The organism is Pantoea sp. SOD02, from assembly GCF_024707505.1.
GTDB lineage: Bacteria > Pseudomonadota > Gammaproteobacteria > Enterobacterales > Enterobacteriaceae > Pantoea > Pantoea symbiotica.
Window position 1 is genome coordinate 1 of record NZ_CP102604.1, and the last position, 115343, is coordinate 115343.

Sequence of the window (115343 nt, forward strand, 5' to 3'; positions counted from 1 at the left end):
GTGTCACTTACGCTTTGGCAACAGTGTCTTGCCCGTTTGCAGGATGAGCTTCCTGCCACCGAATTCAGCATGTGGATTCGTCCGCTGCAAGCTGAATTGAACGACAATACGCTGACCTTGTATGCACCAAATCGGTTTGTACTCGACTGGGTTAGAGATAAATATCTCAATAGTATCAATGGGCTGCTGAATGAATTCTGCGGTGCAAATGTGCCGTTACTGCGTTTCGAAGTCGGCACGCGTCCTGCCGCACAGGTGACAACCAGCCAACCGGCGATGGCCACTTCCAGTTACAGCGCACCTGCACCGATTGAAAATCGTCCCGCGCCGACGCAAATCCTGCGTCCAAGCTGGGATTCGGTGCCTGCGCCGGCGGATGTCACTTACCGCTCCAATGTGAATAACCGTCATAACTTCGACAACTTCGTTGAAGGTAAATCGAACCAGCTGGCGCGCGCGGCGGCACGTCAGGTGGCGGATAATCCTGGCGGCGCTTATAACCCACTGTTCCTTTATGGCGGCACCGGCCTGGGTAAAACTCACCTGTTGCACGCGGTGGGTAACGGGATTATTGCGCGCAAGCCCAATGCCAAAGTGGTGTACATGCACTCTGAGCGTTTTGTGCAGGACATGGTTAAAGCCTTGCAGAACAACGCTATCGAAGAGTTTAAGCGTTACTACCGCTCGGTTGATGCGCTGCTGATCGATGACATTCAATTCTTTGCCAATAAAGAGCGCTCGCAGGAAGAGTTCTTCCATACCTTTAACGCGCTGCTGGAAGGCAATCAACAGATCATCCTGACCTCGGATCGCTATCCAAAAGAGATCAACGGCGTAGAAGATCGCCTGAAATCACGTTTTGGCTGGGGATTAACCGTGGCGATCGAGCCGCCTGAGCTGGAGACGCGCGTCGCGATCCTGATGAAGAAAGCCGATGAAAACGATATTCGCCTGCCGGGTGAAGTCGCCTTCTTTATTGCTAAGCGTTTGCGTTCCAACGTTCGTGAGCTGGAAGGCGCGCTGAACCGCGTGATTGCCAACGCGAACTTTACCGGCCGCGCCATTACCATCGATTTCGTGCGCGAAGCGCTGCGCGATCTGCTGGCGCTGCAGGAAAAACTGGTCACCATTGATAATATTCAGAAAACGGTGGCCGAGTATTACAAAATTAAAGTGGCGGATTTGCTGTCGAAACGCCGTTCGCGTTCGGTAGCGCGTCCGCGCCAGATGGCGATGGCGATGGCGAAAGAGCTCACCAACCACAGCTTGCCGGAGATTGGCGATGCGTTTGGTGGCCGCGACCATACCACCGTGCTTCACGCTTGCCGTAAAATCGAGCAACTGCGTGAAGAGAGCCACGACATCAAAGAAGATTTCTCTAACCTCATTCGAACACTATCTTCCTGACGCATATGAAATTTATTGTAGAACGTGAGCAGTTACTGAAGCCACTGCAACAGGTTAGCGGTCCACTTGGCGGACGCCCGACGCTGCCGATCCTGGGAAATTTACTGCTGCAGGTTAGCGAAGGCTCGCTGCGCTTGACCGGTACCGATCTGGAAATGGAAATGGTAGCCCGTGTTGCGCTGACGCAGCCACACGAGCCGGGCGCGACCACGGTTCCCGCGCGTAAATTCCTCGATATTTGCCGCGGTTTGCCGGAAGGCGCTGAGATCAGCCTGACGCTGGAAGGCGACAGAATGCTGGTGCGCTCTGGCCGCAGCCGTTTCTCGCTGTCAACGTTGCCCGCCAGCGACTTCCCGAATCTTGATGACTGGCAGAGTGAGGTGGAATTTACCTTGCCACAGGCGACGCTGAAACGTCTGATTGAAGCCACGCAGTTCTCAATGGCGCATCAGGATGTGCGTTATTACCTCAACGGTATGTTGTTCGAAACCGAAGGCGAAGAGCTGCGTACCGTCGCCACCGATGGTCACCGCCTTGCGGTGTGCTCAATGCCGATTGGTCAGGCGCTGCCGAACCATTCGGTGATCGTGCCGCGTAAAGGTGTGATTGAGCTGATGCGCTTGCTCGACGGTGGTGAAACGCCGCTGCAGGTGCAAATCGGTAGCAGCAACATCCGCGCACACGTGGGCGACTTCATCTTTACGTCGAAGCTTGTTGATGGCCGTTTCCCGGATTATCGCCGCGTATTGCCGAAGAACCCCGATAAAGCGCTAGAAGCTGGTTGTGATATTTTGAAGCAGGCATTTGCGCGTGCGGCGATTCTCTCGAATGAGAAGTTCCGCGGCGTTCGCATCTATATCACGGAAAATCAGCTCAAGATCACGGCGAATAATCCGGAGCAGGAAGAAGCAGAAGAGATGCTGGATGTCTCTTACAACGGCACCGATCTGGAGATCGGTTTCAACGTCAGCTATGTGCTGGATGTGTTGAATGCGCTGAAGTGCGAGAACGTACGTTTGCTGCTGACCGATGGCGTTTCAAGCGTGCAGATTGAAGATGTTGCCAGTCCGGCTGCAGCCTACGTCGTCATGCCAATGCGTTTATAAATATCGGCCTGGCTTACTTGCCATTCTGGTCCCGGGCAGTGCTCGCCCTTGGTCACATACTTCAGTATGCTCCCAAGTTCTGCGCGCTGGCCGTAACCAGACTGGCTGCGCCGCCGACGGCCTGGATCTCAAATGTTAGGTAAAATCCCCCTCTCGCTGGATTCGTTATGGCTTTAACCCGCCTCCTGATTAAAGATTTTCGCAACATCGAGCAGGCCGATCTGGCTTTGGCGCCGGGCTTTAATTTCCTGGTCGGTGCCAACGGCAGCGGCAAAACCAGCGTGCTGGAGGCGATTTACACGCTGGGACACGGTCGCGCGTTTCGCAGTTTGCAAGCTGGCCGCGTGATTCGTCACGATCAGGACGCCTTTGTGCTGCACGGTCGCATCGAAGGCAGCGAACGAGAATTGTCGGTCGGTTTGACCAAGAATCGTGCTGGCGACAGCAAAGTGCGAATTGATGGCAGCGATGGCCACAAAGTGGCGGAGCTGGCGCAGCTGCTGCCGATGCAGCTGATTACGCCGGAAGGATTTACCCTGCTCAATGGCGGTCCAAAATACCGTCGTGCCTACATCGATTGGGGCTGTTTTCACGCCTCGCCCGGTTTTTTCCATGCCTGGAGCAATTTGCGTCGTCTGCTAAAACAACGCAATGCGGCGCTGCGTCAGGTTTCGCGCTACAGCCAGATTCGTCCGTGGGATCAGGAACTGGTGCCGCTGGCCGAGCAGATTAGCGCCTGGCGCGCCGAATACAGCGCGGCGATTTCCCGCGAGATCATCGCCACCTGCGGCCAGTTTTTACCGGAGTTTGAGTTGGCGTTCTCTTTCCAGCGCGGCTGGGATAAAGAGAGCGACTACGCCGAACTGCTGGAACGCAATTTCGAGCGCGACCGCGCGCTCACCTACACCGCCAGCGGCCCGCATAAAGCCGATTTTCGTATTCGTGCCGAAGGTACGCCGGTGGAAGATTTACTCTCACGCGGCCAGTTAAAACTGCTGATGTGTGCGCTGCGCTTAGCGCAGGGCGAATACCTGACGCGCAGCAGCGGACGACGCTGTTTGTATTTGATTGATGACTTTGCCTCAGAGCTGGATGACACCCGTCGTCGGCTGTTAGCTGAACGCCTAAAAGCCACGCAGGCTCAAGTATTTGTCAGCGCCATTGGTGTCGAGCATGTAATCGACATGAGTGATGAAAAGGGCAAGATGTTCCGCGTGGAACAGGGTAAAATAGTGGTTCAACCTGAAGATTAAATGAGCGAGAAACGTTGATGTCGAATTCTTATGACTCCTCAAGTATCAAAGTCCTGAAAGGGCTTGATGCGGTACGCAAACGCCCGGGCATGTACATCGGCGATACGGATGACGGCACCGGTCTGCATCACATGGTATTCGAAGTCGTGGATAACGCAATCGACGAAGCGCTCGCCGGTCACTGTAGTGACATTACCGTTACTATTCATGCAGATAACTCTGTTTCAGTGCAAGATGATGGCCGTGGTATTCCTACCGGCATTCACCCGGAAGAGGGCGTCTCTGCTGCTGAAGTGATCATGACCGTCCTGCACGCCGGCGGTAAATTTGATGATAACTCGTATAAAGTTTCCGGTGGTCTGCACGGCGTTGGCGTTTCAGTCGTAAATGCCCTGTCGCAGAAGCTGGAGCTGACCATTCGCCGTGAAGGCAAAGTGCATCAGCAGGTTTATCAGCATGGCGTGCCGCAGGCACCGCTGGCAGTATCGGGTGATACCGATGCAACCGGTACTCGCGTGCGCTTCTGGCCGAGCTACGAAACCTTCACCAACGTGATTGAGTTTGAGTACGAAATCCTGGCGAAACGCCTGCGTGAACTGTCGTTCCTGAACTCTGGCGTCTCAATTCGTCTGGAAGACAAGCGCGACGGCAAGAACGATCACTTCCACTACGAAGGTGGCATCAAGGCGTTTGTTGAGTATCTCAACAAGAACAAAACCCCAATTCATCCAACGGTGTTCTACTTCTCGACTGAGAAAGATGGCATCGGCGTGGAAGTGGCGCTGCAGTGGAACGATGGTTTCCAGGAAAACATCTACTGCTTCACCAACAACATTCCACAGCGCGACGGCGGTACGCATCTGGCCGGCTTCCGTGCGGCAATGACGCGTACGCTGAACGCCTACATGGACAAAGAAGGCTACAGCAAAAAAGCCAAAGTCAGCGCGACCGGTGACGATGCGCGTGAAGGCCTGATTGCTGTAGTTTCCGTGAAAGTGCCGGATCCGAAATTCTCTTCTCAGACCAAAGATAAGCTGGTCTCTTCAGAAGTGAAATCGGCGGTTGAGCAGCAGATGAACGAACTGCTGGCGGAATACCTGCTGGAAAACCCGTCTGACGCGAAAATTGTGGTCGGTAAAATCATCGATGCGGCGCGTGCGCGTGAAGCAGCCCGTCGTGCACGTGAAATGACTCGCCGTAAAGGCGCGCTGGATTTGGCTGGCTTGCCAGGCAAACTGGCCGATTGTCAGGAGCGCGATCCGGCGCTGTCTGAAATCTACCTTGTGGAAGGGGACTCAGCGGGCGGCTCAGCAAAACAGGGCCGTAACCGTAAGAACCAGGCGATTCTGCCGTTGAAAGGTAAAATCCTCAACGTAGAGAAAGCGCGTTTCGACAAGATGCTCGCCTCGCAGGAAGTTGCCACGCTGATCACCGCGCTGGGCTGTGGTATCGGCCGTGATGAATACAATCCGGACAAACTGCGTTATCACAGCATCATCATCATGACCGATGCGGACGTCGACGGCTCGCACATTCGTACGCTGCTGTTGACCTTCTTCTACCGTCAGATGCCAGAAATTGTAGAACGTGGTCACGTCTACATTGCTCAGCCGCCACTGTACAAAGTGAAGAAAGGCAAGCAAGAACAGTACATTAAAGACGATGAAGCGATGGATCAGTATCAGATTTCTATCGCACTCGACGGCGCTACGCTGCACACCAACGCCAGCGCACCGGCATTGGGCGGTCAGCCGCTGGAAACGCTGGTGGCTGATTTCAACGGCACGCAGCGCATGATCAAACGTATGGAGCGCCGTTTCCCTACGGCTCTGCTACGCGGCCTGATCTACCATCCAACCTTAAGCGACCTCAGCAATGAAGCCGACGTGAAGGGCTGGATTGACGGTTTAGTGGCCTATTTAACCGAGCGTGAAGCGCACGGCAGCAGCTATCTGGCCCATGTACGTGCCAACCATGAGCAGAACCTGTTTGAACCGGTGCTGCGTGTGCGTACGCACGGCGTGGATACTGATTATCCGCTGGATAGCGAGTTCATAGATGGACCGGAATACCGCAAAATCTGTGCGCTGGGCGAACAGCTGCGTGGCCTGATCGAAGAAGATGCATATATCGAACGTGGCGAACGTCGTCAGCCGGTCACCAGCTTCGAGCAGGCGATTGAGTGGCTGGTGAAAGAGTCGCGTCGCGGCCTGTCAGTACAGCGTTATAAAGGTTTGGGTGAGATGAACCCAGAGCAGCTGTGGGAAACCACGATGGATCCAGATAGCCGCCGCATGTTGCGTGTGACCATCAAGGATGCGATTGCTGCCGATCAGCTGTTCACCACCTTGATGGGCGATGCGGTAGAACCACGTCGCGCCTTCATTGAAGAGAATGCGCTGAAAGCCGCCAACATCGATATCTAATCGACACGGCAAAACGTAAAAACCCTTCCCTGGTGGAAGGGTTTTTTGTTTTCAGCGCGGAACGGAGAAACGGAAGCAAGCGCCTGATGTTTGATCATCCAAACGGATATCACGCTCATGCAGTTGCAGGATGCGGCGCACCACCATCAACCCCAACCCCCCGCTATTTTTGCGCGTGCTGGCATGCGTTAACGCAGATGGACGTTCAAACAGCGTGGCGCGTAAATTATCAGGAATGCCCGGCCCGGAATCTTTCAGGCTCACTTCTACCTCACGATCGGCGCTGCGTAACGTCACCTCAATGGTGCCCGCTTCCGGCGTATGCTTGATCGCATTATCAAACAGGTTGGTCAGCACGCGATCGATCATCGAAACATCGGCATTCACCTGTGGCAGCTGCTCTGGCATATCCACCACAAAGCGGATATTGCGCGTGCTGGCCATTAACTCAAACTTCTGTACCACATCGTGAGTCAGTTCCGAGAGGCTAAACATCTCTCGATTAGGCTTGATCACGCCATATTCCAGCTGTGCCAGCTCAAAAAGCTGCTGCGCCAGCATGCTAACTTTCTGGCTTTGCGACAGCGCGATGTGCAGATAACGCTGACTCTCGGCCGATTTCAGGCTGTCCGATTTATACAGCAGGGTTTCGAGGTAGCCATGCAAAGTGGTGAGCGGCGTACGCAGGTCGTGCGAGATATTGGCAACAAAATCGCGGCGCAGCTGGTCCTGATAAGCCAGCTTTTCCCACTGAAAAGCGACGCGTCGCGCCATGCCGACAAAGGCACCTTGCAACAAACTCACTTCATCTTTTTCATGAGGTTTTGGCAGCGGGAGATCAGCCAGTTGTTTTATCTCGGTCATGTCTTCACGGTTAAGTTGGCGCACGCGCTGCGTTAACTGACGCATAGGCCGCGTGATCAAACTAAACGCCACCGCGCCCGCCGTCAGGCCAAATAACACCACCAGTAAAGATGACCAGAAAGACGTGCGCATCAGAATATCAATCTGTGCTTCCTGCGCCAGCTGGTGATAATTCTCGCCCTGCAATATCACATACAGATAGCCCACCGTTTGACCATTACGCGCCAGCGGCGCCACGCTAAATACTTTATTTTCCTGGAGATTACGCGGATCATCACCGTATACCGGCGATGTCGCGCCATTCAGTTGCGCCTGTATGGGCTTCAGGCTGACATGGGTGCGTTTGATATGACCTGGCGGCGCCGCATCGGCGAGAATGTTGCCCTGCAAGTCCAGCAAATAGACTTCCACGCTGGGATTGAGCACCATCAAATCGCTAAACAGTGCCTTCATTAGCGGCAAGTTAACGCCTTTTTCACCAATCATATTGGGATTGAGGCTGGCGATGCTACGCGCCAATCCATCGGACAAACGCTGCACCACCGCGCTACCATATTGCGCGTTAATACGAATCTGCATCCAACCTGACAGCAGTGTGCAAAGTAACAGCAAAGAAGCGAAAACCAGCGCCAGGCGTTGGCTGAGTGTCAGGCGTTTCATCATTAAAAACCTAATTGGCAGGCAGCGAGAATTTGTAGCCTTTTCCCCACACCGTAAGGATGTAGTGCGGTTCAGCAGGATTATCTTCAATTTTTAACCGCAAGCGGTTGATGTGTGTATTCACGGTGTGTTCATAACCATCGTGTTGATAGCCCCAAACTTGATTAAGCAGGTTGAGGCGGGAGAACACTTTTCCCGGATGTTTGGCGAAGTGATAGAGCAGATCGAATTCCCGAGGCGTTAAGGTGATCGGCTTACTGTCCAACCAGACTTCACGTGCCACCGGATCAATCATTAATGCGCCCAGCTGTAAGGTGCCGGCCTCCATGCGTGAATTTAAGTTCATCGCTTCCTGACGCCGAAATAGCGCTTTAAGTCGCGCCACCAATTCCAGCACCGAAAAAGGCTTCGGCAGATAATCATCTGCACCCAACTCAAGACCCAACACGCGATGAACTTCACTGGAGCGTGCGCTGATCATAATGATCGGCGTATAGCGCTTCATAGCGCGTGCCCGGCGACAGATTTCCAGACCATCAATACCAGGCAACATCAGATCGAGAATTAAGGCGTCCCAATGCTGAGATTCCAGAAGCATAACGGCGAGATTTCCGTCTGCGGCATGTGTTACATCATAGCCTTCATCCTGAAAGTTTAAGCGCAGAACGTCGGCAATTCCGCTGTCATCTTCGACGATAAGTACTTTTTTTGCGTCAGACATCATCCCTTCCTGCTTCGCTAATTTAATCAATATTACCGCTTAAAACCCCTCAGAGTTTTCACATTTTGTTTAACTCGACGTGAGGCTTTGGTGAACAACAATTGGACACAATAGCATCCAGACATGAGTGATTGAGGTCAGACATGGATGGAAATTATTGCGTCTGCACCGGGGAAAGTGGCTGACGTTATCAAGCCAAATGGAAGGTAAACAGAGAATGAGCTCATGCGTCTATTGAGACATTTCTTGTCATACGGCTCGGCGGAATGACGGCAGAATGCGGCCTGAATTGATTGATGGGACCGGTTAAATGGAGATGCAGATGGATGATAAATCAAAATGTTCAGCCGTGATCCATCCGTGGTGGTTACGCGTTTGTCACTGGATGAATGCCGCGGCCATTGTGATTATGACGCTGAGCGGATGGCGCATTTACAACGCTTCTCCACTCTTTGATTTTCGCTTTCCCGGTGAGATTACTCTCGGCGGTTGGTTGGGTGGTGCGTTGCAATGGCACTTCGCCGCGATGTGGATTTTCGCCGCAAATGGTGTGGTTTATCTGGCGATGAACCTATTTACCGGTCGCTTCGGTAAGAAGTTTCTGCCGCTGAGTTTGCGCGGATTCTTACATGATGCACTCAGCGCGCTGAAAGGCAAATTAGCCCATGCAGATTTACGTCAATACAACAACGTACAGCGCGCCGCTTATCTGTTTGTGATGGTGGTTTGCCTGCTGCTGGTGCTGTCTGGCTTAGTGCTGTGGAAACCGGTGCAGTTTGGACTGTTACGAGACCTGCTGGGCGGTTATGAAGCGGCACGTTACATCCACTTTTATGCTATGTCAGCGCTGGTGGGATTTGTCGCGGTACATATTGTGATGGTGGCGCTGGTACCAAAAACGCTGCTCGCAATGTTGCGCGGACGCTAAGGAGAGCGAAATGAAAAAAATTGATGTTGATCTTTCGCCCAGCGATGCAGATGCCTTGGTCAAAGAGGCGCAGCAGTTACTGGCACGCAAACTGGATTCATCCTCACGTCGCCGCTTTTTACGTCAGGGCTTAACGCTCGGCGGCGTAGTGATGTTAACCGGTTGCGATCTCAGTGATAAACCAGACGTTGATAGCGTGCTGAATAAATTTTCCCGCTTCAACGATCGTGTGCAGAGCTGGCTGTTTAATCCGGCCAATCTGTCACCGGAATACAGCGCCGATCGTATCTCGCAATCTTTTCCGTTTAACGCGTTTTACGGTGAGGAAGATATCCCGCAGATCAATGGCGACCAGTGGCGTCTGGAGATTGCCGGGCTGGTGAATGATAAGCGTAGCTGGTCGCTGCCTGAGCTCTACAACATGCAGCAGGTTGATCAGATAACGCGTCATATCTGCGTGGAAGGGTGGAGTGAAATTGGTCGCTGGGGCGGCGTGCGTTTTGCTGATTTTCTGAAGCTGATTGGCGCCGATACCACAGCCAAATACGTCAGCTTCAAGTGTGCGGATGATTATTACACCAGCATCGATATGGCATCGGCGCTGCATCCACAAACCATCATGGCGCTGAGCTGGGATGGACGAATTCTACCGCCTGAATATGGTTTTCCGATGAAGATCCGTATTCCCACCAAACTGGGATACAAAAATCCGAAGCATATTCAGGTGATAGAAATAACCAATCGTTATACCGGTGGTTACTGGGAAGACGAGGGCTACAACTGGTTCGGCGGAAGCTGATCCCTTAACTCGGTGCCATATTGCGCCAACACCTTTTATAAACCCTAGAAATGTAAGGAAACACCCGATGAAAAACGTAATCGTAGCAACCTTTATCGCTTCAATGATGACCATGTCTGTGGCTTACGCTGCTGATACCATGGGCAAAGACGCCATGAAAAAAGACGAAATGGGCATGAAGAAAGATGCCATGCACAAAGACGCGATGGGCATGAAAAAAGATGCCATGAAGAAAGACGAAATGGGCATGAAGAAAGATGCCATGAAGAAAGACGAAATGGGCATGAAGAAAGATGCCATGAAGAAAGACGAAATGGGCATGAAAAAAGATGCCATGAAGAAAGATGAAATGGGCATGAAAAAAGACGCCATGAGCCACTAAGATCATCCTCTTACTCCATGTATGTCGGGCCATCACTTTCGTGATGGCCTTTTTCTTTACGGGGAAAAAATCTGAAGTCGGGTGCGAAACTGGTCAATGTGAGCTGAATCGCGCTAGCATTGATCAAAACCCTGACTCAACGAGGACGTTATGGCTATAAAACTGGTTGCAATCGATATGGACGGCACGCTGCTCAATCCGCAGCACGAGATCACGCCTGCAGTTAAATCGGCCATTGAGCGCGCACATAAAAAAGGTGTGATGGTGGTGCTCACTACCGGCCGTCCGTTCGTCGGCATTCAGCGCTATCTGATGGAGCTGAATCTGGTTGATGAAGGTCAATATTGCATCAGCTACAACGGTGCGCTGGTGCATCGCGCTAATGATGGCGAGTGCGTCGCGGAAATCACGCTGGGTTTTGATGACTATTTATATATCGAACAGCTGGCGCGCGACCTTGGCGTCCACTTCCAGGCCTTCGACAAATCCTTCCTCTATACGCCGAACAAAGACATTAGCGAATTCACCATCCACGAAGCGAGCCTGACCGGCATTCCAGTGCGCTATCGTGCCGTGGAGGAGATGGATCGCGCCACGCGTTTCCCTAAGCTGATGATGATCGATAAGCCCGATCTGCTGGATTCTGCCATTCAGCGCTTGCCGCAGCAGGCACGCGACAACTACACCATTCTCAAAAGCGCGCCTTACTACCTCGAAATCCTCGATTCCCGCGTGAATAAAGGTCAAGGCGTGAAAATGCTGGCTGAGAAGCTCGGCCTGGCGCGCGAAGAAGTGATGGCAATTGGCGATCAGGAAAATGATCTGGCGATGATTGAGTATGCAGGAACCGGCGTAGCAATGGGCAATGCCATTGATTCGGTGAAGAAAATCGCACAGTTCATTACCAAAACCAATATGGAAGACGGCGTAGCGCACGCCATTGAAGAGCTGGTGCTTTAAACCCTTCTTATTCTCCTCACGCTGTTTTTTGGTCGCCATAAATGGCGACCCTACAAACCTCACCAAGCCATCGTAGGGTCGCCATTCGTGGCGACCTTATTACATCATCGCACAAGCATTGTCTATTTTGTGATCCAGATTGTAGTACAACTTAACTTAATGGTACTACAATCGACGGCGCAGGTCAGGGCGGCCGTTAGGCTTCGCTACGCGAAAGCAGTAATCTGATGCGTAACTGCCTTTCACTGAATGGAACATCATGACGCAAGAACAATTAAGCAAAACAGAGCGCATCATCCTGACGCTGGGTGAAGAAATTGTGGCCGGCAAATTTGTACCGGGCGCGGCGTTACCCGCCGAAGCTGAGCTGTGTGAGCGCTTTGGCACCTCGCGCAATATCATCCGCGAAGTGTTTCGCTCGCTGATGGCGAAACGCCTGATGGAGATGAAGCGCTATCGCGGCGCGTTCGTCACGCCGCGCAATCACTGGAACTATCTCGATAGCGACGTATTGCAGTGGGCGCTGGCGCACGATCAGGACCCGCGTCTGATTGCCGCCATGAACGAAGTACGTGTGCTGGTCGAGCCGCAGATTGCGCGCTGGTCAGCCGAACGCGCCACCTCAAGCGATCTGGCTGCGATTGAACTGGCATACAACGACATGGTTGCTAACCACCTCAATCGTGATGCCTTTAATGAAGCGGATATCCGCTATCACGAAGCGGTGCTGAATTCGGTACACAATCCGGTGTTGCAGCAGCTCAACGTGGCGATCAGCCAGCTGCAAAAAGCGGTGTTCGCGCAAACCTACATGGCGGACGAAGGCAACATGCCGCGCACGCTCGCCGAACACAAAGCGCTGTTCGATGCCATTCGTCATCAGGATGGCGATGCTGCTGAGCAGGCGGCGAAAGCGATGATTGCCAGCTCAACGGCGCGACTCAAGGAGATTATGTGACCAGCTATATCGCGATTGATTGGGGCTCAACCAACCTGCGCGCCTGGCATTATCAAACCGGCGTTTGCATCGATGAGCGTCGTTCGGAAGCCGGCGTCACACGCCTGGGCGATCGTACGCCAGCGGAAGTGTTTGCCAGCATCACTGCCGGTTGGCCAGTCAACGACGTGCCGGTGGTGATGGCGGGCATGGTGGGCAGCAATGCCGGCTGGCTGTCGGTGCCGTATCTCTCCTGTCCGGTGGCGCTGGGCGAAATCGCTGGCCGCCTGACGCGCGTTGAAGATAAAGCGTGGATCGTGCCGGGATTGAGCGTCGAACGTGCTGACAACTACAACGTTATGCGCGGTGAAGAGACGCAGCTGCTCGGCGCGTTAGAACTGCAACCTGCGCCGCTCTACGTGATGCCAGGAACGCACGCCAAATGGGTGCAGATGGAACAGGATCGCGTGCTGGATTTCCGCACCGTGATGACCGGTGAACTGCATCATCTGCTGTTGAAACAGTCGCTGATTGGCGCGGGTTTACCCGAGCAGCAAGCGAACGCGGCAGCTTTCCGCGAAGGCGTGCAAGTCGGCAGCAACGATGCTTCGATTCTCTCGCGCCTGTTTGAAGTCCGCGCTTCTCACGTGCTCGGCGCACGCGATCGCCGCCATATCAGTGACTTTCTTTCAGGCTTGCTGATTGGTCACGAAGTGGCGCTGATGACGCAACAGGCCAACGCCACAAGCCGACCGATCACCATTATTGCCGGTAGCGCGCTGGCGCAACGTTATCAGCAGGCGCTGCAGTTTATCGGCATGGATTCAGTCACGCTGGAAGGCGATCGTGCTTTCCAGCATGGAATAAGGAGTATTGCGAATGTCCTGGCAAACTAAAGTCCCGCTGATCGCCATTCTGCGCGGCATCACGCCGGATGAAGCCGAAGCGCACGTTGGCGCACTGATTGAAGCGGGTTTCGATGCGATTGAAATCCCGCTCAACTCGCCGGAGTGGGCGAAAAGCATCGGCGCGATGGTGAATACCTTCGGCGATAAAGCGCTGATTGGCGCGGGTACGGTGCTGAATCCGGCGCAGGTCGATGAGCTGGCAACGCTGAACAGCAAATTAGTCGTCACGCCGAACACCGATGCCGCCGTAATCCGCCAGGCAGTCGCCAAAGGGATGATTGTTGCCGCCGGTTGCGCCACCGCGACCGAAGCGTTCACCGCCTTACAGGCCGGTGCGCAGGCGCTGAAAATTTTTCCTTCGTCAGCCTTTGGTCCGGGCTACATCAAAGCGCTGAAAGCGGTGCTGCCGCCGGAAGTGCCGGTGTTTGCCGTGGGCGGCGTGACGCCGGAAAACCTGCATGAATTTATGGCCGCAGGCTGCATCGGCGCGGGGCTGGGCAGCGATCTCTATCGCGCCGGCCAACCGCTGTCGCGCACTGTGGAACAGGCTCGCGCATTTATTGCTGCATATAAGGACGCTGTACGATGAAAATTACCAAACTGACCACTTATCGCCTGCCGCCGCGCTGGATGTTCCTGAAAATCGAAACTGACGAAGGCATCGTTGGCTGGGGCGAACCGGTGATTGAAGGCCGTGCGCGCAGCGTAGAAGCGGCGGTGCATGAGCTGTCGGAATACCTGATTGGTCAGGATCCGGCGCGCATCAACGATTTATGGCAGGTGATGTATCGCGGCGGCTTCTATCGCGGCGGCCCGATTCTGATGAGCGCCATCGCCGGTATCGATCAGGCATTGTGGGATATCAAAGGCAAAGCGCTCGGCGTACCGGTATATCAACTGCTTGGCGGTTTAGTGCGTGACAGCATCAAAGCCTACAGCTGGGTGGGCGGCGATCGTCCCGCAGATGTGATTGATGGCATCAAGAAACTGCGCACCATCGGTTTTGATACCTTCAAACTCAACGGCTGCGAAGAGATGGGCATTATCGATAACGCGCGCAAAGTCGATGACGCCGTGAATACCGTGGCGCAGATCCGTGAAGCCTTTGGCAAAGAGATTGAGTTTGGCCTCGATTTCCACGGCCGCGTTAGCGCGCCAATGGCAAAAGTACTGATCAAAGAGCTGGAACCCTATCGCCCGCTGTTTATTGAAGAGCCAGTGCTGGCGGAGCAGGCGGAATATTATCCGCGTCTGGCAGCGCAAACTCACATTCCGATCGCCGCTGGCGAACGCATGTTCTCGCGCTTTGAGTTCAAACGCGTGCTGGAAGCGGGTGGACTGGCGATTCTGCAACCGGATCTGTCACACGCGGGCGGCATCACCGAGTGCTACAAAATTGCTGCGATGGCCGAATCTTACGATGTGGCGCTGGCTCCACACTGTCCGCTGGGCCCAATCGCGCTGGCCGCGTGCCTGCACGTTGACTTCGTCTCACGCAATGCGGTGTTCCAGGAGCAGAGCATGGGGATTCACTATAATCAGGGCGCCGAACTGCTCGATTACGTGATCAATAAAGACGATTTTAAAATGGATGACGGTCATTTCTATCCGTTAAATAAACCGGGCCTCGGCGTGGAAATTAACGAAGAGCTGGTGATCGAACGCAGTAAAAATGCCCCTGACTGGAGAAACCCACTTTGGAGATTCCCCGATGGTTCTGTCGCCGAATGGTAATTAACACGCACTAAAAATAGTCATTTGAAAATATCTATATGCCGGTGAAATAGGGCATAGGGCTTCGCTCAGCCTGTTTCCCGGCACAGCTTATTTACCGCTGACGCGGTTTTACCTTTGATATCGCTACCCTACATTTGCCGGGGCGTGCTCTGTCGCGCCTAAACGGCAAAAACGATTACGGAGAAACACCATGGATCTCTCTGCTGTTCAGGCCAAACCGACGCGCCGTCGTTATATCACGCTGCTGATGATATTTATTACGGTGGTCATTTCTTATGTCGATCGCGCTAATTTAGCCGTCGCTTCCGCGCATATCCAGGAAGAGTTCGGTATTACCAAAGCGCAAATGGGTTATGTATTTTCCGCCTTTGCCTGGTTATATACGCTGTGCCAAATTCCCGGCGGCTGGTTCCTCGATCGCGTGGGTTCACGCTTAACCTATTTTATTGCCATCTTTGGCTGGTCGGTTGCGACCTTATTACAGGGTTTCGCCAGCGGATTATTATCGTTAATTGGTCTGCGTGCGATTACCGGCATATTTGAAGCGCCGGCTTTCCCTACCAATAATCGCCTGGTAACCAGCTGGTTCCCCGAGCAGGAGCGCGCTTCCGCCGTCGGCTTCTACACGTCCGGTCAGTTTGTCGGCCTGGCGTTCCTCACGCCATTGCTGATCTGGATTCAGGAACTGCTGAGCTGGCATTGGGTGTTCATTATTACCGGCGGCATTGGCATCATCTGGTCGTTTATCTGGATCAAGTTCTATCAGGCGCCGAGCCAGAGCAAAGGCATTAATAAAGCCGAGCTGGAATACATCCGTGAAGGCGGCGCGATGGTGGATGGCGATGCGCCGAGCGAAAAGAAAACCCGCACCAAACTCACCGCCGCCGACTGGAAACTGGTGTTCCACCGCAAGCTGTGCGGCGTCTATCTCGGTCAGTTCGCCGTGACATCCACGCTGTGGTTCTTCCTGACCTGGTTCCCGAACTATCTGACGCAGGAAAAACACATCGCGGCGCTCACCGCGGGCTTTATGACTACCGTGCCATTCCTCGCGGCATTCTTTGGTGTGATTCTGTCAGGCATCGTCGCCGATCGTCTGGTGCGCAGCGGCCGTTCGCTGGGTTTTGCGCGCAAAACGCCAATCATCTGCGGTCTGCTGATCTCCACCTGCATCATGGGCGCGAACTACACCAATGACCCCATCTGGATTATGACGCTGATGGCGATTGCCTTCTTCGGCAACGGTTTCGCCTCAATTACCTGGTCGCTGGTCTCCTCGTTGGCACCGGTGCGGCTGATTGGTTTGACCGGCGGCATGTTCAACTTTGTTGGCGGCCTGGGCGGCATCACCGTACCGCTGGTGGTGGGCTATCTGGCGCAGGATTACGGCTTTGCGCCGGCGCTGGTGTATATCTCGGCGGTGGCGCTGATCGGTGCACTGTCTTACATCCTGTTAGTCGGTGATGTAAAACGCGTAGGTTAATACATCCCGTAGGGTCGCCATTCATGGCGACCTTGCCAATAACCGCACTGTAACCGCAACCCGGTTTATTCGCATCGCCCCCCTAAATCACGTAATTTATCCGGCAACTGTTAGATGGAAGGTTGCCTCATGTCAGAACAACAAATCACCTTTGCCGCGCGTCATCATCAACTCACCAACATCAACGTCTGGACCGGCGACAGCCAGTGGCTGGCATTTGATGTGCGACCTTCCGGCGCCTCTTTTACCAGCCTGACTATCGAGCGCGTCAACGTGGCGAGCGGTGCTGTTGAGGTGCTGTATCAGGCGCGCGATGGCGCACACGTTGGCGTGGTCACCGTCAGTCCGGATCTGCCATCGCGTTACGTCTGCATTCATGGCCCGGAACATCCGGATGCGCACTGGCGCTACGATTTTCATCACCGACGTGGCGTGATCGTGCAGCAAGGTATCGCTGAGAACCTCGACGCCTGCGATATCACCGCGCCTTACACGCCCGGCGCGCTGCGCGGTGGCTCGCATGTCCACGTCTTCAGCCCGGACGGTTCGCGCCTGAGTTTTACCTACAACGATCATGTGATGCATGAAAAAGATGCCGGCGATGACCTGCGCAACGTCGGCGTGGCCGTGCCGCTTCATCCGGTGTGTCCGCCCAAACAGCATCCGCGTGAATATGAGGGCAGCCATTATTGCGTGTTGGTCAGCCAGACGCAGCGCGATCCACAGCCGGGCAGCGACCAGATCGACCGCGCCTATGAAGAGTGCTGGATCGGGAATCAAGGCTATCAGAAAGCGGATGGCAGCTGGCAGCGCTGGGCCATCGCCTTTATCGGCGATACGCGTGCGGCTAACGGCGACAAAGTGCCGGAAGTGTTCGTGGTGGATCTGCCCGCCGCGTTAGCCGATTACGCCAAAGCTGGCGCATCGCCCTTGCAGGGCACGGCGGATAAATTGCCTGCGCCGCCAGCTGGCGTGCAGCAGCGCCGCATCACGCACACCAACGGCCTGGCACTGCAGCCGCGTCACTGGCTGCGCGCCTCAGCGGATGGCAGCGCCATCGCCTTTTTGCTGGCGGACGATCAGGGCGTGATTCAGCTGTGGACGGTTTCACCCAATGGCGGTCAGCCGCGTCAGGTGACGCAGTTAGCGAGCAGCATTCAGTCGGCGTTTAGCTGGCATCCACAAGGCGGCGCGATAAGTTTTATCTGTGATAACAGTGTGATGCGCTGTGAGATGGCGACGGGGAAATGTACGCGCTTAACGCCACGTAGCGATCAGGCGCCATCCGGTGATGCGGTGGTTTGGTCACCGGATGGGGAAAAGATCGCTTATATGCGGGAAGTAGACGGCTGGAGGCAGCTGTTTTGCGTTAGTGCGGCTGCGCGGGCATAGCAGCTGCAGTCGCCAGGCTGGATTGCGTGCCAGCCATTTTCTCGCTCTGCATCACGCGCTCGTGGATGGAATCCTTACTTTTATCGTCGTCAGAACGGAAATAATCCCATGGCAGCAGCACGGTATCCATCACCGCTGAGAACGGGAGATCGATCAGCGCCAGCGGCTTGATCGCCCAGCTGGTGTTGTCGTCGGCGATCATCTCTGCGCTGGCGCGCGTGCCGGGATAGTAGCCCTGACTGGCGCCGGTGTGAGACATAACGCTGGAGCAGCCTGAGGTAACGAAGGTACTGCAAATCAGCACAGCTGTGAGCGGAAAGCGTTTCATCATATTCATCATCATCATCCCTTCAGTCATGGCATGGCCCTGGCTGGAGTGTGTCACCTGACGTTAAGCAAAGCTCTATGGCCGCGTCTTGATTCTCAGGCGAATCGTCCCCTGAGTGTATGTCATATCGTCAGAATTGCTGTAAAAAAATACGCATCAGCCCTTGAAAGCGACCAGGCTGCACCCACTTTTAAGGAACGGTCTTGTTGCTGTTGCCGGAAGGGACAACAACGGACTGCACAACCTGTCCATGGTGGAAGGTTGCCTAAACTTGCTGAATATCAGGAGTCTTATTATGCGTAATTTTGATCTCTCTCCACTTTATCGTTCTGCCATTGGTTTTGATCGCCTGTTTAATCTGCTTGAGTCCAATCAAAACCAGGCCAATGGTGGCTATCCTCCGTATAACGTTGAGCTGGTGGATGAGAATTTTTACCGTATCACCATTGCCGTGGCGGGCTTTGCCCAGAGCGAGTTAGATATCACCTCGCATGACAACGTGCTGGTGGTGCGCGGCGCGCATCCTGAAGAGCAGCCGGAGCGTAAATACCTGTATCAGGGCATCGCCGAGCGCAACTTCGAGCGCAAATTCCAGCTGGCTGATCACATCACCGTGCGCGATGCGCGTCTGGAAAATGGTCTGCTGAGCATCGATTTAGTACGCATCGTCCCGGAAGAGGCGAAACCGCGTCGTATCGAAATCCTGTAATCAGGATCTGAGTTGAAAAAAAACGCCGCTGAAAAGCGGCGTTTTTGTTTAGGTGCGCACCAATAATCGCTGACTGACCATGCCGCCAAACACATTCACCAGCAGGCCAAGGATGATCACTGAAACCCCAATCATCTGTTGAATCGATAAGGTTTCACCAAGAATCAGCGCCGCGCTGAGAATTCCCACCACCGGCACCAGCAGCGACAGCGGAGCTACGCGCCAGGTTTCATAGCGACTCAGCAGGTTGCCCCAAATCGCATAGCCGACAATGGTGGCGATAAAGGCGAGATAGATCAGCGCCAACACCGTTTGCAGCGAGATGTGCAGCAGGCTGGTCACAATCGCCGCTTCGCCATCGAACAGCCACGAGCAGGCAAAAAACGGCACTATCGGCACCAGCGCACTCCACACCACCAGCGACATCACCGGCACTTTGTGGTTACGCAAAATGATTTTGTTGGTGATATTGCCGAGCCCCCATGACAGCGCCGCAGCCAGCGTCAGCATCATGGTGGTGAGCGTAATGCCCGCCGTGGTTTGGCCTGCCATGCCTGCGGTCGCCAGCATAAACATGCCGAGCGTCGCCACTAAAATGCCGGCGATGTGATTCCAGCGCAGCTTCTCCGCCAGGAACAGCGCACCGAGCAGCAAGGTGAAAAAGGCCTGCGCCTGCAGCACCAGCGACGCCAATCCTGCCGGCATGCCCAGTTTGATGGCAAGGAACAGAAAGGCGAACTGACCAAAGCTGATGGTCATGCCATAAACGATCAGCCAGCGCAGCGGAATCGCCGGACGTTTCACAAACAAGATCGCCGGAAATGCCACCAGGCTAAAACGCAATCCCGCCAGCAAGAAGGGCGGCATGTCCTGCAGGCCCAGCTTAATCACCACAAAATTCACGCCCCACGCCACCACAACCAGCAGGGCCAACAACATATCTTTAACTGACATACAAAGTCCTTACTGCCGCAATCAGGCGGTTGCCGTCACCGGTGTCGCGATTTCGGCACAACATTCTTCACCGACAATCTTAAAGAAATCAGATACCTGTAAAGCAATGGAGCGATCCAGTGCGCCCGCGTTGAACCACAGCGTGCCGACGTCGCGCAGGCGCGCATCGACGCGCAGCGCCAGCCGGTCATCAAAACTAAACGGCGGCACCGCGCCCATCACGCACTGGGTTAATTCCTGCGCTTTCTCTGGCGGCGCAAAGCTCGACTTCTTGCCGCCAATGGCGCGTGCGGCGCTCTTGAAGTTGATCTTGCAGTCGCCCGGCACAATCGCCAGCAGATAGCGCGCATCCGCGCCATCCGGCATCGTCACTTCCAGCACCATCGCTTTGGCCGCCTGATTGAGATCGTTACCGCGAATCTCGCTAATCAGGTCGGTCTGGCCGATGGCTTCATGCTCCACCACGCGATAACGCGCCTGATGCTGATCTAGCAGGGCCGCTACTTTTTCATAGGTATTCATGCTCGTCTCCTCGTCGAAAACCTGGCGTTAACTCCAGGCGATGGCGTGTTTCATTTTTTTGTCGGTCAGGCCAAAGAAGAAGCCCATGGTGATGCGCGTGTCGCCTTCCACGCGATCAATTTCGTGATAAAACGCAGGGTTAAACAGATAGATATCGCCACTGCGCGGTGAGAACTCGCACACCTCGCTGTGTTCGATGACGCCGGTTTGATAACCGAGCTCGCCCGGCGTTTTGTAGTACTCATCCACCGGCTGCCACTTCTTATTGAAGATGCGCAGCTCGCCGCCGGCGTTGCACTCCTGCAAACAGACCACGCAGCTGAGTTGATGCAGGATGTGGGTCACCGCCAATCCGCTGCCGGCGGCATCGCGCACGATGTTGTCGTTATGCAGGGGATTGGCGACGCCGTTTGCGTGGAAGCGCACAATCGAACCGGCGTAATCGCCCAGTTCAGGTTCGTTAGCGGTTTGCAGGCTTTCCAGGCGCAGCGCGTGCTTAACCCAGTTGTAGATTTGCTCGCGCAGGCAGTGCAGCGACGGCGGCAGCGCGGGCTGAATATCGCGCAGCTCGGTAAAGTAGTTTTCCGGCGCAGCGGTGTGCTTCGCCAGATAAGGGCCAAGCGTGGTCAGCGCGCCGTTCGGATAGTGCGACACCCGCACCTGTTCGCGACACTGCTGCAAATCATCTACCACCGCTGCGCGCACGTCCGGCGTGAGGAAGTTACGTAATACCAGCAGCGGCACGCGCGCGGTGACGATGTCATCCAGCCAGGTGCTTTCCACAAACATGTTCGGATGAATAACGCGGATCTGATTGAAAATCGCCATGTTGATCACTCCCCAATAGGAAATTCATGAAGTTCATGGTTACTCATACGACGCCATTCAGACGCCGTGCCCAGTGCTGAAATTGGTTCAGAAGAGATGAAAGTGGTGTTGTTGTTCTGTAAGCGGTGCAGCGTGAAATAGTTGGGATAGGGCGTATCGTCGGGATGCCATTGCCACGCCCAGGCTTTATCGCGGGTGACAAAAATGGCGTTGGCCGAACTGCCGCCCGGCGCGACCTGCGCCATCTTGTCGCGCAGATAATCGCGGGTGAAATCGGCGGGCGTGGCGCGATCCACTACATATTCCAGATACTCAGCGGAATCAAAACGCGACTCCGCCATGCCCAATTGCTGATAGACGGTGGGCAAAAAACCGTTATGCATCATGTACCACTGCGTTGCGCCGCTGGTGCGCCACAGCGGATGGGAAAATTCGATACCGTGATTTTTGCTCAGCGTGGCGTGGCGTACATGCACCGCCAGAAAGCGGCCGCGCAGGCGATCAACATCAATGGTCGGCAACGCATCGGCGAAGGTGCCGGTGCCGTGCAGCGTGCGAATGTGCCCTTGTTCCAGCCATAAACAGCCCCAACCGTTGGGATGCTGTTTAATCGGACCTTCGTGCGTGGCGGTCTCGCCGCAGCTCATGGCACGCGCGGCGTCCAGCACTGCAGCGGCATCAAATTGGCCGTGCGCCGCAATCATTCTGCACATAGTAAATCTCTCCGTGTGGTGAGCGATGAGACCTCAAGAATCTGATGGAACACCGCCAGAATTTCGTCGCGGCTGGTTGCGGCGAGGCGGAAGGTGGCGAGAATGCCGGCGTGGCGGGTTAAATCGGCATACAGCGAAGAGCGCGGCGAAACCGCCAGCGCGGGCAGATTGAGCGGTGGCAACAGCTGACCGCGTTGATGCTGTTCGATCCAGCGTTCAGCCGCGTCATATTGCAAGCGCTGACGCAAACGCACGCGGCCCACCGCCTGCGGCTGCGGCGGGAAATGCAGCGGCGGCATGCCGTGACCGGCTTCGATGTGAAACGCCACTTCTGCCCAGTTGATGCCGGTGACTTCCTGCACCAGATTCACCACGCCCATGCCGGAAAGGCGGAAGCCCATTTCGAGGAAGTGCGGTTCGCCGTTGACCAAAATAAAGTCGATATGAAACGCGCCCTGGCGATAGCCGAAGGTTTCGCAGCAGAAGCTCATCAGGCTGGTAAAGCTGGCGGGCAGCTGTTGCGCCGCGACCGCCACATGGCCGGATTCGTAAAAACTGACGCAGCCATCGGCATCGCTATGGTGTTCGATCACCTTTTGGCAGCAGGTCAGCGCCACGGCGTGGCCGTCCGCCACCACGCCTTGCAGCGAATACTCATCGCCCGCCAGCCAGCTCTCAACGATAAATCCGCTGAAGCCGCGCCCGCCGTAATTCATGGTATCGACCAGCTTGCCGATCACCGCATCGAGCTGGCTGGCCTCTTTCACCAGCCAGATGCCAAGGCCGCCGCCGCCATCAACCGGCTTGATCACGCAGGGATAGAGCAGCGCTTCACGCGCATCGCGGATGCTGAGCGGCGAGGCAAAAAAGCGAAACTCCGGTTGCGGAAAGCGCTGCCAGGCTTTACGCAACGCCATGCGCTGCGCGTACTTATCTGGCGGAATAAAGCTCACACCGGCGTCGGGCCCAGCCAGCAGTTCGCGCACGCGGCCGGCGCTGGCGTTGTAGGCTTCAAAGCCGGCCAGCACCACGTGAGGATGCTCCATCAACCCGGCATGCAAACAGGCTTGCAGCACATCCCACGGATTTTCCGGGCGATCGAGCCGCACAATCAGATCGAACGGCAACGGGATGCTCAGCGATTGGTAATCGACGAAGTCGCCCATCTCCGCCAGCACGGTAAAGTAGCCCTCGCGTTTGGCCACCGCGCAGTAAGGATTTTGTCCGTCGCGGGTGGCGCCAATCTGCAGGAAAATCTTTCTCATCGCGTTGCCTTACCGGGTTAACGCCCGGAGATCACTTCAGTGACGACGTCTTGCATCACACCGTTATTCACCTGAATCACTGCTTTGTGCGGGTCAAAACGCAGCACGCGCGAAAGCGCATCGCCGCGCTGATCGTCCAGCAGTGAACTCACCTGCGCGCTGCGCCAGCAGTGACGCATCTGCGCCACGGTCAAACCAGAAAGTTGCTCCAGCTGCTGCGCCAGCAACAGATCGTCGCTTTCGCCGCGCAGCAGGGCGCGCACCGCCGCTTCGTCCGGCGCATCGACCAGCTGCTGCAGCCAGCTTTTCAGCTGATGGCCTTCGGCGATAAATGGCGAATAGATCATGCAAACCAGTTGGGTTTCATTGAGGCCAAATGCTTGTTCGGCGAACTGCGCAGCGCGCTGGCGGGCGCGCTTAATCGCCTCATCGTCCTGATAGCGTGCCGCCATCTCATCGATCAGCTGCGGCGGGAAATCCTTTTTCACCATCAGCCCGAGCGCAAAGCGCACATATTCGCGAATGCCTTCGGCGTAGCTACGCTGCAACAGCGTCTCCGCTCGCAGACCGCGAATATGTGCCATTAACGTCGGGTTACCGCAGTCCGATTCGGAGAAGCTGAACATCAGCTCATCAAAGCGGAAATGCATAAATTCGGTCAGTAGCGCCCAGTGCGCACCGGCTTCATACGCGGTGTCTTGATAGATGTTGAAGAACAGCGGATCGCGTTCCAGCTGCCAGGTAATGCGGTGCGCGGGTGTCACCTGGTCGGCGCCGTAGATATCGGCGAAATAGCGCTCGGCCACGCCATCCAGCGTCTGCAGGAAGCCGCTAAAGCCGCGCGATTTATCCGCCACCGGCGCATCAAACAGCCGCGAAAGATGGCGCGCCCATGCCAGATAAGCGGTTTGTTCCTGCGGCGAATCGCCGGTGATGATCACATCAACGCCGCCGTCGTAATGCGCCGCCAGGCCAAACGAGTTCACCATGCTGAGATTACAGGCGTTACAAAAGGTAGAGCGCGCATCGGCGCGGAAGCGGTGGCCATTCATCAGTACATCGTTGCGATTCTGCTGGCGCACGCTGTCGGGCATCGGTAAATGACGATCGAAGTGACGGATTTGCAGGCCGTCGGTCACCAGACATTCGGTAAAGTCATCATCGGGGATGTGCAGCGCGCGGTATACGCGATCGATATTCTCCATCACGCTGTCGTTCATCGCCGCATGACGGTTGGTGCTGATGCGCAGCTGAAAGGTGCTGCCGTGCTGCTGCCAGATCAGCCCCTGAATGTAGCGCACGTACGCCACCATATAGCTGCTGTCTTTGCCACCGCCGTAGGCCAGCAGCACGCGGTTATTTGCCGGGTGCGCGGCGTCGGGAAGTGCGGCCAATAAACGACGTGAACAGTGTTGCGCTGAATCGATAATCGTGGGAGTGAGATATCCACTAATCTCTCGCATCATGGTGGACAGATTATTCATTTTTCACTTCATCCTTTGGCTAATAAAAACGCTGTTGCCGTGCTGGCGGCAACAGACGGGAAATGGGCCACGAAGGTGCTACGGAATGAATTTTTTAGTCGGAAGCGGCACTGCAACTAATGCGTATGGTTATCAATTAACTAATGCAGCCTAAAGTACTTTGAATGTAATCTGGTGAAAACGCACAGATCCGGACGAAATAGGGTGGAACAGATGGCGGGTGAAACGGAACAGGGCAGTCGTTACCGTCAAATCGCAGAGCAGATAAAACAAGCCATTCACAGCGGCTCGCTGCCGCCCGACAGTCGTTTGCCTTCGGTACGCACGCTGGCGACGCAGTACAGCGTCAGCATGACCACCGCGCTGAAAACATTACGTACCCTTGAGGATGAGCACTACGCGGTGGCGCGTCCTAAGTCCGGTTTTTTTGTCGCCCCGCGACCTGCTAATAAAACGTTTCCCACCGTAATCAACGAGCAAGCGCGCGAAGTGGCGCCGCTCGACGAGCAAACCGAGTTGCATCTGGCGATGCTCGGTTCAGACTGCCGCGTGCGGCTGGATCTGGCTAACGGCGACATCTCACTCTATCCGGTGAAGAAGATTGGTTTGCTGATGCGCCAGATGGGATACAGCAAACCGGCGCTGCTCGGCAACACCGTGAAAGGCACCGGCTATGCGCCGCTGAAAAATGAAATTGCGCGTCGCGCGGTGGATTATGGCTGCAATATCAACGCTGATGACATCCTGATCACCAACGGTTGCATCGAAGCGATTTCGCTGGCGCTGCGCGCCACCACGCGGCCTGGCGATATCGTTGCGGTGGAGTCGCCCTGCTATTTCGTGCTGCTGCAGATGCTGCATAACCTCAATCTGCGGGTGATTGAGGTAGAAGCCGGGCCGGAAGGCTACGTCAATGTGGAGAAACTCACCGCGCTGTTTCAGCGCAAAGCGGTGCAGGCCTATCTCACCATTAACAACATCAATAATCCGCTGGGCAAAAGCATTCCCAACGAGCAGAAGGCCTATATTGCGCGTCAGGCCGACGAGAACGATGTGGTGATCATTGAAGATGATATCTTCGGCGATACCGCATTCGGTGAACGCCGTCCGTTCCCGATGCGCGCCTTCAGCCCGAACGCTATTTTGTGCAGCGGCTTCTCGAAAACCGTCGCACCCGGCATTCGCATTGGCTGGGTGCACAGCAGCAACTACATGCGCAAAATCGCCTCGCTGAAATACACCACCAGCATGGGCACGTCGGTATTGTCACAAGCGGCGATTGCCGAACTGCTGCGCAGCGGCGGCTACGATGCGCATCTGCGTAAGCTACGGCGTGAGCTGAAGAATCAAATCCAGCATATGCGTCAGGCGGTGCTGCGCTACTTCCCGCCGGGCACGCGGGTTTCTGATCCTGAAGGCGGCTATGTGTTGTGGGTGGAAATGCCGATCGGCGCGTTGAATGTGCGCGCGCTGTTTCTCAAAGCGCGCAATGCGGGCATCGGTATCGCGCCGGGGCACATTTTCGCCACCGATCACCGCTACGATCACTGTTTTCGACTCAATGCCGGGTTTGGCTGGAATGCCGAAGTGGAGGAGGCGATTCAGCAGCTGGCGCAGTGGTGCCAGTTGTCGCTGGGGGCAGCGATGTAAAAATACTCTGAATAGCGTAAATAGAATAAACGGCAAAGAAAAAACTTTGTCGGCATTCTCCATTTAATAATGTAAACGATTCATTAAAATCTTCTTTTAACATAAACAACTAATCTAATAGTTATGGGTAACTTTAATCTTAATCTTTGCCCGGTAAGAAATGTGCAAGAGAATAGCACGAATTGCATGGTTTAAATTAAATTATAAAAACAATGATTTAGGTAAACACATTGCTTCTTCCCTTAATTGTTATTACAACAACAGCTAATTAATCCGTAGAAAAAACACTTTGCACGAAATAAAAAGTGAGGTATTAATTCAATCGCTGTATAGGTATGTGTAATTACAAAATTGAACAAAGGAGCTGTTTATGAAAGTAATTGACAGAGAGTTGTTAAGTATCATTTCTGGTGGCGGTGGTCGTAATGACCCACCTTATAACTCAAGTAATAATAAAAATAACGGTAGCACTGCAGGTAACTCTGGTTACAACAACGGTTATGTGGTCGGCTGTAATAATGGCATCATTGGCGGAACTATTGCAGGGGCCGCTGGTGGAATAGTCGGCGCAGGCCTGGGAATGGTCGGTGGAGCGATAGCCGGGGGTTGTTTCACAGGAAGTGGCAACAGTAATAATAACGGTAACAGTAACTCCTCTGGAAATTGTAACTCAGGTGGAATGGGCGGTTCCTGCAGCCGATAGATAACCCTCACCCGCTCCTTATTTGTGAGCGGGTGAAAAGGAGTTGGATGTGCTTTTTTTATTCAAAAATTTTGTTTTATTCATATTTTTGATGGCTGGTTTTTTATTTATTAGTGGCGCTGGGGTTATTTCAGCGTTCTTCATTTACACCCCGCCACCTGAGTTATCAAAATTGGTCATCATTATAACTTCATTATTATCATTTGTTTCTCTTGCTCGAAAGGTGAGTGATTATTTAGCAAAAAAATACATAAAGTCATGATGACGATATAATTCTAAGGGAAAAGATTGTATGGAAACTAGAACCAAAAAAGAAGGTTGGTTAAACTTATCTCTTTTTCTTCTAATGTTTCTACTGACAGCCTTTCCATTACTCTTCCCCAATCGAATAGAGTTAATTGAGTCTGGATTGTTTTTACCGTATGGCTTTATGATTGAGTTTTTTGTTATTGTGCCCATTTATCTTTTAAAATTCAGGAAGAAAGAAGGCTTTGGCATCGGTAATTTTACGGTCATGCAATTCTTGATATTTTTTTCTTTGATTTTGATAATCCAGTTTATTATACCAAAGGTGTTTTTTCATACGGATGACATTGTTAGTCAACAGGCGGTTTCGCTGCCTCTCTATACTCTTGTTCTAACGCAAATATCTTATATTCTGATGGTGCCGGTTTATGAAGAGATAGCAATCAGGGGCGGGTTATTTGGCGCGTTAACTGTTTTTTCTAACAGTAAGGTATTTTCTGCAATTATAACGTCCTTAATTTTTTCTCTGCTGCACACACAGTATTCAGGTTTTAAACCCCTCTTTCTTCTCTATCTTATTTCTTTAACGCTTGTTGCCGCGAGAGTCTTGTCAAAGGGATTGTTATTACCTGTATTACTGCATACTTTTATGAACGGTATTGTGATCAATGGACATTATCTATTCAACCACTAAAAAAATAAGTAAGGAATACTGAATTGTTTCGCCAGGAAGCGGTTGAAAATCACAAAATGAAATGGCGTGGTCGAGCCTTGTTGCTCCCCGGAATCCCTCTTTGGCTCATTGCGGGAGTTTCTCTTTTATTTATTACTCTTTTTCTGGTGTTTGTTATTACTAGCACTTATACCCGACGGATCAACGTTACTGGAGAAATATCCACTTATCCTCGCGCAGCTAATGTCTATTCCAGCGTTCAGGGTATTGTGGTCAAGCAGTTCGTTACTGCAGGGCAGTTTATTGAAACGGGCGCACCCATTTATCAAATAGACGTCAGCAAAACTACACGCAGCGGCGTGGTTAGTGAAAACCAACGCCGGGATATTGATCATCAGCTTGAACGTATTACACAGATGATTAGCCGACTTGAAAGCAGCAAGACAGCCACTCTCGTCATGCTGGAGAAACAAAAAGAGCAATATGCTGACGCGTTATTACGCTCAACTGACATCCTCCGTCGCGCTCAGGAAGGGATCCGTATTATTAAGGAGAATATGGACAACTATCGGAATTATCAGCTCCGGGGATTGGTAAATAAAGATCAACTCACCAACCAAGTGGCACTGTATTACCAACAGCAAAACAATCTCCTTGGACTATCAAGCCAGAATGATCAAAATGCGCTGCAAATCACAGCGTTGGAGAGTCAAATATCTACTCAGGCCGCCAGCTTTGACAATCAGATTTACCAGATGGAACTGCAGCGTTTTGAACTGCAAAAAGAACAACTCAATATTGATGCCGGTGGAACCATTATTGTGCGAGCGCTGGCTGCCGGCCGTATCGATTCGCTGAGCGTTACGGTGGGACAGATGGTTAACGCTGGCGACAGTCTGCTGCAAATTCTCCCCCACACTATCGATCATTACACCCTGGTGCTGTGGGTTCCCAATGACGCAATCCCTTATCTCACTCTCGGTGATCGGGTCAATATTCGTTATGAAGCCTTCCCTGCGGAGAAATTTGGTCAGTTTGCTGGCACCGTTACCGTTATCTCCAGAGCACCCGCATCACCGCAGGAAATGCTGACTTATCAGGGCGCTCCACGATCTGCCTTAACTTCCGCGATCCCCTATTACAAGGTCATTGTCAGGCCAGATAAGCAGGCTGTTATGTATGGAGGTGAACGTCTGAGTCTGGAGAACGGCATTAAAGCGCAGAGCACGCTGTTCCTTGAAAAAAGGAGGCTATATCAATGGATGTTTTCGCCGTTTTACGACATGAAACATAGCGTAATGGGGCCAGTCAATGAGTAGATTAACCTGCAAAACGCTGATCGGTCAGCTGGAATTATGGCTGCGCCATCGTGTCCCAATGATTCATCAAACCGAGTCAGCCGAATGCGGTCTGGCCTGCCTTGCAATGATCTGCGGATATTACGGCAAGAATGTTGATTTGATAACGCTGCGACGACAGTTCAACCTGTCGGCTCGCGGCACTACGCTATCGGCACTGACCGGCATTGCTGAGCAGCTAGGACTGAGCACCCGACCGCTATCACTCGACATCGACGAATTAGGCGCATTGAAGATACCTTGCATCTTACACTGGGAGTTCAACCATTTTGTCGTGCTGGTGAGCATCCGGCGTAATTGTGTGGTGCTACACGATCCGGCGCGCGGCCGCCGGACGGTCAGCTTCGCAGAACTGTCGAAAAATTTTAGCGGTGTTGCGCTCGAAGCCTGCCCAGGAAGCACATTTATTGCCGACAGCGCCCACAACAAAATCAGTTTACGTACTCTGATCGCTAGCGTGCACGGGCTCAAGACCGTACTCGGCAAAATACTCTGCTTATCATTAGTGTTCGAGACCATCAATCTTGTGATGCCGGTTGGCACGCAACTGGTGATGGATCACGCCATACCCGCAGGCGATCGGGGCTTACTGACCTTAATCTGTGCTGGATTGATATTTTTTATCCTGCTGCGAGCTGCAGTCGGTATGGGACGCGCCTGGACCGCGCTGGTTATGGCAACGTTCATCAACGTGCAGTGGCAATCCGGCCTGTTCAATCATCTGATACGGCTGCCGCTCGGCTACTTTGAGCGGCGCAAGTTGGGTGATATTCAGTCTCGGTTCACTTCACTGGATACGTTGCGAAGCACCTTCACTACCAGCATCGTTGGCGGCATTATGGACAGCATCATGGTCATTGGCGTGTTGGTGATGATGGTCCTGTATGGTGGCTGGCTTACCTGGATCGTGATGGCGTTTACAACATTTTATGTTCTGCTGCGCCTGGTAACCTACAGGTACTACCGGCAACTTTCTGAAGAGTTATTGGTCAGGGAAGCGCGCGCCAACTCGTATTTTATGGAAACACTCTACGGAATTGCCGCCGTCAAAATGCAGGGTATGGCTCAGCGCCGGATATCCCACTGGCTGAATCTCGAAATCGATTCAATTAATACCGGTATTCGCGTCACCAAAATGGATATGCTATTTGGCGGTATCAGTACTTTTATTGCCGCCTGTGATCAGATTGTGGTTCTGTGGATGGGGACCATCCTCGTGATCGATAACCAGATAACTATTGGTATGTTTGTCGCATTTGGCGCTTTTCGTGCACAGTTCTCAGACCGTATCGGGTCGCTGACAGAATTTTTACTGCAGCTACGCATGATGAGTCTGCATAACGAGCGCATTTCCGACATTGCTCTGCACCCGCGGGATAATTATAAACCCGAGCTCTGTTACGAAGCGAGACTGCAACCAATCGGGCTGACTACATATGAGCTGAGCTACCGCTACGACAGCCAGTCACCGGCAATATTCGATGCGCTAAATATTTCAATCTTACCGGGAGAGTGCGTGGCGATTGTCGGCTCATCCGGTTCAGGAAAATCCACGCTGTTGAAGGTTCTGTGCGGTTTGTTTTCTCCCACAAGTGGCTTTGTCGAAGTGGATGGCGTCGATATCCAGCAAATGGGTATCAACAATTATCACAAGATGATCGCCTGTGTGATGCAGGATGATAAAATTTTTTGCGGTTCTATCCGGGAGAATATCTGCAGCTTTGCAGATGAAATGGATGACGAATGGATGAAAGAGTGTGCCCAAGCCAGCTATTTGCACGAGGTTATTATGCGTATGCCAATGGGATATGAAACGCTTATTGGTGAATTAGGTGAAGGGCTGTCTGGCGGGCAAAAGCAGCGGTTATTCATTGCCCGGGCATTATATAAGAAACCAGCGATTCTTTTTTTAGATGAGGCCACAAGTGCACTGGACAAAAAAAGTGAAGAAATGGTGAATCAGGCAATTAAAAAACTTCGCATTACGCGGGTAATAATCGCACACAGAGAAAGCACGATCGCATCGGCTGATCGAGTTATTGCTCTCAAGTCATGAAGTGTTAATAGCACCAAAATGAGGTCGCCATAAATGGCGACCCTACAAAATCACCCTGTAAGGTCGCCATTTATGGCGACCTTGCCTATTAATCGCTAAATGCGGCTTCCAGCTCTTCCGCCAGTATCTGCACCGCGCGCTCAATCTTCTCCGCATCCGGCACATAGTTCATGCGCATGCATTGATGGGTATGCGGCCATTCATGTTCCAGGCCGGGGAAGAAGAAGTGGCCGGGCACCATCAGCACGCCGCGCGCCTTCAGGCGCTGATACAGCGTTTCGGTGCTGATCGGCAGATCGCGGAACCACAGCCAGAGGAAAATCGCGCCTTCGGGTTTATGAATCAGGCAGCGATCCTCTGGCAGATAGCGGCGCAGAATCGCAATCGTCTCGCTCACTTTGGCCTGATAGAACGGCTTAATTACCTCTTCCGACAGACGCAGCAAATCCCCGCGCACAATCATCTCATTGGCAATAGCAGGACCGATGCTGCCCGGTGCCAGGCTGATAATCCCGTTCATATTGCCAATCGCGGCGATTGTGCTCTCATCGGCGACGATAATGCCGCAACGTGCGCCCGGCAGGCCGAGTTTCGACAGGCTCATGCACAGAATGGTATTGGGATTCCATAACGGGCGCGCTTCGCTAAAGATGATGCCGGGGAACGGCACGCCGTAGGCGTTATCAATCAGCAGCGGTACGCCGTGCTGCTGCGCCAGCGCGTCTAGTTGCAGCAGTTCGTCATCGGTGATGACGTTGCCGGTTGGGTTGGTTGGGCGCGATACGCAAATCAGGCCAACATCGTCATTCAGCGGCAGATGATCGAAATCGACGTGATATTTGAACTGGCCTTCCGGCAGCAGCTCAATGTTGGGCTTGGCGGAGACAAACAGATCCTCTTCCAGCCCGGCATCGGCGTAGCCGAGATATTCCGGTGCCAGCGGGAACAGCACGCGCTTTTTGCTGCCGTCGGCGCGACGTCCGGCAAACAGATTGAAGAGATAGAAGAACGCACTCTGACTGCCGTTGGTCAGCGCGATGTTTTGCGCGGTTAATGGCCAGCCAAGTTCTTCACGCAGCATCTTCGCCAGCGCATCCAGCAGCAGCGCTTTGCCGCGCGGACCATCGTAGTTGCACAGCGCTTCGCTCAGTTTGCCATCCTGATGCATCTGCATCAGCAACTGGTTGAAATAGTCATTCATCGCCGGGATCTGCGCCGGATTACCGCCGCCAAGCATGATGGTGCCTGGCGTGCGCAGGCCTTCACCCATGTCTTCCATCAGACGTGAGATGCCGGAGTGTTGAGTAAATTTGTCGCCGAACTGAGAAAAGGACATAGGAAGTTAAAACGTTGTGAAATCGAATGGGGAACCACCATAGCGCCCGCCGCTGGCAGGCGCAATGGGTAAAGCAGCAAGCTTAGCCTTGGATCTGCGGGTTAACGCAGTTTTTCTCGACTTTACCGCTCAGGGCGGCGATCAGGTTATCTACCGCGTCGCGCGCCATGCCGTAACGGGTTTCATGCGTGGCAGAACCGATGTGCGGCAGCGCCACTACGTTTGGCAGCGTCAAAATCTCGGCATCGGCAGGCACCGGCTCAACTTCGAACACATCCAGACCGGCAGCGTGGATGGTGCCGTCTTTTAGCGCCGCAGTCAGCGCCTGCTCATCCACCACCGGACCGCGACCGGCGTTGATCAGAATTGCGCTTGGCTTCATCAACTTGAGCTGCGCCGCGCCAATCATATGGTGCGTCTGTTCGGTCAGCGGCAGGCTGATGCAGACAAAATCACTCTCTTTCAGCAAGGTTTCCAGATCGCAGGCACGCGCACCAAAGCGCGTTTCCGCTTCTTCATGCTGACGGCGCGCGTTATAAAGAATATTCATGCCGAAGCCAAAGTGCGCACGCTGCGCCAGCGCCAGGCCGATGCGGCCCATGCCGAGGATGCCGAGGGTTTTGTGGTGCACATCGATGCCGAAATGATCCGGGCCGATGCTCTTTTTCCACTCGCCGGCTTTCACCCACTTATCCAGCTCGGTCACGCGACGTGCGGTGCTTAGCACCAGCGCCATCATGGTGTCGGCGACGGTTTCGGTCAGCACGGTTGGCGTATGCATCAGCAACACCTTGCGTTGATTCAGCGCGTCGACGTTGAAGTTATCGTAACCCACCGACACGGTGGAGCAGGCGCGCAGCGCGGGCATTTTTGCCAGCAGCTCGCCATCCACTTTGCCGCCAGAGCCGAGCAAACCTTGCGCCTGTTCGAACTGCGCCGCGTGTTTCTGGATGGTTTCCGGAGAAATGTCATGCACTTCAGTGACGGTGAAATGGGCATCCAGCTTGGTGCGCAGGTCATCTGGCAGGCTCTTATAAAGAATCACAGCAGGTTTCATCTTTTGCTCCCTATGAAATGGTGAGGAGGCCTTGAGGCCTCCCGAATTGATTACGCGTGCTTTGCGCCATGCATCGGCGGCGATGTTTTATTCTGCGCCGGTTTGACGATTAACGTCAGCCAGACCGAGGCCAACAGCGCAGCACCCATGAAAATGTAGGAGGCGGCAGGCGAACCGGTCGCGCCATTAAGATAGCCTACAATCCACGATCCGACGAAGGAACCGAGTGCGCCCATGCTGTTGATCAGTGCCATCGCACCACCGGCGACGTTGCGCGGCAACATCTCAGGAATGATGGCGAAGAACGGACCGTACGGCGCATACATCGCACCACCGGCGATCACCAGCAGCGTATACGACAGCCAGAAGTTGCTGGAACCGACCAGATAGGAACCGAGGAACGCCAGCGCGCCAATCAGCAGCAGCGGCCAGACAAACAATTTACGATTCTGGGTTTTATCGGAGGCCCACGACACCACGATCATCGCAATGGTCGCCACCAGATACGGCACCGCTGACAGCCAACCGGCTTCCACCATGCCCATCTGCGAACCGTTACGCAGAATAGACGGCAGCCACAGCACGAAACCGTACACGCCGATGCTCCAGGCAAAATATTGCAGGCACAGCAGGATCACGTTGCGATTACGGAACGCTTCGCCGTAGTTACGCACCGCTTTAATGCCTTCCTGCTCTTTTTGCAGCTGCGCCTGCAGCGCGGCTTTCTCGCTTTCGCTCATCCATTTGGCCTGGGCCGGTTTGTCCTGCACCAGGAACCACCAGGCAACCGCCCAGATCACTGCCGGGATGCCTTCGAAGATAAACATCTCGCGCCAGCCAAAGGATTCAATCAGATAGCCGGAGACCACCGACATCCACAGCACTGTCACCGGATTACCGAGGATCAGGAAGGTATTGGCGCGCGAACGCTCGGATTTGGTAAACCAGTTGCTGATATAGATCAGCATCGCCGGCATCACCGCCGCTTCAACCACGCCGAGCACAAAGCGGATTGCTGCAAGCATCGGGATGTTGCTGACCACGCCGGTCAGCGAGGCGCAGCCGCCCCATAAAATCAGGCACCAGAAAATCAGCTTCTTCACGCTGCGACGTTCGGCATACAGCGCGCCGGGAATCTGGAAGAAGAAGTAGCCGAGGAAGAACAGAGCGCCCAGCAGCGATGACATGCCTTTGGTGATGCCGAGATCGTCATTTATCCCTGCGGCAGAGGCGAAGCTGAAGTTCGCCCGGTCCAGATACGCCAGACTGTAAGTGATAAACACGATGGGCATGATAAACCACCAGCGTTTTGGCGCGATTGTCTGCGATTTCATGGGTGACTCCTCTGGTTGAGGTGGACGCATTCAGTGGATGCGCCTCGCAATATAGTTGTAGTAGGTACAGATATTTTTTAAATCTTTGTTTGGCGGTCGCCATAAATGGCGACCCTACAAAACGCATCGACTATCGTGAATATCAATAATCACCCAACGCCGCACGCGTCGGCAGGCCTTCGCTGTCGCCAGCAACCTGAATCGCCAGCGAACCGATTTTATTACCGCGCAGAATCGCCTGCGGCAGGGATTTTCCTTCCAGCAACGCGCTGATCAGCCCAACAGCAAAACCGTCGCCGGCACCCACGGTATCGACCACGTTCTCGACGCGAATCGGTGCGACCTGGCCTTGCTGGCCGTCGGCGGTTTTGTACCAGGCGCCGTCGCCACCGGTTTTGATCACCACCGCTTTCACCCCTTTATCGAGGTAAAAATCGGCGATGGCTTCCGGCTGGCGATAGCCGGTAAGAATCAAACCCTCTTTTTCGCCCGGCAGCACCCAATCGGCGTATTCCGCTAAATGATTGAGCTGTTTACGCATCTCCTCTTCGCTGCGCCATAACACCGGACGCAGATTGGGATCGAAGGAAATAGTTTTGCCACGCGCGCGCATCTCTTTTGCTGCATGTTGCGCCAGGGCAAGTGAGCTGTCGGAGATTGCCGCCGCCACGCCGCTTAAATGCAGATGGCGCGCGCTGCCAAAGTAGTCGTCGTTGAAATCATCGGGCGACAGATGGCTGGCGGCGGAGCCTTTGCGAAAATATTCCACTTCCGGATCGGAGCCGTCATCAACGCGGGATTTAAGCTGGAAGCCGGTGCGATAGCGTGCGTCGGTGGTGACACAGCGGTGATCAACGCCCTCTTTTTCCAGCTGTTGCAGCGTGAAGCGACCAAAGCTGTCGTCGCCGACGCGGCTCACCCAACCGACCTGCAAACCGAGGCGCGCCAGGCCAATCGCCACGTTGAGTTCGGCACCGGCGATGCGTTTGACGAAGCCTTCCGCTGCGGCGAGATCGCCGGTTTGCTGGGCGATAAACATCGCCATCGCTTCGCCAATCGTCACCACATCCAGCGTTTTTTGCGTCATCATCGGCTCCTTACGCTGCACGCAGCAGGTCGACGTAATGGCGCGTGACCGCCAGCAAATCCGCGCCTTCCAGCGGGAATTCGATGCCGCGCGGTGCGTCAGTTGGCAGCGCGTTAAGCAGCGAGCGCCAGCTATCGTCGGCCTGATCCAGCGCGATAGCGCGGAAGGTAGCGCCGTGCGGCACCGCCGTTTTAACGTGAATATAGCTAACGTAGCGGCTGAGTTGTGCGGCTGCCTGTAAACCGTCTTCGCCGGTCCACTGCCAGTTGCCCATATCGAAGGTCATATCCAGCGGTAACGCGGCATCGCAGGCCTGATGGAAGAAGCGCAGCATCGGCGCCAGTTTGCTGTCCGGGGTTTGATCGTTCTCAACCACCAGCGTCACCGTTGAGGCTTGCAACACAGCGCGCAGCGCGCTGGCATCGAGTTCCACAAAATGACCGAGCGCCACTTTCAGGCGCTTAGCACCGATTTGTTCAGCTTCCTGCAGGAATTGCGCCAGACGCGGATTCAGCGCGCCATCATCCAGCCACAACGCTTCCGGCACGGAATAGCTGGCGCTCAGCTGATGCTGGGAAATCGCATTGCCGAGTGCGTGCAGCAAGCAAAGTTCGTTTTCGTTGAACAGCTCGCGACGGATTTCGACGCCATCCGCACCCGCCTGTTTGATCAGCGGCAACAGCGCGGCCTGGCCACCCAATTCCGCTACTTTCTGCGCGCCGTATGCGGCAGTTACAACAATAATTTCTGGTTTCATCACGTTTCTCCGGGCATGACCACATCCCATTCGTTATAAAAAACCTAAATGGAACCGGTTCCAAAGAGAAGGGGCAGACCGTGAAATTATGATCATGCTCACGAAGTGAGCCATAAAAGGGGAAGTTAGCGCAGCGGCTGGCTGGAGCCGCGCACGATCAGCTCGCCGGAGAAGAGCTGTTCGCTGATCGATTGCTCGCTGCCTTCGATGCGTGCAATGACTTGTTCCAGCGCGGCGTAGCCAATCTGCCAGGTGGGCTGTTTTAACGTGGTGATGCCGACGCCCGCCAGCGCCGCCCATTCCAGTTCGTCAAAGCCCAGCAGGCCAATCGCTTCGCCCCAGCGCAGCTCAAGACGCTGAAGCGCGCGCGCCACTTGCAAGGTCAGCGCGCCGTTGGCGGCAATCACCGCACAGCGTTTATCTGCATGGCGCTGCTGGAACTCGCGCAGCTGTTTTTCCAGCGCGTCGGGCTGATGAAGCGCCACTTCGGCATTCTCTGCCGCAATCTGTGGCGCGCTGTTCACCGTGTCGTAGAAGGCGCGCAGACGTTCGCGGCGCGTGTTGACGCTGCCGAGCGGCTCGCTGAGGAACAGCAGGGCTTGATAGCCGTTATCCAGCAAATGTTGGGTCGCAACAGTGGAAGCTTCAACGTTGTTGAGCCCCACCATATCGCAGGCGAAATCGGGGATTTTTCGGTCAATCAACACCATCGGCAGCATCGACTGTTGCAGGCGATTGAGGACTTCTTCATGCATGCCCACGGCATTCACCACAATGCCTTCTACCTGATAGCTGCTCAGCAATTGCAGGTAATGCTGTTCGAGATCGACTTCGTTGTTGGTGTTACACATCAGCAGGGTAAAACCCTGTGCACGACACGCCGCTTCGATGCCGCTCAGCACGTCTACCGAGTAAGGATTGGTAATGTCGGCAATGATCAGGCCGATCAATCGCGTGCGGCCGCGTTTCAGTCCACGCGCCATCTGGCTGGGACGATAGTTGAGTTCGGCGATGGCCTGTTCGATACGGGCTTTGAGATCGGGCGAGAGCAGATTCACTTCGCCATTCAGATAGCGGGAAACGCTGGTTTTACCGGTTTTTGCCGTACGGGCAACGTCACTGATTGTGGCTCGTGGCGGCCTGGTTTTCATTGCTTACACCTGCTGAAAAGAAACAGGCGAAGACTAACACAGCTCGGGCCAGGCGCAATCATTGCGCGTCAGAAGTGAGTCGCAGCACCGGTTGCCAGAGCGTTTGCAGCTCGCTCAGCGGTGCATCATCGAGCAGTTGCAGCACCATTTCGGCGATGCGCTCGCCAATGTGCTGCTGGGATGATTGCAGAATGGCATTTACCGGCTGATCGACAATCGAATCGGGCGGCAATCCATCATACACATACAGCGGAATCGCCTGCGCGCCCTTCAGGCGGGCCGCTTGCTGCAGCGCAATCGCGGCTCCTTCACCCAGCGTGCTGCAATCGGTGATGATCGCCTGCGGCGCATCGCCTTGCGCCAGCCAGGCATTGGTTTGTTGATAGCCGGATCGACGCGTGGCGGGCAACGCCGCCATCAGGGATTGATCGACCGGCGCTTGATGCTGAATCAACGCATCAATAAATCCCTGGCGGCGATCGAGGATGTACGTTGCCGATTCGTTACTGCCGAGATAAGCCAGACGCAGCCATCCTTGTTGCAGGCAGTGTTCTGCCGCGAGAAAGGTACCGGCGTGATTATCGTAATCTATCCACGCGTAGGGCTGTGGCAGCTCGCTGCGACCGAGCGTCAGGAAGCGGAAACCTTTCTGCTGTAATCGTTGCAAACGCGCATCCTGCGGCATGGTGTGGGTTAAAATCAGGGCATCAATGGCGCCGCTGCGCAGCATGCGAATCAGCTTGCGTTGCAGCTCCTGCGGTTTATCGGGTAGCAACAGCAGATCAATATCGTGCTGCGAGAGACGTTGATCCAGCGTCAGTAGCATTTGGCTGTAGTAGCTGTCATTGAGCGAGGCGTGGCTGATGGGAAAGAGCAGACCAACCGCATTGGCGCGTCCGGTTTTCAGGCGGCGGGCCGCATCGTTGGGGCGATAACCGCGCGCCTGCGCTTCATCTTCAATGCGTTTGCGTGTGACGGCCGCTACATCGTCATAGCCATTTAGCGCCCGGCTCACGGTAGTAACAGAGAGGCCAAGGGTAGCGGCGATGGCTTTCAGTGACATGATAGCGTCCCATTGATCAATTTTTGATCACGCTAGCATAAAGGAAAAGGCGGCTCTATCAGTTACGAATTTTTTAGCTTTTTCTGACAAAGATGGCGTCAAAAGTGGCGAAAAAGAGTGATAAAAGCCGACCTGCTCACGCAGTCGGCTCTACTTTTAGCTCAGCGGGCTGAGGGTGATCTCAACGCGACGGTTCTGTGCTTTACCGTCTTCGGTGCTGTTGCTGGCGACCGGATTATCCGGGCCTAAACCCTGTGTGCGCAGACGATTTTGCGCCACGCCCTGCAGAATCAGACCGCTGGCGACGCTGTCAGCACGCTGCTGTGACAGGCGCATATTCAGCGCGCGCGTGCCGGTGCTGTCGGTGTAGCCCACCACATTTACGGCGGTTTTTGGATACTCTTTCAGCACCATCGCGACGCCGGTCAGGGTGTTGGCGCCCGCCGGTTTCAGGTTGCTGCTGTTAGAATCAAAGGTGACGTTATTTGGCATGTTGAGCACGATGTTGTCGCCCTGACGCGTCACGCTGACGCCGGTGCCACGCATTTTGTCGCGCAGTTTCGCTTCCTGTACATCCATGTAATAACCTGCGCCGCCGCCCAGTGCAGCACCGGATGCCGCGCCAATCAGCGCGCCTTTACCGCGATCTTTCTTCGACGACGACAGCACGCCCACGCCCGCGCCAAGCACCGCGCCTAAGCCGGCACCGATGCCCGATTTGCCTGCCTGCGATTCGCCGGTATACGGATTGGTGGTACAACCCGACAGCGCGAGGCTGCCGCTCAGTAACAAGGTCAGCGCCAAAATACGCTTATTCATGAAAAATCCCTCACAGATTTAAACGGGGAAAAGCCCCAAAACGGCACTATTATGCCGTTCAATTATGGGGAAATGCGTGAGGGTCAGTCTTAATTTGTAAACTTTTGCTTTAAAGATTATCAGGATGGCAGAAACAGCTGGTTTGATGGTCGTTAATTAAGCCGCAGGCCTGTAGAAATGAGTGGCAGGTTGTGGGGCCGACGAATTTAAAACCACGCTTCTTAAGCGCTTTCGACAGCGCAATGGCGGGCTCGGAAGTGGTTGGCGCGTCTTTGTAATTCGCGTAACGGTGCAAAATCGGCGTATGGTCGACAAAAGACCAGATAAAGCGCGAAAAGTTTTCTCCGGTGGCCTCCAGCGCCAGCAATGCGCGCGCATTGTTGATAATCGCTTCCAGCTTGCCGCGATGGCGAATCAGTCCCGCATTTTGCATCAGACGTTCCATGTCGCTTTCATCCATCAACGCCACGGCATCAGGATCGAATTCATGGAATGCGCGGCGGTAATTTTCGCGTTTTTTCAGCACGGTAATCCATGAAAGTCCCGCCTGTTGGCCTTCCAGACAAACCATTTCAAATAAGACTCGCTTATCGGTCTGCGGCACGCCCCACTCTTTATCGTGGTACGCCAGATACAGTGGATCCTCAGTTACCCAGCCACAACGTTGCATTGCATCACTCCCTTAGCATATGAAATAGCGATAGTTCCCTTGACGTATGGCAAATTCGATTAATAGTTATACAACGGGCGCCGATATAGATCTTATAAAACTTAAACGCCCATCTCTTCCCGGCTCGTCAGGAGTCCTTCATGTTGCAGAAAAGTCAGCGGACAGGCCAGCACAAAATTGCGCTGGCTTTTAGCGGTTGGTGGCTATTATTTCTGGCCGGGAATGCCTATGCCTTTGATCAGTCGAGCCAGAATCGCGCGCCCGATTACAACGCAATACTTGCTGAAAAAATTTCCAGTAATCATCTGATGTTGACAGAAAATCCCGATGCCAACCTGTTTGACGCTGCGCTCAATTCGCCGAACGACTACGCGATGGTGATGCACAGTGAAACCGCCAGCGTCGGTGCCGCGCCCTTTGTGAATCGCTATTCGGCCGGTTGGTCGATGCCGATGAGTGAAGCGGTGAGCACCGGGCCGGTGGCGCAGTTTGCGGTGGATGATTCGACTTTGAGCTGTCCGAAGTGCGAACGCGTAGATAGCAATAATGCTGAACACATTGCCTCGCTGGGCTGGCGTGTGGATTCCAGCTTTGGCTGGATATCGCCGTGGGCGCAGGTGAGCTATAGCCACCTGGTGAATGAAGAGCTGCCTTCGCCCACCCGTGAACACGCTGATGACATGAACGGCCGGGAAAACAATTGGGTGGATGTCAGCGTCGGCGCCAATATGCCGCTCGGGCAAAATATGGCGGCCTTTGCTTCCTTCGCGCAAACCGGTGCGGTGAGCAGCGGTGAGCAGTTCATCTACAGCCTTGGCGTCAGCGCCAGCTTCTAAATCGCGCGCGATCCGCCGCGCTAAAACAGTTACACTGAGCGTATTACGTCGGGCTGAATTAACCGCCCGGCGCACCATGCTGGTTAACGTCAGGTTTCTTCATGTCAGTCAAAATCTTATCTTCAACGTTGGTGGGGCTGGATGGCTTCTGCCATGACCCGCTCGCCGTGCTGCAGCAGGCCGATAACGGCACGCTGGCGGTGCTGCATAACAATACGCCGGCGTTTTATGCGCTTACGCCGCAGCGTCTGGCGCAGCTGCTGGCGCTAGAAGCCGCCGCGCAGCAGCCCAATGATGTCACGCTGGATGAGAGTCTGTTTCAGACCGAAAGCGCGCCGATCGCCACACCGGTTGGCAAGTTCGCGATGTATGAAGGCTGGCAGCCGGACAGCGATTTTCAGCGTCAGGCCGCCATCTGGGGCGTGGCGTTGAGTGAAGCCGTTACTGCCGCCGAGCTGGCCACGTTTGTGGCGTACTGGCAGGCAGAAGGCCGTTTGTTCCATCATGTGCAGTGGCAGCAAAAGTTAGCGCGCAGCGTGCAGATGAATCGCGCCGCCAATGGCGGGCAGCCAAAGCGCGATCTCACGCAAATCAGCAATACTGATTACGATATTCCCGATGGATTCCGAGGTGAGTAATGAAAACGCCGAACGATCTTTTTAGCCGCCTGAAAAAGATGATGCCGTCCGAAGTGCAGCCGAAATTCAAAAACGGCGCGGAGCTGCTGGCCTGGAATCAGGAGCAGGGCCGTTTGCGCTCGGAAGCGATTGTGCGGGAAAACCGCGCGATGAAAATGCAGCGCATCATGGGGCGCTCGGGCATCCGCGAGCTGCACATGAACTGCTCGTTCGACAACTATCGCGTGGAAAATGATGGGCAGCGTAAAGCGCTGGCGATGGCGCGCGAATACGCCGCCGGATTTGAAAATAGCATCTCCAGCTTTGTTTTCTCCGGTCGTCCCGGCACCGGTAAAAACCACCTTGCAGCGGCGATTGGTAACGATCTGATTATTCGCGGTAAAAGCGTGCTGATTGTCACCGTCGCCGATTTGATGTCGAGCATGAAAGGCACTTTCAGCGGCGGCAGCGATTTAACCGAAGAGCGTCTGCTGCACGATCTCAGCCATGTGGATCTGCTGGTGATCGATGAGATCGGCATGCAGAGCGAATCGCGCTATGAAAAAGTGATCATCAACCAGATCGTCGATCGCCGCTCATCGTCGAAACGCCCGACCGGCATGTTATCGAACCTCGATCCGGCGGGCATGAATTCGCTGCTGGGTGAACGTGTGATGGATCGTATGCGCCTCGGCAACAGCTTGTGGGTGCGCTTTGACTGGGAAAGTTATCGCAGCCGTGTGCGCGGTGATGAGTATTGAGGAGTGCTATGAAAGCAGCCGGTAAAGGTCCAGCACTACTTCGTCTGAATAACCTGAAGCGGGTGATGACGCAACTGCGTACCACCCGCATCACCTCCCGCCAGGATCTGGCATTAGCGCTCGAGCTGAGCAAAAACACCGTTTCGCTGATTGTCGATGATTTGCTGGAAGCCGGGCTGATCAATGAGCTCGGCCCGGTTAGCGTCGCTTCAGCCGGCCGTCCTAAAATCGAAATCTCACTGCGCGCGGAAAAGCTGAAAAGTGCGGGCATCATGGTGGAGCGCCAGGCGATTCACTGGCGCGTGTGTGACTACTACTCGCAGGTAATAGCTGAGCAAACCTGGCGTACGGAAACCAGCGATCCCGAGCAGCTGCTGCATGAGCTGGTGGAAGTGTGTCAGACCTTGCATGCGGCGCATCCAGAACTGCTCGGCGTAGCGATTGGCTTCCCTGGCATCATCGATCCCCATCGTGGCTGGGTGCATTTTTCCGCCCATCTTGGCTGGCAGAATGTGGATGTAATGACCATTCTCAGCCACGAGATGCCGCTGCCGTTGCGCATCATGAATAACGTCAAAGCCGCCGCGCTGCTTTCGGTGCAGCAACTCGAACTGAATAAGTCGCAAAGCCATTTCTATCTGCGTATCTCTGAAGGATTGGGCGGTGCGCTGGTGGAACAGGGTGAAGTGTTTACCGGCAGTAGCTGGACGGCGGGCGAGATCGGCCATCTTACGGTGCAACCCAATGGCGAACGTTGTAGCTGCGGACGCTTAGGTTGTCTGGAAACGCTGGTGAGCAAACCGGCCATTCAGCAGCAGCTGGCAAAACGCAAACCGGGCTTGCGTTGGCAGAATGGCGATAGCGAGCCGGAAATCCTGAAAGAGGTGATGACGCAGGCAGGCACCCATTTGGGCAATGCATTGAGTCAGGTGATGCAGCTGGTGAATCCGGCCAGCATCATTATTGATGGGCCGTGGAATGCGCAGCCGGCGTTTGTGCAGGCGGTGCAACAGGCGGCGCAGGCCGGTACGCTTGCCTTTACCTTCGCCCATACCGCGCTGCATTTCCTGCCGCTGCGTATTGATCCGGCCAACGGCTTAGCGCTGGCGGTGATTGAGCAGTACGAACGCCCCAGCCAATAGGGCGCCATCAATGATCTCGTAGGGTCGCCATTCATGGCGACCAGGTGCGCATAAATGCGCACCCTTATCAATTAATGCCGTGGAATATCAAACGACTCGCTCGCTTTCGCAGTGGACGTCGTCTCCGGCAACTCTGCTTCGACGTTAAATTTACGCAGCACCAGCGCATGAATCTTCTCAAGCGACACGCCGGCGGTTTCTGGCAGATAACGGAAGGTGAAGAAGTACATTCCCAGCGAGAAGATCGCGAACAGCAACAGCGGGAAGCCACCGTGGAACATATCCAGCAGCATCGGGCTGCTGTTCATGATCGGGAAGGTGCTGCTGATAACAAAGTTGGCCATCGACATCGCGCAGATGGAAATCCCCACGCAAATCGAACGGATCTCAGTTGGGAACACTTCGCCCAGCACCGTCCAGACGATCTGGCCCCACGTCATACCGAAGAAAATCATGTATGCGAACAGGCCAATCACCGCCAGCATGCCCGGCAAGTGGTAATAGAAGGCGATGAACGAGTAGGTCAGGCACACGCAGGAGGTGATGGCACCCAGCAGTAGCAGCTTACGACGACCAACTTTATCGATCAGCATCATCCCCGCCAGCACGCCAATGAACTGACAAATCGACAGCCAGAAGGTTTGCAGCAGCGCTGAGTCCGTGCTGCCCGCGACGTTTTTCAGCAAGGTTGGCCCAAAGTACTGAATCACGTTGATGCCGCTGATCTGGTTACCCACCGCCAAACCGATACCAACAATCAGCAATGGAATGGTGGTTTTATCCAGACGCAGACGCGATTTGTGCTGCTGCGCGGTTTTATCAGAAAACGAATGTTTGATCTCGTTGAACACGCTCTCAGCATGCTCGCGGTTTGAGATTTTGGTCAGCGTATCCAGCGCTTCATCGTACTTGCCTTTCAGCACGTTCCAGCGCGGCGATTCCGGGATAAAGGCGATGAACAGGATAAACAGCGCGCACGGCACCAGCGCCGTGGCGAGGATGTAGCGCCAGCCCATATTGATCATCACGTCAGGCAAGGTGGATTTGGTGATAAAGTAGTTGGTCAGCAACACCACCGATTGTCCGCCGACGCAGCACACCGCATACAGCGCGGTGGTACGGCCACGAAACTTAGAAGGCGACAGCTCGGCCAGATAGATAGGCGAAATCACCGACGCCAGACCAATCGCCAATCCACCAATCATGCGGAAAATGACGAATACGGTGAAGTTATGCGCCAGCGCCGTCCCGATCACCGAAACGGTAAACAGCAGAGCGGTGATGGCGAGGGATTTTTTGCGTCCCAGTTTGTCGCTGAGGCGCGGTGCCATGAAGCAGCCGATCAAACTGCCGAGCAGGATATTGGAAACGGCCCAGCCGGTTTCAGCGGGCGATAACTGGAAATATTCACTTAAGGGTTCGATTGCACCGGAGATAATTGAAGAGTCATATCCCATCAGCAGACCGCCGAATGCCGCGACAGTACAGCAGAGAATGACATACTTCATGTTGTAGCGTTTTTGCCTGGTATCCATTGTTATAGCCCCTTGTCTCTACGGCCTGAACGTTGCTTGTTCAGAAAGAGGGTGGTGTAGGTTTAGATGTTCAACTTTTATTCACGCGAGGTCTTCGTGTTGGAATATATGTTCTAAATGATGGTTTTTGGATCATTTTTTCCGAAAAGTGTGAAGAGGGTTGCGAAAATTGCTGAATAAGTCGTCAGGGGCATGTTTATAGCCTAATGAAATGATAGGTTTTTCATCAATTCACTTTGTAAGGACATTGCAAATTTTGCTTTTTATTGGAATTTTCATTCTGTTATGCGGGCTGATTCGCCGATTTTATTTCACCGTTCAGAGCGCACGGGCGCGTTTCATTTTTTAACAGGCAACGGGCATAATACGTTGATTCTCAGCCCCTCTTTGCGGACGCCGTAATGAAAACGCAGCGCATCACTCTGGACGATATTGCTACCCTGGCGGGCGTCACCAAAATGACGGTAAGTCGCTATCTGCGCACGCCGGAAAAGGTCAAAACGGAAACGGCGGAGAAGATCGCCAGCGTGATTGCCGAAATTGGCTACGTCGCGGATACCGATAATGTCGCGGCGACCAAACAGAACCCACCGCGTATCGGCGTGTTAATTCCTTCCTTTAATAATCAAATCTTTGCCGATCTGCTGGCGGGCATTGAATCGGTGACCAGCGCGCACGGCTATCAAACGCTGGTGGTCAATTACGACTACAACGCCCAGCGTGAAGAGGAGCAGATCGCCACGGTTTTAGCCTTTAACATCAAAGGGCTGATCCTGACCGAATCAGTGCACACCGTGCGCGCGGAAAAATATCTTAATGCTGCCAACATTCCGGTGGCAGAAGTGATGGGATTGACCGAAGCGCGCGGGCGCATCAATGTTGGCTTCGACAACTATCGCGCCGGCTACGATATGACGGCGATGCTGCTGGCCAGCGGCAAACAGCGTGTTATCTACTTTGGTTCGATGTCCGATCGTCGTGATGAGCAGCGTTACGCCGGTTATCGCGATGCGGTTGAAGCGGCCGGTTTGCCTGCAGGGCGGATTGTGCCAAACAAGGTATCATCGGTATCGATTGGTACCGGCATGATGACGCTGGCGCGCCAACTCTATCCGGAGATGGATGCGATTCTCTGCACCAATGATGATCTGGCGGTCGGCGTACTGCAGGAGTGTCAGGCGGCGCGCATTGCCGTGCCGCAAGCGATGGCGATTGCCGGTTTTCACGGGCTGGAGATCGGCCAGGCAACCACGCCACGCTTAGCCAGCGTGATCACGCCGCGCTTTGAGATGGGAAAAGTGGCGACGGAGATCATCCTGAAAAAGATCAACCAGCAGCCCACCATCGAGCAGGTCGACCTGCATTATCGCCTCTCAATGGGTGCGACTATTTAAACATCACATCCGCTTTCGCCAGTATTAAGGAATGTTCTATGCCACGCGATAATCGCTTGTCCCGCTCGTTGCACGCACTGATTCATCTGGATCGGCACGTGAAACGCGCCACTTCCGAAACGATGGCCAAAATGTTGGGCACCAATCCGGTGGTGGTACGCAGGATGATGTCTGGCCTGCGTGAGAAAGGTTATGTGGCGTCAGAAAAAGGGCACGGCGGCGGCTGGGAGCTGCGTGTGGCGTTGACGGAAATTTCGCTGCTGGATGTTTATCAGGCAATCGGCGCACCAGCGCTGTTCAGCATCGGTCCCGCTGCGGAGCCTTCGCCTTGCCTGGTTGAGCATGCGGTGGATGCACAGCTCGATCAAACACTTAGCGAAGCGGAAGCGCTGTTGTTGCAGCGCTTTAGCCAAATTACCGTCGCCGATATCAGCGACGATTATTTAAGTAAAATGACCAAACTTGGGCTTCCGTCCGATACCTTCCCTAAATGCAGTGAATAACCGATTTTCCCCGGTTATTCATCACATCGGTTAATCCTGTTTCTGTAAGGTGATCTGCGCTTCATGCTTCATGACGTGCGTAGTAATGGCCGCCTGAAAAACCTTGAACATCAATCCATTAATAAAGGTTGTGAGCGTAAGGGTAATAAACGCGGTCATCAGCCAGTCAACGATTGCCATCCCGCTGTGTAATAAATCCGGGTGATAAACCACCATGCCAAAAAATACTACCCAATGGCTCATACAATAGAAGCAGTGGAACAAGTGACCTAATAACGCGTTCTTTTTCGCGGTCCAGGCGCGTAGTCCTGCGAACAGCTCTGTTTGGGTAATGGTCATGGAAATACTGGCCGATGCCAGTGCGATCGCCAGGCATAGCGACAGGTCGGACATGAGTAAGCTGCTCATAGATTTTCCTTTTCATCTCAAAGTATCATTTCATGTAACTAACAATATTACATGATGCGTGCTGCTGCAAGATGCCGAAGAATCCGGTCTATCAGACAGGATAAAATTGGCGAGTTATCGTTATTTATTGGCTTTTGACCATCACATAGCCAGCGAGCGACTTTCTATAATGCTTGCCACTTGCCGGATATCCGTCCGGTTTTCATTTCGACATCAGGAGGAAAGATGGATATGCACGCCGCCTTTATGCAGCAACTGATGCTCTGGATTGAGGACAATATTGAGCAGAAACTCATTCTGGAAACCGTGGCGCGACGCGCCGGGTATTCGCAGTGGCATCTGCAGCGGCTGTTTCGCAGTTACACCGGCGTAGCGCTCGGCACCTATATTCGCGAGCGCAAGTTAACGGTTTCGGTGATCGCGCTGTTGAACAGCAACATGCCGCTGATGGATATCGCCATTAAATATGGCTTCGACTCGCAGCAAACTTATTGCCGCACCTTCCGCCGCATGTTCGATCTGCCGCCCGGCGCGTTTCGTCGTAAATATCAGCACACTTTGCCGGAGATAGATGGACCTGCTAGCTTGCTTTTTTTGCATCCGCAGAGTCGGCTGGCGGCGTAAAGTATTTGCCTGGCGTTGAGCCAAACGCGCTGCTAAAAGCGCTGATATAGCTGCTAACGCTATCGAATCCGACCTGCCATGCAACTTGCTGCACACTTTTGCCCGCCGCTAATCCTTCCAGTGATTTGAGTAAACGTGAAACCTGGCGATAGCGCGTTAAACTCATGCCGACTGCAATGGCCCAATGGCGGCTTAAACTGCGCGGGCTGAGTCCGGCCCAGCGCGCCAGTTCTGGCCCGGTGCGCGTATCGGAGGGATCGTCCATCAACAGGCGTGCAATCTGCAGTAAGCGCGGTTCCGTCGGCAACGGTAACGTCAGCGGATGTTCAGTCGATTCATACAATTCATCCAGAAACACCTCGCTCAGGCGATTGTAGCGCGCGCTGCCCCAGTGATCGGGCGACAAGGTTGCCAGCCTTTCCGCCAGCGGCTCCAGCACCGAGGGGCAGGAAAGCAGGACCGGATGATCTGGCAACGGCGCTGCCAGCGCGTCGTCAACCAATACCGTCCAGCCAAGCACCGGGCCCGGCCCAATGATCGCATGTTCAAAGTAGGGCGGAATCCAGCCCACCAGTCGCGGCGGATTGGCGAAAATACCGGACGGCGTTTTCACCGTCATCAATCCCTGTTTCAAACAGAAGAGCTGCCCGGCGGCGTGGCGATGGGTGAAGGTTTCACGATCCAGCTGTTTCGCTAACGCCGCGGCAATCACTTTCGGCGCATCCGGCTCCAGCAGGCGCTGACGCAGCTCAGCCTGGCGCGGATTGCCCGAGAAAGTCAGAGTATCGGTTGGATGGATTAACATGCCAGGCTCCACAATGCGATGAATGAGCAAAGTGGCGGAGATTGGTGGGGAAGTAAAGCGTGGGCGCGTATAAGTTGAGGCGCGAAAGGACGGGATGCGGCTCAGTGGCGATCATTTCAATTTTTTAGGGCTTGGTTGCCACTGCAGCAAACCGGCAATGTTCTTTTCACCTTCTGACTCTTTCAAACGACGCTGTTGCTCGGCAAATTCACCGTATTCAGCCTGCGCTTTTTCATCGGCCATTTTCTTACTGATTGAACCCGCGCCTTGCAGCACATCGCGATCGTTAAATTGCAGAAATTGATCGAGTTTGCTCTGCCAATCGCGAAGAAAAACCTGCTGGCGACGGCGCGCCTGGTCTTCGGCAAAATCCAGCCACATTGTGACCACGCGATTGAGCTCGCTCACTTTGTCCTGAACCAGATAATTTTTAGCCTCGATGACATCGCTTCTGCGCACCTCTTCACTTTTGAAACTGGTCAAACCCATGTGAGGTTGGCTGGCGTCAGCGCGCAAATGAATCAGCTCGGCAGCGGTATAAACGGTACCGGCAACGTGCACCGATGGCGAGGATCATTGGCAGGCTAAAGTATTGAACCTGATAATTTTTCCATCGCTGGCAGTTGTTCGGTAAAACCGAACAACTGAATTTTCCAGCAGTTCACCCTCTTCGAAGATGTTTTTGATATGTCCGCTGATGGTCGCTTTCGCTTTATCAAATAGCTCACATATCATTGCCTGATAAAGCCACAGTGTTTCGTTTTCGAAGCGACATTCAACCCGCACTTTCCCATCACCGCTCGCAAACATGACAAATTCGCCTGCTGGTGATGGTGTGGATTGTTCCTCTGACATGTCGCCTCCGCTCTTATAGGATCTGCTGCACAGTATGCCAGAGAGACGCAATGAAGCTCATTAGTCGATTGGCGATTATTTTATCAACTGCAACGGAGCCGAACCGATAAATGGTTAAAATGCTCCACAATTACAACCTCATTAACAGCGTCTACAGTTAACCTATCCACCTTCTTTCACTAAGCCTCTGACACCATGAGCCTTTCCCTGATGCATTACCTTCGCGCACGCCTGCGTTTGCTGGTTTCGATTGTGGCTGGCGTGGCCTGTTATTTTTTCCTGCCTGCACATCTGGGCATGTTGCAGCGTCTGCTGATTGGCTGGAACGTGCTGGCATGGCTCTATCTCGCTTTTCTGTGGCTGCGCATGTTAGGCACCGAGGCCAAAGACATTCCGCATATTGCGAAAATCGAAGATGAAAGTGCGACGTTGGTACTGAGCATGGTGACGCTCACCTGCATGGTTAGCATTCTGGCGATCCTGATAGAGCTCACCACGCTGAAAAGTCTGACAGGAACGCCGCGCGTGCTGCATCTGCTGCTAACAGCGGCAACCTTGGTGGTCTCATGGGCGCTGCTTCCAACGTCATTCGCCATGCATTATGCGCATCATCACTATCTGCGTCGCAGCAAAGACGTTACGCCGATGATCTTCCCTGAGAAGCCCGAGCAGCCGGGATACTGGGATTTTCTCTACTTCTCTTTCACTATCGCGGTAGCTTCGCAAACCGCCGATGTAGCAACGGGCACCACGGATATGCGGCAAATCGCTCTGTTGCAGTCGGTGATTTCGTTTGTATTCAATCTGGCGATTTTGGGATTGTCGGTGAATGTGGGGGCGGGGTTGTTGAGTTAGTGGGGGAGAAATGCAGAAGTGGCGGAAGATCACAGGAGTCGAACCTGCCCAGGACCGCTGGCGGCCCCAACCGGATTTGAAATCCGGCCGCCTCACCGGAGACGACGATCTTCCTTTGAAGATGCCGCAGGAGTATAGCGACAATCGCGGCGGAATTCTTGATCTTAGCCGTGCGTCACAGCACGTTTTCACCGTGAAGCTGCCGATACTCCTTCGGCGTATTGGCATAACTTTTCTTAAACACCGAATAGAAATATTGCAGCGATGGGTAGCCACACATTTGTGAGATCTCATTGATGCTCAGTGACGAACACGCCAGCAGCTCGCGCGCTTTCTCCAGCTTTTCGCGATGAATCATGGCGTGAATGGTGTCGCCGGTTTCATCGCGGAAGCGTTTTTCCAGATTCGATCGCGAGATGCCGATGGCATCCAGCACTTGTTCAACTTTAATGCCTTTGCAGGCGTTAAAGCGGATGTAGTGCATCGCCTGAATTACCGCCGGATCGTGCAAGGAGCGGAAGTCGGTGGAGCGCCGCGCAATCACTTTTACCGGTGGCACCAGAATTCGTTGCAGTTGCAGAGGCTGATTATCCAGCAGGCGATGCAGCAGTTTTGCCGCCTGATAACCCATCTGACGCGAACCCTGCGCCACGGATGAGAGCGCCACGCGCGACAGATAACGCGTCAGTTCCTCGTTATCGATACCGATCACCGTGAGCTTTTCCGGCACCGGAATTTTGAGGTATTCGCAGGCCTGCAGCAGATGGCGAGCACGGGCATCGGTGACGGCGATGATGCCGGTTTGCTGCGGCAGCGTTTGCAGCCAGTCAGCCAGTCGGTTTTGGGCGTGCTGCCAGTTTTCCGGCGCTGTTTCCATGCCCTGATAGACCACGCCTTGATAACGTTCACGCGCCACCAGCTGGCGAAACGCATGCTCACGCTCCTGTGCCCAGCGTTTGCCGCTGGCTGCGGGCAAACCATAGAAAGCAAAGCGGTTCACGCCTTTCTCTTTCAAATGCAAGAAGGCGCTCTCGACCAGCGCGGCATTGTCGGTGGCGATGTAATGCACGGGCGGATAGTCCTGCGGCTGATGGTAGGATCCGCCAACACCGACAATTGGCACCGACACGTTGGCCAGCAGTTTTTCAATCGAGGGATCGTCGTAATCCGCGATAACCCCATCGCCCAGCCATTCACGGATGTTGTCGATGCGGCAACGAAAATCCTCTTCAATGAAAATGTCCCAATCCGTTTGAGATGCCTGTAAATATTCACCGACGCCCTCAACCACCTGGCGGTCATAGACCTTATTGGCGTTGAACAGCAACGTAATACGAAAGCGTTTCTCATGCATCATGGCGCACTCTCCTAAATCGACAGCACCTTGCATAGCATGGCACGACGGACAGCAGAAAGAATTTGCGCCACATTGTGATCCCCCACGCGATTACACCCGACGGCGCGTCGCGGTATCCATCCACACCGCCAGCAGCAGGATGGCGCCCTTGACGATGTACTGCCAGAAAGTCGGGACATCCATCATGCTCATGCCGTTATCCAGCGACGCCATGATAAATGCGCCGATCACCGCGCCCGCCACCGAACCAACGCCGCCCGCCAGGCTGGTGCCGCCAATCACACAGGCGGCGATGGCATCCAGCTCGGCGATGTTGCCTGCCGAAGGCGAACCCGCGCCAAGGCGTGAGCTGAGAATCAGGCCTGCAATCGCCACCATCACGCCATTGATGGCGAAGACTGCCAGCTTGGTGCGGGCCACATTAATGCCGGAAAGGCGCGCGGCATCCAGGTTGCCACCGATGGCATAGATCCGGCGGCCAAAAGCCGTGCGCGTCGCCATAAACATGCCGCCGAGCAGCAGCAGCGCCAGCAGTAACACCGGCGTTGGTACGCCGCGATAATCGTTGAGCAGCCAAATCGCGCCTAACACCAGAACAGCGGTGATGACCTGTCGCACCAGCGCACCGCTGACGGAGGTTTGCGTCAGACCAAGCTGTTGGCGACGCAGACGTAAACGCCATTGCCAGAGGATGAACAGTGCCAAACCCGCAAAGCCGAAACCAAAACCGATCCCACCAGGCAGATAGCTTTGCCCAATCTGCGACATTGCCGGGCTGGTGGGCGCTACCGTGGTACCGTCGGTGATGCCGACCAGAATGCCGCGAAACGCCAGCATTCCCGCCAACGTGACAATAAACGACGGGACTTTGCGATAGGCCACCCACCAGCCGTTCCAGGTGCCGAGCAGCAGGCCCATCACCAGGGTTACAACGATGGTGAGTGGCAGCGGCCAACCGAGCCAGACGTCAAAGATGGCCGCAGCACCGCCGAGCAATCCCATCATCGAACCGACTGAGAGATCGATTTCCGCTGAGATAATGACGAACACCATGCCGACCGCAAGAATGCCGGTGATCGCGGTCTGGCGCAGCAGGTTGGAAACATTACGTGCGCTGAGCCACGCACCGTCGGTGGTCCAGGTGAAGAACAGGGCGATCAGCACAATCGCACCCAGCATCACCAGCACCTGCAAATCCGGCAGCGAGAATTTTCCCGGCGCACCTTTACCCGGCGTGGTGAGGCCGCGTTGCGTACTTTCGGTCTTAAACATAGTGTTCACTCCGCAGGGCGGCTTCCATCACCTGCTCCTGAGTCAGGTTATCGTTAATCAGATCGGCTTTGATTTTGCCTTCATGCATCACCAAAACCCGATCGCTCAGGCCCAGTACTTCGGGCAGCTCAGACGAAATGACAATCACGGCAATCCCTTGCTGCACTAACGAGTTGATCAGCAGATAGATTTCCTGGCGCGCGCCCACATCAATGCCGCGCGTCGGCTCATCAAGAATTAAGATTTTTGGGTTGAGCAGCAGGCATTTAGCAAGGATCGCTTTCTGTTGATTCCCACCGCTCAGGCGACCAATCGGCAGTTCCGCCGACGAGGTTTTTACCCGAAGGCGCGCAATGGCCTGGTTAATTGCCTGCTGCTCCTGCGCTTCATCCAGCAGCGAAAGACGGGGAGAGAATTGATCCAGCGCGGCCAGCGTAATGTTTTTGCCCACGCCCATTAGCGGCACGATGCCATCCTTTTTGCGATCTTCCGGCACCATCGCGATGCCGTGAGCGATGGCGGCGCGGCAGTCATTGATACGGACTTTCTTACCGTTGATGTGAATATCGCCCTGCCAGCGTCCCGGCCAAACGCCAAACAGACACTGCACGGTTTCGGTTCGCCCGGCACCGACCAGCCCCGCAATGCCAAGAATTTCGCCGCGCTTCAGGCTGAAAGAGACGTTATCCACCCGGCGAATATGGCGGTTGATGGGATGCCACGCCGTGAGGTTCTCCACCTGCAACAGGGTTTCGCCAATCTCGTGTGGGCTATGCGGATAGAGCGCCGTCAGCTCGCGCCCGACCATCATGGTGATGATGTCATCCTCACTCAGCCCGGCGGCCGCGCGGGTCGCGATATGCTGGCCGTCGCGGATCACGCAGATGGTGTCCGAAATCGCTTTAACTTCATTGAGTTTGTGTGATATGTAGATGCAGGCGATGCCGTGCTCGCGCAGGTTTTTGATGATGCTCAGCAGCACCTCGGTTTCCTGCTCGGTAAGCGAAGAGGTCGGCTCGTCGAGGATTAGCAAGCGCACCTGTTTATTCAGGGCGCGTGCAATCTCCACCAGCTGTTGCTGACCTAACCCCAGCTCTCCGACGCGCGTATCCGGCGATACATGCAGTTTGACTCGCTCCAGCAGCTGCTGGCAGCGCAGCGTCATGGTTTCGTCATCCACCATGCCGAAACGCCCCAGCTCAGCGCCGAGGAAAATGTTCTCCATCACCGTCAGCTGCCGCACCAGCGCCAGCTCTTGATGGATGATCACAATCCCTTTGCGTTCGGTATCGCGAATGGTCTGCGCCTGAATCTCGTCGCCCGCAAAATGGATAGTGCCTTCGAAGTCACCGTGCGGATAAAGCCCGCACAGGATCTTCATCAGCGTCGATTTTCCCGAGCCGTTTTCGCCGCACAGCGACATCACTTCACCAGCTTCGAGCTGCAGGCTCACGTCATCCAGGGCTTTCACCGCGCCGAAACGTTTGGTGATATGGTTCATTTCCAGCAACATCGACATATCTCCTTTGCGGGCTCGCGCCTCAGAGTTCGCTCTGCTTGTGGAAGCCGTCTTTAACTACCGTGCTTTCAATGTTGTCTTTGTTCACCGGAATAGGATTCAGCAGGCGCGATGGCACATCTTTCAGGCCGTTGTTCAGCTTGCTGTTGCTGGCGGGTTGTTTGTCGTCACCGAGTTCCACCGCGATTTTGGCCGCTTCGGTCGCCAGTTCGGTAATGGGTTTGTAGACCGTCATGGTTTGTGTGCCGTTCATAATGCGTTTGATGGCGGCGAGATCGGCATCCTGACCGGAGATCGCGACTTTACCGGAAAGTCCCTGCGCGCTTAATGCCTGAATGGCACCGCCTGCGGTGGCATCATTCGACGCCACCACGGCATCAATATGGTTGCTGTTCGCGGTTAAGGCGTTTTCCATTATTTTCAGCGCATTTTCTGGCAGCCAGGCATCAACCCACTGATCGCCGACCACTTTAATGCTGCCATTATCAATATAAGGTTTTAACACTTTCATCTGACCGGCACGGAACAGGCGCGCATTATTATCCACCGGCGATCCGCCCATCAGGAAGTAATTACCTTTAGGCACTTGCTTTACAATACTTTCGGCCTGTAATTCGCCCACTTTTTCATTATCGAATGAGATATAAAAATCAATGTCGGCGTTATTTATCATGCGGTCATACGCCAACACTTTAATGCCTTCACGTTTCGCTTCCGCCACAACGTTACTTAAAACCTGACCGTTATAAGGAATGATGACCAATACATCGACGCCGCGATTGATCATATTTTCAATTTGCGACATCTGCGTTTCTTCGTTGCCGTTGGCCGATTGCACAAACACTTTGGCGCCCAGTGATTCGGCTTGTTTAACAAAGATATCGCGATCTTTTTGCCAGCGTTCCAGACGTAAATCATCAATAGCCATACCGATTTTGACTTCTTTAGCGCTACCCGCGTGACTAAACAGGGCCAGAGCCGCGCAGGCGGCCAACAGTGATTGTTTCATGTTCATGGTATTAATCCTGTAGGTTGAGGCTGTTGTCGTTGTAAGGCTTATAACCAGGCCGATGAATTGTTGCCCTGAGTTTCAGGTGACATCAATTACTGATTTTTATCCGGCTATTACGTTTTTTGGTTTATTTGCGATTTTATGAGCGTGATCGATATTTCAACGCTTTCAGAAAAAACGAAGCTGAGAAGGTTGAATGCAAATAACGACATTATTTTGCGAGCTGGCGCACAAATAATAATTATCTTACGTTGAGTGTTAAATATCGTAATTGAGCAGCAGTAAATTACATCATCACAATAACCGCTCAAAGCTGACCATTCGGGTCCTCATGCTAAGGAGCTAACTATGCACGCCTATTTCGACCAGCTTGATCGCGTTCGTTATGAAGGGAGTAATACCCGTAATCCTCTGGCGTTTCGTCATTACAACCCGGACGAAGTGATTCTCGGTAAAACCATGGCGGAGCATCTGCGCTTTGCCGCCTGTTACTGGCATACCTTCTGCTGGAACGGCGCGGATATGTTTGGCGTTGGGGCGTTTGATCGTCCGTGGCAGAAGCCGGGAGATGCGCTTGAGTTGGCGAAACAAAAGGCCGATGTTGCCTTTGAGTTCTTCCATAAACTGAATGTGCCTTATTACTGCTTCCATGATGTGGATGTCTCACCGGAAGGCGATTCGCTGAAAAGCTATCGCGAAAACTTTGCCGTGATGACGGATAAGTTGCTGGAAAAACAGCAGGAAACCGGCGTTAAACTGCTGTGGGGAACCGCCAACTGCTTTACCCATCCGCGTTACGGTGCGGGTGCGGCAACCAATCCAGATCCGGAAATTTTTGCCTGGGCGGCCAGCCAGGTGTGCAGCGCCATGCAGGCCACGCAAACTCTGGGCGGCGAGAACTATGTGTTGTGGGGCGGGCGTGAAGGGTATGAAACCTTACTTAACACCGACCTGCGCCAGGAGCGCGAGCAGATAGGCCGGTTTATGCAGATGGTGGTGGAGCATAAACACAAGATTGGTTTCCACGGCATGTTGCTGATCGAACCCAAGCCACAGGAGCCGACAAAACATCAGTATGACTATGATGTGGCAACGGTTTATGGCTTCCTGAAGCAGTTCGGGCTGGAGAAAGAGATCAAAGTGAATGTGGAGGCTAACCACGCGACGCTGGCGGGCCACTCATTCCATCATGAGATCGCAACGGCCATCGCGCTGGGCATTTTTGGCTCGGTGGATGCTAATCGTGGCGATATGCAGTGTGGCTGGGATACCGACCAGTTCCCGGTCAGCGTTGAAGAGAATGCGCTGGTGCTGTACGAAATTATCAAAGCGGGCGGATTCACCACCGGCGGCTTAAACTTTGATGCCAAAGTTCGCCGCCAGAGCACCGATAAATATGACCTGTTCTACGGCCATATCGGCGCAATGGATACTATGGCGCTGGCGTTAAAAGTCGCGGCCCGCATGGTGGCGGACGGCGAGCTGGATAAGCGTGTGGCACAACGTTACAGCGGCTGGAACGGTGAGTTCGGACAGCAGATTCTGAAGGGTGAATTTTCCCTCGCCGCACTGGCGGAACAGGCGCAGCAACAGCAATTCAATCCACAGCATCGTAGTGGACGCCAGGAACAGCTGGAGAATCTGGTGAATCACTACTTGTTTGATTTTTAACTTTTCAGGAGCGCAGCATGGTTATCGGCATCGATTTAGGCACCTCCGGCGTGAAAGTGGCGTTGCTGGATGCGCACGGCAAAGTGATTGCAGTGGAGAGTGCGCCGCTGGAGGTGTCGCGGCCGCAGCCGTTATGGAGCGAGCAAGATGCCGAAAGCTGGTGGCAGGCGACCGATCGTGCCATGCAGGCGCTGGCGCAGCAGCACGATCTCAGCGGCGTGAAGGCGATTGGCCTGAGCGGGCAGATGCACGGAGCCACCTTGCTGGATAGCGAGAATCGGGTGCTGCGTCCGGCAATTTTGTGGAATGACGGGCGCAGCGGCGAGCAGTGTCAGGAACTGGAAAAGCGCGTGCCGGATTCGCGACGCATCACCGGCAATCTGATGATGCCCGGCTTTACCGCGCCTAAGTTGTTATGGGTTAAACAGCATGAGCCACAGGTGTTTGCTCAGGTGGCTAAAGTGCTGCTGCCAAAAGATTATCTGCGCTTCCGCATGAGCGGTGACTTCGCCAGCGATATGTCGGACGCAGCGGGAACGATGTGGCTGGATGTGGCGCAGCGCGACTGGAGCGATGAGATGCTCAGCGCCTGCGAGTTGCAGCGCAGCCAGATGCCGCAACTGTTTGAAGGCAATCAGATCACCGGCACGTTGTTGGCGGATGTCGCCGCGCGCTGGGGCATGCAAAAAGTGCCGCTGGTGGCGGGTGGCGGTGATAACGCGGCGGGCGCGGTGGGTGTCGGCATGGTCGAGCCGGGACAAGGCATGCTGTCGCTCGGCACGTCGGGCGTCTATTTCCTGGTGAGCGACGGTTATCTCAGTAATCCACAGCGCGCGGTGCACAGCTTCTGCCACGCGCTGCCGCAGCGCTGGCATTTGATGTCGGTGATTTTGAGCGCGGCTTCCTGTCTCGATTGGGCGGCTGCGCTGACTGGCTGCGCGGATGTGCCGCAACTGCTGAGTGAGGCGGAAAAAGCGCGCAGCGATGTGCCGCCGGTGTGGTTCCTGCCTTATCTTTCTGGTGAACGCACGCCGCATAACAATCCGCAGGCGCAGGGCGCGTTCTTTGGTTTAACGCATCAGCATGGCCGACCAGAACTGGCGCGTGCGGTGCTGCAAGGCGTGGGCTTCGCGCTGGCCGAAGGCATGGATGCGGTGCATGAGTGCGGCGTGCAGCCGAAAACCGTGATGCTGATTGGCGGCGGCGCGCGCAGTGCGTACTGGCGTCAGATGCTGGCGGATATTAGCGGGCAGACGCTGGATTATTGTCACGGCGGTGAAGTCGGCCCGGCGCTGGGTGCAGCGCGACTGGCGCAGCTGGCGATAGATCCGGCGAGCGAATGGCCGTCGCTGGAATTGGCGCAGCGGCATCAACCGGATGCGGCACGCCATCAGGCGTATCAGCCGCAGCGCGAAGTGTTTGCGCGTTTGTATCAGCAGCTGCAGCCGTTGATGTCTTGATGTGGGAGAGTGATGGCTGGATTTGGCAGAGTGTTGGGGGTTTTATCAGGTATTATTGGGTGATTGTGTTGAATCGAGTGGCCTGATTTGGTCGGCATAAATGCCAACCCTACATTGTAGGGTCGCCATTAATGGCGACCTGGCCGAATAACGCACCCAACCTGGCATTTATGCCAACCTGGCCGAATGCCGCACCCAACTGATGGAGCCCACCATGCCGCAATCCGTCTTCTTCCTCGTGCTTCCCGGCGTGATGGCGCTGGATCTCACTGGCCCTGCTGAAACCCTGCAGCTGGCCGACGGCCACTTTATGCTGCATTACATCGGCCCGCAGCCGAGCGTGCTGTGCTCCACCGGCATGACCATCGCAGACATCGCGCCGTTGCCTGCGCAACTGCCGGAAAACAGCCTGCTGGTGGTGCCTGGCGTATACAATTCGCGCGTCTGTTTCGATACCGAACCGGCAGCAATAGCGCGTGACTGGCTGCGCCAGCAGCAAGCGGCGATTACCGATCAGCGCATCACGCTAGTGTGCATCTGTTCCGGCGCATTGCTCTCGGCACAGGCGGGATTGCTGGATGGCATTCAATGCACCACGCATCACGATGTGTTACCGCGCCTGAAAGCGGCAGCACCGGCGGCGTTAGTGAAAGATAATCGGGTTTTCGTCGAAGATGGCGGCATCTGGACCAGCGCGGGGATTACTGCGGGTATCGATCTGGCGCTGCATTTAATCAATAGATTGTGCGGTGCGCCGCAGGCATTGAAAGTGGCGCGCGAAATGGTGGTGTGGTTCCGCCGTTCCGGCGACGATCCACAGCTGTCGCCGTGGCTGCGCTATCGCAATCATATGCATCCGGCGATTCATCGCGCGCAGGATGTGATGATTGCCCATCCCGAACACGACTGGTCGCTTACCGCTTTGGCCGAGCGGGCGCACGTCAGCGAACGCCACCTTACGCGGCTGTTCCGCCAGCATCTTGGCATCAGCGTGCGCGAGTACCACGAACAGCTGCGCTTAGTGATTGCGCGGCAACGTCAGCAGCAGGGCGAAGCGGCGGAGAAAGCGGCGCTGGCCGCCGGATTCTCCTCGGCACGCCAGCTGCGCCGCGCGCACCAGCGCTGGGACGATCAGCTCACCAGATGACGCTTATCCACGCGCTGTAAGCCCATCGCCAGCAGCAGGCTGCCGATCAGCGTCACGCCCATCACCCACGGCAAATCGAGCCACGGACGCGACATATCGTCGTAGTGATTGGTGCGCAGAAAGTGGATAAACAGCGCGTGAAAGCCGTAGATCGGCAGTGAATAGCGCGAGATGGTGGCAAGTCCCGGCAACGCGCGCTGATTCAGCGTATTTTTGAACAGAATCAACAAGCTGATGGCGGCAATAAATACCAGCGGCCCGCAGTAGAGATACCAGGTATCGTTGAACGCGCCGTTGATTTTCAGCATCTGTTTGGTGCCGAGCGCAATGCCAATCACGCAGGCAACAAAGCCCAATCCCGCCAGCCAGCTGATGCTGCGCTTGTCGGTCTCCATGCAGCCAATCGCACGTCCGAGCAGCGCATACAGCAGGTAATAAATGCTGTCGCCGCTGACATACAGATTGACCGGCAGCCAGTGGAACGGCCCCAGCGATTGGCTCACGGTGTTCGGATTCGCCAGCACCGCCAGCACGATCACCAGCATGGCGACATAGCGCGGTGCCACGCTTTTCACCTGAATCAGCGGAGATAACAGATAGATGCCGATAATGGCAAAGAAGAACCACAGGTGATAGAACACCGGTTTTTGCAGCAGCTTGAGCAGCGATCGCCCTTCATTGATCGGCGTTAGCCAGGTGATATAGACCAGTGCTACTGCGCTGTAGAACAGCAGGCACAGCACGATGCGCAGCAGATGCCGCCCTTGCGCGCTGCGTTCGCCGAAAAACAGATAGCCTGAGATCATAAAGAACAGCGGCACACAGACGCGTGACGCCGAGTTAAGCAGGTTCGCCACATCCCAGCTCATGCCTGTCACCGCCATCGGTCCGGTGATGTACCAGGTTGTGGTGTGAATGACGATCACCATCAGGCAGGCAACCGCGCGTAAGTTGTCGATCCAGTAAATTTTTTGCTGCATGGCGTCCTCTTGCATTTGCTGCGAAGAAGGGTAGCCAGTGAGCCGCGCGGCAACAACCTTTTGCGCTGTAATTCAGATCACTCTGTTACCAGGTCGCCATAAATGGCGACCCTACAAAAACAATTCCGATCCGTCGTAGGGTCGCCATTCATGGCGACCTTGCTAACCGCGCACCAAAAACTTCTCGATCACCGCTTCGTCGGGCTCAACGCCGAGGCCCGGCTCGCCTGGTAGCCACGCGTAACCGTCGGCGATGCGCACCGGATTCTTCGCCAGCGAGCGGCTGATTTCACCCGGCTCGACGCAATACTCCATCACCAGCGCATTCTCAATCGCGCAGAGGAAATGCAGCGAGGCAGCGGTATTAATGTCGGTGGTGAAGTTGTGGTTACACACTTTGCGTCCGCGGCTATGCGCGTAGCTGGCGATCTCCATTGCCTGGGTGAAGCCGGTGCGCGTCAGGTCGATCTGCACGATGTCGATGCCGCCTTCATCAATCAGGCGCTGGAAACCCGTTACGGAACACTCTTGCTCACCGGCAGCGATATGCTGCTGGCACGCGGCGGAAACCTGGCCGTAACCGGCGTAGTTATCCGGATGCAGCGGCTCTTCAATCCAGAACAGATTGAGATGTTCATAGCGCTGGCTGCGGCGAATAGTGGTTTTGGCATCCCACACGTGGCCGACATCCAGCATCAGATCCACGTTATCACCCATCGCTTTGCGTAGCGCCTCGAGATAACGCAGATCCAGCGCTTCGTCGTTGCCAAACGGCTCCCAGCCAAACTTCACGCCGCTATGACCGGTATCAATCGCATGTTGCGCGCGCGCGACCGTCTCTTCGACGCTGAACTGGAACATGTTGGAGGAGTAAACGCGCATCTTGTCGCGCATCGCGCCGCCCAGCAGTTCAACAATCGGCTTGCCGAGCGCTTTGCCTTTAATATCCCACAAGGCGATATCGATGCCGGCCATCGCCTGCAACACCGCGCCGCTGCGGCCGTAATAGATGGTGGCTTTGTGCATCTTCTTCCATAAACGGCCGGTTTCCAGCGGGTTTTCGCCGATCAACAGCGATTTCAGGCCGGTGACCATAGTGTGCGAATAGGGCGCTTCGATGATGGCTTTGGTGACATACGGACTGCCATCCACTTCGCCCCAGCCGGTGATGCCGGCATCGGTGGTAATTTTGATCAGCAGCGCATCCTGAGAGCTGTCGGTGCGCTGCTCAATCACTGGCAGGCGCAGGTAAAACGCCTCAACGTTAATGATTTTCATGGTGTTTTCCCTGGTGTAAAAGCAATGCGAAATTAGCCGAGAGCGGAACGGTGCTGGCGGCGTTGGGTAATCAGGGTTTCGTAATCCACGTCCAGCGCCTGAATGCGGATGTGATTCTCAACCTCATCGGTCATTTTGGCGATTTCGCCATCGGCAAAGACATTAATCAGCCGTTGGTGCTCCTCGATGATGTCGCTCATCGATTTGCCCATGGTGGAGAGGCCGAAAATCACCGTCAGCTGACGGGCAATCGACTCCCACAAATTGCTCAGCACCGGGTTGTGCGCAAAGCTGCACAGCGTGCGGTGGAAATCGGTATCGGCGGAGGCAAAACCGTAAACGTCGTCGTTTTGCATCATCGCCTGCATCTGCGCCACGCCTTGATACAGCTGATTAAGCTGCTCGGCGCTGTTGCGTCCGGCCTCAATTGCGCGGCGACAGGCCAGCGTCTCCAGCGGGATGCGCACATCGATAATCTGCTCCAGCCGCTGATGCGAAATTTCCATCAGGCGGATACCTTTATACGGTTCGCTGGTGACGATGCCCTGGCTCTCCAGAATGCGCAGCGCCTCACGAATCGGTACGCGGCTCATGCCGAGCTTGGCCACCAACTCCGGTTCCGCGATGCGATCGCCGGGCAGGATCAGGCCGCGCGAGGCGGCGCTGAGAATCGCATCCACGGCGTGATCGACCAACGTGCGCGGACGCGCGGTATTCCAGCTGTTATCGGTGGCCGCATCCTGCGCCAGCGGGGCGCTGTTTTTACGACTAGCGGTAGAGGATTTTCCTGCCATGTTATTTGTCCTGTTTAAACCTGTCGGGTCACGAACTGACCGAAGCCGGGTTCAACCTGCATCTGGTCATCCTGGAATACCGTGACGCCACGAATCAATGTGCGCACCACTTTACCCTGACAGCGCATCCCTTCAAATGCGCTCCACTTGCCGAGTCCCTGAAAATTCGCGCCGCTCACCGTCCAGCTTTGGGTAGCGTCGTAGAACACCAAATCGGCGTCGAAGCCGGGCGCAATCGCCCCTTTTTTGCCCCACAGCTGGAAAGCTTTGGCCGGTCCGCTGGCGGTCATGCGCGCAAACTCGCTGAGCGCCACGTCACGTTCTCTATGGGCCGCACTGAAGAACATCGGGCTGAGGGTTTCCACGCCGGTTAATCCCATGCCCGCATCCCAGATGCTGGCTTCACCTGCCTGCTTTTGTGCGGGCGTGTATGGGCAATGGTCGGAAGCGATCATGTCAATATCGCCGCGCAGCAGCACCTGCCACAGCGCATCCACCACCGGACGCGGGCGGATCGGCGGACCGCAGCGCGCGTTGGGGCCGATGCGCACCAAATCGTCTTCGTCGAGCAGTAAATAGTGCGGACAGGTTTCGAAGCTGGCGCGTACGCGGCCTTTGGCGGCGACAATGGTTTCCGCCGCGCGCGCCGAGCTGACGTGCACGATATGGCAGCGCGCGCCGGTCTCTTCGGCAATCGCTAACACGCGTCCCACCGCTTCGATCTCGGCGATTTCCGGGCCCGCCAGCGCGTGCGCGCGTGCATCTTTGCGTCCGGTACGACGTTGCTCGCTGCCAGCACCGATCAGAATCTCGTGATTCTCAGCGTGCACACCAATCAGCCCGTCGAAGGTGGCCAACTCGCGCATGGCGCGCAGCAGGCCGTCATCGTCGAGACGCGGCAAACCTTTCTCGTCGGTGGCTTCACCGTTGGGCGCGCCGCTGCACAGGAAGGCTTTGAAAGCCAGCGCACCGGCCTGATCCAGCGCCGCCAGTTCATGCACGTTGCGACCATCCAGTCCAGCCCACATTGCGTAATCCACCGAGCAGTTGTCTGCCAGCCAGCTTTTCTTGGCGCTGAAGTTAGCCAGCGATGTCGCCGGTGGCAGCGAATGCGGCATTTCGACAATGGTGGTGACGCCGTGCGCCGCCGCACCGCGCGTACCTTCACGCAGTTCCTGCTCGGGGAAATCGTGCGAACCGGTGAAATGGGTATGCACATCAATCGCGCCAGGCACGATGATCAAGCCTTGCGCATCAATCACTTCATCAACGCCGTGCGTGATGGCGCCAGGCGATAACACGCCGCTGATCTTGCCGTTTTCGATCAGCAGATCGGCCAGTTCAGCGCGGGTTTCTGTCACCACCAAACCATTAATAATTAGCTGTTTCATCACTCTGCTCCTGCCTGCGTCACCAGCGCCGCATACGGCACCGGCTGTGAAGAGTCGAGCCAGCCGATTGCAGTTAACAGCTGGCTGAAATGCGCAAACTCAGCGCGCGGAATCACGCAATCTGGCGCAAATACGCCGGCCTGTTGATAGGCGGCGAGGCCGCGCACCAGCGCATCGCGCGGATAATCGGGGTAAAAAGTCTTTACCTGTTGCGCCAGTTCGCTGGCGTTATGGTTCGCCATCCACGTGAGCGCCTGCGCAATGGCGCGGGAGAAGGCGGCGAAGGCAGCGGCTTTCTCCTGCAGCACATCGGCGCGGGCGATGTAGGCGCTCCACGGCACGTGACCGCACAAACTGGCGAGGCTGCTGATGCTGTTAAGTTGTCCGGCGGCGATGGCGGGTGCCAGCATATGCATGGCGTGCAGCGCATAATCCGCTGCGCCAAGGGCGACGGCGGCAAAATCATGCGCCTGGTCGCCGCTGCCGGCGATCAACTCGACATCATGCTGCAAACCGTGACGCGCCAGCAGCCAGCGGAACGTCAGGGTGGCGGTACCGACATTGCCGACATCCAGCACGCGTTTACCGCGCAGATCGCTGAGCTGAAAATCCGGCTGCGCCTGCGCCGCCGCAAGAAACCACGGATTGGCCGCCACCGAGGCGCAGAAACACTGCAACTCTGCGCCATGCTGCTGAAGATGCTTCATCACCACCATTGGGCCGCCGAGCGTGAGATCGGCGTTGCGGCTTAATACCGCTGGCACTTGCCCGCCTTGCACCGTGTGTCCGCCCGATTCGCTGGTGGTGAAGATCACCTGCAGCTGCTGCGCGGCAAACAGGCCAAGGCTTTGCGCCAGATAGTGCGCGCAGTAATAGATGCGGGATTCGCTGGCATCGCCTTGATTGAAAATCAATGTCTGCATTGCCACGTACCTCTTTAAATAGAGTTTTAATGCATTATTCGGTCGCCATGAATGGCGACCCTACGAATCAACTACTGCGGCATTACGGTGATGAAACTACCGTTAAGGCTTGTCATATCGCTGACGCCGCACCAATGGCTGATCGCTGTGATTTCATTGATCCAGCCGGACAGCAGATCGAACACCGCGCTTTCGCCACCCGCGACTAACGCACTGATGATCGGTCGCACGCTGAGCGACAGCGATGCGCCGAGGCAGCGCGCCACCACCGCATCGCTGCCGCAGCGCACGCCGCCATCCAGCAGCAGCGGCAGACGCGTCACCGCCTGCAAATCGGGCAGCTGATCGACTGGCGTGGCCCAGCGCGCGCTCTGGCGCAGGCCAATGTTCGAGGCAATCAAACCGCTGACACCGTGCTGTGTGGCCTGCGCCGCATCGTCATGATGCAGAACGCCTTTCAGCCACAGCGGCAGTTGATGATTGGCGCAGTGCGCCGCTACCTCGTCAATTTCCTGCCAGCGCCACACCGGAAAAGCCGGCAGTGGTTCAACGCCCGGCTGCGTGCCGCCGATGGTGTGCCAACCGCGTTGTTTCAGGGCATCACCAATCGAGAAGCCGCCGGGCTGTAATCCGGCCACCGGATGCACCGGTGCCAGCACCGTTAGCACGATATTTTTAAATCCGGCCTGCGCAGCCTGATCGATTAATTCTTTGATGCGGCCAACATCGCCCGCCGCACGCAGTTGCAGCCAGCAGCGATCGTACTCCGCACCAATCTGCTCCAGCGGCGTGACGGTCTCTTCGGAGATCACCAGCGGCAGCTGCAGACGTTTGCAGGCGCGCGCAATCGGCAGGACACCTTCTTCGTGGAAAATACGGTCACCGGCAAATGCGCCGACGCCAATCGGCGCGGACCAGTTCTGCTGGTGCAGTGAAATCTGCGTGTCGATGCTTTCATTGCCCTGCAGCACGCGCGGTAACAGACGAAAGCGGCGCAGCGCCTGCTGATTGGCATCGGGTTCGTTACCCAGCGCATCGGCCGGTTGGCCCTGCATATAGCGGAACAGCGCATCGCCGAGGCGCTCGCGTGCCGTGAGTTCAAAGCGCATGGGCATGTTGCGCCTCCACAGCATTTTCATGTTCAAGGAAGGTGGCAAACGCTGGCGTTTGCGGATTTTGCAGAATCGTCGGCGGGCCTTCTTCAATCAGCGCGCCGTTCTGCAGGAACACCACGCGATCGGCAACGCCCGCCGCAAATGCGATGTCGTGGGTGCTGATGATCATGGTGATGCCGGTTTGCGCCAGGCTGCGCATAGTTTGGTTCACTTCGCGCACCAGCTCGGGATCGAGCGCGGAAGTCGGCTCATCAAACAGCAGGATTTGCGGTTCTGCCGCCAACGCACGCGCAATGCCGACGCGCTGCTTCTGTCCGCCGGAAAGTTCATGCGGCAGCGAGGCGGCGAAATCTCCGAGTCCTACCATTTTCAACGCGCGCATCGCTTTGCCGCGCGCGATTTCCGGCTGTGCGCCCTGCACGCGCAGCAGAATGCTCATTACGTTTTCCAGCGCGGTGAGGTGATCGAACAACGCGAAGTGCTGGAACACGATGCCAATGCCCGATTTGGCACGGTTCAGCGGCAGATGACGCTGCGCCAGCGCACGACCGTTTTCGTCGCTGCCCATAAAGTGGCCTTCGGTTTGAATGGTGCCGCTGCTGCGCGGCGTCAGCGCCAGAATCGATTTCAGCAGCGTACTTTTGCCCGAACCGGAGCGACCGAGCAACACCACCACTTCGCCGCGACGTACGGTTAACGACAGCGATTTCAACACCGCTTTACCAGCGTATTCAACGCACAGCTGATCCACTTCCAGTACCGGCGCGGCAGTTTGCGTATCCCAGCGTCGTTTCGGTAGCTGCATCGGCATCACTTCCGCTTCTGGCGGCAGTTTCGCCAGCCGCGCGCGTGCCCGACGCGCACGTTCATCAAGGTTGTAGAACTTCTCCAGCCACCACTGACCGCCCGCCAGCAGCGTGGAAAGAATCAGGTAGATGCCGCCCGACGCGACCAGCACCGGAATAAACAGGAAATTTTGCGACACAATCGCCTGACCGCGCATCGTCAGCTCATTGACGCCCACCACCGAAGCCAGCGAGGTGGATTTCAGCAGCCCAACGGTTTCATTGCCCATGGTGGGCAGAATGGCGCGCAGCGCCTGCGGAATCACCACGTGAATCATCTCTTTGCTGCGCGAGTAACCGAACGCCTGCGCTGCCATGCTTTGGTCGCGATCGGTCGCCATAATGCCGCCGCGAATGATTTCGGCGCAGAAGGCGGTTTCGTTGATCATCAGCGCAACAAGCGCGCTGGTGAACGGACTCAATCGCAGGCCAAATTCCGGCAGCACGTTGTACAGCAGAATCAGCTGCAGCAGCACCGGCGTGCCGCGCAGCGTATAGATGTAGATTTTCACCGGCACGCGAATAAACCAGTGCTTTGAGCTGCTGGCTAACGCCAGGAAAAAGCCAATCAAAATGCCGCCCGCCAGCGCGCCAACCAACAGCTGCACGGCGATCACAGCGCCTTCCCACAAGTAGGGGAAAGTCAGGTACTTAAGAAAATCATCCAAGGCGTTATCCTCCTCAACGCCTCGGTTTAGTCACCGAGGCGGCTGAGTTTATGCATTAACCACGCGCAACCACCGGACGTTCGGCAGCGCTGCCCTGGCCCCAGTAATCCAGCAGTTTTTTCTGTGCGCCGCTCTCCTGAATCACCTTCATCGCGTCCAGCACCGCTGCGCGCAGCGTGGCGTTGTCTTTGGCGATCGGGAAGCCAACCATGATTGGCAGATCCACGGTGAAGCCGCTTTGCAGCGATTTGTCGGCTTTGGCGATGGCAACGGCGGAACCGGCTTCGGTCAGATAGACGTCCGCGCGACCGCTTTTTACCGCCTGAATGCTGTTGTCGGTGTTCTGCACCATCAGCATGCTGACTTCTGGCTTACCGGCGGTGCTGCATTTGGCGCTTTGCTCCGGTACCAGTTTGTTGGCTTCGTAGGAACCCGCTGCGGCGGCGACGGTTTTGCCACACAGATCATCGACGCTGTTGATTTTCTTCGGGTTGCCTTGCGCCAGCACCGAGCCGTCTTGCACCTGCATCGAGGCGACGAAGGCGATCTGCTTCATGCGCTCTTCGGTGACGTACAGCATCGGGCCGATATCGGCGCGTCCGCTGGAGATCGAGGTGAGCAGCACGTTGAACGAGCCGCTTTGGTAACTGTGTTTCGCGCCGAGGCAGCTGCTGATGCGCTCGAACAGTGAAGGATCAAGACCTTCAATGATGCTGGGATCTTTTTCCGATGGCGCTTCAAAGCCTTTGGTGTAGCCGCCAAGGCCAACCACCAGATCTTTGCCTTTCAGCGACGGATATTTGGTTTGCAGTGTTTTGCACTGCGCCATCGCCGCGAAGTCGCTGGCGGTAGGCGTGATGGGATCGGTGCTGGCTGCGTGGGCGCTGGAGATGCCCGCCAGTAAGCTGCCGCTGAGACCAGAGATTAACAAAGCAGTGCGTGCAAATTTCATAATAAGGTTCCCCTGATGCTGGTGAATGAGAAAGCGATGACCTTGTGATTTATGAACGTCTTTGGTGCTTTTTTTAGGTGGTCGCCATGAATGGCGACCCTACGGAAATATCGGAGGTTAATAACCGCGAGCCGGATCAACCTGATTACGCAGCGGTTGCCCGTGGCGGAAACGCGCCAGGTTATCGATAAACACCTCAAGGCATCCGGCGAGGTAGGCGCTGTGATCGTCAAGGCTGCAGTGCGGCGTCATTACCACGCCGGGCGTGTGCCACAGCGGATCGTCTGCCGGTAACGGCTCTTGCGGATAGACATCCAGCACCGCGCCTGCCAGTTCGCCTGCGTTGAGTTTTTCGCGCATCGCGCTGTAATCAAAAACATCGGCGCGGCCAACAATCACGATGCCCGCGCGTGCAGGCAGCAGATCGAAGCGGCGGCGATCGAACAGATTGTGGGTTTGTGGCGTCAGCGGCAGCGTCGACACCACCACATCCACCTGCGGCAGCACATCGTCGAGCGCGTCTATGCGGATGCAGCGCGCCACGTTGGCATCGCACTGGCCGCTGCGCGTCACGCCAATCACGCGATAGCCTTGTGCCGTCAGCAGTTTTGCCGCTGCGGCACCAATCCCGCCAACGCCCAGTAACAGCACGGTTTTGCCGCGTGCGCAGCCGCCAAAGGTTGGGCGCCAGACCCGCTGCGCCTGATCCTGCAGAAAACCGGGAATGCCGAAGTTGAACATCAGCGCCGCCATCAAAATGAACTCGGCCCCTTTATCGCCATGTACGCCAGAGGCATTGGTGAGCGTCACGCCCTGCGGCCAGTGCGCCAGCCACTGTTCAACACCCGCCGACATCACCTGCACCCAGCTCAAGCGCGGCGTGCTGAACTGATCGAGTGCCAGCTTGCGGCCGCTCCACAGAATGTCGCAGCGGGCGAGGAATTTGGCGGTCTGCGCCGCATCGCTGTTTTCGCTCAGCGTAAAGTGGCCGCGCAACAGCGGATGCGCGTCTAGCTGCAGTTGCAGTTGCTCAGCAGTGAGATGGAGTGCGCGCGGCGCGCTGGCGTCGTTCTCGATATGAATGTGCATCAGCGCATCGCCGTCACTTCCATCTCGACCAGCAGGTCAGGATGGTTGAGTTGAATGCCCACGGTGGCGCGCGCCGGGAAAGGGAACTGGAAGAATTCACTGTAAGCGGCGTTCATCGCGCTGAAGGTGCTGAGATCCGTCAGGTAAATAGTGACGCGAACCACGTTGTCGAAGGTCATGTTCGCTTCGATCAGCAGATCGCCGACGTTTTTCAGCACCTGACGCGTCTGGCTGGCGATGTCGTTGCCAATAATCTCGCCGCTGTAGGGATCAATCGCCACCTGGCCGGAAATAAACAACATCGGTTCGTGCAGCACGGCTGCGGAGAGCGGCGCAGGGCCCATTGGGCGGTCGCTGGCGTTCATTCCGGGATAACTCAACGCAATCTTCATGGTGAAATCTCAAGCAAAACTGTTTCACCGCAATTTCGTATACGATTATACGAGTGTCAATGCGCGATTTTTAACCATCGGGTCAAAAAGGTGATGTGTGTCACGTAATAGGATTTGCTGATATATCAATCAATATGATGAAATTTAAGGTTTTAATGAGGTTTTTGCTGTGAATAATGGCGGTGAGTGTGAATCGTATACGATTTTCTTATTGTTCTGTTTTTGCCCGCAAAACCCTGCTGCAATCGCCTGGCTGCTGGCCTGGATTTCCGGCTGCACAATCCGCGGTCAAAGGGTATACTGGCGCACTCTTTTTTTAACCGATCCGTATCGCGTGCGAATTCAACATGCAAAAGTTTGATACCAAGACCTTTCAGGGCCTGATCCTGACCTTGCAGGATTACTGGGCGCGTCAAGGCTGCACCATTGTTCAACCGTTGGACATGGAAGTGGGCGCCGGCACCTCACACCCGATGACTTGCCTGCGTGCCTTAGGCCCAGAGCCGATGGCGACCGCTTACGTGCAGCCATCTCGTCGTCCGACCGATGGACGTTACGGTGAAAACCCGAACCGTTTACAGCACTATTACCAGTTCCAGGTGGTGATTAAGCCTAACCCGGACAACCTTCAGGAGCTGTACCTTGGGTCGCTGAAAGAGCTGGGTATGGATCCCACCATCCACGACATTCGCTTTGTCGAAGACAACTGGGAAAACCCAACGCTCGGCGCGTGGGGACTCGGTTGGGAAGTGTGGCTGAACGGCATGGAAGTGACGCAGTTCACTTACTTCCAGCAGGTTGGTGGCCTGGAGTGCAAGCCGGTAACCGGCGAGATCACCTACGGCTTAGAGCGCCTGGCGATGTACATTCAGGGCGTAGACAGCGTTTACGATCTGGTGTGGAGCGACGGTCCGTTCGGCAAAACCACCTACGGCGAAGTGTTCCATCAGAACGAAGTGGAGCAGTCGACCTACAACTTCGAATACGCGGACGTTGACTTCCTTTTCACCTGCTTCGAGCAGTATGAGAAAGAAGCACAGCAGCTGCTGGCGCTGGAAAAACCGCTGCCGCTGCCGGCTTACGAGCGCATTCTGAAAGCGGCGCACAGCTTTAACCTGCTGGACGCCCGCAAAGCGATTTCGGTTACCGAACGCCAGCGCTATATTCTGCGTATCCGCACCCTGACGAAAGCCGTGGCGGAAGCCTATTATGCGTCCCGTGAGGCGCTTGGCTTCCCGATGTGCAATAAAAACAAGTAAGAGGCAGCCATGACCGATAAAACTTTCCTGGTGGAAATTGGCACCGAAGAGTTGCCTCCGAAAGCGCTGCGCAGCCTGGCAGAAGCCTTTGCTGCGCACTTCACCGCTGAACTCGATAGCGCCGGTCTGGCGCACGGCGAAGTGAGCTGGTTTGCTGCTCCGCGTCGTCTGGCGTTGAAAGTGGCCCAGCTGGCTGCCGCGCAGCCGGATCGCGAAGTTGAAAAACGTGGCCCGGCAATCGCCGCCGCGTTTGATGCCGATGGCAACGCCACCAAAGCGGCCGAAGGTTGGGCGCGTGGTAACGGCATCACTGTTGCTCAGGCGGAACGTCTGAGCACGGATAAAGGTGAATGGCTGGTGCATCGCGCCGCCATCACCGGCGAAAGCGCGCAGGCGCTGCTGCCCGCGATGGTTGCTACCGCGCTGAGCAAGCTGCCGATTCCTAAGCTGATGCGCTGGGGCGCGAGCGACGTGCAGTTTGTGCGTCCGGTGCACACCGTTACGCTGCTGCTGGGTGACGAGCTGATTCCCTCGAAGATTCTGGGCATTCAATCCGATCGCGTGATTCGCGGCCATCGCTTTATGGGCGAGCCAGAATTCACCATCGACAACGCCGATCAATATCCGCAGCTGCTGCTGGAGCGCGGTAAAGTGGTGGCGGATTACGCGGCGCGTAAAGCCAAAATCAAAGCAGACGCGGAAGCGGCGGCCCAGAAGATTGGCGGCATCGCCGATCTGAGCGAAAGCCTGCTGGAAGAAGTGACCTCGCTGGTGGAATGGCCGGTGGTATTGACGGCGAAATTTGAAGAGAAGTTCCTCGCGGTGCCAGCTGAAGCGCTGGTTTACACCATGAAAGGTGACCAGAAGTACTTCCCGGTGTACGACGCGGCGGGCAAGCTGCTGCCGAATTTCATCTTCGTCACCAACATCGAATCCAAAGATCCTCAGCAGATTATCTCCGGTAACGAGAAGGTGGTGCGCCCGCGTCTGGCGGATGCCGAGTTCTTCTTCAACACCGACCGTAAAAAACGTCTGGAAGATAATCTGCCGCGTCTGGAAACCGTCCTGTTCCAGAAAGAGTTGGGTACGCTGCGTGATAAAACCGATCGTATTCAGGCGCTGGCTGGCTGGATTGCCGCGCAGATTGGTGCTGATGTGAATCACGCTACCCGCGCCGGTTTGCTGTCGAAATGTGACCTGATGACCAACATGGTGTTCGAGTTCACTGACACCCAGGGCGTGATGGGCATGCACTACGCGCGCCACGATGGCGAAGCGGAAGATGTGGCTGTGGCGCTGAACGAGCAGTATCAGCCGCGCTTTGCCGGTGATGATCTGCCGTCAAATCCTGTGGCGTGTGCGGTGGCGATTGCTGACAAGATGGACACCCTTGCGGGTATCTTTGGCATCGGTCAGCATCCGAAAGGCGACAAAGATCCGTTCGCACTGCGCCGTGCCGCGCTGGGCGTGCTGCGCATCATCGTTGAGAAAAACCTGCCGCTCGATCTGCAAACGCTGACCGAAGAAGCGGTGCGCCTGTACGGCAGCAAGCTGAGCAACGGCAAAGTGGTCGATGAAGTGATTGACTTTATGCTGGGCCGTTTCCGTACCTGGTATCAGGAAGAGGGCCACAGCGTTGACACCATTCAGGCGGTGCTGGCACGTCGTCCAACTCGTCCGGCTGATTTCGATGCGCGCATGAAGGCGGTTTCGCACTTCCGTACGCTGGAAGCGGCTGCGACATTGGCCGCTGCCAACAAACGTGTGTCGAACATCCTGGCGAAATCGACTGAAACCCTGAATGACAGCGTGCAGGCTTCCTTGCTGAAAGAGAACGAAGAGATCCAACTGGCGACCTTCGTGACCGCGCTGGGCGATAAGCTGCAGCCGTACTTTGCAGAAGGTCGCTATCAGGATGCGCTGGTTGAGCTGGCACAGCTGCGTGAAGCGGTGGATAACTTCTTCGATAAAGTGATGGTGAACGCTGACGATCAGGCGGTGCGTATTAACCGTCTGACGCTGCTGGCACAGCTGCGTCAGCTGTTCCTGCAGGTGGCGGATATTTCGCTGCTGCAGTAGTTGGCATGGTCGCCATGAATGGCGACCCTACGAAACAAAGGGGACGAGAAATCGTCCCCTTGTTGTTTTAAAGCCAGTGAAGCTGAGGAAAATGAACTAAAGCGTCTTGCGAATGATGCAGCACACGCACAATAAATACCTTTTCAACTTCCGAGCGGTAATAAATGACATGTTCCCGGTGCGGTAGTGCAAATACATTTTTGCCCAACTCTGGGCGCTTACGGCCTAACTCATTTGTGGCCAGCTGACTAAAACGCTGATGCAGCATGAGCACATATTGCTTCGCTTTTTTGCTGCCGAAGTTCCAATAGCCGTAGAACCAGATCGACTCTAAATCTTCATCGGCTTCCTTCATTATCTTGATCATCCTTTTCATCAATGCCTACCCTGGCTCTCATTCTTTTAAGAAAATCGTCAATGTTCCAATCTTCAGCCACGCCGCTATCTAGCCCTTGTTGAATCAGTTTTTTTAGATTCTCCAGCTTCGATTCCGCCTGCTTCTCACGCAGCAAGCGTAGCGAGTCGCGCACCACTTCGCTTTGCGTACGGTAGTCGCCTGACTCAACCAGAGATTCAACAAACTCGCGCAGTTCATCGCCTAAATCGATCGTCATGGTACGTGCCATCATCGCCATCCAATGTAAGAGTATTTCTTACATTCTGGCACTTTTTTGCACAACAGGGAATGTGCGTTGCAGCGCAGTTACAAGCTGAACTGCGAGGCAACGCGAGAGATTTTATTCAGATGAGGCGGGAAACAGGCGTGCGTCACGCAGCAGATGATCGTTACCACGGCGGCGGGTGAAGCCGCTGCGGTCGAAGAATTCCAGAATCTGTATCGCCACTTTGCGCCCGGTGCCCAGCTGGTTGCGGAAGTCGGCGGCGCTGGTGCTGCCATCTTGCGCGGCGCGTTGGCGAATCAGATCGGCGAAGATCTGGATCTGGTCGCTGCGATAGTAGCGATCGCGCACGATCGCGGTGATGTGTCCGAGCCGTGCGGCAGTAAGCAGCAGCGAGCGAATCGCCTGTTCATCCTGCTGCAGCGCCAGCGCGATATCGCGCACCCACAGCGGCTGGTCGCCAAACAGCGGGCCGACCTGCTGCCAAAGTGCTTCTTCCTGCGGATTAAAGCGTGGTTCGAAATCGGGCAGATGCAGCCAGCCTTGACGCTGTTGCAGCTGGCCTTGCGCCAGCAGCTGATCAATCAGCGCTAGCACCCATTCGGCAGGCTGATGCGGCATTGCCACGCGACGCAAACGGTCATGGCCGATGCCCGGCACTTCCGGATGTTGCTGATGAAAATGCGCGAGCGATTCCAATAGCTTTTGCTGCCAAAGTGCCGCCTGCGCAGCACTCATCAGCGCGTTACCGAGCTGCACCGGCGCTGTGTTCTCAATCAGTGCATCCAGTGCGGGATCGGTAAGCTGGCGCGCCCACGCCAGATCACGCAATTCTGTCGGTTGATACGCCAGATGCGCCTGCAGGCTGGCGTCATCATGTTGTGCGGTGGCCAACTGCTGCAACCAGGCAAGATACTCCGCCTGACGTTTTCCGCGCTTTTTACTGTTGAGCAGCAGCACGCGCGCGCCGCCGAGCGTGTGTTGTGCATTGCTGTCGCGGATAATCAGCCGATCGTTCTCCGCCAGCCACAGCGGTTCGTTCAGGACTATTTCCGCGACATCATCCGCCAGCAGCGTGATGCGTCCGGTGACGTGGCTGGCGGCGTGGTGGATATGAATCGGCTGCGATGCGCTTTTCAGCGGGTGCAGCAAGCGCAGCGCCACGGTTAAGCGCGTGGTGCCTTCCGCTTTTGCCTGTGACAGCAGCCAGTCGCCGCGCGCGATCTGCGCTTTTTCCACAACGCCAACGATATTTAATGCGATACGCTCACCGGCCTGCGCGCGCGTCACCGATTGGTTCTGCGCATGCAGCGCACGCACGCGCAGCGGCTGATTCAGGCTGCTGAGCCAAAGGGTATCACCGACGTTCACTTCACCCGTCAGCGCGGTGCCGGTGACCACCAATCCAGTACCTTTCAGCGTGAAGGCGCGATCGATGGCGAGACGAAAACGGTAACGCGGGTCGAAGGCCGGTTCCGCCAGCGTGCTGAGATGCTCTCGCAGCGCGTCGATGCCTTGCTGCGTGTGGCTGCTGGTGACAAATTGCGGCACTGCCGGCCAGCCGAGTTGCTGCGTGAGTTGCGCCACCTGTAGCTGGACTGCCGCGATGCGCGCCTCATCCACGCGATCGGCTTTGGTCAGCGCCACGCTGAGCGGCGGCTGTCCGGCCAAACTCAGCAGCTGCAGATGTTCACGGGTTTGCGGCATTACGCCATCGTCGCAGGCCACCACCAGCAGCGCATGATGAATACCGCCAATGCCTGCCAGCATATTGGCGAGAAATTTCTCGTGGCCCGGCACATCAATAAAGCCGAGCACGCGCCCGTCCTGCTGCGGCCAGTATGCGTAGCCGAGATCGATGGTCATGCCGCGCCGTTTCTCTTCCGGCAGGCGATCGGCATCAACGCCGGTTAATGCCTGTAGCAGCGCGGTTTTGCCGTGATCGACGTGTCCAGCGGTGGCAATAATCATGGCGCTATGGCCTGAATCAGTGCGCTTTCATCATCAAGGCAGCGTAAATCCAGCCACAGTTTGCCTTCCTGAATGCGGCCAATCACCGGGCGCGCTAAGCTGCGCCAGCGCTGTGACAAATTGGCAAGCTGGCTGCCGCGACCATCGCGTGGCGTGAAGGTGATGGCGAAACTGGCAATACGCTCAACCGGTAGCGATCCGCTGCCGATTTGCGAAGAACAGGGCGCGATCGCCAGCGAAAATTCTTCACCATAAGCCTGTAGTAACGCGGGCATCAATCGTTCGGCCTGCTGCAGAATATCGTGCGATGAACGCGTCAGCAGCCGCAGCGTCGGCAGGGCTTCGCGCAGCGTGTCCGGCTGGCGATAGAGTTGCAGGGTGGCTTCGAGCGCCGCGAGCGTCATTTTGTCGACGCGCAGCGCGCGTTTCAGCGGATGCGACTGCAGTTGATCAATCAGCGCCTGCTTGCCGACGATAATGCCGGCCTGCGGACCGCCGAGCAGTTTGTCGCCGGAGAAGCTCACCAAACTGACGCCTGCGGCGATCAGCTGCTGCGGCATCGGTTCAGCCGGCAGACCAAATTCGGTCATATCGACCAGCGAACCGCTGCCAAGATCGGTGATCACCGGCAGTTGATAAGCGTCACCCAGCTCAACCAATTCCGCTTCCGTTACCGCATGGGTAAAGCCCTGAATCTGATAATTGCTGGTGTGCACCTTCATCAGCAGGCCGCTGTTTTCCGCAATCGCGGCACGATAATCTTTCAGGTGCGTGCGGTTGGTGGTACCGACTTCCACCAGTTTGCAGCCCGCCTGACGCATCACGTCGGGAATGCGAAAGGCACCGCCAATTTCCACCAGCTCGCCACGCGAGACAATCACTTCACGTCCAGGTGCTAAAGCAGCCAGCATCAGTAACACGGCGGCGGCGTTGTTGTTGACGATACAGGCCGCTTCCGCGCCGGTTAATTCGCACAGCAGCGCACTGACGGCGCGATCGCGATGGCCACGTGCCGCATCATCCAGCGCGTATTCCAGCGTGATCGGCTGACGTAAGCAGTTAACCACCGCATCGATGGCGCGATCGCTCAGCTGCGCGCGGCCGAGATTGGTGTGCAGCACGGTGCCGGTAAGATTGAACACCGGACGCAGCGCACTTTGCTGCTGTTGCTGGCTGCGTCGCAGCGCTTCATCGGGCCAGTTCACGTGCCATTCCGGCAAGGTTTGATGCTGCTGAATATGTTCGCGCGCTTCCTGCTGCATGCTGCGCAGCTGGCGCGTGGCAAAGGCGGTACCGTGATGCGCAAGCAGCGGCTGCAGCGCGGGATCGCGCAGCAGGCTGTCGATCGCAGGCAATTGACTGTAAAGGGTTTTCATCAGGTGACTTAGAGAGTGGGCGGAACGGTGCGGGCAAAGCTTTCGCGCGCAAATAGGTTTTCGGCCAGCTTCACCAGCGCCGGACGATTCACGCACCAGTTGGGCAGCACGCGGCGGAAATTCAGGTAACCAATCATGCAGCCGGTGGCGATATCGGCCAGATTCAGCGTGCCGCTATTGAGCCATTCGCCCTGTGCGGCGGCGGTTTCCAGCGCATCAAGGCCGCGCTGAATTTTGGCACGATTGCGCAGCAGCACCTCTTCGGATTGCTGATCGCCGGGACGCATCTGCTCGCGCACGATCATCACCGCAGCGTCATTGATGCCGTCGGCAAGTTTTTCCAGCTGACGGATTTGCAACGCGTGCAGTGCATCATCAGGCAGCAGCGCAGGCGCATCGCCGCGCAGTTCAATCACCTGTGCAATGATTGAAGAGTCGAACCAGGTGAGCTGATTGTCATCAATCAGCGCCGGCACTTTGCCCAGCGGATTGTACTGCGGGACATCGCTGTCATCGGTCCACGGAGAGTGATTAACGAATTCGAAAACCAGGCCTTTTTCCAACAGAATGACGGATATTTTGCGTACAAAAGGGCTGGTGTAGCTGCCAATCAGTTTCATCGTTCGCCTCCGTGTTGAGCTGCGTGGATTTGTGCGTTCATCGAGAAGGTCGCCATGAATGGCGACCCTACAGTTAGTCTCCGGGGAACATAAACGGATTCAGGCTGCTGCGCGCGAATCCTTCCTGCTCCATGCGGGCATCCAGCACCAGCGAAGCGAGGTCATCTGCCACCGGTTCCACCGCCGGATCTTTTTCCTGATACAACATCTTCAAATATGTGCCGCAGTCGCCACAGCTCTCTGCTTTCACCGCCGCTTTTTCGCTGTCCAGCGACCAGTAATGCAGGTCGCCGGTTTGTTCGCAGTTGGAGCATTTGCTGCGCACCACATACCATTCGCTTTCACACAAATTGCAGTGCAGATAGCGCAGCCCTTGCTGGCCCACGCTCATATGCACCACGCTGGTGACCGGCACGCTAGCGCACACCGGGCAAAACTGGCGATGCTCACCGTATTCTGCGCGTGCTTTGCCCGGAATCAGTGCCGCCATTTGCGCCCAGTAAATCGACAACGCCGCCCAGATGAACGGCGATTTATCGCTGCTCACCTGCGCGAAATCGCCTTCCAGCAGCGCATGCGCCAGATTTTCCAGCTCGGTGGTGGAGGCTTTTTCCAGATTCTCCAGCACCGCCAGCGCCTGGCCGCTCATCTCCGGCTTCAGCTCGGCGATCAGCGAATGCAGCAAACGCTGCCAGTGCGCATCGCGCGGGTAGGTGTGGATATCGAGCGGCGGTTTGCCCTGCTCGGCGCTCTGCGTCAGCCGCTGCTGCAGGTCGATTTGCAGCGGATGGTCATACAGCACGATCTCCTGCGCCTCGGCGATCACCGCAGCAAAGCGCAGGTAATCACCGAGCGGATTCTTCGCAGCCAGGTCGCGCAAACGTGCCGCACGGCGGCTATACAGATTTTTCAGCCGGGGGAAAAGTAACGGCGGAACTTGCTCCGCCGTGTGCTTTTCGCCTTTCTCCAGCTGGTCCTGCGGGATGATGCGAATACTCATCAGGGACGTTTTTCCTGTTGTGTTTGGCGTTGGCGCTGCTCGCGATACCAGCGTGGGTGATGTTTCTTCGCCCACGCGGCCGGAACCCAGCCCTCAACCATGGCGGTAATGGTGCCTTTTACCCACAACGCGGCGTAAATGTGCACCATAATCACCATGATCAGCGCCACAGCTGAGACCGAATGCACCACTAGCGCGATGCGAATCAGCGGAATAGTAAAGGCACCGGCAAAGTACGGGCGCCAGATAACAATTCCGCTCACCAGCAGCAAGACTAAGCTGATGATAGCAGCCCAGAACACACACTTCTGCCCGAAGTTGTATTTGCCGGTATCGCCGACCTCTTCGTTTTGCACGATTTTGTGGATGTTTTTCGCCCACACCAGATCTTCGCGATTGATCAGATTATGTTTCCAATAGCGTAAGAACATGATGATAAAGGCGGCAAACATCACCGTGCCAATAAAGGGATGCAGGATACGCGCCAACTGCGGCGTGCCGAGCACGTGCATCAGCCAGTTAAACGACGGGAAAAAGAAGCCCAGTCCGCTCAGCGCGGCGAGCACAAAACAGAACGCCACAATCCAGTGATTGATGCGTTCCGGTGCGCTGTAGCGCACCAGACGATCGCGTTTTTTCATTATTCGCGCTCCTCTTTTTCGTGCAGGTTCTCGTCCTCATCCTCTTCCACGCGGTTCGGCCCTACGCCAACGTAGTGGAATACTGAGGCGGCAAAGGTGGCGGCAAAACCAATCGCCGCCAGCGGTTTCCAGATACCTTTCCAGAAAGTCACCGCCGGGCTGATGCTCGGGTTAGCCGGCAAACCGTGATAGAGCTGCGGTTTGTCGGCGTGGTGCAGCACGTACATTACGTGCGTACCGCCGACGCCTTCCGGATCGTACAAGCCCGCGTTGGCATAACCACGCGTGTTGAGCTCGGCCACACGTTCACCCGCCAGCGCCTGCATATCGCTTTTGCTGCCGAAGTGAATCGCGCCGGTCGGGCAGGTTTTCACGCACGCCGGTTCCTGACCAACATTGACACGATCGACGCACAGCGTGCATTTATACACGCGGTTGTCCTCTTTATTCATACGCGGCACATCGAACGGGCAGCCAGCGATGCAGTAGCCGCAGCCAATGCACTGTTCTGACTGAAAATCGACGATGCCGTTGGCGTACTGAATAATCGCGCCTTCAGACGGACACGCCTTCAGGCAGCCGGGATCGGCGCAGTGCATGCAGCCATCCTTGCGGATCAGCCACTCTAACTTGCCGTTCTCCTCCACTTCTGAGAAGCGCATCACCGTCCAGGATTTGGCGGTCAAATCGGCGGGATTGTCGTACACCCCAACGTTATGTCCCACTTCATCGCGGATATCGTTCCACTCCGAACACGCCACCTGGCAGGCTTTGCAGCCGATGCAGGTGGTCACGTCGATCAGTTTCGCCACTTCCTGCTGATGGTTACGCGCCTGCGGGGCAGGCGTGAGTCCATTGGTGGCGGAGCGGCGGATAATGTCTTGAGATTGATAAGCCATATTCGTTCTCCTTACACCTTCTCGACGTTGACCAGGAACGCCTTAAATTCTGGCGTTTGCGTGTTGGCATCACCGACAAACGGCGTCAGGGTATTGGCGATAAAGCCTTTTTTCGCCACGCCCTGATAACCCCAGTGAATCGGAATGCCGATGGTATCGACGATTTTGCCGTCGACGTTGAGTGGACGGATGCGCTTGGTGACCACCGCTTTGGCTTTGATGTAGCCGCGATTGGAGCTCACTTTCACCGTATCGCCCTGCGCGATGCCGAGCTTGTTGGCCAGCTTCTCGCCGATTTCAATAAACTGTTCCGGCTGCGCGATGGCATTGAGCCGCGCGTGTTTGGTCCAGTAATGGAAATGCTCGGTTAGGCGATAAGTGGTGCCGACATACGGGAACTGCTCCGCCTGGCCCATCGATGCCAAATCGTCCTTGAACACGCGCGCCGCCGGGTTGGATACCACGTTCGGATGCAGCGGGTTGGTGCCGATCGGTGTTTCAAACGGCTCGTAGTGTTCCGGGAACGGACCTTCGGCCATTTTGTCGAGCGCAAACAGGCGGCCCATGCCTTCCGGCTGCATGATGAACGGCCCAACATCGCTGCCTGGCGCGGCGGCGCTGTAATCTGGCACATCCATGCCGCCCCATTTCGCGCCATCCCATTTCAGGATTTGGCGTTTTGGATCCCACGGATTGCCTTGCGGGTCAGCCGAGGCGCGGTTGTAGAGGATGCGGCGGTTAAGCGGCCACGCCCAACTCCAGTTCAGCGTGTTGCCCAAACCGGTGGGATCGGTGTTATCGCGGCGTGCCATCTGATTGCCATCCGGCGTCCAGCTGCCGGCGAAAATCCAGCAACCGCTGCTGGTGCTGCCGTCATCTTTCAGATGGGCAAAGGTGCTGAGCTGTTGGCCTTTTTTCACCAACAGCGTGCCTTTGTCATCGAACACATCGGCCAGCGCTTTACCGTTGTTCTCCATCGCCACTTCTTCCGGCGCTGGATTTTCTGGCGTCAGATAGTTCCAGCTCATGTTCAGCACTTGCTCAGGCAGCGCGCCGCCTTCACTGGCGTACATTTTGCGCAGGCGTGAATAGATGCCGGAGAGAATTTCACCGTCATTCAGCGCTTCACCCGGCGCATCCTGACCTTTCCAGTGCCATTGCAGCCAGCGGCCCGAGTTGACGATCGAACCGTTCTCTTCAGCGAAGCAGGTGGAGGGCAAACGGAACACTTCGGTCTGAATTTTTGACGGATCAACATCGTTAAACTCGTCGTGATTCTCCCAGAAGGTAGCGGTTTCGGTGTTGAGCGGGTCGATGGTGACCAGGAACTTCAGCTTCGACAGTGAATCAATCACTTTGCGCTTGTTCGGGAACGACGCCACCGGGTTAAAGCCCTGGCACAGATAGCCGTTGACCTTGCCTTGCGACATCATCTCGAAGTACTGCAGCACGTCGTAGCCTTTGTCCCACTTCGGCAACCAGTCGAAGCCCCAGTTGTTCTCTTTCTGGGCTTTGTCGCCGAAGAAGGCTTTCATCTGACTGACAAAGAATTTTGGATAATTGCTCCAGTAGTTCACCTGGCCCGGCAGCAGCGCTTTTGGCGTGTTGGCGGCGAGATAACTCTGCAGATCGGTTTGTTTCTCCGACGGCAAGGTCATGTAACCTGGCAAACTCTGCGACAGCAGACCGAGATCGGTCAGGCCCTGAATATTCGAGTGGCCGCGTAGCGCATTAATGCCGCCGCCAATCATGCCCATATTGCCCAACAGCAGCTGAATCATCGCCATGGTGCGGATGTTCTGCGCACCAACCGAGTGCTGCGTCCAGCCTAGCGCATACAGGAATGAGGTGGTGCGATCGCGTGCGCTGGTTTCGCCCAGCAGTTCGCAGACATGCAGGAAGTCAGCTTTTGGCGTGCCGCAGATGCGCTCAACGATTTCTGGCGTGTAGCGGCTAACGTGTTGCTTAAGCAGGTTCCACACGCAGCGCGGGTGCGTCAGCGTGGTGTCGCGTTTGGCGAAGCCGTCATCGCCCAACTCGTAGTTCCAGCTGGTTTTGTCGTATTTGCGATTCGCTTCGTCATAACCGCTGAATAGGCCATCTTCAAAATGATAATCCTCACGCACAATCAGGCTGGCGTTGGTGTACGCCTCGACATATTCGCGCTGGATTTTTTCGTTTTGCAGCAGCCACAGCAGTACGCCCGACAGGAAAGTGATGTCGGTGCCCGAGCGGATCGGCGTATAGAAATCGGCTACCGATGCGGTTCGTGTGAAGCGCGGATCGATAACAATAATTTTGGCTTTGTTGTGAATTTTGGCTTCCATCGCCCAGCGGAATCCCACGGGATGCGCTTCAGCGGCGTTACCGCCCATCACAACGATCAGATTGGCATTACGGATGTCGACCCAGTGATTGGTCATCGCACCGCGACCAAATGTTGGAGCAAGACTTGCTACCGTTGGTCCGTGTCAAACGCGTGCCTGGTTGTCGACCGCTAACATGCCGAGCGATCGGGTAAATTTCTGGGTTAAGTAGCCGGTTTCGTTGCTGGATGCGGAAGCACACAACATGCCGGTGGAGAGCCAACGGTTTACCGTCACGCCAGCGGCGTTCTGCGCCACGAAGTTAGCGTCGCGATCCGCTTTCATCAGCTTCGCGATGCGATCAAATGCATCGTCCCAGCTAATGCGCTGCCATTTATTGGAGCCTGGCGCGCGGTATTCCGGGTATTGCAGGCGACTTTCACTGTGGATGAAGTCGAGCAGGCCTGCGCCTTTCGGGCACAGTGCGCCGCGGCTCACCGGATGATCCGGATCCCCTTCGATGTGGAAAATGGTCTCTTTGGCGTTTTTCGCGCCGTCACCGAGGCTGTACATTAACAAGCCACAGCCAACTGAGCAGTAAGTGCAGGTGTTACGGGTTTCGCGCGCGCGCAGCAGTTTGTACTGCCGCGTTTCCGCCAGCGCAACCTCTGGCGCAAAGCCGAGCAGCGCTGCCGTTGTCCCTGCCATACCGCCAGCACACACCTTGAAGAATTTTCTTCGGCTGACGTTCATGGATTATCCTTTCAACATGATTGATTGTACTTTTGCGGTGCAGTGGATCGGGCGTCACAATAACCCGACGAATATTGCGGCAATAGCGACCTAATAATACCACTACTTTAGTAAGGTTGTTGTATGAGGCGAAAAAAGTGACAGAGAATGAGCAGGAAAGTCACATTAATGTGAATAAGATCTCAGGCGCGGTGCAGGCGCAGGTCCATCAGCGGCGTGATATCAGCCTTGCGGAAACTGACTGGCTGGCCGAGGAAGTGCCGGTGGCGCTGGTCTACAACGGCATTTCGCACGTTGTGATGATGGCGACACCCAATGATTTGGAAGCTTTTGCGATAGGTTTCTCGCTCTCGGAAGGCATTATTGCGCGCCCGGATGAAATCTTCGGCATCGATGTGGTGCCGGGCTGTAACGGTGTTGAAGTGCAGATTGAGCTCTCCAGCCGCCGCTTTATGGCGCTGAAAGAGCAGCGTCGTGCGATGGCCGGACGCACCGGCTGCGGCGTGTGTGGCGTTGAGCAACTCGACCAAATCGGCAAGCCGCTACAGCTGCTGCCATTCAGCCAAACATTTGATTTAGCTAACCTCGATAAAGGCCTGGCGCAGTTGCGCGACTACCAGCCGATCGGCAATCTCACCGGCTGCACGCACGCGGCGGCGTGGATGTCACCGCAAGGCGAATTGCAGGGCGGCTATGAAGATGTGGGTCGCCATGTGGCGCTGGATAAATTGCTGGGGAATCGCAGCCAGCAGCCGTGGCAGCAGGGCGCGGTGCTGGTTTCCAGCCGCGCCAGCTATGAGATGGTGCAGAAATCCGCCATGTGCGGCGTGGAGATTCTGTTTGCGGTTTCGGCGGCGACGCAACTCGCCGTTGAGGTGGCAGAACGCTGCAATCTCACGCTGGTCGGTTTCAGTAAACCGGGTCGCGCCACGGTTTACAGCCACCCGCAGCGTCTGCGTTAAACCACCTGCACCTGCGGCAACGCCTGTTGCAGCGCCGCTAGCGCGCCAGGTTTTGCTGCGCCGCTGTCGCAAATCAGCAGATCAACTTCCGCAATCGGGGCGTAAACGGTGCGGCTGATCACGCCGAGTTTGCTGTGATCCGCCAGTAGAATAGTGCGATTCGCCTGCTGAACCATGGCGCGGGCAATCGCCGCTTCGTGGGGATGAAAACTGCTGGCACCGTTTTTAGCGTCGATGCCGACCGGTGAAAGCAGCGCCACATCGGCGCGATAACGATAAATTTCGCCGATCGTCATCTCACCGCGCGTTTGCTGCGCGCCTGCCATCATTATGCCGCCAAGCAAAATCACCTGATTATTCAACGTCTCATGCTCTTCCGCTGCGCTCAGTGCCAGCGCGGCCTGCAAACTGTTGGTAATGATGGTTAAACCCGACATGCTGCGCAGCTGTTCGGCCAGCATGGTGGTGGTGGTGCCGGCATCAAGGAACAGCGTTTGGCCGGGCTGAAGATGCTGCGCGGCGGCAACCGCAATCGCGCGTTTCTCTTTCGCCTGCGCGTTGCGGCGCACCTGTAATGGCGGCTCCGGCTGGCTATCAACGGCAACCAAACCGCCATGTACACGCCGCGCCAATCCCTGCGCTTCCAGTTCAATAATGTCGCGCCGCGCGGTTTCGCGCGAAATGCCAAGCTCGTTGATGATGCGTTCGGTGCTGAGCTGATGTTGCGTGGTCAGCAGCGCGCGAATGCGGTGTAAGCGGGTTTCCTGCAGCATGACTTTTCCCTGTGGCGTGTTCAACCTGGGCCTAAGCTTACCTGAGTGTCATGACGCCGTCATGTGTATTTGGTTGTATTTGTGTATTTGGTTGCATTTGTCGCCAAAGCAGGCATGATATTGGCAAACGGCGATTTCGCATGCACCCCTTTCACCTTCGCAACGGGAGTTACCATGGCTACACGTTCTACCATCATGGATACCAACAGTTTTCGTGCTGAGCACGCCGACGGGCTGGATGCGGCAACCCGCAAGCTCACCGACAAGCGCAGCAAAGTGTTGGGCGAGTCGTATCGCCTGTTTTACCGCAAGCCGGTGCACTTAGTGCGCGGCGAAGGGCAGTATTTATGGGATGCCGCCGGTGATAAATATCTTGATGTGTACAACAACGTGGCGAGCATTGGTCACTGCCATCCGGCGGTGATTGAGGCGGTGAATCAGCAGATGAAGATGCTGAACACCCACACGCGCTATCTGCACGAACGCATTCTCGATTACACCGAGGAGCTGTTGGCGACCACGCCGGATGCCATCGATCGCGCCATGTATATGTGTACTGGTTCGGAAGCCAACGATTTGGCGATCCGCGTGGCGCGTGCTTTCAGCGGCGGCACCGGCATTATCGTGTCGCAGGAGGCGTATCACGGCACCAGCGATCTCACGTCAGGCGTGTCACCTGCGCTCGGCAGCGGACAGCCGCTGGCGGCTACCACGCGTCTGGTTTCACCGCCGGATGCTTATCGCGTCAATGCGCCGGATCTCGGCGAGTGGTTTGCCAATGAAATTCAGAAGCAGATCGACGATATGAAGGCGCACGGCATTAAGTTTGCCGGCTTCCTCGCTGACTCCATCTTCTCTTCCGATGGCGTATTACCGAATCCGCGCGGCTTCCTGCAAAAAGCGGTCGATGTGGTGCATGCCAACGGCGGGATTTTCATCGCCGATGAAGTGCAGCCGGGCTTTGGTCGCACCGGCGATGCGTTCTGGGGTTTTGCGCGTCATGGCGTGGTGCCCGATGTGATCACCACTGGCAAACCGATGGGGAACGGCATTCCGGTTTCGGGTTTGCTGGCGAAAAGCGATGTCCTTGCCGCGTTCAGCGATGAGATTCCTTACTTCAATACTTTTGGCGGTAATCCGGTGGCGATGGCCGCAGCACAAGCGGTGTTGACGGTGATTAAGGAAGAGGGCTTGCAGGAGCACAGCCGCGTGGTGGGCGCCAAGCTGTTAGGTGAGTTGCAGAAACTGATGGATCGCCACGAGTCGATCGGCGACGTGCGCGGTGCAGGGCTGTTTATTGGTTTCGAACTGGTGCAGGACCGCGCCAGCAAAGCGCCGGACAAAGCGCTGGCGCTGGATTTGATCGAGAAACTGCGCGAACACCGCGTACTGACATCAGTGGCGGGCCCTTACGGTAACGTGCTGAAACTGCGTCCGCCATTGGCGTTCCAGGAAGCGGATATCGACTGGCTGGTGGGCGCGTTGGATAAGTCGTTGAGTGAGTTGGGGCGGTAAAACGGTCGTCGTGGATAGGGTGCGGTAATGAATAAGGTCGCCATGAATGGCGACCCTACGGGGTATTACGCTGCGGTTTCCTCGGCGAAAATGCTCTCCATCTTCTGCCATGCCTGCGCCACATCATCATCCAGATTAAACAATCCTGACGTACCGACAATAAACACATCGACGCCGGAAGCGGCGATTTGTTTAAAGGTGCGCGCGTTGCACGAACCATCAATTTCGGTCAGATAGTGATAACCGTGCTCTTCGCGCATGGCGATCAGCTGGCGAATCTTATTCAGCGTTTCCGGAATAAACTTCTGGCCGGCGAAACCCGGATCTACCGACATCACCGTGACTTTATCCAGCAGATGCGCATATTCACGAATACTTTCTGCCGGCGTGGCCGGATTTAAAACCACGCCGCAGCGACGGCCCGCGTCTTTAATCTGCGTCAGCAGGCGAAAGATTTTATTATTAGCGGTTTCAGGGTGGAAGCTAATAATATCTGCGCCTGCCTCAATGCACATCGGAATAATATCTTCCGGATGATTCACCATTAAATGCACGTCAATCGGCACATCGGTAATTTTACGCAGGTTCTCGATAAAGAATGGCGACAGCGTAATATTCTTCACATAGCTTCCATCCATAATATCGACATGATAAAAGGCGGCGGTGCTATTCATCGCTTCGACCTGTTCGCGAAAACGCGTGAGATCCATGCACATTAAGGAGGGGGAAAATTTGGCTTGCATAACTTATTTCCTCATTACAAAAACAGCGCCCGCAGGCGCTGTTGATGACATCAATGGAAGAACGAAATAATGTGGCCGAGCACGATACCGACAATGCCGAAGTCGGCATCGCCGAAGGTGGTGGAAGCAAAGCCGAGGTCGCCCATCAGCGGCAGCAGAATCGCTGGCAGGAAGGAGATCAGCAGGCCTTGCACAAAGGCGCCAATCACTGCGCCACGACGTCCGCCGGTGATATTGCCGTAGACGCCAGCAGTTGCACCGCAGAAGAAGTGCGGCACCAGACCCGGAACGATGACGCTCAAACCAAACAGCGGGCACAGGAACATGCTGATCAAACCGGCGGAGAAGCTCGACAGGAAGCCGATGATCACCGCGTTCGGTGCGAACGGGAACACGGTTGGGCAATCCAGCGCCGGTTTGGCGTTGGGTACCAGCTTATCGGCGATGCCTTTAAAGGCCGGCACGATCTCCGCAATCACCATACGCACACCGGCGAGGATGATGTAGACGCCAGCTGCAAAGGTAATCGACTGAATGATGGCGAACACAATGTAGTTCTGGCCGCCACTGATGCTTTCGGTGAACTCTTTACCCGCAACCAGAACCAACGCGATAAACAGAATCATCATGGTCAGCGAAATCGCTACCGATGAGTCGCGCAGGAAGTTGAGGGTTTTCGGCACCTTCAGCTCTTCAATCGACGGGCTGCCTTTCCCGACCACTTTGCCGACTAACGCGGAGAGCAGATAACCGGTTGAGCCAAAGTGGCCGAGTGCCAGATCGTCCGAGTTGGTGATTTTGCGGGTGAACGGCTGCAGAATCGCCGGGCACACCACCATCATGGTGCCGAGAATCAGCGAACCAATCAGCACCAGCCAGAAGCCGTGTATGCCGCCTACCGACAGAATCACCGCCAGCATCGCCGACATATACAGCGTGTGGTGACCGGTCAGGAAGATGTATTTAAGCGGTGTAATGCGCGCCAGCAAGATGTTCACCAGCATACCGAACACCATGATCATGGCGGTTTCGGTGCCGTAACTCTTCTGCGCCAGCGCGGCCATTGCATCGGTATTTGGCACCACGCCCTGAATATTAAACGAGTGCTCAAACAGCTGGCTGAAGATGGTCAATGTGGCCGCAATTAAATTGGCCCCGGCGATGAGAATAACAAAACCCATGATGGTTTTAAGCGTACCGGAAATAACATCAGAAACCGGTTTCTTTTGCAGTAATAAACCAAACAGGGAAAAAAGGCCGACAAGTATTGCGGGTGTTCCAAGAACATCCTTTATAATAAATTGCAGCATAACCTACTCCGTATTAAGTAGCGTGTACTTGCCTTACAAGGTTATTAAATGTTTTCAGCGATAATTTCTTTGATTTTTACATTATCCAGCAGGTTAGTCAGGCCAACGACTTTCGCGCTGTGTCCGGCTAATTGATCGGCAATATCTTTCGCGGCAATAATTAAATCAGCCTGTTCAGATTTCGCTGAGGTTAAATCGGTATGGCCCACTTCGGCTTCTTTACCCAATTCCGCCACAATCTTCTTCACGTTCATTTCAACAATGAAGCTGCTGCCTAAACCATTTCCGCACACAATCAGCACTTTTTTCATAATAGGGTTCTCTGGTTATTTATTTTCAATGACAGCTTCAATCGCTGACAGGGTAGAAGCCGACAGCAACTGCTGCAGGCGGGATTCGTCGCTGAACACGTCGGCTAATGCGGTGATCATCTGAATATGATCGTCGCCAGACACCGCACACAGCATGATGACCACATAAACCGGATCGTTCTCATCGGCCTGAAAACTCACGCCATTTTTCACATGCAGCAGCGACAGGCCATTTTTGCGCGCGCCTTGTTCCGGGCGGGCATGTGGCATCGCCAGACCCGGCGCCAGCACGTAATACGGGCCGAGCTCGGCATGCGAAGTGAAGATGGCATCGAGATAAGCCGGGCTGATGGCACCGGCTGCCAGCAGCGGTTCGGCGGATAAACGCACAGCTTCCTGCCAGTCGCTAACCTGCTCTAAGACACGAATATGTTGCGGTGTTAGCCATTGAGTGAGCATCAGTAATTCCTGTTTATTCGTCGATGGGGTGCAATGTAGGTTATTTTCTCAGCGGTTTTCTGTGATGATTGTCGCAAAAGTTAGCGCTAACACCGTTATTGTTAAAAAACGTGTTATCGCTAACATTTCCTTGCTGCGCGTTTGTCTTCGTTGCAAGCACCTGACATGCTCAGCATTCTGGAAAGCTCGCAGGGACAGGGATGCCCGAAACTGTGGTTTTTCACATGGCGCGTTAACAGATTTGGTTTTAAGCTGCGTCCTGGCAAAAAGTAAACGTTATGAATAGTGCCCTTCATCATTCGAAATGCAGCCAACGCACCTGCAGTTTGAAGTATGGAGGGCAGACATAGGAGCAGGAATGGCTGAGAAGCGACGGCGCGGTACCGGCAAAAGTACTTTAGCCGATGTTGCCCGTTTGGTGGGCGTAAGCACCATGACCGCATCGCGTGCGTTGCGCATGCCGGAAAAAGTGTCGCCTGAAATTCGCGCCAAAATCGATGCGGCGGTGATTGAGCTCTCCTATGTACCGAACGTGCAGGCGAGTAATCTGGCATCGGCGACATCACGCCTGATCACCATGGTGGTGCCGTCGTTTGCCACGCCGGGCAGTGCGATTGTGTCGGAAGCGCTGCAGGAAGTGCTGCGGCCGCAGGGCTACAACATGATGCTGGCGGAAGCCAATCATTCAGCTGCGGAAGAGAGCGAACTGATTGAAATGCTGCTCTCCTATAATCCGGCGGCGATGGTGCATTTCAATTTCGATAACGCCGCCGAAGCGCATCGTCTGCTGAGCAATTCCGGGTTGCCGGTAATGGATATTGGCGGTGTGCATCAGGACTCGGCGGGGATCAGCATTGGTGTCGATTACGCCAAAGCGATTCGCCAACTGGTGCAAAGCCTGGTCGAGCGCGGTTATCGCAATCTCGGTTTGTTGTGCACGCAGAGTAATAACACCATCTTCCGCCAGCTGCTGAATGGCTGGCACAGCGGCATGCTGGCAATGAATCAGGCGCCGCATCGCGTGGTGACCTCGCCGAAAATGCCTACTTTTGCCGCCGGGCACAGCTTGCTGGCAGAAATTCGCCTCACCTGGCCAGAGCTGGATGTGCTGATTTGCACCAGCGATGAAGTGGCTTGCGGTGCCATCATGGCGTGCCATGCGGCGGGGATTGCGATTCCCAGCCAGTTGGCGATTGCCAGCATCGGCGGCGGCCCGTTAGCGGCGGTATGCTCGCCGCCGCTGACCAGCATTGTACTGCCGTATGAAGAGATGGGGCGCACGGCAGGTAAACGTCTGCTGGCGGCGCTCAAAGGCGATGAACCGCCAGCCATCAATGAACTGCCGGTGCAGCTTAAACTACGCGCCAGCAGCCACAAGGTGTAGCCGTGCGTGCGCACCTTTTCCCAGATTCATCAAATCCTTATCAATTCTAAGGCATTGATAACCCTTTTACGGATCATGTTTTTAACTATAATGATCCGACTGCTTACGCGGCACGCCCAGTGAGGTGGTGCTGCAAAACACTAAAATGGAGAGGAAGAACATGAGTTATTCACTGCCATCCCTGCCGTATGCGTACGACGCACTGGAACCGCACTTCGACAAGCAGACGATGGAAATCCATCACTCTAAACACCACCAGGCCTACGTTAACAACGCTAACGCTGCGCTGGAAGGTACCGAATTCGCTAACCTGCCGGTAGAAGAACTGATCGCTAAACTGGATCAGCTGCCAGCAGACAAAAAAGGTCCACTGCGTAACAACGCAGGCGGCCACGCTAACCACAGCTTCTTCTGGAAAGGTCTGAAACTGGGCACCTCGCTGCAGGGCGACCTGAAAGCCGCCATCGAAAAAGATTTCGGTAGCGTTGAAGCTTTCCAGGCTGAGTTTGAGAAAGCCGCTACCACTCGCTTCGGTTCAGGCTGGGCGTGGCTGGTGAAAAAAGGCGACAAACTGGCTGTGGTTTCAACCGCAAACCAGGACAGCCCACTGATGGGTGAAGCGGTCGCTGGCGTTTCAGGCACTCCGATCATCGGTCTGGACGTTTGGGAACACGCTTACTACCTGAAGTATCAGAACAAACGTCCTGATTACATCAAAGCATTCTGGAACGTTGTGAACTGGGACGAAGCTGCAGCGCTTTTCGCTGCTGCTAAGTAAGTTCAGGCTAAAGCTGCAACACGAAACCGGTGATGATTTCACCGGTTTTTTTTTGTCATTTTTAAACCCTTTCTAAACGACCTGAATATTCCCGCTTACGATTATTACGCTGCGAAAGCTTATTAACCTGCCGTTGATAATTTGGGGCATATAGTGGCGATAATTTGTCTCGCCAAGCCTAAATAATCATGTCTACCATCACAACTTCTGTGACGAATAATGATTCGTCAGCACCGCTTTTTTTGCCATTAATAAGCGGAAAGTTCAGGCCGAATAAATTATGGAATAGCGGAAGTTTTCGCGCGAAATTTGCCTTAAGGTCGCTCGTCTTTCCTGTGACGACCTTTAATTACCTGCACCAGTTAGCGAAATTGTCTGCGCTGCCGCAGCTGTTGATCATGCAGGGTTTGCTGCCGGCAAAGCCACATCGTCCTTATCTGCGTGCGGGATTCAGCGTGGCGCAGCGTGCGCAGGCGATCATCGATCACTATACGTTGATGGAGCAGATAGAGAATGCGGCACTGCGTCAGCTGTTGCAGAGTCCGGGCGATAATTTGCTGGCCACGTTGAGCGGCAAAAATGACGAGGCATTTGTGATTCACTGCTGTCCGGGGCGCTTTGACCGCGAAGGTGAAATTACCCTGGAACTGCGTTATGAATCGCAATTAATTGCTTCGCTCTCTTTCTCTATTATTCGCGAACAGAACAAGCGCACCTTATTAATTGGTGGATTGCAGGGGCCGCGTAAACATATTTCCAACGACGTGATTCGCGATGCCACAAAAGCGGCACACGGCGTATTCCCGAAACGTTTGCTGATGGAAGCGGTATTTAATCTGGCGCAACAGTGTGGCGTTGAGGCGATCACCGCCGTTGGCGATACCACACACGTGTTCCGCAGCCTGCGCTACCGTCACAGTAAAGGCGACAAGTTCTTTGCCAGCTACAGCGAGTTTTGGTTGTCGTTGGGTGGCGTGGCGCGTGCTGATGAGCTGTTTGCGTTGCCGTTACGCGCGGAGCGTAAAGATCTGGAAGAGATTGCCAGCAAGAAGCGCGCCGAGTATCGCCGTCGCTATGCCTTGCTGGACAGTCTGAATGAACAAGTTCATCAGGCGGCTGGCATCCTACGCGACGTCTCACACGCCGCGTAAGTAAAGATTAGAACGGCTGCTTGGCGTAGCCGGTCATCACTTTCAGTCCCATCTCACGTCCGAGCGCGGTCATTGGGTGTACCACCACCAGGCCGCGCACGCTTTTCTTGAATGCGCCCATGTTGGCCTGTTCTTTCTTGGTGATTTCGCGGCTAAAGCCCAGCTTCTGCAGCTGTTGCGCTTCTTTACTCAGCTTCTCGGTGCGCACACTGCGCAGGCGCTCAATTTCCAGCTCCAGCTTCTCTTTTTCACGCAGCAGTTCACCGAGCTTTTCGGCATCGCCAGAGGCTAACAGCGGGGCTTCTTTGCGGTTGAGCGCATCGAGCTGATCGCTCAGCAGTTTAATCTCGGCTTTTTCTTGTTCTTTCATTGGGGGAAAACTCGTTAAGGAAAACAGGCAAAGGATACACAAATCTAAGCAGTTTTGCAGCGTGGCGCGTACTCATGCTCGCCTGGTCGCCATGAATGGCGACCCTACACTGCCGGCTTTTTAAACACCTGCTTGTGCGAAATGCGTGAAATCAGTTCGGTGAGCGAAAGCACCATGGTTGAACGCACCATCTGCAGATAGCGCTGCTGCTGCATTGAGCGCAGCTGCTCGTCGTCGCGGTTGAAATCCGGCTGCGGCGGCCAGGCGACCACGCAGTGCAATTCACCAAACGGGCCGAGGATCTCATCATCGGTAAAACGATAATCGCTGATGTCGTGATTCAACTCCTCACGCAGCGCCAGTAGCAGTTCGCAATCTTCGTACTCATGCCGGTTGATCACGCCCAGGCCGTAAATCAGCTTGAGGCGAACCGAGAGTTCGCCCAGCGGACCATTACCCAGCAGCAGCGGTTCTACCGCGTATTTGACCGCGTAATCGTCCTTGCGAAACACTTGCAGCACCAGCAGGTTAACTGCTTCGGTCAGCAGCTCAACGGCGGCGATCAGGAAGCTTCTCACCGAACGACCGGCGTTCAGGCGCTCAAGCACCCGGTTTTCAAAAGCCTGCTTCTCTTCCATCATTGCCTGCATCGTTCAGCTACCGCCAGCGGGCACGCAAGCGCGCCCGAGTTAACCACTAAAGGGCGCGCATTATGCCATAGCGTTGTAAGCGCTCACCACTGAGGTGACCACTTCGCTGTTGGCATCCAGGCCAGAAATTTCTGCCAGCGTGGCTTGCGGGCCTTTTTCTGCCAGCAGCGCAACCAGTTCCTGCGCCTGCGGATCGGCTTCGCTACGGTAGTGCATCGCGGCGGCAATGCCCTGCACCAGATTGGTGTGCGGCAGGTTGTATTCAATGGTGCCCAGCGTTGGCTTGATCAGGCGATCGCCCGCGCTCAGTTTACGCAGCGGCTGACGACCTACGCGCTCAACGTCATCTTTCAGGTACGGATTTTCGAAGCGGGTGAGGATTTTCTGTATGTAAGCAGCATGCTTATCGGCCTCAAAGCCATAACGCTTGATCAGCACTGCGCCGCTTTCCTGCATCGCGCCTTGCACTACCGCACGCACTTTCTCGTCGAGAATCGCGTCACGAATAGTAGCGTGACCGGCCAACTGGCCGAGATATGCGGTGATGGCGTGACCGGTATTGAGGGTGAACAGCTTGCGCTCAACGAACGCCATCAGGTTGTCGGTCAATTCCATGCCAGGAATGTTTGGCAATTCACCTTTGAACTGGGTTTTATCAACAATCCACTCGCTGAAGGTTTCCACGGTGACTTCCAGCGGATCGGTGGTGCCGGCTTCGGATGGCGGCACGATGCGGTCTACTGCGGAATCAACGAAGCCAACATGCGCTTCAACCCACGCGTGATACTGCTCTGGCAGCGCTTTCAGTACGTGCTGTTTCAGCTGGCTGGTGCCGCGCACCATGTTTTCACAGGCGATGATATTGAGTGGACGGACGTTACCGCTGTCGCTGCGTTTAGCCAGACCTTTCGCAACGCCACCGGCGATGCGCTCCAGAATCTGCGGGCCAACCGCCGTGGTGACGATATCAACCTCAGCAATCAGCGCAACGATGTCATCGCTGGTGCTGTTGACGGCGCTGACGCCTGTTACGATTTCGACTTTTGCCTGCTCGCCAACCACATGAACCGGATACTCATGACGGGCGTTAAGGGCATCAAGTACCACCTGATTGACGTCAGCAAACACCAGCTCGATGCCGGCATCCGCCAGTAACTTACCGATAAAACCGCGACCAATGTTACCTGCTCCAAAATGTAACGCTTTCATAAATTTGACCCATATCAAATGACGAAAGGGCGGGCAAGTCCGCCCCGGAAATGTGGGACGGGCTTACCCGCCCCAGGGAAGGTAAAACGTGGTATTACGCTTTAACGGTGTTGCCTGAGAGCAGGTCCAACACGTCCTGCACGCTGGTGGTATTGGCCAGCTTCTCAATCACGCTGTCATCATCCAGTGCGTTGGTCAGGCTGGTAATCACCTGAATGTGCTCGTTATTGCGAGCGGCGATACCAATCACCAAACGCGCCACGTCTTCTGGCTCATCACCAAACTGCACGCCTGCCGGATACTGACAGAACACCACGCCGGTTTTCAGCACGCGGTCTTTCGCTTCTACGGTACCGTGTGGCACAGCAATGGATTCACCGAGGTAAGTTGGCGTCAGCTTTTCACGTTCCAGCATCGCTTCCACATATTCCGGCTGCACGTAGCCGCCTTTCACCAGCTGCTCACCCGCAAAGCGAATCGCCTGCTCTTTATGGGTGGCGCTCAGGCCGAGGAACACGTTGTCTGCACCCAGTTTGAACAGGTGCGCGTTGCCTTCGTCGTAGCTGTCAGCCAGCGTGGTCTGCACGGTTTCGCGACGCGCTTCACTGCGGTTAGCGGCAACCAGACGTTCAGTCAGATTGCTGTACAGCGCGCTATCGAGGAAGTTGTTCAGCGAAATGTGCTGCGCTTGCGGTGCCTGACGCATCGCACGTTCGGTCAGATCGCGGTGGGTAATCACCAGATCGACGTCGCCCGGCAGCGAGTTAATCGCCGTGTTGGTGACGGAGATATTGCTCAGACCCGCGTCCTGCACTTTCTTACGCAGCACGCCTGCACCCATCGCACTTGAACCCATACCGGCGTCACAGGCTACGATGATTTTGCGTACGTGGTTCAGGTCAACGCTCATCGCGTCGCCAGCAACCGGTGAACCGGCAACGGCCTGACCTTTCGACTGCGCTTTCATATCCTGCATGCGCTGCGTCGCCGCTTCGATATCGTCATCTTCTTTCACTTTGCTGGTTTTCAGCAGGATTGAAGAGACCACGAAGGAGACGGCAAATGCAGCGATGATGGCCGCGATGTTCGCGAAGTAAGCGCCTTTTGGCGTCATCGCCAGCACGGCCAGGATGGAACCTGGAGAAGCCGGAGAAACCAGGCCGCCGTTCAGCAGCGTCAGGGTGAACACGCCAGTCATACCGCCAAGGATTACCGCCAGCAACAGACGCGGCGCCATCAGCACGTATGGGAAGTAAATTTCGTGGATACCACCCAGGAAGTGGATGATCGCTGCACCGCCTGCAGATTGTTTAGCGCTACCGCGACCAAACATCATGTAGGCAACCAGTACGCCCATACCCGGACCTGGGTTAGCTTCAATCAGGAAGAAGATTGATTTGCCGGCCTCGCTCGCCTGCTGGATACCCAGTGGAGAGAAGATACCGTGGTTGATGGCGTTATTGAGGAACAGGATTTTCGCCGGTTCAACAAAGATCGACGTCAGTGGCAGCAGGTTGTTCTGCACCATCAGATTCACGCCAGCGGCGAGAATGTGTGACAGGCCTTCAACCAGTGGACCGATTGCCAGGAACGCTAACAGCGCCAGCAGCATACCGATGATACCGGCCGAGAAGTTGTTAACCAGCATCTCGAAGCCGCTTTTGATCTTGCCATCAACGGCGCGGTCAAAGGATTTAATCGCCCAGCCGCCCAGCGGGCCGGCAATCATGGAGCCGAGGAACATCGGCATATCGGCACCGACGATCACGCCCATGGTGGTAATTGCACCCACCACGCCACCGCGATCGCCGCCAACCAGACGTCCACCGGTGAAACCAATCAGCAGCGGCAGCAGGTAGGTGATCATTGGGCCGACGAGTTTCGCCAGCGTTTCGTTTGGAATCCATCCGGTTGGGATGAACAGCGCAGTGATGATACCCCATGCGATAAACGCACCGATGTTAGGCATCACCATATTACTCAGAAAGCGACCAAAGCTCTGAACCTTGACCTTTACTGATGAGGACATAAACCCACCCCTTATTGAGACGCGCTGCAATAAGAGAGCGCGTTTGTTTTTGTTTGAACGTTACGGCGGGGGCCGTGGCATTACTGTATGCACGCGGACTCTAGCACTAGTTTATTACGCTGCGTAGAGCAGCACCTAAGTGTGATGCAGATCACGCTAAGTTGGGGTGGTTGGGGTGCAATAAGGTGATGCTGATCACAAAAAGACGCTGTAAGAAAGCAACGATGCCGAAAAATTAAGCAAAACAAGATGATGAATGTGACTTAAGTCACCTTTTGCGGTGGGTGCTTTGTTGTGTAAATGTGATCAATGTCACAAACTATTTTTGGTCGAAAATGCGCCAGATCACAATATGCTGCAGCAGAAAAGTGAGCTGTAAGGAAGTGACGAAATTCTGAAAAGAGATAATAGACTTGTAGGGTCGCCATTGATGGCGACCACTAAAATATATCGGCTGTTATAACCCGCCTTGCACCGCATTTTGCGCTTGCGTCAGCGCCTGCGCATTGCTGGAGAGATTGCTCATCAGCGTGTTGTACTGCGTTGCCTGATCCTGGGTTGGGAACTGCACGCCGCCGTCGTTGAAGGTTACGCGTGTGCCTTGCGATTGCAGATAGTCGCCGGTTTGCACCGCCGCCTGGCTCAGCGCCTGCAGCTGTGGCAGCAGCGGAATCAGCGTGCTGGCTGGTTGCGTTACCACTTTGGTAAACGCGGCGTCGTAGACTTTCTTCAGATCATCCGGCTGTTTCAGCGTGGCTTTGCTGCTGTCCGCCTGCATTTTGGCGCTCTGAATCTGCTGGGTCAGCACGCTCAGATTACCGCTGGCCTGACGCAGGCTATCGCGGCGCGTCAGGTAATCCTGCGGTACACGAATCGCCGCTAACTCATCAACCACCGGACGCATACCTTGCTCAATCGCCTGATTGGTCTGCTGCGAGAAACCATAAAGGATGGCGTAATCGCTGGCGTAGTTACCGAAGGTCTGCTTCTGGTTTTCACTCAGGCTTGGCAGATGTTCGCCGCTGCGCATCACTGTGTTCTGAAGGAAGTCACTGAAAGCTTTACGCTGATCGCCCTCTTTGTCGCCACAGGCCGTAAGTTGCAGCACCACCAAGGCACTGACCATCAGCATGCCGGTACGCATCCAGATGCGGGAAATTCCTGACGCCATGATTAACTCCTGTTATGGCAAATTCGATTCGGTGGGAATGGTCCTAAAGGATAGTGCAATGGCCTGGCGGGTACAACGGGCGGCGTTTGCCTGGTGCGCATAAATGCGCACCCGACAAGGAAATGGCGGAATTCGTAGGGTCACCATTTATGGTGTAATGCCGATCAGCTAAGCACAAAGCGACTTTCGTTCGCCTCTTGCTGAGGCAGTTGCAGCACCTTCGTGCGGCGACCGAGCAGAGGACGCCTGGCCGCGCCCTCTGCACTCCCGGGCCTTGCGCCAGCCCAACCCGCCGCTGCGCGGTACCTTCACTCATTCACGATTCCTGACGGACCGGTGTCGATTCGCTCCTGCTCAGCGCCACCTCTCGCCGCATCCATGCGGCTCGCCCTGGAATCCCTCGTTCGCTCAGCGGGTTCGGATGTCGCCTCAACACCCGCGCTGCAGCAACAATGCATTTTCCTGGCTCACAATCGCTGCAAATCCCGTAGGGTCACCATTTATGGTGACCGTTTTAACACGTTAAATCAGAACACCAGCGCCTGCCCATCCTTACGGCTTTCGGTGGCGGCGATGTAGAAGCCTTGCGGATCGCGCACAATCGCCTGCGCACCGCCGAAGTTATAGCCGAGCAGTGGATCTTCCAGCGTAATTTGATGCCCCATCTCGCGCAGCTTTGCCAGCACGTTACGGTCGATGCCCGGCTCAACCACCACCGCACGCCCTTGCTCAACGCGCCAGCGCGGGGCATCAATCGCTGCCTGCGGGTTTTGCTTGTGCTGCATGATGCGCAGCGCCATCTGCAAATGACCTTGTGCCTGCATCGGGCCGCCCATCACGCCAAACGACATCAGCGGCTGACCGTCACCGTCGAGGGCAAACGCCGGAATGATGGTGTGGAACGGACGCTTGCCGCCGGCCACCACATTGGGATGCTGTGGATCGAGTGAGAAACCGCAGCCACGGTTTTGCAGGCTGATGCCGGTGCCCGGCACCACTACGCCAGAACCGAAGCCCATGTAGTTTGACTGTATAAAGGAAACCATCATGCCGCTGGCATCGGCGGTGGAGAGATACACCGTGCCGCTCTGCTGCGGGGAACCAAAGGTAAAATCCCCGGCCCGATCGGGATTAATCAGCTGCGCGCGCTGTTTCAAATATTCATCGCTTAGCAGCAGTTCCGCCGGGAACTCGAGGTGATCGTAATCGCTGACGTAACGATCTAAATCGGCCAGCGCCAGCTTCATCGCTTCAATCGACAGATGCAGCCACGGCACCGAATCCGGTTCATAGCGGCCAATATCCCACTGTTCGAGAATGCCCAGCGCAATCAAGGTGGCGATGCCCTGACCGTTCGGCGGCAATTCCTGCACCGATCCGCCCGCAAACGGGCGCGATAACAATTCCACCCAATCAGCGCGATGATTTTTCAGATCATCAAGGCTGAGCGCCGCGCCATGCTGCTGAGCAAACGCCACTATTTTTTCAGCCAGTTCGCCACGATAGAAGGCTTCACCACGCGTTTCGGCGATTTTTTGCAGCGTTTCGGCTTGCGCCGGATTGCGGAACAGTTCTCCAGCACGCGGCGGGCGACCCTCAGGTGCAAAGCACTCGACAAAACCAGGCTGATCTTTCAGCTTGTTGTAGGCGCGCTGCCACAGATGACCAATCAGCGGTGAAACTGGGAAACCGTCACGCGCGTATTCAATGGCCGGTTGCGCCAGCGTGGTAAGCGGCAGCGTGCCAAAGCGTTCGGCCAGCTCAACCCACGCCGAAACCGCGCCCGGCACGGTGACTGCTTCCCAGCCGATTTCCGGCATGGCATCGCGTCCGGCAAAGCGTTCCGGGTTCCATGCCGCAGGCGAGCGGCCCGAAGCATTCAAACCGTGCAGTTTTTTGCCATCCCAGATAATCGCAAAGGCATCACTGCCGAGGCCGTTACCGCTGGGCTCCAGCACGGTTAACGCCATCGCACTGGCAATCGCCGCATCCACCGCATTGCCGCCCTGTTGCAGCATGCGCATCCCGGCCTGCGCCGCCAGCGGTTGTGAGGTGGCAACCGCGTTGCGTCCCATCATCGGTACGCGGTGTGAGGCATAGCTGACGTTAAAATCCAGTTCACTCATGATCGTTCCTTAGTGTGAGTCATCGCGTGGGTCGAGCGCGTCGCGCAAACCGTCGCCCAGCAGGTTGAAGCCCTGCACGGTGAGAAAAATAGCCAGGCCGGGGAAAATCGACATCCACGGCGCCTGTTCGAGAAAGCCTTTGGCGGTATTCAGCATTGCGCCCCATGAAGGCGAGGGCGGTTGCTGGCCGAGGCCAAGGAATGAGAGGCTGGCTTCGGTGATAATCGCTGAAGCAATCGCCAGCGTGGCCTGCACCAGAATCGGCGACAGCACATTGGGCAGCACGTAACGCAAGATGATCCAGCGATCGGGCAAGCCAATTGCCCGCGCGCCATCAATGTACTCTTCGTGACGAATGGCGATTACCTGGCCGCGCGTCAAGCGGGCGAAAATCGGCATCGCAGACAGGCCAATGGCAATCATCGCATTCGACAGGCTCGGGCCGAGAAATGCACCCAGCGCGATCGCCAGAATCAGAAACGGGCACGCCAGTAACGCTTCGATAAAACGCGAAATAATGCCGTCGCACCAGCCTTGCCAGTAACCGGCAATCAGCCCAAGCGGCACGCCAATCAGAATGGCGATCAGCACCGAAATGCAGCCCGCCAGCAGCGAAGTGCGCGCGCCCCACACCAGGCGCGACAAAATATCGCGCCCCAGCTCATCAGTGCCGAACCAGTGCAGCACCGTTGGCGCTTTGCGCACTGCAAGGAAATTGGCTTTGATGGGATCAAACGGAGCCAGCCACGGTGCCAGCAGCGCCACGGCGACAAACAGCAGCACAATCACCGCACCAATCAGCGCACTTTTGTTACGCAGGAACTTTTTCAGTACCCGACGATTGGGCTTCGCCACTGCAGGCAGTGTTCCAGCGGTTAATACCTCGCTCATGGTCAGCCTCGCATTTTCGGGTTGATGATCAGATAGAGCACATCGGCCAGCAGATTGAGCAGCAGGAAGCCAATCGCCACCACCAGCACCACGCCTTGCACCACCGCGTAATCACGGTTAAACACCGCATCGACAATCATCTTGCCAAAGCCGGGCAGCGTGAAGACCTGTTCAGTCAGCACCGCGCCACCCAGTAACTCGCCAAACAGCAGCGTGGTGAGAGTAACAATCGGCATCAATGCATTACGCAACGCATGCTTGAGCACCACTTTCTTTGCCAGTAGCCCTTTGGCGCGTGCGGTGCGAATGTAATCCGCTTTCAGCACGGCGATCATCGAAGCGCGGGTGTGGCGCATTAACGTGGCAGCCAGTCCGGTGCCGAGCACCAGCGCTGGCAGCAGCAGCGTTTTCAGGTTCTGCGCCACATCTTCGCTAACTGGCACAAAGCCCGATGCCGGTAGCCATTGCAGATGCACGGAGAACAGTAGAATCAGCAGAATACCGAGCCAGAAGTGAGGCACTGAAATCCCGGAGAGCGCGACAAAGTTGGTGGTGTGATCGACCCAACTGTCTTTGCGCACAGCGGCGATGATGCCCATGCTGATGCCAATCACCAGCGCGATAATCATCGCCAGCAATGACAGCTCCAGCGTGACCGGCAATTTGCTGGCGATCAGCGCCGTCACCGGCTCTTTGGTGCGCAGCGACATGCCCAAATCGCCGGTCAGCGCATTACCAATCCAGGCGAAATATTGCGTGGGGATCGGATCATCCAGATGATATTCCGCCCGCAGCTGGGCGATAACCGCCGGATCGCGCTCTTCGCCCGCCATCGCCAGCACCGGATCGCCCGGCAGCAGCTTTTGCAGTGCGAACACCATAATGCTCACCAGCAGCAGCGTTGGAATCGCCAGCAATAGCCGTTTTACAATCAGTTCCAGCATCCTCGCTCCTTAGCGGTTTACTGCGCCAGACTCACGCCAGCCAAACGCACCAATCCGTCCGGCCAGGCTTTGAAGCCCTGCAATTTCTTCGACATGCCAAAAATGCGTGGCTCAAAGTAGAGGTAAGCAATCGGCATATCGGTTTGCAGCTGGTTCACCACCTGGGTGTACAGCGCCTGACGCTGTGCCTGGTCGTTGGTGAGACGCGCGGCATTCAGCCACTCATCGACCTGCGCATTGCTGTAGCGTCCGTCATTGAGCGTGCCTTTGCTGTTAATAAACGAATAGATGCTGCCGTCCGGATCCGGCCGCCCAGACCAACCCGACAGGCTGAGCTGATAATCACCGCGTTGCTGACGATCCAGCAGCGTAGCGAACTCACTCATTTGCAGATTGAGGTTAAAACCGGCTTCGCCGACCATCGCCTGAATCACCTGGCCCACTTGCTGCGCGGTCGGGTTATTGCTGACCAGCAGCGTTAGATTGAGCGGCGTGGTGACGCCTGCGGCCTTGAGTAAGGCTTTGGCTTTTTCCACATCGCGCGCGGCAATCGGTGTTTTGACGTGATACGCGCTGACCGGTGAAAACGCCTGATTGGCTGGCGTATACAAGCCTTCAAACGCCACCTGATTCAGCGCATCACGGTCAATCGCCAGTGAGAACGCTTCACGCACGCGCGCATCTTTCAGCGGACTATTGGCATCGACTTTGCCGTTGTTGATATTGAAAGTGATGCCCTGATAACCAAGGCCAGTGACTTTTGCCAGCGCCAGTTTGCTATCGGCTTCAACGGTTTTCACATCGCTGGCGGCCACGCCTTCGGTGAGATCCAAATCACCCGCACGCAGGTTCGCGAGGCGCACTGAAGCATCCGGGATCGGCAGGAAAATTACCTTATCGAAGTGATACGCGCCTTTATTCCAGTAATTGTCATAGCGCTTCAGCACAATGCGATCCTGCTGAACACGGCTGTCGAACTGATACGGGCCGGAGCAAACGGGATGAGCGGCAAAGTCGGGCTTTTTCGCTGCTTCCGGTGCCAGCATGGCTCCGGCGCGGTCGGTCAGCTGGCTCAGCAGTGCCGCATCCGGATTTTTCAGGTGGAATTTCACCTGCATCGGGCCACTCACTTCCACGCTTTCAATCGAGGAGATTTCACTTTTACGCAGCGAACCCGGCAGCGTTTGCGCGCGTTCGATATTGAATTTCACCGCCTGCGCATCAAATTTTTCGCCATCGTGGAAGGTCACGCCGCTGCGCAGATTCATGGTCAGCGTTTTACCGTCATCGCTCCACGCCCAATCGGTCGCCAGACCCGGCACCACTTTGAGGTTTTGATCGACATCGACCAGGCGATCGCACATGGCCGCAAACACAAAACGGCCGTAATAGGTGCGCGCCAGATGTGGATCGAGCATGTCGGGATCGGCGCCCAGGCCGATGCGAATAACGCTGTCAGCCTGGCTGTGGGCGCTAGCGCCGAGCAGTAACAGGCCGCTGAGGGCGGTTAATAACGTATGACGAGCTTGCTTCACGGTGTATCTCCAGAGGTTAGGCTTGCTGATTCACCGCCTGCTCAAACAGGGCGCGGCGACGTAAAAAAGCGGCGGAAGGTGGCGCAAGGGTGATGACGCTACGATCGCGATTAATCTCCTGCCAGCGGTGACAGGCAATTTGACGGCCGCCGCTCAGCACCTGATTAATCGGTTCAAACTGGCGACATTCCGCCGTGGCATAGGGACAACGGGTATGAAAACGGCAGCCGCTCGGTGGATTGGCGGGATTAGGCAGATCGCCTTGCAACATCGGAATGGTGCGGTTGCCGCCCGGCTGCATTTGCGGCGCAGAGGCAATCAGTGCTTGCGTGTAAGGATGGAGCGGCGCATCAAAAATCTCATCGACGCTGGCCAGTTCGACAATCTGACCGAGATACATCACCGCCACACGATCACTCATATGACGGATCACCGCCAAACCGTGCGCCACGATCACCATCGTCAGGCCAAACTGCTGTTTCAGGCTCTCCAGCAGATTCACCACCTGCGCCTGCACCGACACATCGAGCGCAGAAACCGGCTCATCGCCGAGCAGTAATTTCGGTTGGGATGCCAGCGCGCGGGCAATACCGATGCGCTGGCGCTGGCCGCCTGAAAACTCGTGCGGGTAACGCTCGGCCCAGGCCGCAGGCAGGCCAACGGTTCGCAGCAGTTCGGCGACGCGCGTGTGGCGCTGATCGCGGCTCATCTTTTCGTGCAGCCACAAGGGTTCGCCAACAATCTGCTGCACCGTCATGCGCGGATTGAGCGAGGCAAACGGATCCTGGAAGATAATCTGCAATTCGCGGCGCAGCTGATTGAGACGCGCGCCGCTGGCATCGGTGATGCTTTCGCCCTGATAGAACACGTCGCCGGCGCTGGCGGCCAATAACCGCAGCAGCAAACGTCCCAACGTCGATTTACCGGAGCCGGATTCGCCGACAATCGCCAGCGTTTCGCCCGGCATCACCTGCAGCGAAACGCGATCGACCGCCGTCACGCCGCGATTGCGTGAAAACAGCCGGTTGCCCGCAGAGAAGGTTTTGCTTAAATCGCGGCACTCTAAAATCGGCTTCATGCACTTTCTCCCAGCGTGACGTATTGCTCTAACGGGGCGCGGAAACAAGCCACCTGATGATCGTTCGCCAGCGCACGCAACGCCGGGCGATGCTGGTGGCAGCGTGTTTCGGCGAAGGGACAACGCGTGGCAAAGCGACAGCCAGCCGGCATGTTTTCCGGCAACGGCACCTGGCCGGGGATGGTGGCCAGCGCACCTTCGCGTGCGCTCAGGCTGGGAATTGAGCCCATCAGGCCAATGGTGTAAGGATGCTGCGGATCGTTGAAAATACGCTCCACGCTGCCGCTCTCCACCACCTGACCGGCATACATCACCGCCACGCGCTGCGCCACTTCCGCCACCACGCCGAGGTCATGGGTGATCATCAATACTGCGGTGCCGGTTTCCTGTTTTAGGGTGTTCAGCAGCGCCAGAATTTGCGCTTGAATGGTGACGTCGAGCGCGGTAGTCGGCTCATCGGCAATCAGCAGTTTTGGCTGGTTGATCAGCGCCATGGCAATCATCACGCGCTGGCGCATGCCGCCGGAAAGCTGATGCGGATAGGCTTTGAGCCGCAGTTCAGGTGCCGGGATTTGCACTTTTTGCAGAATCGCCAGCGCCGCGTCCATTGCCTGGCGCTTATTCACTTTGCGATGGCGCATCACCGCTTCACTGAGCTGATCGCCAAGCGTGAAGGCCGGATTAAGCGAGGTCATCGGCTCCTGAAAAATCATCGCCAGTTGGTTGCCGCGCAGGCTGGCGTATTCGCTGCTGCTGAGCTGGCGCAGATCGCGGCCATCAAACAGCATGTCGCCCTGCAAGATGTGCGCGCTGTCAGGCTGCAAACCCATCAACGTCAGTGAGGTGATGCTTTTGCCGCAGCCCGATTCACCGACCAGCGCCAGCGTCTCTCCCGCCTGAAGAACCAGCGAAATATCATCCAGCACCGTGACGGGCGAGCCGCGAAACTGCACGCGCAGATTGCGCAGCGATAAAACGGGATGGTCGGTCATGGCGCTTCCTCCTGGCGGGAATAGAGCGTTTCCATCAGCGCTTGTTGCAGCGCAAGCAGATGCTCACGCATCGCCGCTGCCGCCTCATGAGGCTGGCGCTGGGTGATGTGCATCACCAGCCGCTGATGATGGTTGTCATAGTTATCCAGGCGCGCCGGGGTGCGTGCCTGCACCCGCAAATGCTGCCAGCCGGGATCGCGGCGCACCGCATCGACGGCATCGAACAGCCCGAGCATCAGGCGATTGCCCGCCGCTTCGGCGATGGCGCGATGAAAGGCGCTGTCCCACAGTTCATGCTGATCGCCATCTTCTGGCGGCGTGATGGCGTGCATGCGCTCCAGCAGGCGTTTCATCAAGGCGATTTGCTCTTTGGTGGCGCGCAGGGCGGCAAGACTTGCCAGTCCCGGCTCCAGCTGCAAACGCGCTTCCATCACTTCAAGCAGATTCGATTGCTGCGGCAGGTCCTGTAACACCAGCGGCTGCACCGGCGCGGAAGGTCCAACAAAGGTCCCTTTGCCCTGTTTACGCCAGATGCGGCCCTCTTCTTCCAACACGTCCAATGCACGGCGAATTTCACGACGACCCACGCCAAAGCGCTCCGCTAACTCACGTTCGGTGGGCAGCGCGCGATCCGGCGTGTGCTCCTGTTGCTGAATTAGCTGCCGCAGTTGCTCAAGTGCGGTGCTGGAGTTACGGCTGGTTTCTGGCGTGTCATTCATGATTGGTTCGCCTGTTTATGCATCAGAAAAAGATCGGTAAACGCCGCTTATCCAGCACTTTTCCTGATGAAAGGCGAATTCGGCAGCTTTCTTAGCGTAGGCAAGAAGTGAACCAATATTTAATTGGTTCGGATTGGTGTGTCATGAATGTGTAATAACCACATGATCGCAAAGTAAAAGTTTTTTCAGTGCCCGTTCAGAATTGCGAGAGGCGTCAACTTTTCCATCGATGGGCTGCTTCACGGTGGTGCGCGCACGCTGCTTATCTGTGCAATGCCAGCAATGTGGCGACGTGCGGAAAGTTAATAACTGTTGTTTTTCAGCTGGATAGAACCTTGGCATCTATTTTGTATGTGTTAACGCAGATGCAGGAGCGATAGCGGGCAACCGACGTCGCCAGACAATTTGCAATGGGTCACTAGGGTTCCGGTCGAAAGATGCTGGTCCGAGAGTGACCGACCGTCCTCTGACGGTTACACGGCGGGAAAAAAGCCCGGGAGGAAAGCGAGAACGTTGCTCGCCGCCTCCTGCTTTTTTTTCGCCCGTTAACGTCAGAGGAACCATCATGATCAAAGCCTGCCTTCGCCTGCTGTTGCTTTGCACCATCACGCTGTTCAGCGTCAACACGCTGGCCGCCGATAAACCCTCCTTTAAGATTTGCTGGTCGATCTACGCGGGCTGGATGCCGTGGGATTACGCGCAGCAGAGCGGCATCGTCAAAAAATGGGCCGACAAATATGGCATCGATATCCAGTTTGTGCAGGTTAACGACTACATCGAGTCGGTGAACCAGTACACCGCAGGCGGTTTTGCTGGTTGCACCATGACCAACATGGATGCGCTGACCATTCCCGCTACCGGCGGCGTGGATAGCACAGCGCTGATCGTCGGCGATTACTCCAACGGTAACGACGGTATTCTGCTGAAAGGCGCGGGCAACCTCTCGGCGCTGAAAGGCAAGCCAATCAATCTGGTCGAGCTCTCGGTTTCGCATTACCTGCTGGCGCGGGCGCTGGAGAAATCCGGCATGAGCGAGAAAGACGTCAAAGTGGTGAACACCGCCGATGCCGATTTGGTGGCGGCGTTTGGCACCGCCGACGTCAACGCTATCGTGACCTGGAATCCGCTGCTCGCCGAAGCGGAGAAGCAGCCGAACAGCCATCTGATTTTCTCTTCCGCACAAATTCCGGGCGAAATCCTCGATCTGCTGGTGGTCAACAGCGCCACGCTGCAGAAGTATCCGCAGCTCGGCAAAGCGCTGACCGGTGCATGGTATGAAACGCTGAAAACCATGTCCGGCCCAACCGACAGCGCCAAAGCGGCACGCACACAAATGGCGCAGGCTTCCGGCACCGATCTGGCCGGCTTTGATCAGCAGCTGGCCGCTACGCATCTGTTTAGCGATGCCAAAACCACCCTCGATTTCGTCCAAAGCCCACAGCTCAAAGCCACCATGCAGATGGTCGCCGAGTTCTCGTTCAAGCACGGCTTGCTGGGCGAGGGCGCGCCGAGCGCCGATGTGGTTGGCGTGGCAACGCCTGCGGGCAATTGGGGCGATGCGGGCAACCTCAAACTGCGCTTTACCGATGAGTACACCAAAATGGCCGCCGCCGGGCAGCTGTAAGCGAGGCGATGCCGATGCGTAAGTTGATCAACTACCAACCGCTGCCGCTGGGGCGCTTGCTGCTGGGCATTTTGCCGCTGCTGGCGCTGCTGCTGGTGTATCTGTTCGCGTCGGATGCGCGTCTCAGTCTGAATGCGGCAGACAAGCTGTTGCCAGGCTTTAACGCCATGGGCGACGCCATCAGCCGCATGGCGTTTCAGCCCAGCCCGCGCACCGGTGAATATCTGCTGTGGAGCGATACCGCCGCCAGTCTGCTGCGTTTGCTGTGCGGCGTGGCGATCAGCGCGCTATTGGCGCTGGCGCTGGGTCTGTTCACCGGCGCGCTGCCGGTGGTGCGGGCGGTGCTGGCGCCGCTGGTGACGCTGTTTGCGCTGGTGCCGCCGCTGGCGATTCTGCCGATTCTGTTTATCTGTTTTGGCCTCGGCGAAGTATCAAAAGTGGTGCTGATTGTCATTGGCATCACGCCGTTGATTACCCGCGATTTGCAGCTGCAGGTGCAGAAGATCCCGCGCGAGCAGCTGGTGAAAGCGCAGACGCTTGGCGCGCACAGCGCCCAGATTTTGTGGCGCGTGATCCTGCCGCAGCTGATGCCGCGCCTGTTGGATGCGGTGCGGCTGTCGCTGGCGTCGGCGTGGCTGTTTTTGATTGCCGCCGAAGCCATCGCCGCCACGGAAGGTCTGGGCTATCGCATCTTCCTGATGCGCCGTTATCTGGCAATGGATGTGATTCTGCCGTACGTGGCGTGGATCGCGCTGCTGGCCTTCCTGCTCGACCTGTTGCTGCGGCTGATAAGCCGTCGCTGCTGGCCGTGGTATCACGCAAAATAAGGGGCGAGCGATGCCGTTACTGCAACTGAAAAACCTTGAGAAACATTACGGCCAGCAAGTGGTGCTGGAGCGCCTCAATATCGAGGTCGAAGAGGGCGAGTTTGTGGCGATTGTCGGTGCGTCCGGCTGCGGCAAAACCACCTTCCTGAATATGCTGCTCGGCACAGAAGCGCCCAGCAAAGGCCAGCTGTTACTGGATGGCGAACCGATTCCCGACGAACCGGATGCGCATCGCGGCGTGGTATTTCAGCGCTATTCGGTGTTTCCGCATCTGACGGTGCTGGGCAACGTGATGCTGGGCGACGAGTTCAGCAGCGCGCGTTGGCTGGGCCGCGTGTGGGGCAAGAAACGTCAGGCGATTCGCCAGCGTGCGCAGGCCATGCTGGCGCAGGTCGGCCTTGAACATGCGCAGAATAAATATCCGCATCAGCTGTCGGGCGGCATGCAGCAGCGTCTGGCGCTGGCGCAGGCGCTGATGAAGCAGCCGCGCATTTTGCTGCTCGATGAACCTTTTGGCGCACTCGATCCCGGCATCCGCAGCGAGATGCACCAACTGATCACCCGCTTATGGCAGCAGCATAATCTGACCATTTTCATGATCACCCACGACCTGAAAGAGGGATTTAGCCTCGCATCGCGTCTGCTGGTGTTCGACAAGTTGCGCCACGATCCACACGCGCCTGAAGCCTGGGGCGCGACCATCACTTACGACCTGCCGCTCGATCGCGCACAGCCATCCGAGCCGCTGGTCGCCTAAAGGAGAAAACCATGAAGCCTTATCAAACCTTATTGCCGAGCGGTGCGCACTGGTCACTGGTGATGCGCAGCGGTAGCGCGCTGACCCTCACCGATGTTGAAGGTGGCGCCAACGTCGGCCTGCTGTTTTATAACCCGGAAAACCTGCTGGAGCGCTATAACGCGCCTGACACTTTGAAGTGCCAGCACACTTTCCGCCTCACCGCCGGTCACTGTCTCTATTCAGATATGGGGCGCATTTTCTGCGGCATTGAACACGACAGCTTCGGCTGGCACGAAAGCGTGTGCGGCACACTGAATGCCGAACAAACCGTCGCGCGCTTTGGTGCCAGCACGTATCAGCAGGCGCGCAACCTGCGCCATCAAAACGGCTATGACAGCTTTCTCGTCGAGCTGGCGAAATATGGGCTCGGTCAGCGCGATATGGCGTCCTGCCTCAACCTGTTTGCGCAGGTGCGCGCCGACGATAACGGCACTTTGCAGCTGGAACGTCAGGGCGCGGCGGGGGCCAGCGTGCGTTTACGTTTCGCGATGGACACGCTGGTGCTGCTGCACACTTGCCCGCATCCGCTGAGCGCATCGCAGGATTATCCGCGCCAGCCGGTGCAGATCGAACTGGATGCGCAGCACGCGCCATTGCCCGAAATCTGTCTGCAACGTGCTGAAAATCAACGCGGCTTGCGTAATAACGCGCTGTATCAACTGCAAGGAGAAATGTGATGATCACTGAAAGTCTGCTCAATCCAGCCGAAGCGCGCTTACAGCAAAAAATTGATGCCGGCGATTACTGGCTACATCGCATCGAAGCCGGTAAGACGCTACGCATCACCGATCTGGAAGGCAATCAGGCCGCCGATACGCTGTTTTTCAATGCTGATGACACCGCTGAACGCTACAGCATGAGCGACACGCTGCGCGGGCAGAACAACGTGTTTCTGACTGCGGGCAGCGTACTGCGCTCCAACCGTGATCGCCCAATGTTGACCATTACCGCCGATACCTGCGGCCGTCACGACACGCTTGGCGGCGCCTGCTCGTGCGAGAGCAACACGGTGCGTTATGACCTGGAAAAGCGCCATATGCATTCGTGCCGCGATAGCTGGATGCTGGCGGTGGCGGAGCAGCCGGAGTTTGGTCTTACGCGCCGCGACATCACCCATAACATCAACTTTTTCATGAACGTGCCGGTGACGCATGACGGCGGATTAACCTTTGCCGACGGCATTTCTGCGCCGGGCAAATATGTCGAGATGGTGGCGCAGATCAACGTGCTGGTGCTGATCTCCAACTGCCCGCAGCTCAATAATCCCTGCAACGGTTACAACCCAACGCCGATTTTAGTCAGCGTGTGGTGATTCTCTGACGCAACGGGACGACCCGTTTTCTGCCGTCAATGCCACGCAGGACGACCTGCCGCAACGAGAGTATTCAGTCATGATTGATCGCGTATTAATTGCCAACCGTGGCGCGATTGCCGTGCGCATTATTCGAACCCTGCAAGCCATGAACATCCGGGCGATTGCCGTGTATGCCGATGCCGATCGTCATGCGCGCCATGTGCGTCTGGCGGATGAAGCCTGGTCGCTCGGCGAAGGTCAGGTGCGAGACACTTATCTCAATCAGGATAAATTGCTGGCGATAGCCGCGCAGAGTGGCGCGCAGGCGCTGCATCCGGGCTACGGTTTTCTCAGTGAAAATCCAGAATTTGTCACGCGCTGCGCAGCGGCGGGCGTGCATTTTCTTGGGCCGAGCGCCGAGCAGATGGCGGCCTTTGGCCTGAAACACAGCGCGAGGGCGTTGGCCGAACAGAACAACGTGCCGCTGCTGCCGGGCAGCGGCTTACTGGCTTCGCTGGCCGAGGCGCAGCAGATGGCGGCGCAGATTGGCTATCCGGTGATGTTGAAAAGCACCGCAGGCGGCGGCGGGATTGGCATGCAGCGCTGTGACGATGCCGAACAGCTCGACGCGGCATTTACCCGCGTGAAGCGCCTGGCAGGCAACAACTTCGCCGACGATGGCGTTTTTTTAGAGAAGTTTATTGCGCGTGCGCGCCATATCGAAGTACAGATTTTTGGCGATGGCGCAGGTGAGGTGATCGCGCTCGGTGAGCGTGATTGCTCAGCGCAGCGTCGTAATCAAAAGGTGCTGGAAGAGACGCCTGCACCGGGCTTGAGCGCAGCCGTGCGCGCGCAGTTGCAGGCTACTGCCGTGCGGCTGGCGCGGGCGGTGAACTATCGCAGTGCGGGCACGGTGGAATATGTGTATGACGATGCCAGTCAGCAGTTCTGGTTTCTTGAAGTGAACACGCGCTTGCAGGTGGAGCATGGCGTCACCGAAATGGTGTATGGCGTCGATCTGGTGCGCTGGATGGTGGAGCTGGCGCAGCAAAAATTACCACCGCTGGCTGATTTGCAGCCGGTCGCGCAAGGTCACGCCATTCAGGTACGGCTTTACGCCGAAGATCCTGCTAAGCAGTTCCAGCCCAGCGCTGGATTGCTCAGCCATGTGCAATTCCCGACTGAGATGGGAGGCGCAACGCTGCGGATCGACAGTAGCGTTGAGAGCGGCATGGAGGTTTCGCCATTCTACGATCCGATGCTGGCGAAAGTGATTGTGCATGCCGCCGATCGCGCCAGCGCGCTCGGCAGCATGGTGCAGGCGCTATCCGCAACCGAACTGTACGGCATCGAAACCAATTTGCTGTGGCTGCGCCAGCTATGCACGCTGCCGGAAGTGCAGCAGGGACGCATCATCACCGCCACGCTCGGCACCATGCAGTGGCAGCCGCCAACGCTGGATATTCTCAGCGGCGGCACCTTAACCACGGTGCAGGACGCGCCGGGCCGCATCGGCTATTGGCACGTTGGCGTGCCGCCTTCCGGTCCGTTCGACAGCCGCGCGTTCCAGCTCGGCAATCGCCTGTTAGACAACGATGCTCAGGCCGCCGGGCTGGAGATCACTTTGCGTGGCCCGACGCTGCGCTTCAATCAGGCATGTAGTTTTGTACTGACCGGTGCGCCGATTGCTGCTCAGCTTGATCAACAAAGGTTACCGATGAATCAGCGGCTAACGGCGCAGGCCGGGCAAACGCTGACGCTCGGCGAGGTGCGCGACGGCAGCCGCAGCTATCTGCTGCTAGCCGGTGGCCTCGACACGCCGCGCTATCTGGGCAGCCGCAGCACTTTCACCCTCGGCAAATTTGGTGGTCATGCCGGACGCGCGCTGCGCGCCGGTGATGTGCTGCATCTCGCCGCGCCGCAGGTGCTGAGTGCCGCAACATTGCCTGACGAACTGCTGCCGCAACTTGACGGTTGCTGGCAGTTACGGGTGATTTACGGCCCGCATGGCGCGCCCACCTTCTTCACCGATGACGACATCGCCGAATTTTTTGCCGCTGAGTGGCAAGTGCACTACAACTCCAGCCGCACCGGCATTCGCCTGATCGGCCCCAAACCGACCTGGGCGCGCAGCGACGGTGGCGAAGCGGGCATGCATCCCTCGAATATTCATGACAATGCGTACGCCTTCGGCACGGTAGATTTTACCGGCGATATGCCGGTGATCCTCGGCCCGGATGGCCCATCTCTGGGAGGATTTGTCTGCCCGGCAACGGTGATCGAGGCCGATCTGTGGAAGCTGGGGCAGCTGAAAGCCGGCGATCGCGTGCAGTTCCAGCCGATCGATCTTGTCACCGCCGATCAACTGGCGCAGGCGCAGCGTGACGAGATCATCAAACTGCAATCTCAACCGATTATAGTGAACGCGGCGCTGCCCTTGATTGATCCTGTGCTGCACCATCTTGCGGCATCGGATCAACGTCCTTCGCTCTCTATTCGAGCGGCTGGCGACCGCTTCCTGCTGGTGGAATATGGCGATTTGCAGCTGGATATCGCGTTGCGTTTTCGCGTGCATGCGCTGATGCAATGGCTGGAAGCGCATCCGCTGCCGGGGCAGCTGGAATTGACGCCTGGCATCCGCTCGCTACAAATCCATTATGACGCGCAGCTGTGCGCAAGAAGTGAGCTATTGGCGCAAATATTGCACGCTGATTTAGCATTGGGTAGCCTGGCCGATGCGGCCGTGCCTTCGCGCACCGTGTGGCTGCCGCTGAGTTGGGATGATGCAGCCTGCCGTGAAGCAATTGTGCGCTACGACCAATCCGTCAGACCGAATGCGCCGTGGTGCCCAAGCAATATTGAATTTATTCGCCGCATCAATGGGCTGGATAGCATTGAGTCGGTAAAAGAGATCGTATTTAGCGCCTCTTATCTGGTGATGGGATTGGGCGATGTCTATCTCGGTGCGCCGGTGGCGACGCCACTCGATCCACGTCATCGCCTGGTGACCACCAAATACAATCCGGCGCGCACCTGGACGGCGGAGAATTCGGTCGGTATCGGCGGCGCTTATATGTGCGTGTACGGCATGGAAGGGCCGGGCGGATATCAGTTTGTTGGACGCACCATGCAGATGTGGAACCGCGATCGCCCAACAGCCGCGTTTACCCAGCCCTGGTTACTGCGCTTCTTCGATCAAATTCGTTTTTATCCGGTAGAGGCCGACGAATTGCTGCAGATTCGTGAGCG

105 protein-coding genes, 1 tRNA gene, 1 pseudogene and 1 riboswitch (1 of these 108 running past the window's edge) are annotated in these 115343 nt (G+C 55.9%); of the genes and pseudogenes, 44 read left to right on the top strand and 63 right to left on the bottom strand.

The features are described 5' to 3' along the window. From dnaA to gyrB, 4 genes are all read left to right on the top strand, one after another. Positions 1 to 1407 carry a chromosomal replication initiator protein DnaA gene (gene dnaA / locus NR302_RS00005; protein WP_008105301.1) on the top strand — a complete coding sequence of 469 codons (1407 nt, stop codon included), beginning with the start codon at positions 1 to 3 and terminating at the stop codon, positions 1405 to 1407. A gap of 5 nt (positions 1408 to 1412) precedes the next feature. Continuing rightward, the gene (dnaN, locus tag NR302_RS00010; protein ID WP_008105300.1) at positions 1413 to 2513 is read left to right on the top strand and encodes a DNA polymerase III subunit beta; all 1101 of its coding nucleotides are present in this window, start codon (positions 1413 to 1415) and stop codon (positions 2511 to 2513) included. A gap of 167 nt (positions 2514 to 2680) precedes the next feature. Continuing rightward, entirely contained in the window at positions 2681 to 3766 is a 1086-nt protein-coding gene (gene recF / locus NR302_RS00015; protein ID WP_061719989.1) for a DNA replication/repair protein RecF, read from the top strand. Between the two features lie 17 nt (positions 3767 to 3783). Next, a complete protein-coding gene (gene gyrB, locus NR302_RS00020) occupies positions 3784 to 6192 on the top strand; it encodes a DNA topoisomerase (ATP-hydrolyzing) subunit B (protein ID WP_008105298.1) in 2409 nt (802 codons plus the stop codon). Between the two features lie 51 nt (positions 6193 to 6243). Here the strand turns inward: gyrB and NR302_RS00025 are convergent, their stop codons facing one another. After that, on the bottom strand, positions 6244 to 7716 hold the full coding sequence (locus NR302_RS00025; RefSeq protein WP_258145225.1) for a HAMP domain-containing sensor histidine kinase: 1473 nt from the start codon (positions 7714 to 7716) through the stop codon (positions 6244 to 6246). A gap of 10 nt (positions 7717 to 7726) precedes the next feature. Further along, positions 7727 to 8437 (bottom strand): response regulator transcription factor, encoded by a 711-nt coding sequence (locus NR302_RS00030; RefSeq protein WP_258145227.1) that lies wholly within the window; start codon positions 8435 to 8437, stop codon positions 7727 to 7729. A 322-nt stretch (positions 8438 to 8759) separates the two neighbouring features. Between NR302_RS00030 and NR302_RS00035 the strand changes: the two genes are divergently transcribed. From NR302_RS00035 to NR302_RS00080, 10 genes are all read left to right on the top strand, one after another. Beyond that, on the top strand, positions 8760 to 9365 hold the full coding sequence (locus NR302_RS00035) for a cytochrome b/b6 domain-containing protein (protein WP_258144234.1): 606 nt from the start codon (positions 8760 to 8762) through the stop codon (positions 9363 to 9365). Between the two features lie 10 nt (positions 9366 to 9375). After that, a complete protein-coding gene (locus tag NR302_RS00040) occupies positions 9376 to 10164 on the top strand; it encodes a molybdopterin-dependent oxidoreductase (RefSeq protein WP_258144235.1) in 789 nt (262 codons plus the stop codon). A gap of 67 nt (positions 10165 to 10231) precedes the next feature. After that, positions 10232 to 10546 carry a hypothetical protein gene (locus NR302_RS00045; protein WP_154156950.1) on the top strand — a complete coding sequence of 105 codons (315 nt, stop codon included), beginning with the start codon at positions 10232 to 10234 and terminating at the stop codon, positions 10544 to 10546. A 150-nt stretch (positions 10547 to 10696) separates the two neighbouring features. After that, positions 10697 to 11506, top strand: a complete 810-nt coding sequence (gene yidA / locus NR302_RS00050) for a sugar-phosphatase (RefSeq protein ID WP_258144236.1) — start codon at positions 10697 to 10699, stop codon at positions 11504 to 11506. A 259-nt stretch (positions 11507 to 11765) separates the two neighbouring features. After that, positions 11766 to 12464: a FadR/GntR family transcriptional regulator gene (locus tag NR302_RS00055; protein ID WP_101763893.1), complete on the top strand. Its 699-nt coding sequence runs from the start codon at positions 11766 to 11768 to the stop codon at positions 12462 to 12464. After that, complete coding sequence (locus NR302_RS00060; RefSeq protein WP_258144237.1) at positions 12461 to 13339, top strand: 2-dehydro-3-deoxygalactonokinase; 879 nt, start codon at positions 12461 to 12463, stop codon at positions 13337 to 13339. The genes NR302_RS00055 and NR302_RS00060 overlap by 4 nt, the downstream gene beginning before the upstream one ends. Beyond that, positions 13323 to 13940 (top strand): 2-dehydro-3-deoxy-6-phosphogalactonate aldolase, encoded by a 618-nt coding sequence (locus NR302_RS00065; RefSeq protein ID WP_258144238.1) that lies wholly within the window; start codon positions 13323 to 13325, stop codon positions 13938 to 13940. Before NR302_RS00060 ends, NR302_RS00065 begins: the two co-directional genes overlap by 17 nt. Continuing rightward, positions 13937 to 15085, top strand: a complete 1149-nt coding sequence (gene dgoD / locus NR302_RS00070) for a galactonate dehydratase (protein WP_007893527.1) — start codon at positions 13937 to 13939, stop codon at positions 15083 to 15085. The genes NR302_RS00065 and dgoD overlap by 4 nt, the downstream gene beginning before the upstream one ends. Positions 15086 to 15278: 193 nt before the next feature. Then, positions 15279 to 16571: an MFS transporter gene (locus NR302_RS00075; RefSeq protein WP_258144239.1), complete on the top strand. Its 1293-nt coding sequence runs from the start codon at positions 15279 to 15281 to the stop codon at positions 16569 to 16571. A gap of 129 nt (positions 16572 to 16700) precedes the next feature. Beyond that, a complete protein-coding gene (locus NR302_RS00080; RefSeq protein ID WP_258144240.1) occupies positions 16701 to 17963 on the top strand; it encodes a DUF3748 domain-containing protein in 1263 nt (420 codons plus the stop codon). Here NR302_RS00080 and NR302_RS00085 read toward each other — a convergent pair. Beyond that, on the bottom strand, positions 17941 to 18300 hold the full coding sequence (locus NR302_RS00085; RefSeq protein WP_308713954.1) for a YceK/YidQ family lipoprotein: 360 nt from the start codon (positions 18298 to 18300) through the stop codon (positions 17941 to 17943). The genes NR302_RS00080 and NR302_RS00085 overlap by 23 nt on opposite strands. Before the next feature lie 286 nt (positions 18301 to 18586). On the opposite strand from NR302_RS00085, the gene ibpA reads away from it, so the two are divergent. After that, positions 18587 to 19000 (top strand): small heat shock chaperone IbpA, encoded by a 414-nt coding sequence (gene ibpA / locus NR302_RS00090; RefSeq protein WP_008105285.1) that lies wholly within the window; start codon positions 18587 to 18589, stop codon positions 18998 to 19000. Between the two features lie 48 nt (positions 19001 to 19048). Here ibpA and NR302_RS00095 read toward each other — a convergent pair whose 3' ends face one another. From NR302_RS00095 to NR302_RS00120, 6 genes are read right to left on the bottom strand one after another with little or no spacing between them, the layout of a single operon-like run. Beyond that, a complete protein-coding gene (locus tag NR302_RS00095) occupies positions 19049 to 19954 on the bottom strand; it encodes an EamA family transporter (protein WP_258144242.1) in 906 nt (301 codons plus the stop codon). A 21-nt stretch (positions 19955 to 19975) separates the two neighbouring features. Further along, positions 19976 to 20476 carry a YbaK/EbsC family protein gene (locus tag NR302_RS00100; protein WP_258144243.1) on the bottom strand — a complete coding sequence of 167 codons (501 nt, stop codon included), beginning with the start codon at positions 20474 to 20476 and terminating at the stop codon, positions 19976 to 19978. A gap of 27 nt (positions 20477 to 20503) precedes the next feature. After that, positions 20504 to 21304: a 2OG-Fe(II) oxygenase gene (locus NR302_RS00105; RefSeq protein WP_258144244.1), complete on the bottom strand. Its 801-nt coding sequence runs from the start codon at positions 21302 to 21304 to the stop codon at positions 20504 to 20506. Positions 21305 to 21309: 5 nt separating this feature from the next. Then, a complete protein-coding gene (locus tag NR302_RS00110; protein ID WP_258144245.1) occupies positions 21310 to 22017 on the bottom strand; it encodes a class II glutamine amidotransferase in 708 nt (235 codons plus the stop codon). Then, a complete protein-coding gene (locus NR302_RS00115) occupies positions 22005 to 23282 on the bottom strand; it encodes an acetyl-CoA carboxylase biotin carboxylase subunit family protein (protein ID WP_258144246.1) in 1278 nt (425 codons plus the stop codon). The genes NR302_RS00110 and NR302_RS00115 overlap by 13 nt, the downstream gene beginning before the upstream one ends. A gap of 17 nt (positions 23283 to 23299) precedes the next feature. Then, positions 23300 to 24766 carry a hypothetical protein gene (locus NR302_RS00120; RefSeq protein WP_258144247.1) on the bottom strand — a complete coding sequence of 489 codons (1467 nt, stop codon included), beginning with the start codon at positions 24764 to 24766 and terminating at the stop codon, positions 23300 to 23302. Positions 24767 to 24979: 213 nt separating this feature from the next. On the opposite strand from NR302_RS00120, the gene NR302_RS00125 reads away from it, so the two are divergent. The 5 genes from NR302_RS00125 (at position 24980) to NR302_RS00145 (ending at position 31452) form a co-directional block, all read left to right on the top strand. Beyond that, positions 24980 to 26416, top strand: coding sequence for a PLP-dependent aminotransferase family protein (locus NR302_RS00125; RefSeq protein WP_258144248.1), 1437 nt, complete (start codon positions 24980 to 24982; stop codon positions 26414 to 26416). Positions 26417 to 26786: 370 nt separating this feature from the next. Beyond that, on the top strand, positions 26787 to 27119 hold the full coding sequence (locus NR302_RS00130) for a hypothetical protein (protein ID WP_258144249.1): 333 nt from the start codon (positions 26787 to 26789) through the stop codon (positions 27117 to 27119). 292 nt (positions 27120 to 27411) lie between these two features. Beyond that, positions 27412 to 28059, top strand: coding sequence for a CPBP family intramembrane glutamic endopeptidase (locus tag NR302_RS00135; RefSeq protein WP_258144250.1), 648 nt, complete (start codon positions 27412 to 27414; stop codon positions 28057 to 28059). A 23-nt stretch (positions 28060 to 28082) separates the two neighbouring features. After that, the gene (locus NR302_RS00140) at positions 28083 to 29357 is read left to right on the top strand and encodes an HlyD family secretion protein (RefSeq protein WP_258144251.1); all 1275 of its coding nucleotides are present in this window, start codon (positions 28083 to 28085) and stop codon (positions 29355 to 29357) included. Next, positions 29350 to 31452, top strand: a complete 2103-nt coding sequence (locus NR302_RS00145; RefSeq protein ID WP_258144252.1) for a peptidase domain-containing ABC transporter — start codon at positions 29350 to 29352, stop codon at positions 31450 to 31452. Before NR302_RS00140 ends, NR302_RS00145 begins: the two co-directional genes overlap by 8 nt. 88 nt (positions 31453 to 31540) lie before the next feature. On the opposite strand, the gene NR302_RS00150 is transcribed toward NR302_RS00145, so the two are convergent. The 9 genes from NR302_RS00150 to NR302_RS00190 all read right to left on the bottom strand — a co-directional run bounded on the left by NR302_RS00150 (position 31541) and on the right by NR302_RS00190 (position 40726). After that, complete coding sequence (locus tag NR302_RS00150) at positions 31541 to 32788, bottom strand: valine--pyruvate transaminase (protein ID WP_008105277.1); 1248 nt, start codon at positions 32786 to 32788, stop codon at positions 31541 to 31543. Between the two features lie 82 nt (positions 32789 to 32870). Beyond that, complete coding sequence (gene ghrB, locus NR302_RS00155; RefSeq protein WP_061720009.1) at positions 32871 to 33845, bottom strand: glyoxylate/hydroxypyruvate reductase GhrB; 975 nt, start codon at positions 33843 to 33845, stop codon at positions 32871 to 32873. Positions 33846 to 33895: 50 nt separating this feature from the next. Further along, positions 33896 to 35179 carry an MFS transporter gene (locus NR302_RS00160; RefSeq protein WP_008105275.1) on the bottom strand — a complete coding sequence of 428 codons (1284 nt, stop codon included), beginning with the start codon at positions 35177 to 35179 and terminating at the stop codon, positions 33896 to 33898. A 142-nt stretch (positions 35180 to 35321) separates the two neighbouring features. Continuing rightward, positions 35322 to 36266, bottom strand: a complete 945-nt coding sequence (locus NR302_RS00165; RefSeq protein ID WP_008105274.1) for a sugar kinase — start codon at positions 36264 to 36266, stop codon at positions 35322 to 35324. A gap of 10 nt (positions 36267 to 36276) precedes the next feature. Next, the gene (locus tag NR302_RS00170; protein WP_258144253.1) at positions 36277 to 37023 is read right to left on the bottom strand and encodes a sugar phosphate isomerase/epimerase; all 747 of its coding nucleotides are present in this window, start codon (positions 37021 to 37023) and stop codon (positions 36277 to 36279) included. A gap of 125 nt (positions 37024 to 37148) precedes the next feature. After that, on the bottom strand, positions 37149 to 38174 hold the full coding sequence (locus NR302_RS00175) for a LacI family DNA-binding transcriptional regulator (protein WP_154195029.1): 1026 nt from the start codon (positions 38172 to 38174) through the stop codon (positions 37149 to 37151). 58 nt (positions 38175 to 38232) lie between these two features. Continuing rightward, complete coding sequence (locus NR302_RS00180) at positions 38233 to 39237, bottom strand: LacI family DNA-binding transcriptional regulator (RefSeq protein ID WP_258144254.1); 1005 nt, start codon at positions 39235 to 39237, stop codon at positions 38233 to 38235. A 156-nt stretch (positions 39238 to 39393) separates the two neighbouring features. After that, complete coding sequence (locus NR302_RS00185; RefSeq protein ID WP_008105270.1) at positions 39394 to 40056, bottom strand: OmpA family lipoprotein; 663 nt, start codon at positions 40054 to 40056, stop codon at positions 39394 to 39396. A 109-nt stretch (positions 40057 to 40165) separates the two neighbouring features. After that, complete coding sequence (locus tag NR302_RS00190) at positions 40166 to 40726, bottom strand: DNA-3-methyladenine glycosylase I (protein ID WP_258144255.1); 561 nt, start codon at positions 40724 to 40726, stop codon at positions 40166 to 40168. A 140-nt stretch (positions 40727 to 40866) separates the two neighbouring features. Between NR302_RS00190 and NR302_RS00195 the strand changes: the two genes are divergently transcribed. The 4 genes from NR302_RS00195 to NR302_RS00210 all read left to right on the top strand — a co-directional run bounded on the left by NR302_RS00195 (position 40867) and on the right by NR302_RS00210 (position 44082). Then, a complete protein-coding gene (locus tag NR302_RS00195; protein WP_258144256.1) occupies positions 40867 to 41562 on the top strand; it encodes an autotransporter in 696 nt (231 codons plus the stop codon). A gap of 101 nt (positions 41563 to 41663) precedes the next feature. Further along, positions 41664 to 42200, top strand: coding sequence for a primosomal protein DnaT (dnaT, locus tag NR302_RS00200; protein WP_179452895.1), 537 nt, complete (start codon positions 41664 to 41666; stop codon positions 42198 to 42200). Further along, positions 42200 to 42940, top strand: a complete 741-nt coding sequence (gene dnaC, locus NR302_RS00205; RefSeq protein ID WP_007893471.1) for a DNA replication protein DnaC — start codon at positions 42200 to 42202, stop codon at positions 42938 to 42940. Before dnaT ends, dnaC begins: the two co-directional genes overlap by 1 nt. Before the next feature lie 8 nt (positions 42941 to 42948). After that, complete coding sequence (locus NR302_RS00210) at positions 42949 to 44082, top strand: ROK family protein (protein WP_061720017.1); 1134 nt, start codon at positions 42949 to 42951, stop codon at positions 44080 to 44082. 71 nt (positions 44083 to 44153) lie between these two features. Here NR302_RS00210 and NR302_RS00215 read toward each other — a convergent pair whose 3' ends face one another. After that, entirely contained in the window at positions 44154 to 45617 is a 1464-nt protein-coding gene (locus NR302_RS00215; RefSeq protein ID WP_154195039.1) for a sugar porter family MFS transporter, read from the bottom strand. Between the two features lie 401 nt (positions 45618 to 46018). On the opposite strand from NR302_RS00215, the gene NR302_RS00220 reads away from it, so the two are divergent. Then, on the top strand, positions 46019 to 47011 hold the full coding sequence (locus NR302_RS00220) for a LacI family DNA-binding transcriptional regulator (RefSeq protein WP_061720021.1): 993 nt from the start codon (positions 46019 to 46021) through the stop codon (positions 47009 to 47011). Between the two features lie 38 nt (positions 47012 to 47049). After that, positions 47050 to 47514, top strand: a complete 465-nt coding sequence (locus NR302_RS00225) for an Rrf2 family transcriptional regulator (protein WP_258144257.1) — start codon at positions 47050 to 47052, stop codon at positions 47512 to 47514. Between the two features lie 30 nt (positions 47515 to 47544). On the opposite strand, the gene NR302_RS00230 is transcribed toward NR302_RS00225, so the two are convergent. Further along, the gene (locus NR302_RS00230; protein ID WP_258144258.1) at positions 47545 to 47922 is read right to left on the bottom strand and encodes a DUF1360 domain-containing protein; all 378 of its coding nucleotides are present in this window, start codon (positions 47920 to 47922) and stop codon (positions 47545 to 47547) included. 225 nt (positions 47923 to 48147) lie between these two features. On the opposite strand from NR302_RS00230, the gene NR302_RS00235 reads away from it, so the two are divergent. After that, on the top strand, positions 48148 to 48546 hold the full coding sequence (locus tag NR302_RS00235) for a helix-turn-helix domain-containing protein (protein WP_258144259.1): 399 nt from the start codon (positions 48148 to 48150) through the stop codon (positions 48544 to 48546). Here NR302_RS00235 and NR302_RS00240 read toward each other — a convergent pair. Both NR302_RS00240 and rhuM read right to left on the bottom strand, forming a co-directional pair. After that, complete coding sequence (locus NR302_RS00240; protein WP_258144260.1) at positions 48503 to 49351, bottom strand: AraC family transcriptional regulator; 849 nt, start codon at positions 49349 to 49351, stop codon at positions 48503 to 48505. The two genes, NR302_RS00235 and NR302_RS00240, sit on opposite strands and share 44 nt — an antisense overlap. Before the next feature lie 111 nt (positions 49352 to 49462). Continuing rightward, a pseudogene (rhuM, locus tag NR302_RS00245) lies at positions 49463 to 50206 on the bottom strand (RhuM family protein). A gap of 195 nt (positions 50207 to 50401) precedes the next feature. Here rhuM and NR302_RS00250 point away from each other — a divergent pair. Next, entirely contained in the window at positions 50402 to 51061 is a 660-nt protein-coding gene (locus NR302_RS00250; protein WP_258144261.1) for a DUF1345 domain-containing protein, read from the top strand. Positions 51062 to 51080: 19 nt separating this feature from the next. Here NR302_RS00250 and NR302_RS00255 read toward each other — a convergent pair. The 5 genes from NR302_RS00255 to xylF all read right to left on the bottom strand — a co-directional run bounded on the left by NR302_RS00255 (position 51081) and on the right by xylF (position 56224). Continuing rightward, positions 51081 to 51175: transfer RNA gene (locus NR302_RS00255), tRNA-Sec, on the bottom strand. A 61-nt stretch (positions 51176 to 51236) separates the two neighbouring features. Then, on the bottom strand, positions 51237 to 52415 hold the full coding sequence (gene xylR, locus NR302_RS00260; RefSeq protein ID WP_061719296.1) for a D-xylose utilization transcriptional activator XylR: 1179 nt from the start codon (positions 52413 to 52415) through the stop codon (positions 51237 to 51239). Between the two features lie 93 nt (positions 52416 to 52508). Further along, a complete protein-coding gene (gene xylH, locus NR302_RS00265) occupies positions 52509 to 53690 on the bottom strand; it encodes a xylose ABC transporter permease XylH (RefSeq protein ID WP_008105258.1) in 1182 nt (393 codons plus the stop codon). Continuing rightward, the gene (locus NR302_RS00270; RefSeq protein ID WP_258144262.1) at positions 53683 to 55209 is read right to left on the bottom strand and encodes a xylose ABC transporter ATP-binding protein; all 1527 of its coding nucleotides are present in this window, start codon (positions 55207 to 55209) and stop codon (positions 53683 to 53685) included. The genes xylH and NR302_RS00270 overlap by 8 nt, the downstream gene beginning before the upstream one ends. A gap of 22 nt (positions 55210 to 55231) precedes the next feature. Then, a complete protein-coding gene (gene xylF / locus NR302_RS00275) occupies positions 55232 to 56224 on the bottom strand; it encodes a D-xylose ABC transporter substrate-binding protein (RefSeq protein ID WP_008105256.1) in 993 nt (330 codons plus the stop codon). A gap of 345 nt (positions 56225 to 56569) precedes the next feature. Between xylF and xylA the strand changes: the two genes are divergently transcribed. The 3 genes from xylA to NR302_RS00290 all read left to right on the top strand — a co-directional run bounded on the left by xylA (position 56570) and on the right by NR302_RS00290 (position 60499). Then, positions 56570 to 57892: a xylose isomerase gene (gene xylA / locus NR302_RS00280; protein WP_061719300.1), complete on the top strand. Its 1323-nt coding sequence runs from the start codon at positions 56570 to 56572 to the stop codon at positions 57890 to 57892. Between the two features lie 17 nt (positions 57893 to 57909). Next, a complete protein-coding gene (gene xylB, locus NR302_RS00285) occupies positions 57910 to 59352 on the top strand; it encodes a xylulokinase (protein ID WP_258144263.1) in 1443 nt (480 codons plus the stop codon). Positions 59353 to 59566: 214 nt separating this feature from the next. Continuing rightward, on the top strand, positions 59567 to 60499 hold the full coding sequence (locus NR302_RS00290; RefSeq protein WP_258144264.1) for a GlxA family transcriptional regulator: 933 nt from the start codon (positions 59567 to 59569) through the stop codon (positions 60497 to 60499). Here the strand turns inward: NR302_RS00290 and NR302_RS00295 are convergent. The 10 genes from NR302_RS00295 to NR302_RS00340 form a co-directional block, all read right to left on the bottom strand. Next, positions 60484 to 61479 (bottom strand): acyltransferase, encoded by a 996-nt coding sequence (locus tag NR302_RS00295; protein WP_061719302.1) that lies wholly within the window; start codon positions 61477 to 61479, stop codon positions 60484 to 60486. The two genes, NR302_RS00290 and NR302_RS00295, sit on opposite strands and share 16 nt — an antisense overlap. A 162-nt stretch (positions 61480 to 61641) precedes the next feature. Beyond that, positions 61642 to 62757: a mandelate racemase/muconate lactonizing enzyme family protein gene (locus NR302_RS00300; protein ID WP_154194638.1), complete on the bottom strand. Its 1116-nt coding sequence runs from the start codon at positions 62755 to 62757 to the stop codon at positions 61642 to 61644. A gap of 32 nt (positions 62758 to 62789) precedes the next feature. Then, complete coding sequence (locus tag NR302_RS00305; protein WP_258144265.1) at positions 62790 to 63551, bottom strand: GntR family transcriptional regulator; 762 nt, start codon at positions 63549 to 63551, stop codon at positions 62790 to 62792. A 14-nt stretch (positions 63552 to 63565) separates the two neighbouring features. Beyond that, positions 63566 to 64942, bottom strand: a complete 1377-nt coding sequence (locus tag NR302_RS00310) for a dihydroorotase family protein (protein ID WP_258144266.1) — start codon at positions 64940 to 64942, stop codon at positions 63566 to 63568. Beyond that, positions 64942 to 65865, bottom strand: coding sequence for an ABC transporter substrate-binding protein (locus tag NR302_RS00315; RefSeq protein WP_258144267.1), 924 nt, complete (start codon positions 65863 to 65865; stop codon positions 64942 to 64944). Before NR302_RS00315 ends, NR302_RS00310 begins: the two co-directional genes overlap by 1 nt. A gap of 71 nt (positions 65866 to 65936) precedes the next feature. Then, on the bottom strand, positions 65937 to 66980 hold the full coding sequence (locus NR302_RS00320; protein WP_258144268.1) for an alpha-hydroxy acid oxidase: 1044 nt from the start codon (positions 66978 to 66980) through the stop codon (positions 65937 to 65939). After that, complete coding sequence (locus NR302_RS00325) at positions 66964 to 68493, bottom strand: amino acid ABC transporter permease/ATP-binding protein (RefSeq protein ID WP_258144269.1); 1530 nt, start codon at positions 68491 to 68493, stop codon at positions 66964 to 66966. Before NR302_RS00325 ends, NR302_RS00320 begins: the two co-directional genes overlap by 17 nt. Before the next feature lie 55 nt (positions 68494 to 68548). Beyond that, positions 68549 to 69445 (bottom strand): transporter substrate-binding domain-containing protein, encoded by an 897-nt coding sequence (locus NR302_RS00330; RefSeq protein ID WP_258144270.1) that lies wholly within the window; start codon positions 69443 to 69445, stop codon positions 68549 to 68551. Between the two features lie 117 nt (positions 69446 to 69562). Next, positions 69563 to 70534 (bottom strand): D-2-hydroxyacid dehydrogenase, encoded by a 972-nt coding sequence (locus NR302_RS00335; RefSeq protein WP_258144271.1) that lies wholly within the window; start codon positions 70532 to 70534, stop codon positions 69563 to 69565. Next, positions 70534 to 70926 carry a RidA family protein gene (locus NR302_RS00340; RefSeq protein WP_258144272.1) on the bottom strand — a complete coding sequence of 131 codons (393 nt, stop codon included), beginning with the start codon at positions 70924 to 70926 and terminating at the stop codon, positions 70534 to 70536. The genes NR302_RS00335 and NR302_RS00340 overlap by 1 nt, the downstream gene beginning before the upstream one ends. Before the next feature lie 347 nt (positions 70927 to 71273). Here NR302_RS00340 and glyQ point away from each other — a divergent pair, with 347 nt between their 5' ends. Together glyQ and glyS are read left to right on the top strand one after the other, a co-directional pair. Continuing rightward, on the top strand, positions 71274 to 72185 hold the full coding sequence (glyQ, locus tag NR302_RS00345) for a glycine--tRNA ligase subunit alpha (RefSeq protein ID WP_008105242.1): 912 nt from the start codon (positions 71274 to 71276) through the stop codon (positions 72183 to 72185). A 9-nt stretch (positions 72186 to 72194) separates the two neighbouring features. Next, a complete protein-coding gene (gene glyS, locus NR302_RS00350) occupies positions 72195 to 74264 on the top strand; it encodes a glycine--tRNA ligase subunit beta (protein WP_258144273.1) in 2070 nt (689 codons plus the stop codon). Between the two features lie 67 nt (positions 74265 to 74331). On the opposite strand, the gene NR302_RS00355 is transcribed toward glyS, so the two are convergent. The 9 genes from NR302_RS00355 to fdnG all read right to left on the bottom strand — a co-directional run bounded on the left by NR302_RS00355 (position 74332) and on the right by fdnG (position 84450). Beyond that, the gene (locus tag NR302_RS00355) at positions 74332 to 74619 is read right to left on the bottom strand and encodes a type II toxin-antitoxin system RelE/ParE family toxin (protein WP_258144274.1); all 288 of its coding nucleotides are present in this window, start codon (positions 74617 to 74619) and stop codon (positions 74332 to 74334) included. Beyond that, positions 74603 to 74890, bottom strand: coding sequence for a type II toxin-antitoxin system ParD family antitoxin (locus NR302_RS00360; RefSeq protein ID WP_154156978.1), 288 nt, complete (start codon positions 74888 to 74890; stop codon positions 74603 to 74605). Before NR302_RS00360 ends, NR302_RS00355 begins: the two co-directional genes overlap by 17 nt. Before the next feature lie 111 nt (positions 74891 to 75001). Beyond that, complete coding sequence (gene selB, locus NR302_RS00365) at positions 75002 to 76855, bottom strand: selenocysteine-specific translation elongation factor (RefSeq protein ID WP_258144275.1); 1854 nt, start codon at positions 76853 to 76855, stop codon at positions 75002 to 75004. After that, entirely contained in the window at positions 76852 to 78231 is a 1380-nt protein-coding gene (gene selA, locus NR302_RS00370) for an L-seryl-tRNA(Sec) selenium transferase (RefSeq protein WP_258144276.1), read from the bottom strand. The genes selB and selA overlap by 4 nt, the downstream gene beginning before the upstream one ends. Before the next feature lie 8 nt (positions 78232 to 78239). After that, positions 78240 to 78851, bottom strand: coding sequence for a glutathione S-transferase (locus tag NR302_RS00375; RefSeq protein ID WP_154194616.1), 612 nt, complete (start codon positions 78849 to 78851; stop codon positions 78240 to 78242). Positions 78852 to 78924: 73 nt separating this feature from the next. Further along, a complete protein-coding gene (gene fdhE / locus NR302_RS00380; protein ID WP_061719309.1) occupies positions 78925 to 79851 on the bottom strand; it encodes a formate dehydrogenase accessory protein FdhE in 927 nt (308 codons plus the stop codon). Further along, positions 79851 to 80492 carry a formate dehydrogenase cytochrome b556 subunit gene (gene fdoI / locus NR302_RS00385; protein ID WP_008104688.1) on the bottom strand — a complete coding sequence of 214 codons (642 nt, stop codon included), beginning with the start codon at positions 80490 to 80492 and terminating at the stop codon, positions 79851 to 79853. The genes fdhE and fdoI overlap by 1 nt, the downstream gene beginning before the upstream one ends. Then, on the bottom strand, positions 80492 to 81391 hold the full coding sequence (gene fdxH, locus NR302_RS00390; RefSeq protein ID WP_154156908.1) for a formate dehydrogenase subunit beta: 900 nt from the start codon (positions 81389 to 81391) through the stop codon (positions 80492 to 80494). Before fdxH ends, fdoI begins: the two co-directional genes overlap by 1 nt. Before the next feature lie 11 nt (positions 81392 to 81402). Continuing rightward, positions 81403 to 84450, bottom strand: coding sequence for a formate dehydrogenase-N subunit alpha (gene fdnG, locus NR302_RS00395; protein WP_082208780.1), 3048 nt, complete (start codon positions 84448 to 84450; stop codon positions 81403 to 81405). 179 nt (positions 84451 to 84629) lie between these two features. Between fdnG and fdhD the strand changes: the two genes are divergently transcribed. After that, a complete protein-coding gene (gene fdhD, locus NR302_RS00400; RefSeq protein ID WP_374990651.1) occupies positions 84630 to 85412 on the top strand; it encodes a formate dehydrogenase accessory sulfurtransferase FdhD in 783 nt (260 codons plus the stop codon). Here fdhD and NR302_RS00405 read toward each other — a convergent pair. Further along, complete coding sequence (locus NR302_RS00405) at positions 85409 to 86185, bottom strand: DeoR/GlpR family DNA-binding transcription regulator (RefSeq protein WP_154156906.1); 777 nt, start codon at positions 86183 to 86185, stop codon at positions 85409 to 85411. The two genes, fdhD and NR302_RS00405, sit on opposite strands and share 4 nt — an antisense overlap. 174 nt (positions 86186 to 86359) lie before the next feature. On the opposite strand from NR302_RS00405, the gene NR302_RS00410 reads away from it, so the two are divergent. Then, complete coding sequence (locus tag NR302_RS00410; RefSeq protein WP_179452868.1) at positions 86360 to 87700, top strand: aspartate aminotransferase family protein; 1341 nt, start codon at positions 86360 to 86362, stop codon at positions 87698 to 87700. 65 nt (positions 87701 to 87765) lie between these two features. Here the strand turns inward: NR302_RS00410 and alsE are convergent, their stop codons facing one another. The 4 genes from alsE to NR302_RS00430 are packed head-to-tail and all read right to left on the bottom strand — an operon-like array spanning position 87766 to position 90523. Further along, positions 87766 to 88443, bottom strand: coding sequence for a D-allulose 6-phosphate 3-epimerase (gene alsE / locus NR302_RS00415; protein ID WP_154194608.1), 678 nt, complete (start codon positions 88441 to 88443; stop codon positions 87766 to 87768). Between the two features lie 50 nt (positions 88444 to 88493). Continuing rightward, entirely contained in the window at positions 88494 to 89753 is a 1260-nt protein-coding gene (locus tag NR302_RS00420; RefSeq protein WP_008104676.1) for a PTS ascorbate transporter subunit IIC, read from the bottom strand. 44 nt (positions 89754 to 89797) lie between these two features. Continuing rightward, positions 89798 to 90064: a PTS sugar transporter subunit IIB gene (locus tag NR302_RS00425; RefSeq protein ID WP_258144278.1), complete on the bottom strand. Its 267-nt coding sequence runs from the start codon at positions 90062 to 90064 to the stop codon at positions 89798 to 89800. Between the two features lie 15 nt (positions 90065 to 90079). Next, positions 90080 to 90523: a PTS sugar transporter subunit IIA gene (locus NR302_RS00430; RefSeq protein WP_258144280.1), complete on the bottom strand. Its 444-nt coding sequence runs from the start codon at positions 90521 to 90523 to the stop codon at positions 90080 to 90082. Between the two features lie 358 nt (positions 90524 to 90881). Between NR302_RS00430 and NR302_RS00435 the strand changes: the two genes are divergently transcribed. The 3 genes from NR302_RS00435 (at position 90882) to NR302_RS00445 (ending at position 93836) form a co-directional block, all read left to right on the top strand. Beyond that, positions 90882 to 91907, top strand: a complete 1026-nt coding sequence (locus NR302_RS00435; protein ID WP_154194606.1) for a LacI family DNA-binding transcriptional regulator — start codon at positions 90882 to 90884, stop codon at positions 91905 to 91907. 160 nt (positions 91908 to 92067) lie between these two features. Next, a complete protein-coding gene (gene sodA / locus NR302_RS00440; protein WP_008104664.1) occupies positions 92068 to 92685 on the top strand; it encodes a superoxide dismutase [Mn] in 618 nt (205 codons plus the stop codon). 188 nt (positions 92686 to 92873) lie between these two features. Further along, positions 92874 to 93836 carry a VirK/YbjX family protein gene (locus NR302_RS00445; protein ID WP_258144281.1) on the top strand — a complete coding sequence of 321 codons (963 nt, stop codon included), beginning with the start codon at positions 92874 to 92876 and terminating at the stop codon, positions 93834 to 93836. A gap of 7 nt (positions 93837 to 93843) precedes the next feature. Here the strand turns inward: NR302_RS00445 and NR302_RS00450 are convergent, their stop codons facing one another. The 12 genes from NR302_RS00450 to NR302_RS00505 all read right to left on the bottom strand — a co-directional run bounded on the left by NR302_RS00450 (position 93844) and on the right by NR302_RS00505 (position 107550). Next, positions 93844 to 94206 (bottom strand): YibL family ribosome-associated protein, encoded by a 363-nt coding sequence (locus NR302_RS00450; protein ID WP_008104662.1) that lies wholly within the window; start codon positions 94204 to 94206, stop codon positions 93844 to 93846. Positions 94207 to 94310: 104 nt separating this feature from the next. Beyond that, positions 94311 to 94856, bottom strand: a complete 546-nt coding sequence (gene mtlR, locus NR302_RS00455) for a mannitol operon repressor MtlR (protein ID WP_258144282.1) — start codon at positions 94854 to 94856, stop codon at positions 94311 to 94313. A 60-nt stretch (positions 94857 to 94916) separates the two neighbouring features. Next, a complete protein-coding gene (gene mtlD, locus NR302_RS00460; protein WP_008104658.1) occupies positions 94917 to 96065 on the bottom strand; it encodes a mannitol-1-phosphate 5-dehydrogenase in 1149 nt (382 codons plus the stop codon). Positions 96066 to 96159: 94 nt separating this feature from the next. After that, positions 96160 to 98094, bottom strand: coding sequence for a PTS mannitol transporter subunit IICBA (locus NR302_RS00465; RefSeq protein ID WP_008104656.1), 1935 nt, complete (start codon positions 98092 to 98094; stop codon positions 96160 to 96162). Between the two features lie 457 nt (positions 98095 to 98551). Next, on the bottom strand, positions 98552 to 99265 hold the full coding sequence (locus NR302_RS00470) for a DUF3053 domain-containing protein (protein ID WP_008104654.1): 714 nt from the start codon (positions 99263 to 99265) through the stop codon (positions 98552 to 98554). A 527-nt stretch (positions 99266 to 99792) separates the two neighbouring features. Beyond that, the gene (locus NR302_RS00475) at positions 99793 to 101391 is read right to left on the bottom strand and encodes a gamma-glutamyltransferase family protein (protein WP_258144283.1); all 1599 of its coding nucleotides are present in this window, start codon (positions 101389 to 101391) and stop codon (positions 99793 to 99795) included. A 9-nt stretch (positions 101392 to 101400) separates the two neighbouring features. Next, the gene (locus NR302_RS00480) at positions 101401 to 102282 is read right to left on the bottom strand and encodes an ABC transporter permease (protein WP_154181923.1); all 882 of its coding nucleotides are present in this window, start codon (positions 102280 to 102282) and stop codon (positions 101401 to 101403) included. A 2-nt stretch (positions 102283 to 102284) separates the two neighbouring features. After that, positions 102285 to 103226 (bottom strand): ABC transporter permease, encoded by a 942-nt coding sequence (locus NR302_RS00485; RefSeq protein WP_008104649.1) that lies wholly within the window; start codon positions 103224 to 103226, stop codon positions 102285 to 102287. 17 nt (positions 103227 to 103243) lie between these two features. Continuing rightward, a complete protein-coding gene (locus tag NR302_RS00490) occupies positions 103244 to 104761 on the bottom strand; it encodes an ABC transporter substrate-binding protein (RefSeq protein ID WP_008104647.1) in 1518 nt (505 codons plus the stop codon). Positions 104762 to 104777: 16 nt separating this feature from the next. After that, entirely contained in the window at positions 104778 to 105839 is a 1062-nt protein-coding gene (locus NR302_RS00495; protein ID WP_258144284.1) for an ABC transporter ATP-binding protein, read from the bottom strand. Then, positions 105836 to 106831 carry an ABC transporter ATP-binding protein gene (locus tag NR302_RS00500; protein WP_258144285.1) on the bottom strand — a complete coding sequence of 332 codons (996 nt, stop codon included), beginning with the start codon at positions 106829 to 106831 and terminating at the stop codon, positions 105836 to 105838. Before NR302_RS00500 ends, NR302_RS00495 begins: the two co-directional genes overlap by 4 nt. Beyond that, a complete protein-coding gene (locus NR302_RS00505; RefSeq protein WP_258144286.1) occupies positions 106828 to 107550 on the bottom strand; it encodes a FadR/GntR family transcriptional regulator in 723 nt (240 codons plus the stop codon). The genes NR302_RS00500 and NR302_RS00505 overlap by 4 nt, the downstream gene beginning before the upstream one ends. A 407-nt stretch (positions 107551 to 107957) precedes the next feature. Further along, a riboswitch (guanidine-I (ykkC/yxkD leader) is annotated at positions 107958 to 108052 on the top strand. 63 nt (positions 108053 to 108115) lie between these two features. Here NR302_RS00505 and NR302_RS00510 point away from each other — a divergent pair. The 6 genes from NR302_RS00510 to uca all read left to right on the top strand — a co-directional run. Next, positions 108116 to 109174, top strand: a complete 1059-nt coding sequence (locus NR302_RS00510; protein ID WP_061719325.1) for a putative urea ABC transporter substrate-binding protein — start codon at positions 108116 to 108118, stop codon at positions 109172 to 109174. A gap of 14 nt (positions 109175 to 109188) precedes the next feature. After that, positions 109189 to 110001, top strand: a complete 813-nt coding sequence (locus tag NR302_RS00515) for an ABC transporter permease (protein WP_008104638.1) — start codon at positions 109189 to 109191, stop codon at positions 109999 to 110001. A 10-nt stretch (positions 110002 to 110011) separates the two neighbouring features. Continuing rightward, a complete protein-coding gene (locus NR302_RS00520; RefSeq protein ID WP_154194594.1) occupies positions 110012 to 110758 on the top strand; it encodes an ABC transporter ATP-binding protein in 747 nt (248 codons plus the stop codon). A gap of 11 nt (positions 110759 to 110769) precedes the next feature. Then, positions 110770 to 111477, top strand: a complete 708-nt coding sequence (locus NR302_RS00525) for an urea amidolyase associated protein UAAP1 (RefSeq protein WP_258144287.1) — start codon at positions 110770 to 110772, stop codon at positions 111475 to 111477. After that, a complete protein-coding gene (locus tag NR302_RS00530; RefSeq protein ID WP_258144288.1) occupies positions 111477 to 112112 on the top strand; it encodes an urea amidolyase associated protein UAAP2 in 636 nt (211 codons plus the stop codon). Before NR302_RS00525 ends, NR302_RS00530 begins: the two co-directional genes overlap by 1 nt. 79 nt (positions 112113 to 112191) lie before the next feature. Then, positions 112192 to 115343 carry the 5' portion of an urea carboxylase gene (gene uca, locus NR302_RS00535; RefSeq protein ID WP_258144290.1) on the top strand. The gene runs 448 nt beyond the window's last position, so only the first 3152 of its 3600 coding nucleotides appear in the window; its start codon is at positions 112192 to 112194; the stop codon falls past the right edge of the window.

Coding starts and splice junctions, on each gene's coding strand:
- NR302_RS00480 (WP_154181923.1), bottom strand. CDS start 102,282: ATGAGCGAGGTATTAACCGCTGGAACACTGCCTGCAGTGGCGAAGCCC.
- NR302_RS00335 (WP_258144271.1), bottom strand. CDS start 70,534: ATGCACATTCATATCGAGAACGACGCCAGCGCGCCGCGCGCACTCCAT.
- NR302_RS00295 (WP_061719302.1), bottom strand. CDS start 61,479: ATGCAGCAAAAAATTTACTGGATCGACAACTTACGCGCGGTTGCCTGC.
- NR302_RS00435 (WP_154194606.1), top strand. CDS start 90,882: ATGGCTGAGAAGCGACGGCGCGGTACCGGCAAAAGTACTTTAGCCGAT.
- NR302_RS00515 (WP_008104638.1), top strand. CDS start 109,189: ATGCGTAAGTTGATCAACTACCAACCGCTGCCGCTGGGGCGCTTGCTG.
- xylR (WP_061719296.1), bottom strand. CDS start 52,415: ATGCATGAGAAACGCTTTCGTATTACGTTGCTGTTCAACGCCAATAAG.
- ibpA (WP_008105285.1), top strand. CDS start 18,587: ATGCGTAATTTTGATCTCTCTCCACTTTATCGTTCTGCCATTGGTTTT.
- NR302_RS00085 (WP_308713954.1), bottom strand. CDS start 18,300: ATGAATATGATGAAACGCTTTCCGCTCACAGCTGTGCTGATTTGCAGT.
- NR302_RS00520 (WP_154194594.1), top strand. CDS start 110,012: ATGCCGTTACTGCAACTGAAAAACCTTGAGAAACATTACGGCCAGCAA.
- NR302_RS00165 (WP_008105274.1), bottom strand. CDS start 36,266: ATGACGCAAAAAACGCTGGATGTGGTGACGATTGGCGAAGCGATGGCG.
- NR302_RS00410 (WP_179452868.1), top strand. CDS start 86,360: ATGGCTACACGTTCTACCATCATGGATACCAACAGTTTTCGTGCTGAG.
- NR302_RS00300 (WP_154194638.1), bottom strand. CDS start 62,757: ATGAAAATCATTAACGTTGAGGCGTTTTACCTGCGCCTGCCAGTGATT.
- ghrB (WP_061720009.1), bottom strand. CDS start 33,845: ATGAAACCTGCTGTGATTCTTTATAAGAGCCTGCCAGATGACCTGCGC.
- NR302_RS00105 (WP_258144244.1), bottom strand. CDS start 21,304: ATGGCGATTTTCAATCAGATCCGCGTTATTCATCCGAACATGTTTGTG.
- NR302_RS00025 (WP_258145225.1), bottom strand. CDS start 7,716: ATGAAACGCCTGACACTCAGCCAACGCCTGGCGCTGGTTTTCGCTTCT.
- NR302_RS00230 (WP_258144258.1), bottom strand. CDS start 47,922: ATGAGCAGCTTACTCATGTCCGACCTGTCGCTATGCCTGGCGATCGCA.
- NR302_RS00095 (WP_258144242.1), bottom strand. CDS start 19,954: ATGTCAGTTAAAGATATGTTGTTGGCCCTGCTGGTTGTGGTGGCGTGG.
- NR302_RS00160 (WP_008105275.1), bottom strand. CDS start 35,179: ATGAAATCGCAGACAATCGCGCCAAAACGCTGGTGGTTTATCATGCCC.
- NR302_RS00500 (WP_258144285.1), bottom strand. CDS start 106,831: ATGACCGACCATCCCGTTTTATCGCTGCGCAATCTGCGCGTGCAGTTT.
- NR302_RS00150 (WP_008105277.1), bottom strand. CDS start 32,788: ATGTCCTTTTCTCAGTTCGGCGACAAATTTACTCAACACTCCGGCATC.
- NR302_RS00030 (WP_258145227.1), bottom strand. CDS start 8,437: ATGTCTGACGCAAAAAAAGTACTTATCGTCGAAGATGACAGCGGAATT.
- fdhE (WP_061719309.1), bottom strand. CDS start 79,851: ATGAGTATTCGCATCATCCCGCAGGACCAGCTGGAGAAAGGCGAAAAG.
- NR302_RS00065 (WP_258144238.1), top strand. CDS start 13,323: ATGTCCTGGCAAACTAAAGTCCCGCTGATCGCCATTCTGCGCGGCATC.
- NR302_RS00485 (WP_008104649.1), bottom strand. CDS start 103,226: ATGCTGGAACTGATTGTAAAACGGCTATTGCTGGCGATTCCAACGCTG.
- NR302_RS00175 (WP_154195029.1), bottom strand. CDS start 38,174: ATGAAAACCAGGCCGCCACGAGCCACAATCAGTGACGTTGCCCGTACG.
- NR302_RS00045 (WP_154156950.1), top strand. CDS start 10,232: ATGAAAAACGTAATCGTAGCAACCTTTATCGCTTCAATGATGACCATG.
- NR302_RS00075 (WP_258144239.1), top strand. CDS start 15,279: ATGGATCTCTCTGCTGTTCAGGCCAAACCGACGCGCCGTCGTTATATC.
- NR302_RS00450 (WP_008104662.1), bottom strand. CDS start 94,206: ATGAAAGAACAAGAAAAAGCCGAGATTAAACTGCTGAGCGATCAGCTC.
- NR302_RS00470 (WP_008104654.1), bottom strand. CDS start 99,265: ATGGCGTCAGGAATTTCCCGCATCTGGATGCGTACCGGCATGCTGATG.
- NR302_RS00115 (WP_258144246.1), bottom strand. CDS start 23,282: ATGAGAAAGATTTTCCTGCAGATTGGCGCCACCCGCGACGGACAAAAT.
- NR302_RS00240 (WP_258144260.1), bottom strand. CDS start 49,351: ATGTTAATCCATCCAACCGATACTCTGACTTTCTCGGGCAATCCGCGC.
- NR302_RS00360 (WP_154156978.1), bottom strand. CDS start 74,890: ATGGCACGTACCATGACGATCGATTTAGGCGATGAACTGCGCGAGTTT.
- NR302_RS00180 (WP_258144254.1), bottom strand. CDS start 39,237: ATGTCACTGAAAGCCATCGCCGCTACCCTTGGCCTCTCTGTTACTACC.
- NR302_RS00250 (WP_258144261.1), top strand. CDS start 50,402: ATGAGCCTTTCCCTGATGCATTACCTTCGCGCACGCCTGCGTTTGCTG.
- NR302_RS00035 (WP_258144234.1), top strand. CDS start 8,760: ATGGATGATAAATCAAAATGTTCAGCCGTGATCCATCCGTGGTGGTTA.
- NR302_RS00495 (WP_258144284.1), bottom strand. CDS start 105,839: ATGAAGCCGATTTTAGAGTGCCGCGATTTAAGCAAAACCTTCTCTGCG.
- NR302_RS00235 (WP_258144259.1), top strand. CDS start 48,148: ATGGATATGCACGCCGCCTTTATGCAGCAACTGATGCTCTGGATTGAG.
- NR302_RS00355 (WP_258144274.1), bottom strand. CDS start 74,619: ATGAAGGAAGCCGATGAAGATTTAGAGTCGATCTGGTTCTACGGCTAT.
- NR302_RS00340 (WP_258144272.1), bottom strand. CDS start 70,926: ATGAAGATTGCGTTGAGTTATCCCGGAATGAACGCCAGCGACCGCCCA.
- NR302_RS00170 (WP_258144253.1), bottom strand. CDS start 37,023: ATGAAACCAGAAATTATTGTTGTAACTGCCGCATACGGCGCGCAGAAA.
- dgoD (WP_007893527.1), top strand. CDS start 13,937: ATGAAAATTACCAAACTGACCACTTATCGCCTGCCGCCGCGCTGGATG.
- mtlR (WP_258144282.1), bottom strand. CDS start 94,856: ATGCAGGCAATGATGGAAGAGAAGCAGGCTTTTGAAAACCGGGTGCTT.
- xylA (WP_061719300.1), top strand. CDS start 56,570: ATGCACGCCTATTTCGACCAGCTTGATCGCGTTCGTTATGAAGGGAGT.
- NR302_RS00225 (WP_258144257.1), top strand. CDS start 47,050: ATGCCACGCGATAATCGCTTGTCCCGCTCGTTGCACGCACTGATTCAT.
- NR302_RS00475 (WP_258144283.1), bottom strand. CDS start 101,391: ATGAGTGAACTGGATTTTAACGTCAGCTATGCCTCACACCGCGTACCG.
- NR302_RS00315 (WP_258144267.1), bottom strand. CDS start 65,865: ATGCAGACATTGATTTTCAATCAAGGCGATGCCAGCGAATCCCGCATC.
- gyrB (WP_008105298.1), top strand. CDS start 3,784: ATGTCGAATTCTTATGACTCCTCAAGTATCAAAGTCCTGAAAGGGCTT.
- xylB (WP_258144263.1), top strand. CDS start 57,910: ATGGTTATCGGCATCGATTTAGGCACCTCCGGCGTGAAAGTGGCGTTG.
- NR302_RS00040 (WP_258144235.1), top strand. CDS start 9,376: ATGAAAAAAATTGATGTTGATCTTTCGCCCAGCGATGCAGATGCCTTG.
- NR302_RS00110 (WP_258144245.1), bottom strand. CDS start 22,017: ATGTGCAGAATGATTGCGGCGCACGGCCAATTTGATGCCGCTGCAGTG.
- NR302_RS00145 (WP_258144252.1), top strand. CDS start 29,350: ATGAGTAGATTAACCTGCAAAACGCTGATCGGTCAGCTGGAATTATGG.
- selA (WP_258144276.1), bottom strand. CDS start 78,231: ATGAAAACCCTTTACAGTCAATTGCCTGCGATCGACAGCCTGCTGCGC.
- NR302_RS00320 (WP_258144268.1), bottom strand. CDS start 66,980: ATGCCCATGCGCTTTGAACTCACGGCACGCGAGCGCCTCGGCGATGCG.
- NR302_RS00080 (WP_258144240.1), top strand. CDS start 16,701: ATGTCAGAACAACAAATCACCTTTGCCGCGCGTCATCATCAACTCACC.
- NR302_RS00190 (WP_258144255.1), bottom strand. CDS start 40,726: ATGCAACGTTGTGGCTGGGTAACTGAGGATCCACTGTATCTGGCGTAC.
- NR302_RS00135 (WP_258144250.1), top strand. CDS start 27,412: ATGGAAACTAGAACCAAAAAAGAAGGTTGGTTAAACTTATCTCTTTTT.
- NR302_RS00525 (WP_258144287.1), top strand. CDS start 110,770: ATGAAGCCTTATCAAACCTTATTGCCGAGCGGTGCGCACTGGTCACTG.
- recF (WP_061719989.1), top strand. CDS start 2,681: ATGGCTTTAACCCGCCTCCTGATTAAAGATTTTCGCAACATCGAGCAG.
- NR302_RS00185 (WP_008105270.1), bottom strand. CDS start 40,056: ATGAATAAGCGTATTTTGGCGCTGACCTTGTTACTGAGCGGCAGCCTC.
- yidA (WP_258144236.1), top strand. CDS start 10,697: ATGGCTATAAAACTGGTTGCAATCGATATGGACGGCACGCTGCTCAAT.
- xylH (WP_008105258.1), bottom strand. CDS start 53,690: ATGTTTAAGACCGAAAGTACGCAACGCGGCCTCACCACGCCGGGTAAA.
- NR302_RS00305 (WP_258144265.1), bottom strand. CDS start 63,551: ATGGCAGGAAAATCCTCTACCGCTAGTCGTAAAAACAGCGCCCCGCTG.
- dnaT (WP_179452895.1), top strand. CDS start 41,664: ATGTCAGTCAAAATCTTATCTTCAACGTTGGTGGGGCTGGATGGCTTC.
- xylF (WP_008105256.1), bottom strand. CDS start 56,224: ATGAACATGAAACAATCACTGTTGGCCGCCTGCGCGGCTCTGGCCCTG.
- NR302_RS00375 (WP_154194616.1), bottom strand. CDS start 78,851: ATGAAACTGATTGGCAGCTACACCAGCCCTTTTGTACGCAAAATATCC.
- glyS (WP_258144273.1), top strand. CDS start 72,195: ATGACCGATAAAACTTTCCTGGTGGAAATTGGCACCGAAGAGTTGCCT.
- sodA (WP_008104664.1), top strand. CDS start 92,068: ATGAGTTATTCACTGCCATCCCTGCCGTATGCGTACGACGCACTGGAA.
- alsE (WP_154194608.1), bottom strand. CDS start 88,443: ATGCAAGCCAAATTTTCCCCCTCCTTAATGTGCATGGATCTCACGCGT.
- NR302_RS00120 (WP_258144247.1), bottom strand. CDS start 24,766: ATGAATAATCTGTCCACCATGATGCGAGAGATTAGTGGATATCTCACT.
- glyQ (WP_008105242.1), top strand. CDS start 71,274: ATGCAAAAGTTTGATACCAAGACCTTTCAGGGCCTGATCCTGACCTTG.
- NR302_RS00505 (WP_258144286.1), bottom strand. CDS start 107,550: ATGAATGACACGCCAGAAACCAGCCGTAACTCCAGCACCGCACTTGAG.
- NR302_RS00290 (WP_258144264.1), top strand. CDS start 59,567: ATGCCGCAATCCGTCTTCTTCCTCGTGCTTCCCGGCGTGATGGCGCTG.
- NR302_RS00420 (WP_008104676.1), bottom strand. CDS start 89,753: ATGCTGCAATTTATTATAAAGGATGTTCTTGGAACACCCGCAATACTT.
- NR302_RS00100 (WP_258144243.1), bottom strand. CDS start 20,476: ATGAATACCTATGAAAAAGTAGCGGCCCTGCTAGATCAGCATCAGGCG.
- NR302_RS00445 (WP_258144281.1), top strand. CDS start 92,874: ATGTCTACCATCACAACTTCTGTGACGAATAATGATTCGTCAGCACCG.
- NR302_RS00530 (WP_258144288.1), top strand. CDS start 111,477: ATGATCACTGAAAGTCTGCTCAATCCAGCCGAAGCGCGCTTACAGCAA.
- dnaC (WP_007893471.1), top strand. CDS start 42,200: ATGAAAACGCCGAACGATCTTTTTAGCCGCCTGAAAAAGATGATGCCG.
- fdxH (WP_154156908.1), bottom strand. CDS start 81,391: ATGGCTTATCAATCTCAAGACATTATCCGCCGCTCCGCCACCAATGGA.
- selB (WP_258144275.1), bottom strand. CDS start 76,855: ATGATTATTGCCACCGCTGGACACGTCGATCACGGCAAAACCGCGCTG.
- NR302_RS00425 (WP_258144278.1), bottom strand. CDS start 90,064: ATGAAAAAAGTGCTGATTGTGTGCGGAAATGGTTTAGGCAGCAGCTTC.
- NR302_RS00125 (WP_258144248.1), top strand. CDS start 24,980: ATGGCGGGTGAAACGGAACAGGGCAGTCGTTACCGTCAAATCGCAGAG.
- fdoI (WP_008104688.1), bottom strand. CDS start 80,492: ATGAAAAAACGCGATCGTCTGGTGCGCTACAGCGCACCGGAACGCATC.
- NR302_RS00210 (WP_061720017.1), top strand. CDS start 42,949: ATGAAAGCAGCCGGTAAAGGTCCAGCACTACTTCGTCTGAATAACCTG.
- NR302_RS00195 (WP_258144256.1), top strand. CDS start 40,867: ATGTTGCAGAAAAGTCAGCGGACAGGCCAGCACAAAATTGCGCTGGCT.
- NR302_RS00220 (WP_061720021.1), top strand. CDS start 46,019: ATGAAAACGCAGCGCATCACTCTGGACGATATTGCTACCCTGGCGGGC.
- NR302_RS00130 (WP_258144249.1), top strand. CDS start 26,787: ATGAAAGTAATTGACAGAGAGTTGTTAAGTATCATTTCTGGTGGCGGT.
- NR302_RS00465 (WP_008104656.1), bottom strand. CDS start 98,094: ATGTCCTCATCAGTAAAGGTCAAGGTTCAGAGCTTTGGTCGCTTTCTG.
- NR302_RS00055 (WP_101763893.1), top strand. CDS start 11,766: ATGACGCAAGAACAATTAAGCAAAACAGAGCGCATCATCCTGACGCTG.
- NR302_RS00430 (WP_258144280.1), bottom strand. CDS start 90,523: ATGCTCACTCAATGGCTAACACCGCAACATATTCGTGTCTTAGAGCAG.
- NR302_RS00405 (WP_154156906.1), bottom strand. CDS start 86,185: ATGCTGCAGGAAACCCGCTTACACCGCATTCGCGCGCTGCTGACCACG.
- NR302_RS00330 (WP_258144270.1), bottom strand. CDS start 69,445: ATGAAATTTGCACGCACTGCTTTGTTAATCTCTGGTCTCAGCGGCAGC.
- NR302_RS00270 (WP_258144262.1), bottom strand. CDS start 55,209: ATGTCGATGTTGCTGGAAATGAACCATATCACCAAACGTTTCGGCGCG.
- NR302_RS00310 (WP_258144266.1), bottom strand. CDS start 64,942: ATGAAACAGCTAATTATTAATGGTTTGGTGGTGACAGAAACCCGCGCT.
- mtlD (WP_008104658.1), bottom strand. CDS start 96,065: ATGAAAGCGTTACATTTTGGAGCAGGTAACATTGGTCGCGGTTTTATC.
- NR302_RS00510 (WP_061719325.1), top strand. CDS start 108,116: ATGATCAAAGCCTGCCTTCGCCTGCTGTTGCTTTGCACCATCACGCTG.
- dnaN (WP_008105300.1), top strand. CDS start 1,413: ATGAAATTTATTGTAGAACGTGAGCAGTTACTGAAGCCACTGCAACAG.
- NR302_RS00215 (WP_154195039.1), bottom strand. CDS start 45,617: ATGGATACCAGGCAAAAACGCTACAACATGAAGTATGTCATTCTCTGC.